This is a genomic window from Serratia rhizosphaerae (assembly GCF_009817885.1).
GTDB lineage: Bacteria > Pseudomonadota > Gammaproteobacteria > Enterobacterales > Enterobacteriaceae > Serratia_B > Serratia_B rhizosphaerae.
Genome location: NZ_CP041764.1, coordinates 57,672 through 169,058 on the forward strand (window position 1 = coordinate 57,672; position 111,387 = coordinate 169,058).

Here is a 111,387-nt window from a genome sequence, read left to right on the forward strand (position 1 = left end):
TCCGGTCAGTGCGTTGGTCGTACGTTCTTTTACCGTGTCCACCAGCCCAATCTGCAGCTTGTTGACGCGGCTTTGCCCGGCATACAGGTTCAACGCTTGCTGATACTGCGCCTCGGAGGACTCCTCTGTTGCAGCTTGCATCAACTGTTCGTAGCGCTGTTTGTCGATGTAGCCCTGCTGGTAATACGCCTGATACTGCGCCTGCTGCTGCGCAAGCTGGTTGCTCAGTTGCACCGACGGATCAACGTCACCGGCGATGTTCTGCCGGGGCGCCGCAATAGCATCAGCTTCCGCCTTCAGTCGCTGGCGCGCCATGTCCTGCTGCAGTGTCACTCGGGAAACAAGATACTCACGCTCAGTCAGTAATCTGGCGTCATACAACGCTTTCAGTTCCCGACTGGTTTCCTGCTCCTCACGTATCGCTGCCTTACCTGGCGCATACTGCTCAGCAAGATCTTGCCGCTGGCGCTGGTAGTTCTCAGCATTCAACAGCATAGTGCGTTGAATATCAGCCTGGCTGGCGCCGGCCGCTTTGCCGGCGGCTAAAAGTTTGGCCTGTGAGTTTGTCTCCTCCAGCGCAATCTTCGCCAGGCTGGTTGCATGAGCAATTTCAATATCCCGGCGCAGCTGCTGATACTGCTTCAGTGCCTGCTGGCCTTTTTTATCAGCCTTTGCAGGGTCTTCACCACTCCACGGGGTTTCGACACCAGAACCCGCCGTGCCAAGCTTTGCAATCGCACTCGAAATGGCATTGGCGCCATCGACACTACCGGAGATAATACCGGCCATGCCGTTTTGCATGGCGTCCATTGCGCTCTTGGCATTAGCCAGGTTCTTTTGGGTGGTGGATGTCGCTGTGTTGATATCCTCAAGTTGCCCCTTCAGCGCATTCCGCTCTTTTTCAAGTTCGGCGGGATCTGAATAAAGAAAACCCAGCATGCCGCCACGTCGATCCCGTGCGGTATTAATGCGCGTGTCGCTTAACTGCCCCAGTTGGCTCTGTATCTTCGCACGCTCTTCGTTCAGGTTTTTCAGCTGGTCCTCAAAATCATCAACCTTGATCGCGATTTTCGTCTGGGACAGCTTGAGCAGTTCTGCAGTCGTGACAACCACTGCATCCTTCAATTCCAGCGCGGACTGACGCGCCAGTTTGTTTTGCTCATGAAAATACAGAATTGCCGAGCCCGCTAACATGGCGGCGCCGAACGGGCCGCCGACCAATGCCAGGGCGCCACGGGCGGCACCCACGGCGATTGACGCCGCACGCGCAGAAATGGACAGACGCTTATTGGCCGCATCCAGCTGCGTCTTGGCAATTGTCGCGGCTCGCGTGGCTTCCGTTTCCTCCCTGATCAGGCGATTGTAGTCAGCGGTGTAACTGACGTTCATCCCAAACTGTTTTGCCGTTTTTTCCATGGCGCGAACGCGGCCAAATTCGGCATTATTCTGCACAAGCGTGGCATTGGCTGCATCAAGCGTTTTCTGTGCGATAGCGGCCTGAGAAAGCGACGCCGCGCGGACTGCCGCTTGCTGCTCCCGCCAGGCGCCAATACTTTCACGGATACCGGATGTCAGCTTCGTTGATAAAACGGGGATTAACGTGTACAGCGCCACGCTGGCAATCATGTTGAAATTGTCAGCCAGGCCGTTAATGGCCTCGGTCACGCTCTGGACTCCGCTGCGCAGAGGACCGCCGCTTGCCTGGCCGACTTTGATAATCAGCCCCTCAAAGGCACTGGTCAGCCCCATCAGATCGCCGTTCAGGTTATCGACACGCGTTGCGGCCTGTTCATGCGCTGTCTGTGTCCCGGTTAATGAACGGGTCAGATCATCCAGCTTCGAGCGATTACTCACGAGGACCGAAGCAGCGTTGATGTTCTCCAGACCGAACAGCTTCACGGCTTGTGACGTTGACAGGTTTTTCTTTTCGAGGTTTTCCAGTGCCGTGCTCAGCCCCACAACAGACGGCTTTAACGTTTTATCCGTGCCTTTCTCAAGGTTCAGGATCACGTTACGTAGCGCAGTTCCCGCTTCACCGCCTTTAATCTCTCGCTCGGCCAAAACCTGAATGGCGGCATTTAACTGCTCAAAACCGACACCGGCTTGCGCAGCGGCCACGCCGCCGTTTTTAATCGCTGCAGCGGTATCAGCAATTTCAGACGAGCCGTATTTAGCACCGGCGGCCAAAACGTTGATGTAGCGATCGGCCTCACTGGCACTGGCGCCAAACTGATTCAGTGAAAGCGCCAGCGTCCTCGTCGCATCCGGCAGTGTCGTGCCGGCGGCCTGAGCCAAAATCAGCGCACTGTTTGTCGCCGTCGTCAGACCGTCAGCAGTTTTCAGAAGTTCCGGCTTGGCGCTGGCCATCAGCTTCAATGCTTCAGCAGCCTGACTGGCACTGTACTCCGTCGTGCGGCCCATTTGCTGCGCCGCCTCGTCGAGCTGCTTCAACTGACTGCCGGTGGCACCGGTGATCGCAGACAGGTCAGACAGTGCCTGGCCATACTGCCGAGTTGTCGTGATGATACTGCCCAGAGAAAAGCCCAGGCCGGCAACGCCCGCCAGTCCCGCCAGGCTCCCTCTTAAGCGGCCGACTGTCTGGCTAACTCGCTGATACGCTTCATCGGTTTTTTTAGCGTCCTGCTGAGCCTGTTTATTAAACCGGCCGGACTGATCACCAGCAGTCCGGTATGCTGCGACCAGTTTATTACGAAAATTGGCGTCGTTGAGATACAACCCGACAGCCAACGATGCTACATCAGCCATTCCCAAGCACCTTCATGACAGCAGCACACTGCGCATCAACATCACTTCGCGCCAGCTGCTCGGGTTGATGAACAACGGACTCATCATCTGCATCGGCGGTAATGCCCTGCAGCTTGAAGTACGCCCGCCAGTGATTAAGGATCTGCGCCGGGAGTCCGGCTATTTTTCTAGGGTCTGACTCACCCCAGCGATCGGCTAATTGAAAAACCAGCATCAGCCAGGGCGAGTCAGTTAGTTTTTTTCAGCGTCTTCCAGCGTGCCGACCGCATGCCGTTTCACCGTGCTGATCGCAGCCACCAACGTCGGGTTATCGTGCTCCCTCAGCAGCTCATCAACACTCGGCAGCGCGCTGACCGGCACCGGTTTCCCGTCAGGGGTCATGATGCATGACAGCAACAACTCAACGTTCAAGCGTGCGGCCGTCTTCATGTCGTCGGCTTCAATCGCCGCTTTCATTGCGTCTTCATTGTCCTGCAGCTCTGCGGCCTTGAGGCGGCGAATAAATACCTGGGTGCCAAAAATCGACACCTCGGTAACATGGTTATCAGACTGCAGCAGCGCAGATTTCAATGCTTTCAGGTCGTATTTATCGGCCATCTTGATCCCTTATTTGACGGTAACGGTTGCAACGGCACTATTTACTGGCTCGGCACCTTCGGCAGTAATCACTGCCAGATAAGCGCCGGCATCCGCCGCAACAACAGAGTTTTTGGAATAGGTAGCAGCGTTAGCGCCGGCAATATCTGCGCCGTCTTTCTGCCATTGATATTTCACGGACTTGCCGTTGCTTGAAATAGCCGCAACAGTCAGGGACAAATTGCCCCCAACTGCCAAATCAGCGCCTTGCGGCTGTGTTGTTACGCTGATCACGCCTTTGGGGTGGCGGTGCCCCAGGTGTTGTTGTTCTGCTTGCCCTGCACTGTGATCTGAATGACCTCGCTCGCCGGCGCGGTGATTTCGTTCATCTTCCAGCCAGACAGTGACAGAATTGACGTGGACGTACGGCCGTTTGGAAGTTCAACGTAAAACTGCACAGTTTCACGGTCGTCAGCTGCAGTGAGGAACGCAGCAAAATCTTCATTGGCCGGATCGTCAATAAAGCCGATCGACTTCTCTGCGCCTTCCGGCAGGTCAGAAATAAACTGCTTGGTGGTATCAATCAGTGTGGTGCAGTCAACAAAGCTGCCGGTTTGCCCCATCTCACCGACCGCTTTGCAGTTGATCAGTGGTTTCATTGTTGCAGCGTCAGCACCAACTGCGCCCCATTTTACGATCGTGCCAGCGGGCAGCATGGCGTACTCTGGCGAAGTTTTATCAGCCATAATTTTCTCTCTCTCTTAATGATGGTGGCAGCGGTCGCTACCGGTTTTCGATGCCGTAGCGGATTTCTGCCGCCAGGATGCGTAATACCTGAGTTTTGTTGTAATCAAGCGCCGGACGAATGAAAGGATCGGCAACTTGTTTCACCGTGCCAAATTCCTGCGCCAGCGCTTTCATATGGTGCGCTTTGCTGGGGCCGACACGCAGTGTTATCTGCGCACGTCCTCGCGTTGTAGAGCGAATAGTGATGTCGTCGCGCATATGCGGACCACTTGATGATTCGTCGTAACCCGCATGCTGCTGCATATCTTCCCGCACTGGCACCAGCGCGGCACGGCCGGCATCTCGCAAAATTTTGGTGGAAACATCACGTCCGAGCGCTTCAAGCTGACGCGCCAATTCATCCATACCGGTCACTTTGATACCAATCATGTGGCGTCCTCCGGGTAGCAGATGACGTAATCGCGCACCAGCCGGTACTGCACGCTGTTGTTTGTCAGCGTAGTGGCACCCTGCAACATCGTCCCGCGTGTCACAGTCTGAACCGGCCAGCGGCCTATATGGCCATGCTGAATGCTCTCCCAAGCGGTGCAAATGGCCTTATCCAGTTCGAGCAGGTGAGCATAATCGTCGATTACATACAACGTGACCTGAAAACGCCCCTGCACCAGTGCGGTGCTGGCCAGACCGGTATCAAATTTCGGATCAGTGATTTTCTGGTAGGTCACGCCCTCCTGTTCCGGGTCAGGCAGCAACAGCGGGTAAGCAGGAAGGCTCGTCAGTGCCTCCAGTGCTGTTTTGATTTCATACTCGATCATGGCGAATATCAGCCTCCGCCGTAATTAACAACCGGTCAGGCTGCGAACGGTCAGGCGCGCGAACGGTAAAGCTTCGCTGCTGAAAAATCACCTGCCAGTCAACGGTGACTTCTTCCCGAGGTCGCAGCGTAAACAGCATGGTTTCCACCACCTGCCCCTGCTCACCGGTGCGGATCTTGCGGTTGGAAATCGGTTCTGCATCCGCCCAGACTTCAGCGACGAACTCGAAAGATTTCACCGGTGCGCCTGTCTTATCATCGCGAATGGTGATAGGTCGAAGCAGACGAATGCGAAAACGCAGTTGACCTGCGCGTAATGATTTCATAGCCCGTAAATCCGATAGGGTTGGAGTAAAGACTCGACAGCCAGAGGCAGCTTTGATGCAGATGCACCAACAACGGCAGCTTCGCGGTTAGCGTACCAGTGCCCGACGCAAAGCAGCATGGCGGTTCGTACATCGTCATCCAGCAAAAGGTGATCTTCATCGTCTTCGTAGCCAGGGTCTGACGCGCTGGCATAAAGTGTGCGGCGGGTATACATCTCAACATGTTTTTTCGCCGCACCGATATAGACGCCGATCAGGTTGTCATCCGCACTGAAATCAGGCTCCAGGCGGCAATGCTCTTTCACCAATTCCAGCTCTAACATGGCTCACCTTACTTTTTGGTTTTCTTAGCCGCTTCTGGCTGTTCCGGCTGCTCCGGCTGCTCCGGCTGCTCCGGCTGCTCCGGCTGCTCCGGCTGCTCCGGCTGCTCCGGCTGCTCCGGCTGCTCCGGCTGCTCCGGCTGCTCCGCAGGATTATCGTCATTCGCCTGCTCAGCGTAGCCTTTCTTGATCAGTTCACGACCGTGAAGCTCCTGCGTGTCGAAAAGCTCTCCGTCGTTGATCACCCGATAGCCGAATAAAATCGGCACCAGCGCTTTCACTTTCATAGGGGTCTCCAGAAAGCGGCCCGAAGGCCGCGTGTTTTTTTGTGATTAGCCTGCTGATGGTGGTGCAGGCGCGGTGAATGCGCCGGTAACGAAGGCCTCAGGACGTTTAACAGCCAGTGCCACTCGTTCCTCGCAACGAATCGAGATCATGTTTTTCTCGAAGTCGTCGGCGTTTTCGGTACTGATCACCACGTTGGCTTCTTCACGATCGAAGAGCTGCGCGCCGGCGCTGAATGCCCCGGTCAGGAATTTGCCCAAGAATGCTGCGGATTCTGTTGCAACAACAGGCAGCCCCCACAACGTCGGGCCGGTGAGCGCAGATGGATTGGCCAGGATGTAACGTCCCAGCGTATCCTTGGTCAGCTCAATCTTGGCCCAGTCGGTAAAGTGCAGCACATGACCGGTTGCCGGGAAGCGCGCAAGTTGAGCCTGCAGCATCGCCAGGCGAAGATCATCAATGCCGTTTTGCATCGCTACTTCAAACGCCGGCGTGTACTTCGATGCCTGCGGCATAATGCCTTCCAGATGAGCACCAGTGCCATCACCGAACAGAATTTCCTGTTCTTCGACATACTTCAGGCCGTAGCGCATTTCTGCATCCACCGTTGATTGCAGCTGCGCGAAGTCATCCAAAATCTGCTTGGAGGCTTTGAACATGTGCGCCAATGTGCGTACCGGCGTGATTTTTTCCGCGAACTGAATATCGCTGTATGGCTTTGCGGTATTTTCAGGTACGGCAGCGGCCTTGTTGGTAAATCCGGTTTGTTGCACCCAATAAATGGTGCTGCTACCGGTGGTACCCGGCGCGATCAAATCACGAATAAACAGGCGTTGTTTCGGTGCAGTATCGATACCCGGCAGGCGTTGCGGCGCCACAATCTGCCCAGGCACATCGGTAGAAATCAGTGTGGCGTTGACTGGGATACTCAAGCGCTGGTTGCCCTGAATACCGGATGCGAAGTCTTTCAGCGCAGCGGCCGAAATCACCTGTTGACCTACAGACTGAACAACTTCAGCGGCCCGATTCAGTGGCATCTGCGCCACGTGCTGCTCCAGTTCACCCAGTGCGGCCTTCAGGGTTTTCTCTGCCGCTTTCATGGCGTTCAGTTCAGTCGCCATTTTATCAACAGCGTCCTTGGTCTCTGCGGACAGCTCACCGGACTTTTTCGCTTCTTTCAGCGCATCCTCTGCCTTGGCGTTAAATTTGCTGGTTGCATCTTCGATCGATGCGGTGACTTTCTTCAGGATCTCATTAACTTCAGACATAATTTCTCCAAATAATTAGCACGCCGCGCACAGCCCGCTCAATGCGGCGTCCAGCTTGGCAAGGATTTCAGGTGATGGTTCGGTAGCGCTCGGCGTACCAGTTGGATCGGTAACAGCGCCTGGCGTGTTACCCGTTAAAGATTTCAGTAGTTTTCGTCGTTCTGACCGTGGGGTGTTGGTTTTGGCCAGTAGGGAATCCAGTTTGCGCAACGCTGCAGCTGGTGAATCATCATCACCCGCAACCGCATCAGACGACAGCAGACTGTCGGCCAGCCCCTTCTCTATGGCGTCACTGCCGCCAATGTAGGTCTCGCCGTCCATCATTTGCTTGATGGTGTCGCTGTCGAGGCCGGAACGGGCAGCATAAATATCAGCCATGGCGTTATCGAATGGCTCCAGGTATTCAGCCATTGATGCAAAGTCGTGGCGATTACCAAGCGCCACCACCCAACAGTTATGGATCATCAGAAAAGCACCGCGGCCGATTTGAATCTCGTCACCGGCCATCGCAATGATTGAGGCCGCACTGGCAGCCAGTCCCAGCACCTTCACGGTCACTTTGCCCTGGTACTCTCGCAACAGGTTGTAAATCGCCAGCCCCTCAAACATGTCACCGCCAGGCGAGTTAATGTTTACGGTCACATCAGCACCATTCATCGAACGTAGCGCGCCGGCGATACGCTTAACTGAAACGCCTTCGCCCCAGTAGTCCTGGCCAATCACGTCGAATACCGAAATGGAATTATCGTCAGATGCGGCAGCTTTCAGCCCACCATTCCAGCGTTCCAAGGCCGATGGTAGCGGCTCGCAGGTTACACCCGCGCAGGGGCGCCCCGCCGGCGCCGCCGGAAGTTGTTTTTTTGTCATGGGTGTTGCTCCTACGCTGCTTTCTTCAGCGGTGACTGTTCTTCAGGAATGTCGGGGAATAGATAGTTATGAAGCCGGGTAATATTGGCTGCCTGAGCACCAAGGTTGTTCTGCTTCAGATCTTCAAGCGGAGTCAGGTTTAGTTGCACGGTATAAATTTCACCGCCAGGAATTGGCGGCAGATTCTCAAGCCGGCGAACATCATTGCGGCTCATCCAGCCATTTTGCAGCGCCGTTGTGTAATACGCCGCTCGGCCAACGCTGTCAGCTCGCAACAATCCTTCAACAGAGAACTCAGCAAAGTAATCTTCATCGCTATCGAGAAGACAACGGGCAATTTCTTGCTCGATATTAACCAGCAACGGACGGAGCGTATTGGTCAGAAAAATCAGGTTCATTCCTTCAACGCTTGATGCCCAACTGCTTTGCTTCGTCACATGCCCGACCATAAACGGGGGCACACGAAACCATCGGCAGATCTCCTCAATGCTAAAAGCTCGGCTCTCCAGCATCTGTGCATCTTCAGGGTTCATCGTGACATTCTGGTACGATAAGTCTCCCTCCAGCACCATCATTTTCCCGGCATTTTTCGAACCGGCAAACGCAGCCAAATACTTGCGCAGACGTTCCCGCTGCTCTTTGTTAAGTGCAGTTTTCGAACTGAGGTATCCAGAACTTTGCAAGCCATTTTCGAAGATCTTTGCTGCTGACTCATCCACGGCCATCGCAGTGCCAAACACATCACGCCCGGAACTCAGCGGCATCATGCCGCAAACGCCATCCAGGCCAAATCCGCGAATGTGCATCATCCTTTCTACCGGTATCACTCGCTCCTTGCTGTTCTCGGTGTAGGTGTATTGCAAACGGCCGGTATCGAGGCGTTTTACTACCATGTTTTGCGGCAGCAGTGGATCGAGCGCCACCAGCTTTCTGCCAATCATTTTTTTCTCAATGAAGGCATTTCCCCGCAAACAGATGCTGGCCACAACCATCAGCATAAACCGCGACGGTGTCATTTCTAAATTCGGGCGCCGGCAAAGTACCTGGTATGCCGGGTGATCCTGAGCCAGCTTGCGTGAACCATCCTCCTCGCGGCGATACACCTTCAACGGAAGCGTAGAAACGGACTCACTGAGTAACCGAATACAGGCCCAGACTGCAGAAAGTTGCATGGCCTTATCAGCTGTTACGACCTTGCCGCTACTGCTGGTGCCAAACCACTCCTGCCAGAAGGTCCCCGTAGTGAGACTGATCGGGACACCCAGCCAATTTAAAAGGGCGCTCTTTACGCGCCCTGGTTGTTTGTTCTTTCCCATCAGATACCCACCATGATCGGATCATCAAAAAAGCCATCTAAATCGCCGTCATCCGGCTCGTAATCTTCCGCAGCGCCAATCGCCATCGCTGATGCAACAACACCATCTATTCGCCCGGTACTTTTCCGCTTGGCGAAGATCCGGTTTTCCTTCTGGTCAGCCTCAGTGACTGCAGACGCTGCATTCCAGCGCAGGCATGGATTGGTTTTAATAATGATTTCACCGTCATCCAGACTTTGTTCGAACAACTCGATAGAGTGCGGCATCCACAGCCCAGACTCCTGGGCCTTGTAATACCCTTGCCCATGCGGAACTAACGGCACACTTACGCTCGCCTGATCAAGCTCAGGCTCAAGGTACTTAATCCGGTACTGGTCAAAGGCGATCGCGACAATATGAAAGAGATTCGACAAATCAGCTATACGCTCGGCAACAAACCCATACTTCACCGCCTTGCCGGGCGGCGCATGAATAAAACCACCACGCAGCCAGGCGTCATAAGGAACCCGGTCTGTTTTGGCCCGCTCAGCCAACGTATCACCAGGGGTCCAAAACTCCACCAGCAACTTACGTTGTTTGGGAAAGAACAGCGCAAGCGCCGTCAAGTCCCTTGAGCCGGAAAGGTCAAGGCCACCAAAGCATTCCTCACCACGTAGCTCTTCAATATCGAAATCGTCTTCGCAGCCCATCCACACATCACTGCTCATCCATGGGTTATCAGCATCAACCCACTGGCAGAAATTCAGCCTACGAACAATGCTCTCTTTCGACGGCATGCCGCGTGCCTGGGTGACCTGTTCACGCAGGTATCGCTCAGTGAAGGTATGCCCCAGTGACGGGTTGGCCTTTTTCCAACATGATTCATCCTTGAAAGGATCCTCCCCCTCATCTAGTGAGCAGATGAAGGAGAAAAAGCTATCATCTTCGATAGAGCCTTCGGCAACTTTTCGCCCGTACTCGTGGTAGTCGTAGCAGACACTGGTTTTATCGTGGCCGCTGTTTGTGATCATGAAAATCAGCGCCTGCCGACGGCCTTTCGTGCCGGCGCGCATCATCTCCACGACCTGGTTATTTTTATGTTCGTGAATTTCGTCAATCAGTGCGCAGTGCGGGCGCGGGCCAGACTGACCATCATCAGAACTGATTGGCCGGAAAAAAGAGCCTGTCTGCAAAAAAGCCAGGTTCCACTCTTTTCCGGCGCCGCCGGATTTATTAATCCGCTGCGCCAGTGCCGGTGACTGATCCACCATCGCTACAGCATCACGGAACAGGATCATGGCCTGGTCTTTTTTAGTGGCGGCTGCATACACTTCTGCGCGAGGCTCTTTATCAGCGACCAGACAGTACAGGGCGATGCCTGCAGCCAAAGGTGATTTACCGGAGCCTTTCCCGGACTCGACATAAATCATGCGATACCGGCGATAATCATCCGTGTTTTTCCAGCCGAATATAGAGCCGACAATGAAACACTGCCACGGCAACAGATTGAAGGGCTTTCCTTCGTGCTCACCGCCATTAAGTTTCAGAACCTTTGCGAAAAAGTCGATGGCGCGCTGAGCGGCAGCTACATCCCAGACCAGCCCACGTGCATGGCAGGATTCAAGATCCTTTAGATGACGCTTACAGGAGTTTCGAATATCGGGCCCGGCAATTTCCTTGCCTGACTCAACGTCCATAGCATATTGCGTGGCCGGGTCAACCGAAGAACTGGTTGAGCGGGTCCTCTTCTTTTTCTCCACCATCTACTTTCACCTTTGACCTGGCAGCTGGCGTCAGGCCAAATTCCACCAAATAACTTTTAAAACGACGATCGGCATCTGCCAGCATGGAAACCGCCGGGTTAGCTTTAATCAAAAAGCCCCCTTCGGTCTGAACCGTATAGGTTCGCCCTTCATCAGCGATCGTGTTTCTTAGCTGCAGAATGTCGGCGTAGATATCGCACAGGCGTTCAAGCGCGAACGTATCCGCGACGGTCAGAACCCCCATGCCATCCAGTAGAACCGTCATCTTCCCCCATGCCGTCTTCCCCCAATCTGTCAGGTGCGAAGGTGGGCTGGGAATTTCTCTCGCTGGCTGTGGTTCTTTGTCGTTAAGTTTTCGTTTGCCCGGGTTACCGGTGACCACCTTTAGATGGGTCGGTTTCGGGCGTCGTCCTGCCATCGGAACCTCCCAGAAAAAAACTTTTCATTTCGCGGTTGTGCACAGAAAGCACCGGCTGCGGTCTTTAAGGTCGAGAGGGCTGAGCTTTTAACCCGCCCCTCCCCGTGGCCTCCAGGCGCCGACCTCATCGGTTCCAGTGCGATTCAGGGTCAAGAGGGAGACCATCGACTGAGCACCCAATAATCTTCCCTGTTTTCTCCATGCGCTGCTTTGTTGAGTCATGGTGTGGCTTGCACAGCCCCTGCCAATTCTTACGGCTCCAGAACAGATGCTGAGCCTTCTTCATCTCTTCTGCTGTCTTTGCATCTTTCATGCGGTGCGGAACGATATGGTCAACGACCGTTGCCGGTTCTAATCGCCCCATCGCCTTGCACATGACACACAGAGGATTAGCCCGAAGAAACACAAGCCGTTCAGCCTGCCATTTGCTGCCGTAGGGTTTCTTGTTGCTCATGCTCGCCTCAAGGAAAAAGCCACCATCCTGCCAATGCGCTGGGTGCGCGGTGGGGGCCGGTGATGACTTTGGTTATCTTGCATTACACAGCAGCCTCAGAAGGCAACTCTGCAATGGACGATTTGGTGCAATAAAACGCAGGGAGAGGGCAATGAGTTCCACAATAGAACACGCACTATTTGATTAGTTACCGTATATAGCAAGACAACGAACTAACCGACCAAGGAGACTTTATGGATTATTCACCCGAATTTTTTAACGCTCTTACATCTCTCTTCAAACTCTTAGCCGAACTGGCAAAAATCGTACTTCACTGTCTACGCCACAAACGCCCCCTCAAGAAATAATTACAGATCTACACCACACTTTCGCAGTGGCCGCGCTCATGCCCTTGAGTTCGTCACCCCAGTTCGTCTCTGCTCCCCGTTGGCTCTAACCAGCGCGTGATTGGCTGTCACGCGGCGACACCGGTGCCTCTTTTCATATTAACCCTCACCAGATGCAAAGCTGGCTCTCTACGCGGAGACTCGGGCGCAGGTCATAACCCTGCGATTGCCGCCTTTCGGCTGCTGCGGTCTGACCGCGTTAATGCTTCATTTTTTCACCTGCCTTGCATCATCCAGCTGGCGTATCGAACGCAGCTGATTGTTCGCTTTGTCTATCGCCGACAGCAGCGGGTCAATCCACAGCACAGCCTGGCAATACGTCAGCGGGCCGGGGGTAATGGCGCCAAGACTGGAGCCGTCAGGGCTTCCGGTATCGCTGGACACTGCGCCGGCACGTAGACGGTGCGTGTAGTTGAGCAGCCCACCAGCAATAGCAGCGGGAACAGCCAGATCACACGTCGGCTGATTTTTGAGGATCGTCCGGTATTCAATCTCTTTCTCCTGCGTTGCGGCGTCGGTGTTGATACCGTACCGGTGAGCGGTGGCGCTTATCTCGTTAGCGCGCTGAAACTGGAACGCCTGCTGAGAAATAATCGCAGATTGCTGATTCAATTCCTGTTGCTGGGTTTTGTTCCGTTCCTGCGCCTGCCCTATCTCGTAGCGCTGCTGGTCGATTGTCAGTAGCATTGCGAAGAATGCGAAAATGAGCACGAATATTGCCAGCGCCGGCCAATGCTCCTTAAAAAGCCTCCATCCACCGATTAGCCAGCTCATAGCGCCACCCGCTCTTTTACCCAGCCGTACACGAATGTTTCATTCGCTGGCCGCTGCTCTGCCAGTTCGAGATAACGGGCACCCTGGCTGCAGTTCAGCGCCTTCAGCAACACACACTCACCTTCTTTACCCCGCGCGGACAAAAACGCATTAAGCGCCGTCACTGTGCGCGAGCCGATTCGGCCATCGACAATCAGGTCGGGATATAGTTTCTGCTGATGATTGAACACGTTTAACCACCGTTGCAGCCATTTACCTGGCACACTCGGCCCCATGTTCACCCCCGTGTCGCATAGTTCGGCGGCAATAGCAGGAGATACGGCAGCAATCAAATCAAAGCGGGGGCCAGTCCAGTAATCAGCGGTCAGGATAGATAGCGCGGTTTCACGCGGTAACTGCCGCATGTCGCCGGAGTATCCGTGTGCGCGTGCAACCCGCTCAGTTATTCCCCAGCGAGTAGCGCCGCCCTTATCTGCAGGGTTATTAACGTAGCCGCCTTCTTTGCCGAGTATCGCGTTAAAGATGTCGTCCTTTGTCATGAGTGAACCTCTGCATGGGCTTTGCCAGCGTCATAACGTTGCCACGAGAAGACATGACAGCGACGCAGAACCCAACGTTGATTAGTGTCTCTGACCAGTTCGCGTAGTGATAATCGCCGGTCAATATTCTGATGGTTACCGATGCGCTGGCCACGATCAGCAACCATGCAAAAAATGCCGCTATCGGCCTGTGTGTCGCACCATTGCGGCGGTACAGAATCATCCGCGCAGAAATAACCGCGCAGGTTATGGCATTCACGATTAAGAGGTAATTATTTAGCATCGCTCCCCCCTCGCCGGAACCGGTCAAAGAACCCTGTAGGGTTTTGGCTTGCAGACATCAAAAGCCGGACGGCAATAGCAGACGCCACCAGCGCACCAACAGGATCACGCGCTTCAATGTCTCCGGGCGTAGCCCATGTGATTATTGCGGCTGCGAATGGCGCGGTAAGTATCCCCACCAGCAAAGACGCAACGAATAGCGCCAGTTTCTTCCAGATGGAAAACTCAGCGGCAGAGAGTACGAATATGACCGCCCCGGCGAACGCACCGATCAGAACACCAGAATCTACACCGGAGAGTAACCCGACAACAGTCACCCCCGTTACTGCCGCAGTAGCCGCACCAGTGGTTCCCAAAGGCTCTGCCATTTTTTTGCTCCTGTTTGCTGTGTCGCTCAGCAAACGCCGGGCGCTGAAAATAAAAAGGCCACCCAGAGGCAGCCATTAGATAAATAATTAGTTATATGTTGACAAGATTAGATAGTTAACTTATTATCTAATCATCCCAAGCGGATATGCTCTTTAACAAGCGAGGAAACATGGTAACGGTTCAGTGGACGAAGAAAGCAACCAAACAGTTGATTTCGATAGACACAAGATACCGGAAAGCCATTAAGGATAAGGTCGGTAAGCTAACCACCTTCCCAGCGGTTGAGCTTGATATCAAAAAGCTTAAAGGCAGCGACAGCCAGTACCGTATGAGGGTCGGGGATTACCGAGTTATCTTCCAGATTGAAAATGGCGAACCGGTTATCTGCACGATTCAGGAAGTAAAGCGCAGAACATCGACAACCTACTAAGGCGGGGAAACCCGCCAGTTTCCTCGGTGACATTAACCGCGACTCTTAGCAACCCGGAATGAAATATGTCAAAACCTCAATACATTAACGATGTGGCAGGCAAACCGCAGTATGTTGTACTGCCAATCGATGAATATGAACGCCTCATCAGTAATGATTGGGCGGACGTTCCATACCGCGCCGGCGACAACGACGACGAAGTGATCCCTCATGATGTCGTATCAATCATGGTTGACCAGGACGTCAGCCTGATCGCCGCCTGGCGTATTCACCGTGGGCTATCTCAATATGAGGTAGCCGAACGGCTCGGCACCACACAATCAGCCGTTTCGCAGTGGGAATCCGTGGATTCAAAACCGCAGAAAAAAACCCGCGAAAAACTGGCGGCGCTATACAATTGCCGGCCAGAGCAAATGACACAATGAACAAAGGCCCTTAACGGGCCTTTTTGTACTGCCCTGCAATGAGAACAGCCACCAGCCGTAAACGAGTCGGCGATACGGGGTTTGCCAATGTGTGTCGGATATTGGCTGGGGCTGAAATGCAAAAAGCCCCAGCTATTAAGCTAGGGCTTTATAAAATCTATTGGATTAATTGGCTAGGCAGCTAATATAAAGGATGCATTCAAGGCTAATAATAAATCGAAGGTATTAATATACGGCACATTAAATTGCGCACAAATGTTAGGAATCAGAAACTTTTTTTTACACCGAACATCAAGTCTCTCATGCGTAACTATTGTACTTCCCATTGTCATAGCCTTAGCTATTAACCATGCATCAGCTCCTCTTAAAAATTCATCCATTGCACCGACAGACATGGGAACCTGAGCTTGTTGTTGAGCAACATATTGAACTATAGACGCTAGATTTTGTTGGGTTTGCACTTCACTTACAGGTAGAAACAAAGGACGATTCTTTAGTGCCCAGTCCTTTAGCTCATCATTACCATTTATCAGTTCATCATAAACATTTTTTATGCTATATATCTGCCCGCCAGCAGAGCAACGCAATAACCAATCCCAAAATGCAGGGCAAAAATCCATGTGATAATATTTATTTTTTGCCTCGATTAACACGTTGGCATCAATCAGATACGTCATCCGCCTATTTCCGTCGCATATTTCCTAAGTTTTGCTGGGGCTATGCCCAACAACCTACCAGCATCTCTTAACAACACTCTACCACTTAGTGCCTCGTTAAGTATGGCTTTGCTGAACCGTGCACTATTTTTGTTTTGGGCTATGGCATAAAAATTCCCACCGCCGCCTTCTTTGGAACGAAACTCTGCCATTAGCTCTTGATAGTATTCGTTGTAAGCATGCACATCAATAAAGCCAAGATCGTATGCTCTACGTGCAATAACATAACGACTAACATGAAGCATTTTAGCCAAGTCAACTGCGTTCTGACTGAGGGATCTCGCCGTATCCCAATGAGCATGCATTACTCTTTCAGATGCAAGGAACTCACCAGCAACGGCATTACAGAATAGCTCTTCTTTACGCTCCTCATGAGCACTAGCGGTAGATATTCCGCTTGTACCAATCCAAAGATGAGCTAGTTCATGCAACAAGGTAAACAATCTAGCAGCAGGTGCATCTGTTAGATTAATGAACACAACAGGCGCGAGCGGATCACTAATAGCGAACCCTCTAAACTCTTCAACATTTAAAGGGCGGTGCGTATTGTTTCCTACGATCCCACTTCTCATTACTAAAATTCCAGCTTCTTCCGCAGATTCCACAATTTTTCGTTGATATTCTTCCCAAGTAAGCCCTCTTGGGTTGAGATCATTTAGCCCCAACACGTTACGTATGTCGTTGGCTACATTTACTGGGTGATCTCTGAGATTAAAGGAGCCAATGAAATTTAGTGGCTGCACTTCCTGATCGATCAAGTAATCCTTATACCATTCTTGTTTACGAATAACAGAGCGAATGGTATCAAGCATATCTATGCTCGCATTTTGAATCTCATAGTTACGGATCGTTCTCAAGTCAGGTATTGGAATCGGCTCGACGGGCGGTTGTGCAAGGAAAAAGTATGCAAACGGAATATGCAATTTGTTGGCTAATTTTTGTGCCTGCGCAAACGTAGGATTAGCGTTTCCATCCTCCCAACTGATTACTTTTTCTACTTTAACCCCAATACCTGCGGACAAAGCATCCTCAGACATTTGAGCTCTCGCTCTTGCCCAGGAAAGTATTTGTGGATTGATTAACGCAAATTCAGCCATTTTATTTGGGTTTTTCAATTAGTTAACAAAAAAACCATACTCATCCATTACCATTAAGGTAAGACTACCGTACAGGCGTGTTTTTTTCCATAAAAAAAACCCGCTCACACGAGGTTTTTTCAGTTGATAAGCTACGTCACTACGTAACCACTCTTATCACAATAGCCCGTGAAATTCGTAACGAAAAGAAGAATCTTACGCCACCTTTGAAATTTCTGATTTATGCGTCCACGCGTCCATCTCCAAACTGGCGCCAGTCATCGCCAGGCATCCCTCGATAAAGCTCTCTGCCATCATCAGCTTCTGCCGAACGTTCCCCTCAGATATCTTCCAGCGGCGCGCTATCTCTGACTTTGACACCCCGTAGCGATAGTGCAGCATGATTACCCCTAGCTCCCGTTCGTCCCTGACCTTCTTCAAGCGCCCCACCGCTCCGTCAATGATCAGCCCATCACTATCACAGCAGGAATCTTTGCTTTTCCCTGTTGCCGGCAGCAGCCCCTTAAAGCCAGCAGCGATCGGTGAGTACCCCACACCGCTGTTATCTTTTGCCCACTGTCCCCAACGTTCCAGCACCAACTGAATATCTCTCATGCTTTTTTCTCCCGGCGGCCGGCCGCATACCGGCGCGCCATTTCTCACACGTTATTTGATTGAACCGACCGACAATGACCAGTCCATGAATTTGAACCACAGCTCTATCTGACTTCCGTACTCCTCTTCAAATCGTGACATGTCACGATGTAGCTCATCGTGGTGTTTTCGGCACAGCGGGATGGTGAACAGGTCATGCGCTTTCGTCGCCATGCCGCCTTGCCCGTGGCCTATGATGTGGTGCGGATCGTCAGCTGTCCCACCACACGCGGCGCACGGCTGAGATTTAACCCACTTCAGGTATGGCTTGCTTTCCCACCGCTCGCGCTTCGGCAACTTGAATAGCGCCTTCGGCGGCTCCGGGTCGATAACCAGCGTCTTGACCGCTTTCTTCACCTTCTCAGCCACAACCTGCCGCGCCGCTGGCATGTGCGTTATCTCCGCCTCTCTCCGTCCGCCGGTGTGGATCGTCGCTGGTGGCAGGCGAAGAGACGCAGAGCAAACGTCATCAGGCAGCAGATCGGCGACACCATGCATCACAGCCCACCAGCACAGCTCTGGCAACGTCAGCTGGTGGCTTTCGTCAAACAGGAAGTACGAGCGCACCATTTCCAAGATGTACGCCGCTAGGTTAGCGTCGGCTACCACCTGCAGCTTAGGGATAGACTGCCCGCGCAGGCGGTTATCACAGCCATAACAGAGGCGCAGCGCGCTATTACCGTAGCGCAGCGTCGTCATGTGGCGAGTATGCTCCCCTTCGATCTGGCAACCACTCTTCAGAGAAACCCAGTGCTCCAGAGAACTGATCCCACCAGCAGCACTTAGAACGCGTTCATGCTGATAGAACGGTGTAAAACGCGGATCGTTCGCCAGCTCCTGCCCATCAATCGGTAGCGCACCTGATGGCAACTTATGAAATTCACTTGGCGCACGTGATACTAAAACCCGAGTAGAAAACAGAGGCAGAAGATCCTTACCAGGCTTGAGAAATACCAGCCCTAATTCGGGCTGGATAATTGGCTTTAGCAATGCTCTCATGCTATCGACCTGCTCAGCTGCGCGCTTTGGCGGTCATCATCAACTTGATGAGCTCAGGTGACCGGGAGTCATAAAAATGGGGCTGCGTCTCGCGAGGATTGCCAGGGTTGGTAATATTTTTCCCGTATGCTAATCCCTTGCTAGTTACTGCCCAGAACTTCTTAACGCCACCTTTCGCTTTGCGTGATGTGCTATTACGGGAGCGGTGCTCAACAATGCCGATCTCTTCCAAACGACGGTAGGCCTCTTGAGGGCTGACCGGGATAGCATGCTCCTTCAGGATGGCACTCAGTGACATTGTTGGCCGGCTTGAGCCGTCAGCAGCATCAGATGGGGCGTCGATGGCATACGCCGGCATCAGGTTAGGGATGCCAGCAAAGTCCTGAAGCTTCTGGTAAGCACCAAGTTTTGACGAATTTGAAAGGTTAAGCAGACGGGCGGCTGATTCCAGCAACAATATCCCTGCCTGAATGCGGTCTGCTGTCTGTGGTGCAGTCCGTTCAGTCACTGCAGCGTCAAAGGTACGGATCACTTTCAGGTTAAATGCGGGGCTAATCCACATCGCGTAGGCATAAACCAGCTCTTTGCAGACATAGGTTCCGCCGTTGCGACCGGGGATTGTCTCGGTAGGCAAACTCTGCAGATCTGTAGAGTTTAATATTTCATCAGATAACGCCTGCGTTGAGTCCAATCGCAGGAAAAGCCCTGGCTGATACTTTGCCTCGCCACCAGCTGCGCGGTGTAAGTCATTCAGACAGTAACGGCCATTAACATCTTGACGCACGGCTACGCCATCAATCGAAATTAATTGATTCATTTTTATTCCTCTCACACGTGTTTTTGACAGCCTCCCCACCCCGTCACCCGCATAGTGATTGGGGAGGCGATTAACTGCCCTTTCAACATAACCAACATCTGAATATTTATCCAGCATTTGCAACCTCGCTGATATGCAAGGTAACTTTCCCGCCCTTCGTCACCGGCCCCCACTCCGCAGACAGCTTTTTGATCTGGCTGTCATCAAGCCAAACGCGCGCCCGGGTCATCACATCAAACAATGCCTTGAAGTAGTTATCCAGGTCTCGCTTGGCTCGTGTCGGTGGATAAAACACCACTGAAACGGATAAATCACAGGTTAGCGCCCTCGGCTTAGGGTTTAACTGCTCCAGAATGCTCGCCAGCGCCTCACTGTTGAATTTTCTCCCCCTGTCGCTAACCAAGTGCCGGCCTTTGAGAGATCCCTTGTTAGGCGCTCTCCAGTAGCCATTTACGGATGGTGGGAATGGCAGCGTCAAAATCATGCAGCCACCTCGCGCAGAGTAGCAGCGCCAATACCCAGCAGATCAGCACGGCTAACAGTGGTGAACTGGCAGCGCGGTTTAATGAACGGGCGCCAGATGAGAAACATGCTCCCCTTGTTGTTCCCGTTGACCGGCTTACCTGTTCCCGCGTTGATGAACGAGATCCGCCCTTCAGTGATGAATCGCACCTCATCGACGGACTGAAGCGCCAGGGAGAACCAGCCCACGGAAGTGTCTGCCGGCAGCAGCATAACGATCGGCTGGTTTTGAACCCGGCACTGTTCTGCCGCCTTCTCTACCCATGGCGCTGGCGAGCTGTACGGAGGATTGCACCAGATGGCACCGTAACTCTCCCAATCAACCGCCAGGGCGTTTTCTCGCTCTGTCAGGTAGCGGGAACAGAGCGCATTGCTATGTTCTGCTGCTGCATCGAGATAAAACCCAAATTCGACATCCAGCGCGCCGAACACCTCGATCGGTGTCTGCCAGCGGTCTTTGTGCTCCGGCGGGGTTTGGCTTCCGCCAAGATAGTCAGACTTCATGCAGCAACCCCTTCCGCAGCCACCAGGCGATAGAAATAAACCCACTTCCCGGACTCCGCTTTGACCATGCGTCGCTCCTTAACCAGGCCATCACGCGGTCGGCTGAACTCCCGCAGGCGGGCGCTGATCGCTGATTGCGTGTCTGCTACGCCGTACATCTGCAGCACCAACAATTCCAGATCGCGCAGTGTGTGCCATTTGGCGCCGGCAGCAGCGTTGCGAACACGGCAAATCTGGCTGTTTGGGTTGTCGCTCAACTTGCCGGCCTTGACCAGCGTGCGGATCCCGCTGTTGATGCGATCGCTCTCAAATACGTCCACCGGGATCGATAACTTTTTCATGATGCCAACCTCGCTAAATCATTTTCGCTCGCTTTGCTGACTGCTTGAGCCCAGATGCCAGCCCATGCGCGCCGTGCGTCGTAATCGGTCATGCGTCCAAGAGATCCGGCCATACTCGCGGCCAGAGCCTCAACCTCGTTTTGAGGTTTGCGGCGTTGCGATACCAAGCGGGTATAGGCATCCTCCCGAGCGACGCTATCAAGCTTCTGAACTTTCGGCAGATCATTAGCCCGCTCTTCCTTGACCTTGAGGTAGCATTTCTCGGTGATTAGGTAGTCGAAATCCTTCTTGCGCCACGTCTTGCCGGTGTTAGTGTCTGGGCGGTCTTCCAGCATCCAGCGACACTTTTTCGAGATGAAACGCAGGTAAGCGCCCCACCTCTCAAGATTCAGTTCGTAGTCTGCCCAGAGTTTGCGGAGCTTTTTGCGGCGGTCATCAGTCATTTTGAGAACGACTGGCAGTTCAGGCAGTGTGCTGTGGAAAATTTCCTGCACGGCCTTGTAATCGATTTTCAGAGAATCATTCGCTTGCTGGTCAGTTGGCGAAGCCGGCTGACGTACTGGTTTTTTCTCTGTAGTAATCTCTGTAGTAATCTCTGTGTAATCTACTGTATGAATGTCTGCGGGATTCCCGCAATCTGGCGAGCGGCTTTCCCGCAAACTTGCCTGCGGGATATCCGCATTCTTGTTTGCGGCTTTCCCTCTTTCTAGAATGCGGGATTCCCGCATACTGGAATGCGGCTTTCCCGCACTCTGAGATGTACCCTTTATTTTCTTCATCAGGAGTGCTTCCAGAGCATCTTCCTTAACGCGAAAATAAAGCTTCGCAGGTACACCTCGGCGCACCTCTTCCAGAACTCCTGCTGACACCAGGCGCTTACGAGCAGTCTCTTGCTCTTCCCGGCTCAGCCCCGTCTCTTCCTTGATTTCTTTCTGCGTTTTGTAAAACCACCCAGCATCCATGCGGTTATGCCAGTACACCAGCTGCGATAACAGAACCGCACCGGTAACCCCTACTCCCAGACCAACGAAAGAAGGCTGGTAAGCAATAGGCCTGTCCAACAACTGCATTAAGGCGCTCATTCTTCAACAACCTTCTTAAATTTCGTACCAAAATCCCGGCGCGGAACTACGCAGTCATACGGATAACCAGGACGGCGGAAAATAACCCGATGGTTAACCTGATCTACGCCGATTACGTGCACCAGGCGACCATGGTCGTCATGACAGTCCATCTCAAACGGCACGATCTGTTCGTTTTCCATCGCGCCCCCCTTGAGCCAGAAATCCCAGCGTTTCCCACAAATTACGCGCTACCGTGTGGTTGATACCCTGCCAGCGCCCCTGTACATTCAGCTCATACGAAAACGCCGCAGCACTACGACCACCGGACACTGGCCGGCAGCGCAGTTGCGGAATACTCGAAAAATTGCGTACACTGTTCATGCGTTAATTTCTCTCACACGTTAAATTGATGCGCCGACGCCCGGGACCGCATATCCTGGGCGTCACCCTTTCCGAACATCATCACTGTCACGGCGTAGATCTCCGCCACCAGCGTCTGAATCCGATAACCTTTAGCTTTCAACTTCTTGCTTTCGTCACTGTCCAACACACCGTCAGAGGTAAAGTCGTTATGCGCCTTGGCAAATACACCCAGTGCCGCCATCAGTTCGTTGAACTTGATCAGCAGCTCTTCGTTATCCACCTGACCAACCTCCGGCAGTTTCACGAACACACCACCAGCGCGCGTACACATCGCCTCTGTGATATCTGTTCGCTCGCTGATCTGCTCCATCTGAATGGCCATGCCCATTGGCACCATCTGGCCACCGACCTGGCGAACGCGGTTGCGCAGCGCGTTATGGGTGCCGTCGTGTGCCAGCTCCTGCGCCATCGCTTCATATCCACCAGCAAACGACGTGATCAGCCGGTGCATTGCATCGGTTATATCGCTCTGGGTTGGGAAGTCTTTGTTATCCACAGAATTACTCCGCTTGTTGTGGTTTTTGTTAAGCCGCTGGCGCGGTAGCATTTTGGAAAACATCAGGACGTAATCTTTCTTTGGGGATCCCCGTAATGCTCTCTATGGCTGATGCCTGTTTAGCTGGCGGCTTTTTCTCTCTGTGTAGCCAGTTCCATACCTGCTGTTGCTTTACTGGTTTTGTGGAAATTTCAGTTAATTTCCGCGCCAACTCTGATTGACCACCAGCAACTTTGATCGCCTCGATTAAGGCGGATTGCTCAGGCGTCATAGTTTTCCTCCTGCAAAGGTAAGTGAAAGTTGTAAACACGGATGATTATACAACTACAACAACTTTTATCACAACTTTTAGGTGTTGGAAAGCCAAAACGCAAAGTTGTAACCTCGCAACAGCAGAGGAGATAAGTTGTGAAAACACTTGCAGATAGGTTTAAATTTGCGCGGGAAAATTCTGGCCTCAGCCAGGATGAACTGGCGGCCAAGGTAGGAGTTACTCAGCAATCGATAGCTAAAATTGAGAATGGAATTACTTTGCAGCCAAGAAAAATCAAAGAATTAGCCCTATCCCTTGGGGTTTCTCAGCAATGGTTGCAGCTTGGAATTGAAGAAAATGCTGAGCTTTCAAATTATGTCGTTAAAGAGTCTGAGGAGACACTCCTTGACCCTGAATTATTTGTGAGCGTACCTATCCTTGATATAGAACTATCAGCCGGCAACGGAGCTGAAGCCGAACTGATTGAATCATGCTCCGATACGTTTCCCCTGCGCAGAGATGATCTCCGTAAGGCTGGTGTTAACGCCTGCAATGCAAGAATAGTGAAGATATGGGGCAATAGCTTGCTCCCAGTATTGACCAATGGTGACTATGTTGCGGTTGACACCACTCACACCCAAAGCATTCGTGATGGAGATCTATACGCAGTGCGTGATGGCGTGCTATTACGAGTAAAAACTCTAATTTGCCTGCCTGACGGTGGGTTAATATTGCGGAGTTTCAATAAAGAAGAGTACCCAGATGAGGTACTCTCTTATGACGAACGCAGGGCTAGGGTCCACGTAATAGGCCGAGTTTTTTGGTCATCACGTTCATGGTAAAAATTCGAATAAGTTTTCTTCAGAAATGATTTTCAACTTTGCACCCTCTTCATCACGATAACTTATCGCCTTTTCTATTTTTCTTCCGTGGCTGGAAAACTTCCAGTCACGTGATGATAATGTACCTATAACAAGGTAATCTAATTTCTTTGTAATATTACTTATAATATGACCGCCCGCTAATTTAATCCTGCCTTCAACAATTGACCTTTTTCCAGCCATAAATACGCCCGTTAAGCAAAATATCTTTCCATCAACGTCGGATGAGAAATCAGAGTCAACAGGCAAACGTGTCGCCAAACCATCTACCACTCCGCTATCAAGGTCACACCCAGTAAAATCAACTAGTGCCTTGTGCAAGGATGCGCTTTCTTCTGGTGTAATAACTCCATCACTAAGAATTTCCTTAACAAGTGTATAAAGGTGACTTCCAGGGTAGTTTTTCTTTAGCGCACCATTCTGTGTTAACCACCAATCTAGGTACCTAATTTCATTTTCGCTTAGTTCCCTATCGCTGATTAACCCTTTGCACAAACCATTTAACAAATGTAAGTCTGATTCAACTGAGTAAAAATCAACATCAGGGATATCAAGAATATCTTTCTGTATAGCGTGAAGATGCTGCTTAAGGTCTTCGCGTTCTTCTGTAGTGATAACCCCGTCAGCGAGAATTGATGATACTCGCGCTGATAAACTTTTAATTACACCGTTTTTTATTATCTGCTGCGCTTCCATGAGCCAAGTATCTAGATAAAGCACCTCTTCATCTTTAACAACCCCATCAGCAACGATACCATCTATGATACTGATAAGGTTTGCAAAAAGCTTATCTCTATTCTGTGTGTAGTTAAAAATGTACAACTTGTCTTCCATACACCCTCCTTTTTTCACCATCCTTACACTCAACCGTTGTGTAATCAAACCACATAAAGTTGTTGACACATCGAATCATCACAACTAAATTACACCTTAAAGTTGTTAAACAAGCGAACAGGCAGGACGCCCACGAAGTAGCCGCCCGAGGCACATGAAGATCGGGATGATTCGCTAACCAGGTACACAGCAGAGGGTTACACGATGGAAAATAAAGAACCGGTAATTATCGCAGGCAACCTTAGCGAAAACGAACTGCACGAATGGATGTCAGCGAAGATCAGGGCCATTAACGAACTGAAGCTGCTTAATGAGGAAAAAGCCTCATTGGAACTGAGGCTTGTAGAACTGAATGGCCAAATCCGATCTGTTAGTCAACGGAGTTGTATAGCAGTTTTTCAGCAAACTCGGGATTCCATTCCTCATCGGTGATGTCAGGGAATACCACTGGAGGATGCTCCCGGCTGATAGAGGTAAGGATTCTTGATGCTTCAGGTGGTAGGGACTCTAACGACAGTTCGTCATGAAGGGCCAGAAGGACATCGGAAAGAGTGAGGGAGTGAATCTCAGCTAGCGGCCACTTGTACTTAGCCAGAAGCTTGTGGTGCAGCGCAGATTTTCCTCTGAGGTCGTTAAATCGATTGCCGGCCTCAACGCGGTGCTGAGATATGACGGCATCGAGAGCGCAAAGTTGTATGGCGCGATTGTAGACGCATGACATTGCAGCTTGGTCGATAAAACCTGTGGTTTTTACATTTCGCACCTGCGCTACATGTTCTTTGGTTTTTTCGAATAAGTGGGCAAATCCTTTGAGCATGGCAATTTCCTTCTTGGCTGTGTGAGAACTACCAAGAATACCACCGAGCCTGAAGTGGTTAAAAGACAGGCATCAAAATTATGCGGCCTGCCGGGGCCACCGTAGCTAACGCGAGCGCGGATATCCGGCAACGAATAATGCAAGCTGTGTGTAGTCTTTGGCGGCTGTTCCATGGGTTGGTGTCAGCCGCACTTTTTTCACAATTGACGTGGTTCGCTGTGCCGGTTTCCCCTTAAACCTTTACACAGTATAAGCCCCGGCGCGGCGCACCACTTGAGTTGTGAGAGAAACGCGGGATCCGGCCGCTATGCGGGCTGTCGGACTCCCCTTCTAAAACCCGATTTTCTATCTGCGAAAAATTGCCAGGTCTGGCAGGGCTTCGCTTTGCCGAAAATCAGCGAGAAGGAATAACGTATGTCGTGGATTACCACATTTACCGGCCAACACTTTAACTTTGCGGCGCCGGACGTTGAAAGCATCTGCATTGAGGATATCGCCCAGGCGCTGGCGCATGAATGCCGCTTTGCCGGCCATCTGCCGAACTTCTACAGCGTCGCGCAGCATTCCGTTCTGTGCAGCAAAATTGTCGCGCCAGAGTTCGCGCTGGAAGCCCTGCTGCATGATGCCTCCGAGGCATATTGCAAAGACATCCCCGCCCCACTGAAACGCATGCTGCCCGATTACCAGGCGGTTGAATGCCATATCGACATGGTGATCCGTGAGCGTTTTGGCCTGCCGTTGGTAATGGATATCGCCGTTAAGTATGCCGACCTGGTGATGCTGGCTACCGAGCGCCGAGAACTGGATATCGACGACGGCAAAGAATGGCCGATGCTCGCCGGCATTGAGCCGGCCGAAATGCTGATCACGCCAGTGATGCCAGTGCAGGCACGCGCAATGTTCATTGAGCGCTACAACGAGCTGACCGAATGGGGAGTTCTGTGATGATCAAGCGATACACACCAGACTGCTCTATTCACATGAACCATGAAATGGCGTTCATGCGCGAACTGGCCGGCGGCGAGTATGTGAAGTATTCAGACCACCAGCAGCTGCTGGATGAACTGGCTGTTGGTAACAGCATGTACCGCGAAGCGATCAGGACTGCGCGTCGGCTAATTAACGTTGATGAAATGGGAGATGCTGACGTCGTACTGGCGAAAGCAGAATGCAGCATTAGCAGCAATGCCGCCGCAGTGCGCGAAATCGAGGCTCAGGCCGTGGAGAAGCTAGCGGAGCGTTGGCGGACGGCGGCAAAACTGGCGAACGATGACGGTGAGTTTCGTGCTGCATACAGGCTCGCGTTTGATGCTGTGCGCGCTTCTCAATTCGCAACAGAGCTGCGGGAGGGGAAATAACATGGCCTGTAATTGCTTTGAAAAAACTGCCGCGCTGTTCAAACAACACATTTCTGCGAAGGTCGGAGATGCTCTTGGCGAGATTGAAGAGGCAGGGTTCGAACACTCACTCTACAACTTCCACGGAGGAGATCACTCTCCAGTGGCTTTGAACTTCCAGTTTCGCTATTACCGCAAGCGTAAAGGCGGCGGTTTGGCTACCAATAAAACCAAGTTAGATCACCTGTGCATTATGAGCTACTGCCCTCTCTGTGGAACTAAGTTCGAAGGCGACGGAATACAGACGGAGGCCAGCAATGACTGAACTGAAGCCGTGCCCGTTCTGCGGAAAGATCGGCGATAAAAACGAATCTCCTCTGCTTATTACCATGAAAAAAACGGTTTGGCCTGCAGAAGTTGAGCTGATTTTTTCTCAAGTAGAGCGGGCATCGTCTTTGCCTTCGTCACATCAGGAGCGGCTGCGCTATCACATCAACAGAATGTTGTTGGAAAGCGTACCGATTCAAAAAATAACCACCGTCATATCGTCACTTGTAGAAAAATTGGAGCAATACGCATGAGAGAAATCATCGTTGATAATTTTGCCGGTGGCGGCGGAGCGAGCACGGGTATTGAAATGGCCACTGGTCGTAGCGTTGACATTGCGATTAATCACGACGTTAACGCGATCGCGATGCACACAACGAATCACCCAGAAACGCTGCATTACTGTGAATCGGTGTTTGATATTGACCCGGTGGCCGCGACCGCCGGTCGGCCGGTCGGTTTGGCGTGGTTCAGCCCAGATTGTCGGCATTTCAGTAAAGCGAAAGGCTCCGCACCGGTGAAGAAAGAAATCCGGGGATTGGCATGGATCGTCATTCGCTGGGCGCTGCGCACTCAATTCCGCTGTGGCTATCTCGAAAACGTTGAAGAGTTTAAAACGTGGGGTCCGCTTGTCGCGGATGCTGATGGTAATGAGCGGCCGTGCCCGGCCCGGGCGGGAGAGACGTTTGAGGCATTCGTCGCGATGCTTTCGACGGGCATCAATGCAGATCACCCGGCGCTGGCCGAATGCTGCGAAACCTTGGGTATTGAGGCGGGTAGTGATGACCACCAGCGACTGATTCATGGGTTGGGGTATGCCGTGGATTTTCGTGAGCTACGAGCCTGCGACTATGGCGCACCGACAATCCGCCGCCGGTTTTTTATGGTGATGCGCTGCGATGGGAAACATGTCGTGTGGCCAGAGCCAACGCATGGCGATCCGAAATCGCTGGAAGTGCAAAGCGGTAAGCTGCAGCCGTGGCGCACTGCAGCAGAATGTATTGACTGGTCAATTCCATGCCCGAGCATTTTCGAGCGCAAGCGGCCGCTGGCTGAAAATACCCTGCGCCGTATAGCACGCGGTCTACAGCGCTTTGTCCTGAATAATCCATCGCCATTCATTGTCGGTGCCGGAGGTTCGGAGTATCAGGCGAAACCACGTAGTGCTGATATGCCGATGCACACAATTCTGAAAGAGTCCCGCGCTGCATTGGTAACGCCATACATTGCGCGCATCGGGCAGACAGGATTTGGCGGCACCCGCATGGCGTATAACGCGCTGGATCCGCTGACGACTGTCACAAGTAAAGCTGAACACCTGTTAGTGGCACCGATCATCGCCCGGCAATTCGGCGCAAGCGTCGGTCACCGAGCCGATGAACCCAGCGCAACTATCACCGCAGGTGGCGGCGGTAAATCGCAGCTGGTAGCGCCAACGTTAATCCAGGTTGGTTACGGTGAAGGACCGGGTCAGGCACCGCGCGCCCTTGACCTTGGTAAGTCGCTGGGGACGGTGACCGCTGGCGGCAATAAGTTTGCCATTGCTGCAGCGCACCTGATTAAACACTATGGCGGGAACTACACAGGTGCTGGCGCCGGATTGGATGAGCCGACGCACACGGTAACGACCACAGACCACCACGCGCTCGTATCCTCGCACCTGGTCAAGTTGCGCGGAACCTGCAAAGACGGCCAGGCCGTTACGGAGCCAATGCCTACGATTACAGCTGGCGGTCTGCATATTGGCGAGGTACGGGCGTTCTTGCTGAAGTATTACGGCAACGAGAAAGAGGGGCTGAACATTGAAGACCCGCTGCACACCGTGACAAGCCGAGATCGGTTCGGTTTGGTGACTGTCGCCGGCATCGATTATCAGATCGTCGATATCGGTATGCGTATGTTGCAGCCGCATGAGCTGTATGCGGCTCAGGGTTTCCCGGGATGGTACATCATTGACCAGGACTACCGTGGGGTGAAATACGCGAAAGATAAGCAAGTAGCTCGATGCGGCAATGCGGTTCCGCCACCGTTCGCAGAAGCATTGGTTCGCGCGAATCAGCCGGAGTTGTGCGTTTCTCAAGGAGGTATTGCAGCATGATTTTCACAATCTATGCCGCCATGTTCGCAGCAGCACCGGAGGTGGGCCAGTGAGAACGCTCATTATCAGCGCCATAGCCACCAGCCCGGTCATGCTGTTATATCCAGTGCTCGGTTGGCCAGCGGTGGCTGTTTTGATCCTAAATACACTGATTTTAGCGGGTGTCGTGCGGTATATCTCAAACAGAAATCGTGATGATTCAGATAGTTGGGACGGTTATTAGAGATCCTCACAATGGCAAAGACAGCAGCTGAAAGAAAGGCCGCACAGCGGGAAAGGCAAAAAAATGATGGCGTGGCAAAGTTCGAATTGAAGCTCGACCGCCAGGAACTGGAAATGCTACGCGAGAACTGCGCAGCGCGCAGGCCACAACGGGAACCGTACGACATGGACGAGTACATCACGATGCTGATCAGGAAGGATAACGCTGAACTAAAAAAGCAAATGGCGGCGCTCAGTGAGCGCTGCTGCGGGAAGTGTAAAGACAAGCTGCCCGGCGATCCTGCCGGGTGTTACTTCCTTGGAGACTCGGAGTGCTGGCAGACGTACGGCTGGCATGAATTAAAACTAATGGCGTGACATGTCACGGCGTGAACCCCGTATGCGGCGGGTAGTGTGAGGGAATTATGTTACAGATGTTGACGTTAGAAGAATGGGCAGCAGAACGGTATCGGAGCAGGCCCCCCTCTCTTAATACTCTGCGCAGATGCGCTAAAGAGGGGCATTTCGTCCCACCAGCAAAAAAAGAGGGTCGATGGTGGCGCGTACGGGAAGATGCCGAGCTTGTTGGATCACTGGCTGTGCCAGAAACAAAGAAAAGCGACAACCCTAGGTTAAAGAGGATATTGAGTGATGGCTGCCAGACCACGGAAAAATAATGTAAACATACCGAACCTCTATCCGCTGTATAACCGAGTCGTCAATAAAGTCTATTGGCGCTACCGACACCCAATTACTGGAAAATTCCATGCTCTGGGTGATAACGAGCAGGAGGCAAGGGAGATCGCGATAGAGGCAAATAACCGATTAGCTGAACAAAGATGCCGACAAATGTTAGCGATAAGCGACAGAGTTGCGCAGATCCGTGGCAAAGAAATTACTGTCAGTACCTGGCTTGATCGGTATTGGAAAATACAAGAAGAGCGCCTTAATGCGGGTGACATCAAGCTAAACACGTTCAAACAGAAACGAAAACCAGTTGCTCTACTGCGCCAACGCTATGCAATGAAACCGCTACCTGCAGTGGATGCTCGCGATATTGCGGCGCTGCTGGATGAATACACAACCGCAGGACAGCCACGCATGGCCCAGATTGTCCGTTCTGTCCTGATCGACGTATTCAAAGAAGCGCAGCATGTTGGTGAGGTTCCACCTGGATATAACCCTGCACTTGCCACCAAGCAGCCACGCAGGAAAATTACAAGGCAGCGCCTCAGCCTGCAGGAGTGGCAGCAGATTTTTGATATCGCAGACAAGAGCCATCGGTATATGGGTAATGCAATGCTGCTAGCCTTGGTTACTGGCCAGCGCCTCGGTGATATCTCAGCGATGAAATTCAATGATATATGGGATGATTGTTTGCATGTTGTGCAAGAGAAAACTGGCACCAAGCTGGCGATCCCCCTCTCACTTCGCTGTGACGCAATAAACATGTCACTACGTGAAGTGATCGCGCGCTGCAGAGATTACGCTGTCAGCCCGTATCTGGTGCATTACTTCCGCACGACATCGATGGCACAGCGTGGCGCCCAGGTTACTGGCAATACGCTCACTACCAATTTCAGTAAAGCGAGGGATAAGGCAAACATAAATTGGGGTGAAGGGACGCCGGCAACATTTCACGAGCAGCGTTCACTGTCCGAGCGACTCTATAGCGAACAGGGGATCAACACCCAGCTATTATTAGGCCATAAATCTCAGAAACAGACGGATGGCTATCACGATGATCGCGGAAAGGACTGGATCACAATAGCAGTGTGAGAGTAGGTTTTTGGAGGGGTTTTTGATAAAACGTTTTGATAATGTTTTGATAAAAAATGCAGTTCGTATAGTAAAAAAACGGGAGCACTCAGGCTCCCGCTTTCAATCAAACGCTCAACACATTACATGTGTTCGACGATAGCGTCGCCAAACTCTGAACATTTCAGCAGCTTAGCGCCTTCCATCAGGCGTTCGAAGTCATAGGTCACGGTCTTGGCGGCGATAGCGCCTTCCATACCCTTAACGATCAGGTCGGCAGCTTCGAACCAGCCCAGGTGACGCAGCATCATTTCTGCAGACAGGATAACGGAACCTGGGTTCACTTTGTCCTGGCCGGCATATTTTGGTGCGGTGCCGTGGGTGGCTTCAAACAGCGCGCACTCGTCGCCGATGTTGGCGCCCGGCGCGATGCCGATGCCGCCAACCTGCGCAGCCAGTGCGTCAGAGATGTAGTCGCCGTTCAGGTTCATACAGGCGATCACGTCGTACTCCGCCGGACGCAGCAGGATCTGCTGCAGGAAGGCGTCGGCGATCACGTCTTTAACCACGATCTCTTTGCCGGTGTTCGGGTTCTTGATTTTCAGCCACGGGCCGCCGTCAATCAGTTCACCGCCGAACTCTTCGCGCGCCAGTTCGTAGCCCCAGTCTTTGAAGGCACCTTCGGTGAACTTCATGATGTTGCCTTTGTGAACCAGCGTCACGGAATCACGGTCGTTGGTGATCGCGTATTCGATCGCCGCACGCACCAGACGTTTGGTGCCTTCTTCTGAACATGGCTTCACGCCGATGCCGCACTGCTCTGGGAAACGGATTTTCTGCACGCCCATTTCGTCGCGCAGGAATTTGATCACTTTATCCGCTTCGGCAGAACCGGCTTTCCATTCGATACCGGCGTAGATGTCTTCGGCGTTTTCACGGAAGATCACCATATCGGTCAATTCTGGGTGTTTAACCGGGCTAGGGGTGCCCTGGTAGTAACGCACCGGGCGCAGGCAGACATACAGATCCAGCTGCTGACGCAGGGCAACGTTCAGAGAACGGATACCGCCGCCGACCGGGGTGGTCAGAGGGCCTTTAATGGCAACGCGGTAGTCGCGGATCAGGTCCAGAGTTTCGTCCGGCAGCCACACGTCTTTCCCGTAAACGTGGGTGGATTTTTCGCCGGTGTAGATTTCCATCCAGGAGATTTTACGCTCGCCGTGGTAAGCCTTATCAACCGCAGCATTAACCACATTAATCATGGCAGGGGTCACGTCAACGCCGATACCGTCGCCTTCGATGAACGGAATGATCGGGTTATGCGGAACAACCAGTTTACCCTGGGCATCGACCGTAATTTTTTTACCTTCTGCCGGAACAACTACTTTGCTTTCCATCAACCTCTCCTTCAAGCGCAATTTTTGTTAATGCTTTGTAAGATGCGTGTCAATACTACTCGAATATTCAATCCGCGCCAATCCGAAACGGATTCAGTTATAATGCGCCTATCATCCGCAAGTACAATAGATATGAATAAATTCCCTGTTAAAAAACACCAAGTTAAACGATTCAGCCGACCGAATAGCGCCAAACGCCCTGTCCCGTCGGGACCACGCCGGGTGGTGTTATTCAACAAACCCTTCGATGTGCTGCCACAGTTCACCGATGAAGCCGGCCGCAGCACGCTGAAGGAATTTATTCCCTTTAACGACGTCTACGCCGCCGGACGCCTGGACCGCGACAGCGAAGGACTGCTGGTGCTGACCAACGACGGCAAACTGCAGGCGCAGCTCACCCAGCCGGGCAAGCGCACCGGCAAAGTCTATTACGTACAGGTAGAAGGCGATCCGCAGGAGAGCGATCTGGCGCAGTTACGCAGCGGCGTAACGCTGAAGGACGGCCCCACCCTGCCCGCCGGTGTCGAGCGGGTGGCGGAGCCCGCGTGGCTGTGGCCGCGTACGCCGCCTATCCGCGAACGCAAAAGCATCCCCACCAGCTGGTTGAAAATTACGCTGCATGAAGGGCGAAATCGTCAGGTGCGTCGCATGACGGCGCATATCGGGTTCCCTACTCTGCGTCTGATTCGCTACAGTATGGGGAATCTTTCATTAGGTGATTTACAGCCTGGTGAATGGAAAACCACGGATTCACCGTAGCCAATCGGAGAGTTGCGCCATGAAAACGTTCAGTACCCTGCTGTTAACCACGCTGCTGTGCGCCGCCGGCGCGCAGGCCGCCAGTTTCGATTGCCGCAAGGCCGTCGCCAAGGATGAACAGGCGATTTGCGCCAGCCGATCGCTGAGCGATAAAGACGTTGAAATGGCCACCAAATATCAGTTTCTGCGCGGCCTGTTCGCCATGGGTTTTCGCGGCGAAATGCAGGATCGGCAAAACAGCTGGTTGGAAAAACGTAAACAGTGCGGCAGCGACGTCGCCTGTCTGAGCAACAGCTACCGGCAGCGCATCGGCGAGCTGGACGCGATTTACAACAAAATCGATCGGCCGCTGTAAGGAGGCGTCATGTTCAAACCGCACGTTACCGTCGCCAACGTGGTGCACGCCGCCGGCAAGTTTTTAATCGTTGAAGAGACCGTGAACCACAAGGCGCTGTGGAACCAGCCCGCCGGCCACCTGGAGGCCGACGAGACGCTGCTGCAGGCCGCCGAACGTGAACTGTGGGAAGAGACCGGCATCCGCGCCGCGCCGCAGTCATTTCTGAAAATGCACCAGTGGATCGCGCCGGACGGCACGCCGTTCCTGCGCTTTTGTTTCGTTGTCGAACTGCCGGCCATCGTGCCGACCGCGCCGCAGGACAGCGATATCGACCGCTGCCTGTGGCTCAGCGCCGACGAGATTCTGCACGCCTCCAACCTGCGCTCACCGCTGGTGGCGGAGAGCCTGCGCTGCTACCGGCAGCCCGAGCGCTACCCGCTTTCTCTGCTCGGCAGTTTTAACTGGCCGTACTGAAGCACAATAAGTGCCGTGCGCGCAGGCCGCCATCGTGTTAAAATCCTGCGCCTGTTTTTTATCAGCACGGTTCGTGTTCAAGTTCGTGAGATCCCCATGTCAGACAACAGCCAGAAAAAAGTAATCGTCGGAATGTCCGGCGGCGTCGACTCTTCCGTTACCGCCTATCTGTTACAGCAACAGGGCTATCAGGTCGCTGGGCTGTTTATGAAGAACTGGGAGGAAGACGACGACGAAGAGTATTGCTCCGCAGCGACCGATCTGGCCGATGCCCAGGCGGTATGCGACAAACTCGGCATTGAGCTGCATACGGTCAACTTCGCGGCGGAATACTGGGACAACGTATTCGAGCTGTTCCTGGAAGAGTACAAGGCCGGCCGCACGCCGAACCCGGACATCCTGTGCAATAAAGAAATCAAGTTTAAAGCCTTCCTGGAGTTCGCCGCCGAAGATCTGGGCGCCGACTATATCGCCACCGGCCACTATGTGCGTCGCCAGGACGTTGACGGTAAGAGCCGTCTGCTGCGCGGCGTCGACGGCAACAAAGACCAGAGCTATTTCCTGTATACCCTGAGCCATGAGCAGGTGGCGCAAAGCCTGTTCCCGGTCGGCGAGCTGGAAAAGCCGGAGGTGCGCCGCATCGCCGAACAGCTGGAGCTGGTCACCGCCAAGAAAAAAGACTCCACCGGCATCTGCTTTATCGGCGAACGTAAGTTCCGCGACTTCCTCGGCCGCTATCTGCCGGCGCAGCCCGGCCCGATTATTACCGTCGACGGTCAGACCATCGGCCAGCATCAGGGGCTGATGTACCACACGCTGGGCCAGCGTAAAGGGCTCGGCATCGGCGGCATGAAAGACAGCAGCGAAGATCCGTGGTACGTGGTCGACAAAGACGTCGCCAACAACGTACTGATCGTCGCCCAGGGTCACGACCATCCGCGCCTGATGTCGCTTGGTCTGATCGCCCAACAGCTGCACTGGGTCGATCGCCAGCCGCTGACCGCCCCGCTGCGCTGTACGGTGAAAACCCGCTACCGCCAGCAGGATCTGCCGTGCACCATCACGCCGATCGACGATCAACGCATCGAAGTGCGCTTCGACGAACCGGTCGCGGCGGTGACGCCGGGCCAGTCGGCGGTGTTCTACCAGGGTGAAATCTGCCTGGGCGGCGGCATTATCGAACAGCGCCTGCCGCTCGAGGAAGGTTAAGCCGCGGCACAGCCGGCACCCGGCCCGGCGCGCCGGCAATGCGCGCTGGGTTTAGCCCGCGTTTTATGGCATGATTTGCAACATTCACGATCATTATCGTTACCGGCGCGGGCAAAAGTTATCGTTTTGCCGTCACGCAGCCTGTCACCGTAAGCCATGTACCGTATACAGGAGTATTCGTGGCGAAGAATTATTATGACATCACGTTGGCCATGGCCGGAATCAGCCAGTCAGCGCGTTTGGTTCAGCAGCTCGCGCATGAAGGGCAATGCGACCGCGACGCGTTGCACACCTCGCTCAGCAGCCTGCTGCAGATGAACCCCTCCTCTACGCTGGCGGTATTCGGCGGCGAAGAACGTAATCTGAAAGTCGGTCTGGAAACGCTGATGGGCGTACTGAACGCCAATAATAAAGGCCCCGGCGCCGAACTGACCCGCTACACCATCAGCCTGATGGTGCTGGAACGCAAGCTCAACGCCAACAAACAGGCGATGAATACCCTCGGCGAACGCCTTGAACAGCTGGAGCGTCAGCTGGCGCATTTCGAGCTGGAATCCGACACCATTATCAGCGCGCTGGCCGGCATCTATGTCGACGTGGTCAGCCCGCTGGGGCCGCGCATTCAGGTCACCGGTTCACCGGCCATTTTACAAAACAGCCAGGTGCAGGCCAAAGTGCGCGCCACGCTGCTGGCCGGCATCCGCGCCGCCGTGCTGTGGCAACAGGTCGGCGGCAGCCGCCTGCAGTTAATGTTTTCCCGTAATCGTCTGTTCACACAGGCGCAAAATATCGTTGCTCATTGTTAATTTTCCCAGGAGTTGCTACCGATGGAATTATCCTCACTGACCGCCGTTTCCCCCGTTGACGGACGCTACGGTGATAAAGTCAGCGCACTGCGCACCATTTTCAGCGAATTCGGCCTGCTGAAATTCCGCGTACAGGTTGAAGTACGTTGGCTGCAAAAACTGGCGGCCTGCGCAGAAATCAAGGAAGTTCCTGCTTTTGACGCCGACGCAAACGCTTTCCTCGACAAGATCGTTGCAGAATTCAGCGAAGAAGACGCTCAGCGCATCAAAACCATCGAACGCACCACCAACCACGATGTGAAAGCGGTCGAGTATTTTCTCAAGGAAAAAGTGGCGACGATGCCGGCCCTGCACGCGGTGTCCGAGTTTATCCACTTCGCCTGTACCTCCGAAGATATCAATAACCTGTCCCACGCGCTGATGCTGAGCACCGCCCGCCAGGACGTGGTGCTGCCTTACTGGCGTCAGACTATCGACGCCATCGCCAAGCTGGCGCAGGAATACCGCGATATTCCGCTGCTGTCCCGCACCCACGGCCAGCCGGCCACGCCGTCTACCGTGGGCAAAGAGCTGGCCAACGTGGCTTACCGCATGGAGCGTCAATACCGCCAGCTGGAGCGCGTCGAGATCCTCGGTAAAATCAACGGCGCCGTCGGCAACTATAACGCCCACATCGTCGCCTACCCGGAAGTGGACTGGCACCGCTTCAGCGAAGAGTTCGTCACCTCGCTGGGCATTACCTGGAACCCGTACACCACCCAGATCGAACCGCACGACTACATTGCTGAACTGTTCGACTGCATCGCCCGCTTCAACACTATCCTGATCGACTTCGATCGCGATATCTGGGGCTACATCGCGCTGAACCACTTCAAGCAGAAGACCATCGCCGGCGAGATCGGCTCGTCCACCATGCCGCACAAGGTCAATCCGATTGACTTCGAAAACTCCGAAGGCAACCTGGGCCTGGCTAACGCCGTGCTGGGCCATCTGGCGAGCAAACTGCCGGTGTCCCGCTGGCAGCGCGACCTGACCGACTCCACCGTACTGCGCAACCTGGGCGTGGGCATCGGCTATGCGTTGATCGCCTATCAGTCCACCCTGAAGGGCATCAGCAAGCTGGAAGTGAACCAGGCGCACCTGCTGGACGAACTGGACCACAACTGGGAAGTGCTGGCCGAGCCGATCCAGACCGTAATGCGCCGCTACGGCATTGAAAAACCGTATGAGAAGCTGAAAGAGCTGACCCGCGGCAAACGCGTGGACGCCGCCGGCATGCAGGCGTTTATCGACGGCCTGGCGCTGCCGGAAGACGAGAAAACCCGTCTGAAAGCAATGACGCCGGCCAACTATATCGGCCGCGCCACCACCATGGTGGACGAACTGAAATAATCCTGCGCCCGTACGCAGCCAGGCGGCCTCCGGGCCGCCTTTTTTATCGCCCCGCCGTCGCCACGTTCTATCCGTTTAAGTTTGGTTAAGCTTCACCCCACCGTCGTTGAGTCAACGTTTACCGGTCGCTGCCGATAATTAAGCCGCAATCCGGGAAAACCGTGCTTAATTGCGTGATACCTATATAATTTGGGTGATTGGAGCCGCACCCGCGCGAAAACAGGAGATTATCGATGCGAATATTGGTGGTTGAAGATAATGGTCTGCTGCGTCATCACCTTTCGGTACAGATGCGCGAGATGGGACATCAGGTCGACGCGGCGGAAGACAGCAAAGAAGCAGATTATTTTCTGCAGGAACACGCGCCGGATATCGCCATTGTCGACCTCGGCCTGCCGGGTGAGGACGGACTGGCGCTGATCCGCCGCTGGCGCGCACATCAGGTCAAACTGCCGATTCTGGTGCTGACCGCCCGCGAAAGCTGGCAGGACAAAGTGGCGGTGCTGGAAGCCGGCGCCGACGACTATGTCACCAAACCTTTCCATCTGGAAGAGGTAATCGCCCGCATGCAGGCCTTGATGCGCCGCAATAGCGGTCTTGCCTCACAGGTCATCGTGCTGCCGCCCTTCCAGATCGATCTGTCGCGCCGCGAACTCTGCGTTAACGAGCAGCAGATCAAACTGACGGCGTTCGAATACACCATTATCGAAACGCTGATCCGCAACGCCGGCAAGGTGGTCAGTAAAGATCTGCTGATGCTGCAGCTCTATCCCGACGCCGAGCTGCGTGAAAGCCACACTATCGACGTGCTGATGGGCCGTCTGCGTAAAAAGCTCCAGGCCGAGCATCCGCAGGAAGTGATCACCACGGTGCGTGGCCAAGGATACCGCTTCGACATTAAGTGAGTGTTATGTTCAACAGGGATAAAAAGCCGTTCTCGCTGCGCGCCCGCTTTCTGATGGCGACCGCCGGCGTCATTCTGGCGCTGTCGCTCTCCTACGGGCTGGTGGCGGTGGTCGGCTACATTGTCAGTTTCGACAAAACCGCCTTCCGTCTGCTGCGCAGCGAAAGCAATCTGTTTTTCAGCCTGGCCCAGTGGAAGGACCAAAAACTCACCATCGCCATTCCGCCCGATATCGATCTGAACTCCCCGACGCTGGTGTTTATTTATGATGAGCATGGCCATCTGCTGTGGAGCCAGCGCAAGATGCCCGAGCTGGAAAGGCTGATCGATAAAAAATGGCTGAAAGAAGCCGGATTTTATGAAATCGACACCGACACCCGCATCAGCAGCGAGGTGCTGGGCGACAACCCCAAGGCGCAGGATCAGCTGAAAGACTATGACGCGTCCGACCAAAATGCGTTAACCCACTCGGTGGCGGTCAATACCTATGCCGCCACCGCGCGCCTGCCGGCGCTGACCATTGTGGTGGTCGACTCCATTCCGCAGGAGCTGCAGCGCTCGGACGTGGTGTGGGAGTGGTTCAGCTATGTGCTGCTGGCCAACCTGCTGCTGGTGGTGCCGCTGCTGTGGCTGGCCGCCTACTGGAGCCTGCGGCCGATCAAAACGCTGATCCATCAGGTCGGCGATCTGGAAAACGGCGAACGCGACCAGCTGGATGAAAATCCCCCCAGTGAACTGCGCGGCCTGGTGCGCAACCTGAATATTCTGTTACGCAACGAACGCCAGCGTTACACCAAGTACCGCACCACGCTGTCCGACCTGACCCACAGCCTGAAGACGCCGCTGGCGGTGCTGCAGACCACGCTGCGCTCGCTGCGTTCCGGCAAGCAGACCACCATTGAAGAGGCGGAGCCGATCATGCTCGAACAGATCGGCCGCATCTCGCAGCAGATTGGTTATTACCTGCACCGCGCCAGCATCAACTCCGGGCAGACGGTGCTGACGCGGGAGATCCACTCGGTGCCGGCGCTGCTCGACAGCCTGAGCCTGGCGCTGAACAAGGTGTACCAGCGCAAGGGCGTGGTGATTACGCTGGATATTTCGCCGGAGGTCACCTTTATCGGCGAGAAAAACGATTTTATGGAAGTGATGGGCAACGTGCTGGAAAACGCCTGTAAATACTGCCTGGAGTTTGTTGAGGTTTCTACCCTGCACTCCGATGAACACCTGACCCTCGTGGTGGACGATGACGGCCCCGGCATCCCGCAGAGCAAACGCACGCTGATTTTTCAGCGTGGCCAGCGCGTCGATACCCTCAGCCCCGGCCAGGGGCTGGGCCTGTCGGTAGCGGCGGAAATTATCGAACAGTACGACGGGGAGATCACCATCGCCGACAGCCCGCTCGGCGGCGCGCGCATGATGGTCACCTTTGCCCGCCAGTACGATACGCACGGCGAATAAATCCGCACACCGGCGCGCCACGCGCCGGATCTCTGCCGACAATGCTGCAGCTTCAGCGGCGAAGAGTATATAATCCTCTACAGGCACACTCCTCTCCTGGAATACAACATGGATTATCAATTAGATCTGGACTGGCGCGATTTTCTGCAGCGTTATTGGCAAAAGCGTCCGGTGATTCTCAAGCGCGGCTTTAAAAACTTTATCGATCCGATCTCTCCGGACGAACTGGCCGGGCTGGCAATGGAAAATGAGGTAGACAGCCGAGTCGTCAGCCATCAGGACGGGCGCTGGCAGGTGGCGCACGGGCCTTTCGAAAGTTATGACCACCTGGGTGAAAACAACTGGTCGCTGCTGGTGCAGGCGGTGGACCACTGGCACGAGCCATCCGCCGCGCTGATGCGCCCGTTCCGCCAACTGCCGGACTGGCGCATGGACGATCTGATGATCTCCTTCTCGGTGCCGGGCGGCGGCGTAGGGCCGCACCTTGACCAATATGACGTATTTATCATTCAGGGCACCGGCCGCCGCCGCTGGCGCGTCGGGGAAAAAGTGCCGATGAAGCAGCACTGTCCGCATCCGGACCTGCTGCAGGTGGAGCCGTTCGACGCCATTATCGACGAGGAGATGGAGCCGGGCGATATTCTCTATATTCCGCCGGGCTTCCCGCATGAAGGCTACGCGTTGGAAAACGCGCTTAACTATTCGGTTGGTTTCCGTGCGCCCAACGGCCGGGAGCTGATCAGCGGCTTCGCCGATTACGTACTGGCGCGCGAACTGGGCAGCAAACGCTATGGCGACCCCGATATTCAGCTGCGCGAGCACCCGGCCGAGGTACTGCCGCAGGAAGTGGACGCGCTGCGCGCGATGATGCTGGATCTGGTACAGCAGCCGGAGCACTTCCAGCACTGGTTCGGCGAGTTTATTTCTCAGTCGCGCCACGAGCTCGACGTCGCGCCGCCGGAGCCGCCATATCAGGCCGGTGAAATCTACGAGCTGCTGCAACAGGGTGAAGCGTTGCAGCGTCTGGGCGGCCTGCGCGTATTACGCGTCGGCGATCGGTGTTTCGTCAACGGGGAGCCGATCGATACCGAACACCTGCAGGCGGCCGATGCCCTATGCCAGCACTTCAGCGTCAATGCCGAACTGCTGGGCGATGCGGTCGACGATCCATCCTTCCTCGCCCTGCTGACCGCGCTGATCAACAACGGCTATTGGTATTTCAACGACTGACGCCGTCTGTACGCTCATTTATCAGCCCCCGACTCCGGGGGCTTTTTTTCGCCGGCGCCTAGCTCATCACGGCGGTAAACGCATGAATATCAAAGTTCATCGCCACTCTCTCCGACCGCGCTATCTCCCGCACCGCGGCGCTGAACCGTTCGATATACGCCTGCCCGCCCTCTTCTTCGATATAGCGCGTCACGTAGCTGGTGGATAAAAAGAACAGCGCCACCTCTTCCGGCGTCAGGAAAATGATATTGGCGAACACCTCACGCCGGGCCTGCTGCAGGTGGCGGCAGCCCTGCATGATTTCCAGCGTGTCATCGTACTGCGTCAGCCGGGGATCGCGGTAACGCGCCCAGTTGGTCACCAGTTCCCGCTCGATAAAATCACGCAGCGGCCCGTACGCCAGCGGAAAATCATATTTGTACGCGCAGAACAACCCGCCGGGATTCAGCCACGCCGGCAATTTCATCAGCACCGCCTTGCGATCCATCCAATAAAACGACGTGGCGCTGGTGATAAGGTCAAAACGGCGGGCAGGCGCAAAATCTTCCGCAGCACAGACGCTGAAAGTCAGCGCCGGGTAGTTCTGCCGCGCCTTCTCGATCAGCGCCGCACCGATATCGCAGCCTTCCACCTGCTGAAACAGCCCCTGCAGACGCACCGTAGAAACACCGTTGCCGCAGCCGATATCAAGCGCAGCGTTATGCGCCGGCGCTCTGGCCGCCAACGACGCATACAACGCATCGGGATAGCTAATCTTGCTGCGCACCGCGTTATAAGCCTGCGCATGGGTATTAAACTGCTGCATTCCGTGTTCCCCTGTATTTTTCCGAACAGTCGACGTCAGCCGTATTACACGGAGTCAGCCCGTGCCAGCGCGCGATAGCCTTCCAGCTCGGCCTGCGGCATGCCGGCCGCCTGCGCCGCGGCGCAAATCTGCTGCCAGGTATTGGCATCAATCGGGATGCCGTCCTGCAGACGCAGCGCACGGTTCATCTCTTCCCACTCGCCTGGCACCTGAATCGGCTCGTCGCCGCTTTCCGGCGAGGCCTTTACCCAGTCAACAAAGGCTTCGGCCTCAGCCTGCATTGCCGGCGCTTCAAAGGCGTCCGGGTTGAGAATAATGGTGGTCATGCCGTTGATGATCGTGTCGTTGGTCACCTGCAGCGTATCATCATGGGTGGTTTGCCCGCCGGACAGCGCGCCGCCCAGAATTTCGCACAGCGTCGCCAGCGCATAGCCCTTATGGGCGCCGAACGGCAGCAGCGAACCAAACGGCGCTTCATGCATTACCTTTGGTTCGTTGGTCGGCCGGCCCTGCTCATCGATCAGATAGCCGGGCGCTACCGTCAGGCCTTTGTTGTACGCAACGCGCGTTTTGCCGTAAGCAATGCCGCTGGTGGCAAAGTCCAGCAACAGCGGCGCCTGGCCAGGACGAGGAAAAATCATGCAGAAAGGATTGGTGCCGAAGCGGCGGTCGCTGCCGCCAAACGGCGCCACCATCGGATCGCCCATCACATTGACGAAATGGATAGAAACAAAGCCGGCACGCGCGCACTGCTCCGCCCAGTGGCCGATGCGGCCGATATGGTGGGCATTGTGCAGCGCCACGGCGGAAATTCCCAGCTGGCGCGCCCGTTCAATACCGCGCTCCATCGCTTCGCTGGCGACCACCTGACCAAATCCTTTGCCGCCGTCCAGCGTCAGCACCGCGCCGGCATCCTTCACCACCCTGACATGGGTATTCAGCTGCAGATGCCCCTGCTCCAGCGATGACATATAGCGCGGGATCATGCCAACGCCGTGCGAATCATGCCCGGCCAGATTGGCCTGCACCAGGTGTTCCGCCACCAGCTCAGCCTCACGGGCGGAACTGCCGGTATGGCGCCAGATCGCCTGAACAAACTGCCCTAATCCCTGGCTGCCGATACGATACTCAGAACTCATGCCGCAAATCTCCTTGTGCAAAAATGTTACTCAACCCTAGGCACAAAAATTAATTGCGGCAAGTTAACAACTCATCAACCTTTGGCGCGCTCCGCCGTCAGGGTTGCGATACGCATAATCACCGCCACCGCCTGCTCCATCCCCTCCAGCGTAATAAATTCGTGTTTGCTGTGGAAATTGTAGCCGCCGGTAAACAGATTGGGGCACGGCAGTCCCTTGAAAGAGAGCTGCGCGCCGTCGGTACCGCCGCGGATCGGCTTAATGATGGGCTCAATTCCGCAGTCGCGCATCGCCTGCTGCGCCAGTTCGACCACGTGCGGATGCTCGGCCACCAGCTCGCGCATGTTGTAGTAGCTGTCCTCAATGGTGACGTCGATGTGGCACTCACGCGGCAGTCCTTTGCCCACCTGCTCCGCCGCCGCTATCAGCGCGCGTTTGCGGGCGGCAAAGCCGTCGCGCTCAAAGTCGCGCAGGATATAGTGCATCTCGGCGCGGTCGACCTGCCCCTTGATGCTGCTCAGATGATAGAACCCCTGATAATCCGCGGTGTTTTCCGGCGTTTCATCCGCCGGCAGACACTGGTGGAAACGGGTCGCCAGCGTCAGCGCGTTGACCATCACGCCCTTGGCGCTGCCGGGATGCGCATTGTTGCCAACAATCTTCACCAACGCCGAGGCAGCGTTGAAGTTCTCACACTCCAGCTCCCCCACGCCGCCGCCGTCAATGGTATAGGCCCAGGCGGCGTCAAAGCTCTCGACGTCAAAATAGCGGGCCCCTTTGCCGACTTCTTCATCGGGCGTAAAGGCGATGCGGATATCCCCGTGCGGAATCTGCTGCTGCCGCAGACGCACCATGGCGGTAATGATTTCCGCAATGCCGGCCTTATCATCCGCCCCGAGCAGCGTTTTGCCGTCGGTGGTGATCAGCGTCTGCCCCAGCAGTTGATGCAACACCGGGAAGCGCACCGGCGAAAGCACCTCATCGCCGATGCCCAGCGCAATATCACCACCGCGATAATTCTCCACAATTTGCGGATTCACCTGTTTGCCGCTGACGTCCGGCGAGGTATCAAGATGGGAGATAAATCCGATGGCGGGCACCGGCCAGGCGACATTGGCTGGCAGCGTCGCCGTGACGCAGCCGTGTTCGCTGAGCATCACCTGCGCAAAACCCAGCGCCAGCAGCTCCTGCTGTAACGCGCGCGCCAGTTTCAGCTGCCCGTCCGTACTTGGCACATGTTTAACGTTCGCTTTGGATTGCGTATCAAAGGTGACGTAGTTAAAAAAACGATCGAGTAGTTTATCCATGATGGCGCCCTTCAGATTATCGCAAGTCATTATGCTAAAGCGCCTGGCGGGAAATATTGCGTCAGGTCATTTTTAACCAGAATTAGTGAGAATCATTACCGTCGGTAATGATTTATTGGCGTAATGAATACGTTAAATTGTCGTATAGTGCGGCTATAATGGTAAAAATCAGCGCGTTGCCGGCGGTTCGGCTTTCAATTCACTGCCACAGCGTCTATCATGCGCGCTCTAAAAATTTCGAGCGGCGCCACTGGTTTTGAGCTTTTGTACGGCGGGGTATTTCGCCAGCTCTCGCAGTCTTTTCCAGCGGCGGTTCTATCTGCAAGAGTTCACGGGATAGAGTGACACCATAAATGACTGAGAAATCCTCTCTGAAGCCACTTGTTGAATTGAAAGCGTTAAGCAAAGGATTCGACGGCAAAACCATCATCAGCGATCTTGACCTCACCATTAATCACGGCGAGTTTTTGACGATCCTCGGCCCCTCCGGCTGCGGCAAAACCACCGTGTTGCGCCTGATCGCCGGTCTGGAAGATGTCGACAGCGGCCAGATCGTGCTCGACGGTCTGGATATTACCGACATTCCGGCCGAACACCGCCACGTCAATACCGTTTTCCAGAGCTACGCGCTGTTCCCGCACATGACGGTGTTTGACAACGTCGCCTTCGGCCTACGGATGCAGAAAACGCCGGCGACGGAGATTACCCCGCGGGTGGAAGAAGCGCTGCGCATGGTGCAGTTGGAAACCTTTGCACAGCGGCGTCCCAGCCAGCTGTCCGGCGGTCAGCAGCAGCGCGTCGCCATCGCCCGCGCGGTGGTGAATAAACCCAAGGTTCTGCTGCTGGACGAGTCACTGTCGGCGCTGGACTATAAGCTGCGCAAACAGATGCAGAACGAGCTGAAGGCGCTGCAGCGCAAGCTCGGCATCACCTTTGTCTTCGTCACCCACGATCAGGAAGAGGCGCTGACCATGTCGGACCGCATCGTGGTGATGCGCGAAGGCCGCATTGAGCAGGACGGCACGCCGCGCGAGATCTACGAAGAGCCGCGCAACCTGTTCGTCGCCAGCTTTATCGGCGAGATTAATATCTTTGACGCCACCGTACTGCAGCGCATCGACGCGCAGCGGGTGCGCGCCAACGTCGAAGGGCGCGAATGCGATATCTACGCCAGCCTGCCGGTCAGCGCCGGCCAGCGCCTGAAAGTGCTGCTGCGGCCGGAGGATCTGCGCGTTGAGGAGATCAACGGCGCCGAGCAGGTCGACGGCCTGATCGGCTATGTGCGGGAACGTAACTACAAGGGAATGACGCTGGACTCGGTCGTCGAGCTGGAAAACGGCAAGATGGTCATGGTTAGCGAATTCTTTAACGAAGACGATCCGGACGTCGACCACTCGCTGAATCAGAAAATGGCGGTGACCTGGGTTGAAAGCTGGGAGGTGGTGCTGGCCGATGAAGACCTCGCGTAAACTGTTCCAGAATGTGGTGATTACCGGGGTAGTCGCCTGGCTGGTGCTGTTCGTGTTTATGCCGAACCTGATGATTATCGGCACCAGCTTCCTGACCCGCGACGACGCCAATCTGATTCAGATGGTGTTCACGCTGGATAACTACACCCGGCTGTTCGATCCGCTGTACGCCGAAGTGCTGCTGCACTCGCTGAATATGGCGGTGATCGCCACCCTGTGCTGCCTGGTGATCGGCTATCCGTTCGCCTTTATTCTGGCGCGCCTGCCGCAGAAGGTGCGGCCGCTGCTGCTGTTTCTGCTGATCGTCCCCTTCTGGACCAACTCGCTGATCCGTATCTACGGCCTGAAGCTGTTCCTCAGCACCCGCGGCTATCTGAACGATTTCCTGCTGTGGCTGGGGGTAATCGACAAACCGTTTCGCATCATGTACACCTCCGAAGCGGTGGTGCTGGGCCTGATTTATATTCTGCTGCCGTTTATGGTGATGCCGCTCTATTCCAGCATTGAGAAGCTGGATAAATCCTGTCTGGAAGCGGCGCGCGATCTCGGCGCCAGCAAGCTGCAGACCTTTATCCGCATCATCGTGCCGCTGACCATGCCCGGCATTATCGCCGGCTGCCTGCTGGTGATCCTGCCGGCAATGGGGCTGTTCTTCGTTGCGGACCTGATGGGCGGCGCGAAAAACCTGCTGATCGGCAACGTGATCAAGAGCCAGTTCCTGAATATTCGCGACTGGCCGTTTGGCGCTGCCACCAGCATCTGCCTGACGCTGGTCATGGGCCTGATGCTGCTGGTGTACTACCGCGCGGCGAAGCTGCTGAACAAGAAGGTGGAACTGGAATGATCGGACGCCTGCTACGCGGTGGTTTTATGACCATCATTTACGCCTATTTATATATTCCGATCGTGATTCTGATCGTCAACTCGTTCAACGCATCGCGCTTTGGCATCAACTGGCAAGGGTTTACCGTCGACTGGTACTCGACCCTGCTCAACAACGACAGTCTGCTGCAGGCGGCGGGCCACTCGCTGACCATGGCGGTGCTGTCAGCCACCTTCGCCACGCTGATCGGCTCGCTGACCGCGGTGGCGCTGTACCGCTACCGCTTCCGCGGCAAGCCGTTCGTCAGCGGTATGCTGTTTGTGGTGATGATGTCGCCGGATATCGTGATGGCGATCTCCCTGCTGGTGCTGTTTATGCTACTGGGCATCTCGCTGGGCTTCTGGTCGCTGCTGTTTTCGCATATCACTTTCTGCCTGCCGTTTGTGGTGGTGACCGTCTACTCGCGGCTGAAAGGCTTCGACGTCAAAATGCTGGAAGCGGCGCGCGACCTCGGCGCCGGCGAGGTGACGATCCTGCGCAAAATCATCCTGCCGCTGGCGATGCCGGCCGTCGCCGCCGGCTGGCTGCTGAGCTTTACCCTGTCGATGGATGATGTGGTGGTGTCTTCGTTCGTCACCGGGCCGAGCTATGAGATCCTGCCGCTGAAGATCTATTCGATGGTCAAGGTCGGCGTCTCGCCGGAGGTCAACGCCCTCGCCACCATTCTGCTGCTGATGTCGCTGGTGCTGGTGCTCGCCAGCCAGCTGATCCTGCGCGATCGCAACGTCAAATAATCGAACGGACACATTCCAATTGTGAATGTGTCCGTTTCTCACCTGCCGTCCCGTTTTCCAGACTAAAAGCCGCTATTTACCAAGGGGATAACTGCCTTTACCCCGCGCCGCCCGCCGCCTATAATGGCCACTCTCTGGGGTATAGGACCGCCGCGCCGCTATTCGGCCTATACTGTTAAACGCGATAACTGCTGAAGGATACGCTGCATGAAAAAGTGGTCACACCTGCTCGCAGCCGGGATGATGGCACTGAGCATCGGCTCTGCAACCGCCGCCGATGACGGCAAAACCCTCTATTTCTATAACTGGACTGAATATGTGCCGCCGGGCCTGCTCGATCAGTTCACCAAAGAAACGGGGATTAAGGTGATCTATTCCACCTATGAATCCAATGAAAGCATGTACGCCAAGCTGAAGACCTATAAAGACGGCGCGTACGATCTGGTGGTGCCTTCCACCTATTTCATCGCCAAGATGAGTAAGGAAGGCATGCTGCAGAAGATCGACAAGAGCAAGCTCAGCAACTTTAAGGATCTGGATCCCAACCTGCTGAACAAACCGTTCGATCCGAATAACGATTATTCCATCCCGTATATCTGGGGCGCCACCGCCATCGGCGTCAACAGCGACGAGATCGACCCGAAAACCATTACCTCATGGGCCGACCTGTGGAAGCCGGAGTACAAAAGCAGCCTGCTGCTGACCGATGACGCGCGCGAAGTGTTCCAGATGGCGCTGCGGAAACTGGGCTATTCCGGCAACACCACCAATCCGCAAGAGATTGAAGCCGCCTATAACGAGCTGAAAAAGCTGATGCCGAACGTGCTGGCCTTTAACTCCGACAACCCGGGCAACCCGTTTATGGAAGGGGAAGTCAACCTGGGCATGGTGTGGAACGGCTCGGCCTTTGTCGCCCGTCAGGCCGGCACGCCGCTGGAGATTGTCTGGCCGAAGGAAGGCGGTATTTTCTGGATGGACAGCCTGGCGATCCCGGCTAACGCCAAAAACGTCGACGGCGCGCTGAAGCTGATCAACTTCCTGCTGCGGCCGGAAATTGCCGTGCAGGTGGCGAAAACCATCGGTTACCCAACGCCGAATCTGGCCGCGAAAAAACTGCTGCCGCCGGACATTGCCAACGATAAGTCACTGTATCCGGACGAAGCAGTGATCAAAAACGGCGAATGGCAGAACGACGTCGGCGACGCCAGCACGCTGTACGAAACCCAATTCCAGAAGCTGAAGGCCGGCCGCTAACGCCAACCTTTGGCTGATTCAGGCCGGGCGCAATGCCCGGCCCTGTTCCCCTCCCCATTTAGCCCAGTGCCAACGGCAGTGACTTCAGCGAACGTAAAATCAAACTGTCCGTTTGCCACTCCACCGTCCCCGACGGTTTAAGTCGCGGAAAATGGCGCAGCAGCGCGGCGCACACGTTTTCCGCCTGAAACTTCGCCAACAACTGCCCCGCACAGAGATGCGCGCTGCCGCCAAATCCGAGATGGCGCTGGCTATTGTCCCGGTGCAAATTGAACTGATGCGCTGCGTGAAACTGTGTTTCATCACGGTTGGCGGCCCCCAGACACAGCAACACCGCATCCTGCTCGCGCAGAGTACGCCCATGCAGCTCCCACGGCTGGCAGACGGTGCGGCGCGCCATCTGCAACGGCGATTCATAACGCAGCGTTTCCTGCACCGCCTGCGCTATCCACTGCGGATGCTGCCGCAGCAGCTGCTGTAATCGTTCATCCTGCGCGACGATCTGCATCAGATTGCCGATCAACGCCTCGGTGGTTTCACTGCCGCCAATCAGGATGGTGATGCAGTCCGTGCTGAAATAGCGTTGCAACAGCGCGCTGTCGGCGCCATAGCCCTGCGCCAGGGCGGAAAAAAACGGCGAAGGATGGCCGTTGACGCAGCTCTGATAGAGCTGACTGAATACTTCGTTCAGCCGCCGCAGCGCCAACGCCAGTTGTTCAAGCCCGGCCCGGTCGATCGCGCTGGGATCGAGCAGCAGACGGATGCTCTCTTTCTCCTGTTCAATCACCTGACACTGCTGCGGCGAAAGGTTCAGCCAGCGGGCAAACAGCCGCGGCCACAGCGGGCGCGCCAGCTGTGCAATCACATCCAGACGTTCGGTCGTCGCCAGATCGGCGATCATTCGCTTGATTTCACCGGCGGCCAGCTGTTTGAGCTGCGCCAGCGGTTCGCGGCCGAACAGCGCCATCAGTGGCTTGCGGTGTGCCCGGTGCGTAACGTTATCCTGAAACAGCGCAATATTTTGCACCAGCTCCGCCAACGCCGGCTCCAGACCACATTGCAGACGCTCAAATTCCGCCGTCAAATGCCGCGGAATGCCGGTGCAGCTTAATTGCGGGGCACGCAGCGCGGTGCTGACATCCTGATAGCGCGTCAGCACCCAGGTTCTGCCGATGCGCAGTAGCGGTTGCTGCTGACGCATACGCTGATAAATCTGATAGATATGATGATTAAATGAGGGCGAGGCAGGATTAAAGCGCAGGGTTCTATCATTAGCGTTATTCACGTATATGAAACCTCTTTTTGCCTGAGACACGCTCTTTCGAGCGAAAGAGCCATGCTTTAGTAAAGCAAAGTTTCATTATCGTGCACGCACTAACAACAATAATTAACGTCGCTGCGCGTACGCCGCAGCGACGCCAACAGGGTTACGGCCGATCGGCGCGTTCAATTTTCCCCATCAGAAACTTATGTACAAAGCGCGGTACCACTTCACTGGCCGGCCCGTAATGCTTCTCGGCAAACTGACTTTCCACCTGGCTCGGCTCCAGATTCAGTTCCATGGTATGCGCACCGCTCAGCCGTGCCTCATGCACAAACCCGGCCGCCGGATACACATGCCCGGAGGTGCCGATAGCGACGAAGAAATCCGCCCTCTCCAGAGCCTGATAAATATCGTCCATACCGATCGGCATTTCGCCGAACCACACCACGTGCGGGCGCAGCGGCGCCGGGAACTGGCAGCAGTGGCAGCGGTCGTCGACGCTCAGATCGCCGGGCCAGTCAACCACCTGGCCGGACTGCGTGCAGCGCACCTTCAGCAGTTCTCCATGCATATGTACCACCCGGCGGTTGCCGGCGCGCTCGTGCAGATTGTCGATATTTTGCGTAACCAGCAGAAAGTTATCCCCCAGCCACTCTTCCAGACTGGCCAACGCACGGTGCGCGGCGTTCGGCGCGATATCATCCTGCTGCAGCTGGCGGCGGCGCGCATTGTAAAACGCCTGCACCAGCTCCGGATCGCGTTGGAAACCTTCCGGCGTCGCCACGTCCTCCACCTTGTGCTCTTCCCACAAACCATCCGCTGCGCGGAAGGTGCGAATGCCGGATTCCGCAGAAATACCTGCCCCGGTCAACACCACCACAAACGGCTTTTTCAACTCCGCCGCCGCCATGGTATCGCGGTGAAAAATCCGCGAACGAAAACGTTGGTGCAGCACATGTTTGCTCTTGCGAAACTGATGCAGCCGATGGCGCGTACGCATAACTACTCCTTATTCAATGATCCGCCAGGTTGAGAAACGCCGCCCCGCGCACGCCGCCGGCGTCGCCATAGCGCGCCGGTTCGATCCGCGGCATCTTCGCCACGCGCAGCAGGCTGCGCGGCAGACGAGACGGCAGCGCCTGGTAGATCGCTGCAAAATTCGATAATCCCCCGCCAATCACCACCAGATGCGGATCGATGACGGTCAGTAAATTGCCCAGACAAATCGCCAGCAGATCGAGAAAACGCTCAACGTGAGCCTGCGCCTGCGGATCACCGGCCTGATAATGCGCAATAATTTGCGGCGCAGACAAGCGCTGCTGATAAAAGTGCGCGTACAGCCACTCAAATCCACGGCCTGATATGTAATTTTCAATGCAACCACGATGACCGCAGCCGCAGGCAACGCGAGGTATATCACGCCCCAGCACTTCCAGCGCATCGACCGGCAGACGCAGATGCCCGAATTCGCCGGCGATATGATTACGGCCGGACACCACCTTGCCGTCGACGATCAGGCCGCCGCCCACGCCGGTGCCGAGGATCAGCCCGAACACCACCGGATAGCGACGGAACTCCTTATCCCAGGCCTCCGACAGCGCGAAGCAGTTGGCGTCGTTTTCCACCCGCACTTCCCGGCCAATCAGCGCCGCCAAATCGCGCGGCAGCGCCTGCCCCATCGCCGCCGGCACGTTGGCGGTAAACAGCGTGCCGTCATCATCGTTTGGCAAACCGGGAATGCCGATGCCCACCTGCCCGGGCGCGCCGCAGACGGCGTCCGCCTCCAGCGTCATATCACGCAGCGTCGCCAGCAGTTGGCGATAGTCGTCCCGCGGGGTCGCCACGCGCTTTTGCCAGACGCGTTGCAGGTCGGCGTCGAACACCCCCAGCTCAATTTTGCTGCCGCCCATATCAAAACCGTAGAACATCCGTTACCTCACGTAAAAAAATGGGGCTGCATCACTGCGCCCCATTTTTAACCCGATCACTGACCGCTTAGCACCCGCGCCGGATCGATACGGCTGGCGCGTCGCGCCGGATACCAGCTGGCCAGCAGGCTGAGCACGATAGCGGTCGCCAGCACGATGACGACATCCAGCCAGTGCAGCTCCGACGGTAAGAAGTCGATAAAATAGATATCGCCGGACAAGAATGAATGACCGACCATCTTTTCAATCAGCTTGATGATATTCGTCAGCTGCAGCGAGGCAAAGATGCCGACCACCACGCCGCTCAGGCTGCCCACCAGCCCCGCCAGCAGGCCATACCAGACGAATATCGCCCGGATAAAGCCGTCTTTGGCGCCCAGCGTACGCAACACGGCGATATCGCCGCTCTTGTCCTTCACCGCCATCACCAGCGTGGAAACGATGTTGAAGCAGGCCACGCCGATCACCAGCACCATAGCCAGATACATGATGGCGCGGATCATCTGAATATCGCGGTACATATAGCCGTACTTGCCGATCCAGCTCTTGATATAAACGTAGGCGTTGGTCACCTCGCCGGCGTCGCGCACCAGCTTATTAGCGGCGAACACGTCGTTAACCTTGATGGCGATGCCGGTGACACTGTCACCCATGTCCAGATAGCGCTGCGCATCGGCCAGCGGCACCATCGCCAGGCTGTGATCCAGTTGGCCGCTGAGCTGCAAAATACCGCTGACATGCAGGCGAATACGCTTCGGCTGCAGCAATTTCATCTGCGGATCGCTGTTGGGGATCATCACCGTAACAGAGGAGCCCTGCTTGACGCCCAGCGCGTCGGCGACGCCTTTACCCAGAATCACCTGCTGTTCGCCGCCCTTGAAGTTGGCCCAAGCGTCGCCCTGCACATACTTCGGCAGCGCGCTGAGCTTCGCTTCCTGCGCCGGGTCGACCCCTTTCAACTGCACCGCGCGCAGCTGGGCGCCGTTTTCCATCAGGCCGGTGAAATTAATATACGGCGCGGCAGCCAGAATGCCCGGCACCTTTTCCACCCGCTGCATCATCGCCGGCCAGCCGTTAAACGGCTGATTCACCGGTTCGATTTCCCCGTGCGGCACCACCGACAGCACGCGGTTCTGCAACTCGCGCTCAAAGCCATTCATCGCGCTCAGGCCGACGATCAGCACCGCCACGCCCAACGCAATACCGATGGTGGAGATCACCGAAATCAGCGACACCATGCCGCCGCGCCGCCGACCGCGGCTAAAACGCAGCGCCGTCAGCAGTGAGAGAGGCAATGCGCGCATTACTCGGCCCCCAGCAGCGTCAGCTGCGCCTGCAAATGACCGTCGCGCATTTCCAGCTGGCGGTTAAGGCGTTTAGCCAGCTGCAGATCGTGGGTCACCACCAGAAACGCGGTGCCCTGACGCACGTTCAGCTCCCCCAGCAGGTCAAAAATGCTGTCGGCGGTGCGGTGATCCAGGTTGCCGGTCGGCTCATCCGCCAGCACCAGCGACGGATTATTCACCAGCGCACGGGCGATCGCCACCCGCTGGCGTTCACCGCCGGACAGTTCTGACGGACGGTGTTTGCTGCGTTTATCCAGCCCGACCGCCGCCAGCATTTCCATCGCTTTCTCCTGCGCCTGCGCCGGCTTAACGCCGCCGATCAGCAGCGGCATCGCCGCGTTTTCCAGCGCGGAAAAGTCCGGCAGCAGGTGGTGAAACTGATAGATAAAGCCCAGCTCGCGGTTACGCAGTTCGGCCTTGGCGGCGGATGACAGTGAATTCATCGCCTGCCCCTTGAACACCACGCTGCCGGAGGTCGGTGAATCCAGCCCGCCCAGCAGGTGCAACAGCGTACTTTTCCCCGAGCCAGAGCTGCCGACAATCGCCATCATCTCGCCGGGCTGCATGGCAAAACTGACATTTCGCAGCACGTCGGTATGCAGATTGCCTTCCTGATAGGTCTTGCACAGGTTGTCACACTGCAACAAAGGATGGTTACTCATAACGTAAAGCCTCAGCGGGTTGAACGGCGGCGGCGCGCCATGAAGGGTACAGCGTGGACAGCAGTGACACCGCCATCGCCGCGACGGCGATGATCGTCACCTGCAGCGGTTCAACCGCCACCGGCAGCGACGCACCGTCAATCAGCGCGCCAAGCGCCGGCATAATGGTATTCAGGTTCAGCGCCAGCACCACGCCCAGCAGCGTACCGAGCAGCGAGCCGATAATCCCGGCGCTGGCGCCCTGGGTCATAAACACCGCCATAATCTGGCGGCGCGTCAGCCCCTGGGTTTGCAAGATGGCCACTTCGCCCTGCTTTTCCATCACCAGCAGGCCAAGGGAGGTAATGATATTAAAGGCGGCAACCGCCACGATCAGGCTCAGCAGCAGCCCCATCATGTTCTTTTCCATGCGCACCGCCTGGAACAACTCGCCTTTGCGATCGCGCCAGTCTTTCCAGCTCGCGCCCTGCGGCAGCGCCTGCTGGCTCAGGCTGTCGACCGCCAGCGGCTGCTGCAGGAACAGGCGCCAGCCGGTGATATTGCCCGCCGGGTAGCGCATCACGCGCGAAGCGTCCTGCTGATTGACCAGCAGTTGGTATTCGTCCACATCGCTGTTGGCATGGAAGGTGCCGGCCACGGTAAACACGCGCTGGCTGGGAATGCGCCCCATCGGGGTAAACTGGCTGGCGCTCGGCACCATCAGACGCAGCCTGTCGCCGCGTTTAACGCCCAGTTTGCCGGCCAGCACTTCGCCCAGAATGACGTTGTACCCGCCAGGCTGCAGCGCCTGCTGTTTGACGTTAACCAGAAACGGCGTCAGCGGATCGGCTTCATCCGGGTTGACGCCAAGCATCACCCCGACCGCCACGTTGCGCGGGCTTTGCAGCACCACGTCGCCGGTGGTCAGCGGCGCCACGCGAGTCACGCCGCGCAGCCCCTGCACCGCAGAGGCCGGCAGATGTTGAGGATTGACCGACCCGCTCGGGGTGGTGACCAGCGCTTGCGGCATCAGGCCCAGAATGTTGTTTTCCAGGTCTCTTTCAAAGCCGTTCATCACCGATAACACGGTGACCAGCGCCATCACCCCCAGCGTAATGCCGATCGTGGAAAGCCAGGAGACAAACCGGCCAAAGCGGTCTGAAGCCCGCCCGCGCATGTAGCGCAGGCCAATGAATAACGCGACAGGTTGATACATGAAATCCGTTTTGTGGCCGTAGCTTAAGCAAAGTGATCATGGATAATAAAGGCTCCGCGCCGATTAGGGAACCGTTCGGCGGCTTTTATTCTGCCAGAGCGGCCGCATGCGGGTTAATTAACCGTCACTAAGCCCATTTGCCTATGTCAGTTTGCCGGCCAGTGGGCTAGTATAAAGCAAACAAAAGCGCCGCCTGTCGACGCCGGATCACCGTCAATTTACAGATCAAAAGATACCTGATGAGCATTTCCGATAACCGTAGTCGTTCCGCAGCACTTACCTCCCGCTATGACCTGCCGAACCGCGCAGGGGATTTACGCCAGCTGGGTCAGCTGACCGGTTCGGCCTGCGCCGTTGAGTGCGCCGAAATCGCCGAACGCCACGACGGACCTATCATGCTGATCGCGCCGGATATGCAAAACGCCCTGCGTCTGCGCGATGAGATCCAGCAGTTTACCGATCAGATGGTCACCACGCTGTCGGACTGGGAAACGCTGCCTTACGACAGCTTCTCGCCGCATCAGGAGATTATCTCCGCCCGCCTCTCCAGCCTGTACCATCTGCCGACCATGGCGCGCGGCATTATTATTCTGCCGGTCAACACGCTGATGCAGCGCGTCTGCCCGCATGAGTTCCTGCACGGCCATGCGCTGGTGATGAATAAGGGTCAGCAGCTGTCGCGGGATAAACTGCGCGCCCAGCTGGAGCAGGCCGGCTACCGCAGCGTCGATCAGGTGATGGAGCACGGCGAGTTTGCTACCCGCGGCGCCCTGCTCGACCTCTACCCGATGGGCAGCGACGAACCGTACCGCATCGATTTCTTTGATGACGAAATCGACAGTCTGCGCATTTTCGACGTCGACACTCAGCGCACGCTGAGCGAGGTCGAGTCGATCAACCTGCTGCCGGCGCACGAATTCCCGACCGATAAAAACGCTATTGAACTGTTCCGCAGCCAGTGGCGTGAACAGTTTGAAGTACGCCGCGACGCCGAACATATTTACCAGCAGGTCAGCAAAAGCAGCTGGCCCGCCGGTATCGAATACTGGCAGCCGCTGTTCTTCAGCCAGCCGCTGCCGTCGCTGTTCAGCTATCTGCCGGCGAATACCCTGCTGGTTAATACCGGCAACCTGGAGAACGCTGCCGAGCGCTTCTGGCTGGATGTCAATCAGCGCTATGAGAGCCGCCGCGTCGACCCGATGCGCCCGCTGCTGGCGCCGGACACCCTGTGGCTGCGCGTCGACGCCCTGTTCGCCGAGCTGAAGGCCTGGCCGCGCGTGGCGCTGAAAACCGAGGCACTGCCGGTCAAAGCGGGCAACACCAATCTCGACTACCAAAGCCTGCCCGACCTGGCGGTACAGGCGCAGCAAAAAGCGCCGCTGGATAACCTGCGCCGCTTTATCGAAGGTTTTGACGGCAGCGTGATCTTCTCGGTGGAGAGCGAGGGCCGGCGTGAGACGCTGCAGGATCTGCTCGGCCGCATCAAGCTGGGCACCAGCCTGATTCAGCGGCTGGATCAGGCCGACGACAACGGCCGTTATATGATGGTCGGCGCCGCCGAACGCGGCTTCCTCGATGCGATGCGCCAGCGGGCGCTGATTTGCGAAAGCGACCTGCTGGGCGAACGCGTTAGCCGGCGTCGGCAGGATAATCGCCGCACCATCAATACCGATACCCTGATCCGCAACCTGGCGGAGCTGCATCCCGGCCAGCCGGTGGTGCATCTTGAGCACGGCGTCGGCCGCTATGTCGGCCTGACCACGCTGGAAGCCGGCGGCATCAAGGCAGAATACCTGATTTTGTCCTACGCCGGTGAGGACAAGCTGTACGTGCCGGTTTCCTCGCTGCATCTGATTAGCCGCTATGCCGGCGGCGCCGATGAAAATGCCCCGCTGCATAAACTCGGCGGTGACGCCTGGTCGCGGGCGCGGCAGAAAGCGGCAGAGAAAGTGCGCGACGTCGCCGCCGAACTGCTGGATATCTACGCACAGCGCGCGGCCAAAGCCGGTTTCGCCTTTAAACACGACCGCGAACAGTATCAGCTGTTCTGCCAGACGTTCCCGTTTGAAACCACGCCCGATCAGGAACAGGCGATCAATGCGGTGCTGAGCGATATGTGCCAGCCACTGGCGATGGACCGTCTGGTGTGCGGCGACGTGGGCTTCGGCAAAACCGAAGTGGCGATGCGCGCCGCTTTCCTGGCGGTGGAGAACGGCAAGCAGGTGGCGGTGCTGGTGCCCACCACCCTACTGGCGCAACAGCACTTCGACAACTTCCGCGACCGTTTCGCCACCTGGCCAATCCGTATTGAGATGATGTCGCGCTTCCGCAGTGCTAAAGAGCAACAGCAGGTGCTGGACGACGCGGCGGACGGCAAGGTCGATATCGTTATCGGCACCCACAAGCTGCTGCAGAGCGATCTGCGCTGGAAAGATTTGGGGCTGCTGATCGTCGACGAAGAACACCGCTTCGGCGTGCGCCACAAAGAGCGCATCAAGGCGATGCGCGCCGACGTAGATATTCTGACGCTGACCGCGACGCCGATCCCGCGTACGCTGAATATGGCAATGAGCGGCATGCGCGATCTGTCGATTATCGCCACTCCGCCGGCGCGCCGTCTGGCGGTAAAAACCTTTGTGCGCGAATACGACAGCCTGGTGGTGCGCGAAGCGATTCTGCGTGAGACGCTGCGCGGCGGCCAGGTCTACTACCTGTACAACGACGTGGAAAACATCGAGAAAGCAGCCGAACGGCTGGCGGAGCTGGTGCCGGAAGCGCGCATCGCCATTGGCCACGGCCAGATGCGCGAGCGCGATCTGGAGCGGGTGATGAATGACTTCCACCACCAGCGCTTTAACGTTCTGGTCTGCACCACCATTATTGAGACCGGCATCGATATTCCCAGCGCCAACACCATCATCATCGAACGGGCCGACCGCTTCGGTCTGGCACAGCTGCACCAGCTGCGCGGCCGCGTCGGTCGTTCGCACCATCAGGCTTACGCCTACCTGCTGACGCCGAATCCGAAAGCGATGAGCAGCGACGCCCATAAACGCCTGGAAGCCATCGCCACGCTGGAAGATCTGGGCGCCGGCTTCGCGCTGGCGACGCACGATCTGGAAATCCGCGGCGCCGGCGAACTGCTGGGAGAAGACCAGAGCGGGCAGATGACCACCATCGGCTTCTCGCTGTATATGGAGCTGCTGGAAAGCGCGGTGGATGCGCTGAAACAGGGACGGGAGCCGTCGCTGGAAGACCTGACCAGCAGCCAGACCGAGGTGGAACTGCGTATGCCGGCGCTGCTGCCGGACGATTTCATTCCGGACGTCAACACCCGTCTGTCGCTGTACAAACGCATCGCCAGCGCCAAGCATGACGGCGAGTTGGAAGAACTGAAGGTGGAACTGATCGACCGCTTCGGCAAACTGCCGGATGCCACGCGCAACCTGCTGCACAGCGCCGCGCTGCGTCAGCATGCGCAGACGCTGGGCATCAAGCGAATTGAGGTTAACGAACGCGGCGGCTTTGTCGAGTTCGGCGAAAAGAACCGCGTCGATCCCGGTTACCTGATCGGCCTGCTGCAGAGCCAGCCGCAGATCTACCGGCTGGACGGCCCCACCAAGCTGAAGTTTATGCTCGATCTGACCGACCGGGCCAAACGGCTGAAGTTTATCGAGGATCTGCTGAACGCCTGCCGCGAACATACGCTGGCGTAAAACAGCCGCAGCCCGCAGTGCGGGCAAACAAAAACCCGCAGCCGACGGTGACGTTGGCTGCGGGTTTTTTTTGACGCCGAAGTGGCGTCAAAGCATCAGGCCTGCGTGGTATCGGTGCGGTTCAGGATCAGCTGACCGCTCTTATCCAGCGGGATCTGAGTGCCCGGATCGTGATCCATGCGGATTTTGCCCTGCTGATCGCCGATCTTGTAGGTCACATCATAGCCCAGCAGCTTCTGCGATTTGTCGTACACCGTTTTGCAGCGCTGCTGCACGCGGGTGGTGGTGTCGTTGTTCTGCATCGACCCCTGGATCTGGTTGCCGGCATAGCCGCCCCCCAGCGCGCCGACCACCGTCGCCACATCGCGGCCGCGACCGCCGCCGAACTGGTGGCCGATAACCCCGCCGGCTACGGCGCCCAGCACGGAACCGGCAATGCGGTTCTCATCCTGTACCGGCGCACGGTGGGTGACCGTCACGTTGCGGCATTCACGCCGCGGCGTTTTGATGGTTTCATTAATCGGCTTGGCGTTGAGAACCTGCGCGTATTGTGGGCCGGAAGAAAATACATCCAGACTGGCAACGGCAGCAATACCCAGAGCAGCTGCGATACCGATACCTACACCGGCTAACATTGACTTGTTCACAGGAAATCCTCCTGAAATTGTTACCACGCATTTTGCTCCGGGTGTGTTACCAACGTTGCACCGCGCTTATTATTTTGCGCATTGGCGGCACGGGCCTCCCGGTTTACGGCGTGCGTGCTGCGCCGTCTGTAAACACGTCAAAGTCTGCACAATCCTTATTGTTGCTGCAATAAGACGAAGTAACCAAAGATGCGGGAAAATGTGTGATCGTGGCTCGTTTAGGAAGAATCCTAAGGTTGTGGCGGGAAACCGCCCGATTTTATGCTGCCTCTGTACCAGCATGGCAAACATCAGCCTGACGCGAAAATAAAAAAACCCACGCGGTCGCAACGGCGTGGGTTGGATAGCGCAATATGGTGAAATCAGTGCATTTTCAAACGCGGACGAATCACGCGGTTGATGCCGCCCACCAGCATCATCAGGCCGGTTTTGATATAACCGTGCAACGCCACCTGATGCATACGATACAGTGAGATATAAACAAAGCGCGCAATACGTCCTTCCACCATCATCGAACCGCGCATCAGGTTGCCCATCAGGCTGCCGACGGTGCTGAAGCGAGAGAGTGAAACCAGCGATCCGTGGTCTTTATAGACATAAGGCTTCAGCGTCTGCCCGTTAATCAGCGCCAGAATATTGCTGCCGCAGCGTGACGCCATCTGGTGCGCCGACTGGGCGCGCGGCGGCACGAAACCACCGCCTTCTTTCGGGCAGGAGGCGCAGTCGCCGATAGCAAAGATGTTCGGATCGCGCGTGGTCTGCAGCGTCGGCTCAACCACCAGCTGATTAATACGGTTGGTTTCCAGCCCGCCGATCTCTTTCATAAAGTCCGGCGCTTTAATGCCCGCCGCCCATACCATCAGATCGGCCTGAATAAATTCACCGTCTTTGGTATTGAGGCCGTTGTGCTCCGCGCTGGTCACCATGGTATTGGTCAGTACCCGCACGCCCAGCTTGTTCAGCTCCTGATGCGCGGCGGCGGAAATACGCGGCGGCAGCGCCGGCAGAATGCGCTCGCCGGCTTCCACCAGCGTCACGTTCAGCGCGCTGTTATCCAGCCCCTCAAAGCCGTAGCTGTGCAGCTGTTTCACCGCGTTGTGCAGCTCCGCCGACAGTTCAACCCCGGTGGCGCCGCCGCCGACGATGGCGATATTGACGCTCTCCTGCCGCCCCGGCTGCGCCGAGAACTTCAGGAACAGGTTGAGCATTTCGTTATGGAAGCGCCGCGCCTGGTGCGGGTTGTCCAGGAAGATGCAGTTATCCTTCACGCCCGGCGTGCCGAAATCATTCGAGGTACTGCCCAGGGCCATCACCAGGATGTCGTAAGACAGCTCACGTTCAGGCACCAGTTCGTCGCCCTGCTCATCACAAATTTGCGCCAGCTGGACGGTTTTGTTGTCCCGGTCAATATTGGTCAGCGAGCCAAGTTGGAAGCTGAAGTGGTGATTACGGGCGTGGGCCAGGTAGCTCAGCGCATCGACGCCGTCATCCAGAGAACCGGTCGCCACTTCGTGCAGCAACGGTTTCCACAGGTGGCTGTGGTTACGGTCGATCAGAGTAACCTCGGCCTTGTTTTTACGGCCGAGCTTATGCCCCAGGCTGGTCGCCAGCTCCAGGCCTCCGGCACCGCCGCCCACAATGACGATTTTCTTGATTGGCATTGTCAAAATAACCCTCTAAATGTGAACCATTTGTTATCCAAGGGTAAACAAATAATATCCTTAGAATACATGGGGTTCGCGTAAAATAAACCTGCAATCTGCGGCCAGAATAGCATGGGAGGTTATTTGGTCATACCATAATTGATGCATATCAAACTTTTTTGCTTAAAGGCTGGACGTGGAGCTTTTTTGACGATTGTGATTCAAATAGTTAGCGTCAGGTCACATTTTTTTGCGCCGCCGTTGGCCGCTGACATATTTGCCAGAGCAATAATAAAAGCCGCGCATTACCCTTCATTTGGATAATAATCGCGGCCGGGCAGTGCGTTATGGAACTGTTACGCGAGGGTCTTGAAGGCTTTGATGCGTTGCAGGTGCGGGGAGATGTTCTTGAACTTGTGCGTCTGCTGCTCGTCCCAGACGATTTCGTAGTATTTGTGCAGCAGATCGGCGCTGCGCTGGCTATCCAGCACCTCGTCATGGCGCGATAGCACCACCAGACAGCGATCGCGGTTCTTTTCACGAAAGTCCGCCACGCATTTGGTGGCGATATCCAGGTATTCTTCCGGTCGGTCGATTTTGCCGTGCATATGCTCTTGCGGAAACAGGTTCGGGTTGAACGCCACCTGACGGATGCCGCACAGAAAGCCGATGCGTTCCGCCCAGAATCCGCCCAGCCCGACGCCGCAGATCAGCGCCTGCCGGTCTCCTTCCTGCTGCACCGCCTTGTCGACCTCTTTCAGCAGATGCTGCATATCATGGCGCGGGTGCAGGGTGCTGTAACTGATAAAGCGTACGTCCGGATCGATAAACTGCAGCTGCAGCACCTTCTCATGATTGCCGGGACTGGTGGAATCAAAACCATGCAAATAGATAATCATGTGGATCCTCGCAATAAACGGAGGGCCAGGTCGGCCCTCGCCGGCAGCGCCGTATTACGACGCCCTTACGGGTTAACCTCGCCGCGCTGTTTGTAAGCTTCCCAGCGGTCGCTCAACGCGCTCAGCTGCTGATGCGCCTGCTTCCAGCGTTCGGAGTCGCGCAGCGTCTGACGGGTAAACTGTCCCTGATGATACAGCCGCTTGAGCTTATCAACTTTGACCGGGGACAGGTTATCCAGCACGCTGACCGCGCCGGCGCGGTTGTTGCACACCAGAATCATATCGCAGCCGGCATCCAGCGCCGCCTGGCCGCGTTCGGCATAGCTGCCCATGATCGCCGCGCCTTCCATCGACAGATCGTCAGAGAAGATAATGCCGTCAAAGCCCAGCTCCTGACGCAGGATTTGTTTCAGCCAGTACGGCGAACCGCTGGCCGGACGCGGATCGGCCTCAGTATAGATGACGTGGGCCGGCATCACCGCATCCAGCAGCCGTCGCTCAATCAGCGCGCGGAAAATCGACATGTCGTGATTGCGGATGGTCGCCAGCGGGCGCGGATCGCGCGGGGTTTCTTTGTGCGAGTCGGCGCTGACCGCGCCATGCCCCGGAAAATGCTTGCCGGTAGTGCGCATGCCGGCGCTGTGCATCCCCTGAATAAAGCGCTCCGCCATCGCCAACGCCTGCGTCGGATCCTGATGGAAAGAGCGCTCGCCAATCGCCGCACTGACGTGGCCGATATCCAACACCGGCGCAAAGCTGATATCGATATCCTGCGCGATCATCTCCGCCGCCATCAGCCAACCGGCTTCCTGCGCCAGCCGCCCCGCTTCCGCCGCGTTATTGAGGGCGGCAAAGGACTCCGCTGCCGGCAGAGGGGTAAAACCGTCGCGAAAACGCTGTACGCGACCGCCTTCCTGATCGACCGCCACCACCAGCCGATCGTGGGACGCCGCGCGGATTTGCCGCACCAGCTCGCGCAGCTGCTGCGCATCGTGGTAGTTGCGGGTAAACAGAATCAGGCCGCCCACCAGCGGATGCTGTAAAATTTCGCGCTCTTCGGCATCCAGCTCATAGCCGGCGACGTCTAACATTACTGGGCCCACGGCCACCTCACTTCATTAATTCATACAGAAACAGGGATCATAAACAAAAACGCTGGCGCAGCGCTGCGGCGCAACGCAAAAATTGCGCATCGCCGCTCTGCTGCCAGCGGACTTCAAACCACATCAGCATCAGGTAATCAACCCATGGCAGCCAGCGTTGCACCTGGCGACCCAGAGCCGTCAGGTCGTGATAGCCCTGGCGAGCGTACTGCTGCAAAAACTCACGCTGCGCGGCGGCGGACCACTGATTGAAACGGAACAGGGTCGCCAGTTCGAGCGCCACATCGCCGTCGCCGGCGTATTCCCAGTCAATCAGCCGCAGCCGCGTCTGCTGTTTTATTAAGTTTTCCGGGTGAATATCCATATGCAGCGGCGCCAGCTTCAGCGGCCGCGGCGGCTTCGCCTGCAAAAAATGGCGTTGCCAGCGCAGCCAGGCCGGAGTGATGCGTCGCCGGTCAAGCTGCTGCCAATAGCATTGGTATTGGGCCGGCAGGTTCAGCCGATAACCGCTGCGCGGCCGGCGATGCAGCGTGGCAATCAGCGCCGCCAGTTCGCCCCCTTGCCGATAATGCTCAAAACCGTCGCTAGTGACAACGTCACCAGCAAGCCATTCCACCACCAGCCAGCGCCGATCTTGCGCTAGCGGCTGTGGCCCCAACGCCCCGGCGCTACGCCGCAGCACGCGAGCTTCGCGCCGGCGGTTGACCCCCAGCACCGCTTTTTCCGCCCCCTGCTGACGCGCCAGCAGCACTGCGCCATCGGCGGTCTGGATGCGCCAGCTTTCACCGGTCAGGCCGGCTACCGGGCTGAAACGACTACCGGCGGTTTTCACCGCCGGCAGTTTGTGTTGCAAGAGTTGCTGCAGCTCGGCCTCAGCGTTTAACCGCGCCATTGCCCGACCAGATGATTTCGCCGGTCTGCACCAGCATCAGCTGCATATCCAATTGCGGTGACTTCACATCGCCGCTGGCGTCGCTGTACAGTACGTATTGCGCGTTGACAATACGCGCCAGGCCAATCGCCTTGCTGCGTGAACCCAGGCTGTCTTCCGCCGACAGCCCCAGCGTCTGCTTGGCGCTGGTCAGCTGCGCCTGCGGCACCACGGTAAAGGTCTGGTTGGCACCCAGCGCCTTGTGCAGCGCCGCGGTCGCCTTGCCGGTCTGCAAAGAACCGTTGGTATTATTTTTCACGCTATCGAGCAGCAGCACGCTGCCCGGCGTCACGCCATCGGCTTTCAGCATCTGCGCAATCAGCGGCTGTACGCTGCCCAGCCAGTTAAAACTCTGAATCTTCGGCGGCTGCGGCACCGGTTCCGAGGTTGGCGGCTCCGGCTGCTCCGGTACCGGCGTCGTCTCCTCCGGCGTCACCGGCGTGATCGTCGCCGGCGGTTCCGGCTGTTCAGGCGGACGCTGTGGACAACCGGTCAATACCAACGCGGCCGCTGCCACAAACAGATACTTTTTCATTATTTTCTCCAACTGGCCCGAGGATTATAAAAATAGATACAGGCGCGCGCGCTTGGCATCAAAGTTGCCATTAATCGAATAAACCTGCGCCGTCGCATTCGGCGCGATGGTAATGGCGCGCGGTTTTTCAAACGGACGAATATCCAGCCCCTGGTCGTCATACCAATAGAAACGGTAGCGCAGAGTGACCGAGGTCGGCTGCGTATTGCTGAGCACTGCGGTAGCGATCACCCTACCGGAGGCATCATTCACCACCGGCCTGTCGGCCAAAATGCCGGCGGTCAGCACCGATGGCTCCATCACCACCGTCTGTCGTTCATTAACCGCGATCCCCTGCGGGCTGCTGCAGCCCATCAGTATCGCGGCGGGCAGCGCCAGCGCCATTAGGCAACGCAGCGGTTTGTGATAGCGCATGGCGGCTTCCTCAATCAGTGTGACAGCATAGGGCCGAGGGCATGGCCGCCCACCAGGTGCATATGAATATGATAGACCTCCTGGCCGCCGTGGCTATTGCAGTTGACGATCAGGCGGTAGCCATCCTCGGCGATGCCTTCCTGCTCGGCAATTTTCGCCGCCACGGTCATCATCCGCCCCAGCGCCGCCTCATGCTCGCTGGTCACGTCGTTCACCGTCGGGATCAGCACGTTCGGCACGATCAGGATATGCGTCGGCGCTTTCGGCGCGATATCGCGGAAAGCGGTCACCAGATCATCCTGATACACCACATGGGCAGGGATTTCACGGCGGATAATTTTACTGAAAATCGTTTCTTCGGCCATCTGGAATTCCTTGTTAGCGTTAAAGAAAAAGGTATACGCAGTATGAGTGACAAATTCTACCGCTTTCAACCTGATTGCGCACTTTCTACATCGAGTGGCGCAGAATCAGACAATCCCGGCCCCGTGAGGTACTGGCACACCCTTTCTTTCTTTTAACGCCAGGCGCTAACCCCCTGCGCCGAAAAGTCGAGAGTAGGCATCATCGGCACCGCATTGTTATCACCATAGAAGAACGCCGAATTGGTGAAAGAATACACTCTACCGGTGAAGTTGATGCTTACCCGGTTTCCGTCGCCCTTCACCACCGCATCAGGACGATCGGCCGTCAAAAATGGCGCGCTCTGCTGCAGAATCGCCAGCGGCGCCTCACGAATGTCCCGGTTCAAATAGTAGCGGTAAACCTCGCGGTCAGTCGCCCCCGCCCGCTGATACTGGGTAATATAGAGCCACATTTCGTCCGTCAGCTGTTTTTTGCTATACAGGATGTCATCATACGATGCAGTCGTAACATAGAGATAACCGCCCAGCGCGGCGACCAGTATTAGCAAAACGACCGTCAGTAGCCGATGTCCCCATTTAATAACCATGCCGGTTTGCATAATTAATTCCTTGTTGAATCCAATACTGGTCCCATGGATCATCCCCACAAGCGGGATACGGAAAAAGGGGATAATATGCCTATTTTTCAAACAAATAAATAAGCCATCAAGTTAGGGATTCATGTTATATAAAAGGCTATTTTCCCTCTATCGCCAATTAATACCCATATAAACAAGCTATTTCTTATCCGTAATTAACTGCGGCGCATGGCTGCGCATCCAGTCGGCCAGCGAATCCAGCGTCGGGCGCAGCGTCTTGCCCAGCGGGGTAATCTGGTATTCCACCCGCGGCGGTACCTGCGGAAATATTTGCCGCGTCACCAGACCGCGTCGTTCGAACTGGCGCAACTGACGCGTCAGCTCCTTTTGTGCAATCGGCGCCACGGCGCGCTGCAGTTCACCAAAGCGCACCGGCGCATCCATCAGGATCAGGCGGTACAAAATCGGTATCGCCCACTTCCCGGACAACAAATTAACAAAATCCACCATCGGGCACGGCTGCCCCACCGCCGGCAACGCCGTCAAATTTTTTTCCTGCTCGCTATGCGCAGAATCCGTCATTTCATACCTCCCGGCCCCTTAGTATCCATTCGGTACCTACTATGCAAAGGATAGTTTTGCCGTAAATAATGCCAGCAAGCTCAGCAGGAGGAAACCGTAATGACACGATTAGCAGACAAATACGCGCTGATTACCGGCGCAACCAGCGGCATCGGGCTGGAAACCGCCCGTCAGTTTATTGCCGAAGGCGCCAACGTGGCGATAACCGGCCGTTCGTCACGCGGCCTGGAGGAAGCGCAACGGCAGTTGGGCGAAGCGATCGCGTTGCAAAATGACGCCGGGGATATTGCCCAACAGCGCCAGCTGGCGCAGCAGTTGGCACAGCGCTGGCCGCGTCTGGACGTGCTGTATATCAACGCCGGCGACGTCACCCACCAGCCGCTGGAGCGGTGGGATGAGCAGCGTTACGACCGCCTGATGCATACTAACCTCAAGGGGCCGTTTTTCCTGATCCAGGCGCTGCTGCCGCTGCTGGCCAACCCGGCGTCGATTATTCTGTGCGGTTCGGTCAGCGCCCATATCGGTCTGCCGCAGAGCAACGTCTACGCCGCCAGCAAAGCCGCCCTGCTGTCGCTGGCGCGCACCCTGTCCGGCGAGCTGCATACCCGCGGCATCCGCGTGAACAGCCTCAGCCCTGGCCCCACCGAGACGCCGGCCTTCGGCAAGCTGGGGCTGCAAGATAAAGATGAACAAATGCTGAAAGACGAGATCCGCGCGCTGGTGCCAATCGGCCGGATGGGCACCAGCTGGGAGTTAGCCAAAGGTGCGGTCTTCCTCGCCTCTGATGAGTCGGCGTTTATGGTAGGCACTGAACTACAGATGGACGGCGGCGTAGGCAATTTATAGCCGCAGCGGCAGTCACCTCCGTCCGCCCTCTGAGTGTACAACGTCACCGTTGCGTCGTTAATTGTTATGTTATATTGTAACTTTTCATTTTTTATATCGCTGGGAGATATACGGTGACGATTCATTTTGGCAAGTTGGCGCTCGCGCTGGGAACGCTGCTTATCAGCAGCCAGGCACTGGCGCATGCCCATCATTCACACGGTAAGCCGATGACGGACGTCGAGCTGAAGGCCGCCGCAGGCGTTTTTGACGATAAGCAGGTGCAGGACAGAACGCTAAGCGATTGGGATGGCGTCTGGCAGTCGGTGTACCCTTATCTGCTAAACGGCGATCTCGACCCGGTATTTAAAAAGAAAGCGGAAAAGGACAAGAGCAAAACCTTCGCCGAGGTGAAAGCCTATTATCGCCAAGGGTACGCCACAGATGTGGACACCATAGGCATTGAAAACGGCGTGATGGAATTTCACCGCGGCGATAAAGTCAGCAGCTGCAAATACGATTATGCCGGCCATAAAATCCTGACCTATACGTCAGGCAAGAAAGGCGTGCGCTACCTGTTCGAATGCCAGGATGCCGGCAGCCAGGCGCCTAAATACGTGCAGTTCAGCGACCATACTATCGGCCCGCGCAAATCGGCCCACTACCATATCTTTATGGGAAATACCTCTCAGGAGGCGCTGCTGAAGGAGATGGATAACTGGCCGACCTATTACCCGTACCAACTGGAAGGGAAGCAGGTGGTGGACGAAATGCTGCATCACTGAAGGCTAAGGCCGGTTCGGCCCGCCGCCGCACCGGCCATTAATGCATGTGCTTAGCTTTCCCTTGTGCTTCTCCCTATTTCTCCATCTTATCTGCCGTGATTTAAAAGCTTTCAGAATATATAGCCCATAAAAAAGGGAGGCTTTCGCCTCCCTCCGTTGATGCCTGTCTGAATCAGTGATTACGGATATATTCATCCATATCGGTTTTCAGGTTATCGGACTTGGTGCCGAAGATGGCCTGAACGCCGGAACCGGCAACCACCACGCCGGCGGCGCCCAGTTTCTTCAGACCGGCCTGGTCAACCTTGGACACGTCGGCCACGCTGACGCGCAGACGGGTGATACAGGCATCCAGGTTGGTGATGTTGTCTTTGCCGCCGAATGCCTGCACCAGCGCAGCGGACATTTCCGTGCCGCCCTGTGCACTTTGGTCAGCAGAGCTGTCTTCACGACCCGGGGTTTTCAGATCCAGCTTGGCAATCAGCACGCGGAAGATGGTGTAGTACACCAGACCGTAAACGATGCCGACGATCGGGAACAACCAGATTTTGCTGCTGTTGCCGCTCAGTACGATAAAGTCGATCAGACCGTGTGAGAAGCTGGTGCCGTCGCGCATGCCGAGCAGAATACAGATCGGGAACGCCAGGCCGGCCAGAATCGCGTGAATCGCATACAGCACCGGCGCCACGAACATGAAGGAGAATTCGATCGGTTCGGTAATCCCGGTCAGGAACGAGGTCAGCGCTGCGGAGATCATGATGCCGCCCACTTTCGCGCGGTTTTCAGGCTTCGCCGAGTGCCAGATGGCGATAGCCGCCGCCGGCAGACCGTACATTTTGAACAGGAAGCCGCCGGACAGTTTACCAGCGGTCGGATCGCCCGCCATATAGCGTGGAATATCGCCGTGGAACACCTGGCCCGCCGCGTTGGTGAACTCGCCGATTTGCATCTGGAACGGCACGTTCCAGATATGGTGCAGACCAAACGGCACCAGAGAACGCTCAACAACCCCGTAAATGCCGAACGCCACTACCGGGTTTTGATAGGCCGCCCACTGCGAGAAGGTCTGAATGGCGCTGCCGACTGGCGGCCAAATGAAGGAGAGCAGCACACCCAGCACGATCGCCGCCAGGCCGGAGATAATCGGCACAAAGCGTTTACCGGCAAAGAAGCCGAGGTATTCCGGCAACTGGATACGGAAGAAGCGGTTAAACATATAGGCCGCAATGGAGCCGGAGATAATCCCCCCGAGCACGCCGGTATCCGCCAGGTGCTTGGCGGCAATCTCTTCGGCCGGCAGATGCAGCACCAGCGGCGCCACCACCGCCATGGTTTTCACCATGATGCCGTAAGCCACTACCGCCGCCAGCGCGGAAACGCCGTCGTTATTGGTGAAGCCCAGCGCAACGCCGATGGCGAAGATCAACGGCATATTGGCGAACACGGAACCGCCCGCCTCCGCCATCACATGCGAGACGACCGCGGGCAGCCAGCTAAAGTTGGCTGAACCGACGCCCAGCAGGATACCTGCAATAGGCAGTACGGATACCGGCAGCATCAGCGATTTACCTACTTTTTGCAGGTTTGCGAATGCATTTTTGAACATAGTTGAGTGTGCTCCTGAGTAATAGGCTTAGCGACTTCTTGTTGCGCGATTTTCGCGCTGCAGAGGAGGAAGGAAACCCTCTACAATTCAGGGTGTCTGAGCACCCCTTGAATTTTTACGCAGAGTAAAATAAATACCTCGGACATTGTTTGATGGCAGTCACGTTTCAATCAATAACCCCTGTACTATTTCTGAAATTGGCGGTTTTTTGTAAAAAAAGGTGAATACACATCCGTTACCGGGCCGAACGGGGGAAGAACCTTACCCGTTCAGCCGATTAATTACGAGAGTTAAAATAATTTCCGCGCATCGCGGCGGCAACCTAAGCCTAGGTCATGAATCAGAGTTTGATGTGAAATAAGCGAGAAAAATTAGCAGTGGTGGCGGCGGCCAGCTCTTCCAGGCTTACGCCTTTCAGAACCGCCATATATTCAGCCACGTCGCGTACGTAGGCCGGTTGGTTTTCTTTGCCGCGATGCGGTACCGGAGCCAGATAAGGCGAGTCGGTTTCCACCAGCATGCGGTCCAGCGGCACATAGCGCGCCACATCGCGCAGCTGCTCGGCATTACGGAAGGTGACAATGCCGGAGAAGGAGATATAGAAGCCCAGATCCAGCAACACTTCGGCGGTCGCCCGGTCTTCCGTAAAGCAGTGCAGCACGCCGCCACACTCCTGCACCTGCTCTTCACGCAGAATCGCCAGCGTGTCTTCCCGCGCATCGCGGGTATGCACAATCACCGGCTTGTTCAGATCGCGGCCAATGCGGATATGCTGACGAAACGACTCCTGCTGCAGCGCCCAGTTATCCTTCTGGTAGAAATAGTCCAGCCCGGTCTCCCCCAGCGCCACCACCTGCTCCGCCGCCGCCAGCTGGCGCAGCTCGGCGTAGTCATAGCCCCCTTCCAGGTTTAACGGGTGCACGCCGCAGGAGAACGCCACGTCAGGGCGCTCGCCAATCAGTGCCGTCATCGAGCGGTAACCCGGCAAGGTGGTGGCGACCGCCAACACATAGCCCACGTCGCGCGCTTTGGCCTTCGCCAGCGCGTCGTCCACGTTTTGGTGCAGCGCCTGATAGTCCAGGCTGTCGAGGTGGCAGTGAGAATCGACTAACAACATAATTTTTAACTCTTTACAGCGAATGAGGATGAGTATAGCCGCTGGCTGTGAACATCTGTTCCCAGCCCAGCAGGCGTTCGGTCAGCAGCAGTTCACGGTTAACGCCCACCACGCTGAGTAATTGATGCCGGCAGTGCAGCCACTGCTGCACGCTATGCTGCAGCGAGCTGCTGCTTAACCGCGCCGCCAACAGCTGCACCAGCTGCTGTTGATCCTGATTGAGCACAAACGCCGCAGCGCCCTGCTGCCACTTCATAGCGTCCATCAACAGCGCACATAACCAGTGCAGCCGCTCGGCGGCTTCATCGTGGTTCAGCTGCGGCAACAGCTGCAGCATATCCTGCGACTGCAGCGCATTGCCAAGCGCCGTACACAGCGCGCTGCGCTGCTGCCAGCGTTCCGGCTGCAGCAGGCGTTCGGCGGCCAGCGGCGCGCCGTCATGCAGGCGCAGCGCCGTCAGACGGTCGGCCTGAGTGCCGGCAATGCCCTGCCGCTCCAGCCATTGCAGGCTCAGCGCTTCATCAGGGCTGGACAGGTGCCAGTACAGACAGCGGCTGCGCAGCGTTGCCAGCAGGTTGGACGGCTCGCGGCAGCTCAACAGAAAATAGGTGTGCGCCGGCGGCTCTTCCAGCGTTTTGAGCAACGCATTGGCCGCCGCCTCAGTCAGCTGTTCCGCCTGCGGCAACCACACAACTTTGGCGCCGCCCTGCTGCGCATGGGCATACAGGGTTTCACTCAGTTGACGCACCGGTTCGATACCCAGGCTGCTTTTCCCTTTTTCCGCCGCCAACACGTGATAATCCGGATGGCTGCCCGCCATCATCAGGCGGCAGCTGTGACACTCTCCGCAGCTTTTTTCTCCGTTGCGGCGCTGGCAAATCAGCCAGCGGCTAATACCGTAAACCAGCGCGTCGTCGCCGTTGCCGGCCGCCGCGTGCAGCAGCAGCGCATGGTGGCCGCGCCCGCCGGCATATTGCCCGACGAGTTGCCGATAGGGCGTATTCAGCCACGGATACCAATTCATCAGGCCGTTTCCTGTTGCTGCAGCCACACGCTGACGCATTGACGAATGTCGGCGGTGACCTGTTCCAGCGTCTGCGCCGCATTCACGGTGACGATCGAATCATCCGCCGCGGCCAGCTGCAGATAGCGCTCGCGCGTGCGTTCAAAGAACGGCAGCGCCTCCTGTTCAATGCGGTCCAGCGCGCCGCGCGCCTGCGCGCGCTGCAGCCCGACCAGCGGCGGCAGGTCGAGATACAGGGTTAAATCGGGACGAAAATCACCCAGCACGGTATCCCGCAGCGACGCCATCAGTTGCGGATCGACGCCGCGGCCGCCGCCCTGATAGGCCTGTGACGACAGGTCGTGGCGATCGCCCACCACCCAGGCGCCGCGCGCCAGAGCCGGTTTAATCACCGTTTCTACCAGCTGCACCCGTGCCGCATATAACATCAGCACTTCCGCCTTGATGGTGGGCAGTTCGCCTTCATAGCCACGCTTAAACAGGTCGCGCAGTTTTTCCGCCAGCGGCGTACCGCCCGGCTCACGGGTAAAGACCATGTCGTCGATACCGTGCTCGCGCAAGACGCTGACCACCGTATCGCGCGCGGTGGTTTTCCCTGCGCCTTCCAGCCCCTCAATGACCACGAATTTACTTTTCATTCTTTTCCTTCACTAGCTGGCGATAAATCCGCACCGCCTTATTATGGCTGGCCAGATTGGTGGTAAAGGTGTGCCCACCCTTGCCGTCAGCAACAAAATAGAGATACGGCGTTTTTTCCGGCTGCGCCGCCGCCGTCAGCGATGCCTGGCTCGGCATGGCGATCGGCGTCGGCGGCAGTCCGCTGATCGTATAGGTGTTATAGGCCGTCGGCGTATCCAGATCCTTACGGGTAATGGTGCCAGTATAGCGCGCGCCCATGCCGTAGATCACCGTCGGATCGGTCTGCAGCCGCATGCCGATGCGCAGGCGGTTGACAAATACCGACGCCACTTTGCCGCGCTCCGCCGCCACGGCGGTCTCTTTCTCGATGATGGAGGCCATGGTCAGCAGCTGCTCCGGCGTTTTATACGGCAGCGCCTTGTCACGTTTCTGCCAGGCGTCGCCCAGCGCTTTTTCCATCCGCGCATGGGCTCGCTTCAGCAGAGCGATATCGCTCATGCCGGCGGTATAGGAATAGGTATCCGGGTACAGGCGCCCTTCCGGGTGCGTACCTTCCGGCATGCCCAGCGCAGCGGCGATTTCCGCCTCGCTTTTACCGGCCAGCGTATGCTTCAGGTATTTTGCCTGCTGCAGAATGCTCATCCAGTCGCTCAGACGCGATCCTTCGATAAAACGCGCGTTGAACTGTGCTTCTTTACCGCTGGCCAGCAACTCCAGCATCTGGCGTACCGTCATCCCCGGGGTGAAACGATAGGTACCGGCTTTAAACTCCGCCAGTTTCGGCTCAATCTTCAGCAACCACGGGAACCATTTGCCGCTGCGGATCAGTTTGTCGCGCACCAGCAGCCCTTCCAGCGCCACCCGCCCGGTGCCCGCCGGCAGTTTAAAGATAGTCTCCTGCTTAATCGCCAGCGGCGTATCGGCAAAGCGTTCAACCTTCTGATAGCCCCAGAACAGCAGGGCCAAAATCACAACGACGAGCAGTGCAACAAACTTTACTTTCTTCATTAATCGGCCTGGTTAAATTTGGTGTCGTAAAAACTCATAAAGCTGGCGCGAATCATAGCGCCACAAATGGGCGGTATTGACCGGCAATAACGGCATCAGCGCGTTACTGATCAACACCTCTTCTGCCGCCGCCAGCGTTTCCGGCGGCTCGGCGACGTAATGCAGCGTATATTCGCTGTCCGTCAGTAACTCAATCACCCGGCGACGCATTAAACCCGCCACGCCCGACTGACTCAAATCGGGGGTATATACTGCTTTCCCCTTACGCCAGAATAAATTAGCCGCACAGCATTCCACCAGCAGCCCTGCGGTGTCAAGCACCAGCGCCTCGTCGGCGTCAGTCTGCTCAAGATGCGCACGGATCAACACCTGTTCCAGCCGGTTAAGATGTTTAATGCCCGCCAGCAGCGGGTTACGCGCCAGCGGCACCGGGCTTAACGCCAGACTGACGCCCTGCTCGCGCCACTGCAGATAGTGCTGCGGATACGCACCGCATGACACGATACGGGTTGGCTGCTCACAGCCGGCGGGACTATAGCCGCGCCCGCCGACGCCTCGCGTCACGATAGTTTTGACCACGCCAAGCGGGATTGATTCTGCCGCCTGACGCATTTCCTGCTCCAGCGCCGCCCAGTCCAGCGGCGGCAGCAGCAGGCGCTGTGCCGCCTGCTGCAGGCGTTCAAGATGCCAGGGCAACAGCGCTACCCGGCCATCAACCACGCGTGCGGTGGTAAAACAGCCGTCGCCGAACTGTATACCGCGGTCGCCAGCCGCCAGCGCGTCACTCTGCGCTCCATTAATCCAGTACATAAGCATGTTCCCCAGCTTCCCGTATCTCGGCGTACAGGATAACAGGCGCAGCGGACCAGATCCCGGACGACGGACGTAAAAAAGCCCGGTAAAAACCGGGCTTTTAATCTAGAGTGCAACCACGTTACACGCGACGGAAAATCAACGAGCCGTTGGTGCCGCCAAAACCGAAGGAGTTACACAGTGTGTACTCCATATCTTTGGTCTGACGCGCTTCATTCGGCACGAAGTCCAGATCGCAACCTTCATCCGGGTTATCCAGATTGATGGTTGGCGGCACGGACTGATCGCGCAGCGCCAGCACGGTAAAGATCGACTCAATCGCCCCCGCCGCCCCTAACAGGTGGCCGGTCATGGATTTTGTCGAGCTTACCATCACGCGTGCAGCATCGGCGCCAAATATCGATTTCACCGCCTCTGCCTCGGCCTTATCGCCTGCCGGGGTAGAGGTACCGTGAGCATTGATATAATCGATCTGTCCGGCATTCAGGCCGGCATCGCTCAGGGCATTCGCCATCGCCAATGCAGCGCCCGCGCCGTTTTCCGGTGGTGACGTCATGTGGTAGGCATCGCTGCTCATACCAAAGCCGACCACTTCCGCATAAATTTTAGCACCGCGTTTTTTCGCATGTTCGTACTCTTCGAGCACCATCATGCCGGCACCGTCGCCCAGAACAAAACCGTCACGGTCTTTATCCCAAGGGCGGCTGGCGGCCTGCGGTTCGTCATTGCGAGTGGAGAGCGCGCGTGCGGCGCCGAAACCGCCTACGCCTAATGGCGTACTGGCTTTTTCCGCCCCGCCGGCCAGCATCACGTCGGCATCATTGTAGGCAATGATACGCGCCGCATGGCCGATATTGTGCACGCCGGAAGTACAGGCGGTGGCAATTGAAATGCTCGGGCCGCACATGCCATACATGATGGTCAGGTGGCCGGCAATCATATTAACGATGGTCGACGGCACGAAGAACGGGCTGATCTTGCGCGGACCGCCGTTAACCAGCGAACTGTGGTTTTCTTCAATCAAACCCAGGCCGCCAATGCCGGAGCCAATCGCGGCGCCAATACGGCCAGCATTAGCCTCGGTGATGTCCAACCCGGCGTCCTGCATGGCCTGCATGCCGGCAGCAATACCGTACTGGATAAACAGATCCATCTTGCGCGCATCTTTGCGGGAGATGAAATCTTCGGAATTAAAATTCTTTACTAAGCCGGCAAACTTGGTTGCATAGGCAGTAGTATCGAAATGGTCAATCAGGCTGATGCCACTCTGACCGGCAAGAAGTGCGTTCCATGTGGACTCGACCGTGTTGCCGACAGGAGACAACATGCCCAGTCCGGTCACAACTACTCGACGCTTAGACACGTTTGTCCTCCAAGGAGGGATAATATGACACTAGGATAGAAAAACTTAGGCGGTCGAGTGACCGCCTAGATATGTTCGCTTACTGCTGGCTAGCGTTGATGAAATCAATAGCTGCCTGAACAGTAGTGATTTTCTCAGCTTCTTCGTCTGGAATCTCGGTGTCGAATTCTTCTTCCAGTGCCATTACCAGTTCAACGGTGTCAAGAGAATCGGCGCCCAGGTCTTCAACGAAAGAAGCGCTATTTACCACTTCGTCCTCTTTAACACCCAGCTGCTCAACAATGATTTTCTTAACGCGTTCTTCGATAGTGCTCATACTCTTAAATTTCCTATCAAAACTCGCTTTCGCGATGGTTTTCGTAGTGTATAAAATGTTGAAAAAGATGCAACTAAATCCCGGCTGGTCAAACCACGATTTTACGCTATTTTGCGGTTTTTACCTCAAATAACGCAAATGGTTTTCGCATTTTTTAGACCATGTACATGCCGCCATTGACATGTAAGGTCTCACCGGTGATATAGCCAGCCTCATCAGAGGCTAAAAATGCAACAGCGCTGGCGATTTCTTTAGCATCCCCCAGACGATTAGCCGGTACAGATGCCAAAATGCCTGCACGCTGTTCTTCTGTCAACGCCCGTGTCATGTCCGTTTCAATAAAACCGGGCGCCACGACGTTGACCGTAATGCCACGAGAAGCAACTTCACGTGCCAAGGACTTGCTAAAGCCGATCAGGCCGGCTTTAGCCGCCGCATAGTTTGCCTGCCCTGCGTTCCCCATGGTGCCAACCACGGAACCGATGGTGATGATACGGCCAAAACGCTTTTTCATCATAGCTCGCATTACCGCTTTTGACAGACGGAATACGGAAGTCAGATTAGTGTCCAGGATATCCTGCCACTCATCGTCCTTCATACGCATCAGCAGATTATCACGCGTAATACCGGCATTATTCACTAAAATGTCGATTTCGCCAAATTCTGCGCGAATAGATTCTAAAACGCTGTCGATAGATTGTGCATCAACCACGTTCAATTTGAACCCTTTACCGCTCGCGCCCAGATAGCCGCTGATGGCTTCAGCGCCTTTGTCACTGGTCGCCGTGCCGATCACCTTGGCGCCGCGCGCAACAAACGATTCCGCAACAGCACGGCCAATACCGCGGCTGGCGCCGGTGACCAGAACAACTTTTCCTTCGAAGCTCATTGTTTTCCTCTTTATTGTGCAAGCGCCGTCGACAGAGTGGCGGGATCGTTGACCGCCGCCGCCGTCATCGTGTCAACGATGCGCTTGGTCAGGCCGGTGAGCACCTTGCCCGGGCCGACTTCCAGCAGAGAGCTCACGCCCTGCGCTGAGATAAATTCTACGCTTTCCGTCCAACGCACCGGGCTGTACAGCTGACGCACCAGCGCGCTGCGGATCGCCTGCGGATCGTTTTCGATCTTCACGTCGACGTTGTTCACCACCGGGACCTGCGGCGCATTGAAGGTCACCGCCTCCAACGCGACGGCCAGTTTGTCGGCCGCCGGCTTCATCAGCGCACAGTGGGAAGGCACGCTGACCGGCAGCGGCAGCGCGCGCTTGGCGCCGGCCGCTTTACAGGCCGCGCCTGCGCGTTCGACCGCTTCTTTATTCCCGGCGATCACCACCTGGCCCGGCGAGTTGAAGTTGACCGGAGACACCACCTGGCCTTCAGCCGCATCAGCGCAGGCTTTGGCGATGGCGTCATTGTCCAGGCCGATAATTGCGTACATGGCGCCGGTGCCTGCCGGCACCGCTTCCTGCATCAGTTTGCCGCGCAGCTCAACCAGGCGCACCGCTTCCTGGAAATCCAGTACGCCGGCGCACACCAGCGCAGAATATTCGCCCAGGCTGTGGCCCGCCATCAGCGCCGGCGCTTTACCGCCCTGCTGCTGCCATACGCGGAAAATCGCCACCGAGGCGGCCAGCAGCGCAGGCTGCGTCTGCCAAGTTTTATTCAGCTCTTCGGCCGGCCCCTGCTGCACCAGTTGCCACAGATCGTAGCCCAGCGCGGCGGATGCCTCGCTGAACGTCTGCTCAACAACGGGAAATTCAGCGGCCAGTTCGGCCAGCATGCCAACGGTCTGCGACCCCTGGCCCGGAAAAACAAAAGCAAATTGCGTCATTTTTATTTCCTGTCAATCAGAAACGAACCAGCGCCGAGCCCCAGGTAAAGCCGCCGCCGAAAGCTTCAAGCAGCACCAACTGGCCGCGCTGGATACGTCCATCACGCACGGCTTCATCCAGCGCCGCAGGTACCGAGGCGGCGGAGGTGTTGCCGTGTCTGTCGAGCGTCACCACCACTTTGTCCATCCCCATACCCAGTTTTTTCGCCGTCGCGCTGATGATGCGCAGGTTGGCCTGATGCGGCACCAGCCAGTCCAGCTCGCTGCGATCCAGGTTGTTGGCGTTCAGCGTTTCATCGACAATATGCGCCAGTTCGGTGACCGCCACTTTGAAGACTTCATTGCCCGCCATGGTGACATACGCCGGCTTGTCTTTATCCTGACGGTCTTTGTACGCCAGCGTCAACAGATCGCCGTAATGGCCGTCCGCATGCAGATGGGTGGACAAGATGCCCGGCTGCTCGGAAGCCCCCAGCAGCACCGCGCCCGCGCCATCGCCGAACAGGATGATGGTGCCGCGGTCTTCAGGATCCAGCGTACGCGACAGCACGTCAGCGCCAATCACCAACGCATGCTTCACCGCACCGTTTTTGATGTATTGATCGGCCACGCTCAGCGCATAGGTAAACCCGGCGCAGGCCGCCGCCAGATCGAACGCCGCGCAGTCTTTAATGCCCAGCATATTCTGAATCTGGCAGGCGGAGCTCGGGAAGGCGTGGCTGGATGTGGTGGTCGCCACAATAATCAGACCGACATCTTCCTTGGCCACGCCGGCCATCGCCAGCGCATTGGACGCCGCCTGGAAGCCCATGGTCGCCACGCTTTCATCAGCGGCAGCGATACGACGCTCACGGATACCGGTACGCGTTACAATCCACTCGTCCGAGGTATCCACCATTTTTTCTAAATCAGCATTGGTGCGCACTTGTACGGGTAAATAACTCCCCGTACCGAGAATCTTTGTATACATGTACGATCAGTCACTCTTGGGTAATACAGCCTCAAGGCGCGCCGCAATCCGGTTGGGGATTTGCCGCTGCACCGCCTGCACAGCCTGTTCAATAGCTACCGCAAACGCCTTTTGGTTCGCAGCGCCGTGGCTCTTGATTACGGTGCCCCGCAATCCTAACAGACATGCACCATTATACTGGTCGGGGTTCAGGTGGCCGAAGCGTTTCGCCACCCGTTTTTGCAACCAACGGCCCAACAATTTTAACCACCACGTCTGCCTGCCACCGTCACCTGACGATTTCAGCAGCGATAAAAATAGCCTTATTACGCCTTCCATTGTCTTCAGCGTAACATTGCCGACAAAGCCGTCGCAGACCATAACATCGGTTTTACCTGTGAGCAGATCATTGCCTTCCAGATAACCAATATAGTTGATTGTCGGAGTTTTTCTTAATACAGCGGCGGCTTCGCGAATATTATCTAAACCTTTGCTCTCTTCTTCGCCGATATTCAGCAGCGCCACGCGCGGCTGTGCGATACCGACCACCTCTTCCGCCATCACGGCGCCCATCACGGCAAACTGCACCAGCATCGTGCTGTCGCATTCCACATTCGCGCCCAGATCGAGCACCACCGTTTTACTGTGCTGCTGATTTGGGATCACCGTCATCAACGCCGGACGCTCAATGCCGTCCAGCGGCTTGAGCAACAGTTTGGCCAGCCCCATCAGCGCGCCGGTATTGCCGGCGCTGACGCACGCCTGCGCTTCACCGTTTTTTATCAGCTCCAGCGCCACGCGCATAGACGTGCCGCGGCTGGCGCGGATCGCCTGAGAAAGCTTGGCGTCGCCGGCGATTACCGATGTAGCGGGCACGACGTGCAGACGCTCCAGCAAATGCGGATCGGCTTTGGCGAGTAAGGGAGAGATAGCGTCGGGATCGCCGACTAGCAGAAGATGGAGTTGTAAATTAGAGGCCAGTGCCTGCAATGAAGCAGGCACTGTGACGCAGGGACCGAAGTCCCCGCCCATAGCATCTAACGCCAGGGTTAGACGAGTCAAGGTATCGCTAACTTAGCCGATAACCTTGCGACCGCGGTAGAAACCGTCGGCAGTGATGTGGTGACGACGGTGGGTTTCACCAGATGCTTTGTCTACAGACAGGGTAGTCGTAGTCAGCGCATCGTGTGAACGACGCATGCCACGCTTGGAACGGGTTGGTTTGTTCTGTTGTACGGCCATGGACCTTACTCCTCGATTACTTACGCTTTAAACTGGCTAATACGGCAAACGGATTCGGTTTCTCCGCCTCTGCAGGCAGTTTGCCAAATACCATGTCCGCTTCGGACACTTCACAGTGTTCAGATTCATGTACCGGAACGACAGGCAGTGAAAGAATAATTTCGTCTTCAATCATTGCCAACAGATCGACTTCGCCAAACTCGTCAACTTCGATCGGTTCGTACGCTTCCGGTAATGCCTCAGCCTGCTCATCATTGACGACCGGGCTAAAACAATATGTTGTGTGTACATGATGCTGGAACGGCTCGCCGCAGCGCTGACACGATAACGTGACCGTGACATCTGCCTGACCGGTGATAACCGCCAAACGCTGGTTGTCGATATCAAACGACAATTCAGCGACAACATCGCTGTCCACACTGACCACGGACTCGGCAACACGGGTAACCAGCTCAGGCGCATAGACACCAACATAGTCCAGGCGTTTCTGAGCGGTACGTACCGCATCAATGGTCAAGGGTAATTTTACCTTTTGCATAGGGCGCGCATATTAACTTTGTAACGACATAGAGTCAAAGAAAAAGGCCGTGAAAACGGCACCTTTCACCAATATTCGCTTCCGCAGCGGCCGACAGTTTAAAATGCTGTCACCATTTACGCTACGGTTTACGAAAAAAATTATGCAACAACTTCTTCTGGCCTCCACCTCCCCTTACCGCAAAATGCTGCTGGAAAAACTGCATTTACCCTTTATCACCGCCGCGCCGCAGGTGGATGAAGCCCCCCTGCCGGGCGAAAGCGCCGAAGCGCTGGTGCTGCGGTTGGCCGCCGCCAAGGCACAGGCGTTGGCGGACGCCTACCCCGATCACCTGATCATCGGTTCCGATCAGGTGTGCGTGCTGAACGGACAGATTACGGGCAAGCCGCACAGCGAGCAGCAGGCCGGTGAACAGCTGCGCCAGGCCAGCGGCAATATCGTCACCTTCTATACCGGCCTGGCGCTGTACAACAGCCGCACGCAGCATCTTCAGGCGGTCTGCGAGCCGTATCAGGTGCATTTCCGCCCTCTCGGCGCGGAGGAGATCGCCAACTATGTGCGTATCGAACAACCGCTGAACTGCGCGGGCAGTTTCAAAAGTGAGGGGCTGGGCATTGCCCTGTTCGACAAACTGACGGGCCGCGACCCCAACGCGCTGGTCGGACTGCCGCTGATTACCCTGCTGGAGATGTTGCGGGCCGAAGGGGTCAGCCCGCTGGCATAATGCTTACTGCTGCGCCTGTTTGCGCAGCTGCTTCAGGCAGTGGCGCAACTGGTCGTCCATCGGCGCTTCAATACGCAGCGTTTCGCCGCTGGCCGGATGTTCGAAGCGCAGCGCCGCCGCATGCAGGAACAGCCGTTTCAGACCGGTCGGCGCCAGCTGACGGTCAAATTCCCGGTCGCCGTAGCGATCGTCACAGGCGATCGGGTGGCCGGCGTGCAGCGTATGCACGCGGATTTGGTGGGTGCGCCCGGTGATCGGGCTGGCCTTGACCAGCGTGGCGAACGCGAAGCGCTCCTCGACCTTGAAGCGGGTTTCGGACGGTTTGCCTTCACTGCTGACCCGCACCACCCGTTCGCCGCTTTGCAGAATATTCTTCAGCAGCGGCGCCTGCACCGCTTTGCAGTGGGACTGCCACTGGCCGCGCACCAGCGCCAGGTAATCCTTCTGCATGGTTTTTAGCCGCAACTGCTCATGCAGCGCACGCAGCGCCGAGCGTTTTTTCGCCACCAGCAGCACGCCGGAGGTATCGCGATCCAGCCGATGCACCAGCTCCAGGAAGCGTGCCTCCGGACGCAGCGCGCGCAGCCCTTCGATCACGCCGAAGCTCAGGCCGCTGCCGCCATGCACCGCCGTGCCGGACGGTTTGTTCAGCAGCAGCACATGGTCGTCCTCATACAGGATACAGTCGGCCAGCGCCGCCACTTTATCCAGTTTGGCGGACACTGGCGTATCTTCACGTTCGGCCACGCGCACCGGCGGTACGCGCACCACGTCGCCGGCCGCCAGTTTGTATTCCGCCTTGATGCGCCCTTTGTTGACCCGCACCTCGCCCTTGCGCACGATGCGGTAAATCATGCTCTTCGGCACGCCTTTCAGGCGGGCAAGCAGAAAATTGTCGATTCTCTGACCTGCTTCGTCGTCAGAAACCGTGATGAATTGTACTGCAGGATTGTTCGTTTTCATGGGGCGGGATTCTAAATACAGCAGGTAAATAGCGCCACCTCTTTTTATATGCTTAACTGTCAGTCTGAGTGCGGAAGTCACCGCGGTGAACAATAAGGCAGCAAGCCGGTTTGATCGTTTGCGATTTCTTCCGCAGTTAAGGCAAAGTCACCTTGCTATAACGGTATCAGCAGTGGAATAATGAGTTCGCTTTCCGCGTTGATTCTCGTTAAAGCAGAGTAAAATGCGGAATTACCAAGGTTTGTCTGATAACGCAAAAACGCAGCAATGGCGTAAGACGTAATGCGATATCAAACAATTAGCGGGCTGCGGGTTGCAGCTTGGCCGGCAAATGGAATGTGATCTGTCGACGTAAATCAGAGGCTATTCCCCGAGTAAAAGTGCTGTTTTTCACAAAGAAAAACAGGCTTACCGAGATAATGCGCCCCTATGCAGGCGACAACCGGGAGGTTGACGACTTTGCGAGAAGACACGGGGTTTTCGGTTTTAATCCGGCCATAGAGGTTATGCCCAAATAATTCAGGTGGCGCTAAAGCGGCGACCGCGCGCACGTCCGGCAACATGGGCGGGTGCGAGAGAAGGCCGCGACGCAAGGCAACCTGAACGATGACGGATATATTGCCCGCAGCTCTGTCGATAATGTAAAAAATAACGAGTAAGTTAAGATGAAAAGAATGTTGATTAACGCAACTCAGCAGGAAGAGTTGCGTGTTGCCCTTGTAGATGGACAGCGGCTGTACGATTTGGATATCGAAAGCCCGGGTCATGAGCAGAAAAAAGCGAACATTTACAAAGGCAAAATCACCCGTATTGAACCAAGTCTCGAAGCAGCGTTTGTCGACTACGGCGCAGAACGACATGGTTTCCTTCCTCTTAAAGAAATCGCCCGCGAATACTTCCCTAACAGCTATTCCTCCCATGGCCGCCCCAACATCAAAGATGTGCTGCGCGAAGGCCAGGAAGTGATCGTACAGGTTGATAAAGAAGAACGCGGCAACAAAGGCGCCGCCCTGACCACCTTTATCAGCCTGGCCGGCAGCTATCTGGTGCTGATGCCGAACAACCCACGCGCCGGCGGCATTTCCCGCCGCATTGAGGGTGACGACCGCACCGAACTGAAAGAAGCGCTCTCTTCGCTGCAGCTGCCCGACGGCATGGGCCTGATCGTCCGCACCGCCGGCGTCGGCAAATCCGCCGAAGCGCTGCAGTGGGACCTGTCGTTCCGTCTCAAGCACTGGGAGGCCATCAAGAAAGCCGCCGAAGGCCGCCCTGCACCGTTCCTGATTCACCAGGAAAGCAACGTTATCGTCCGTGCCTTCCGCGATTACCTGCGTCCTGACATCGGCGAAATCCTGATCGATAACCCGAAAATTCTCGATCTGGCGAAAGAGCATATCGCTGCGCTGGGCCGTCCGGACTTCAGCAGCAAAATTAAAATGTACAGCGGTGAAATCCCGTTGTTCAGCCACTACCAGATTGAGTCGCAGATCGAATCCGCTTTCCAGCGTGAAGTGCGCCTGCCTTCCGGCGGTTCCATCGTTATCGACACCACCGAAGCGCTGACCGCGATCGACATCAACTCCGCACGCGCCACCCGCGGCGGCGATATCGAAGAAACCGCGTTCAACACCAACCTGGAAGCGGCGGATGAGATTGCCCGTCAGCTGCGCCTGCGCGACCTCGGCGGCCTGATCGTCATCGACTTTATCGACATGACGCCGGTACGCCACCAGCGCGAAGTAGAGAACCGCCTGCGTGATGCGGTGCGTCAGGATCGCGCACGTATTCAGATCGGCCGTATTTCCCGCTTCGGCCTGCTGGAGATGTCCCGTCAGCGCCTCAGCCCGTCGCTGGGCGAGTCCAGCCACCACGTCTGCCCGCGCTGTAACGGCACCGGCACCGTGCGCGACAACGAGTCGCTGGCTCTGTCCATCCTGCGTCTGATTGAAGAAGAAGCGCTGAAGGAAAACACCAAAGAGGTGCACGCCATCGTACCGGTTCAGGTTGCTTCTTACCTGCTGAACGAAAAACGTGAATCCGTCAGCGCCGTTGAAAAACGTCAGGCCGGCGTGAAAGCCGTGATCGTGCCAAACGATCAGATGCAAACGCCGCATTACTCCGTGCTGCGCGTGCGCAAAGGCGAAGAAACCTCCACCCTGAGCTACCTGCTGCCGAAGCTGCACGAAGAAGAAATGCTGCAGCCGCCGGAAGAGATCCCGATGGAGCGTAAGCGTCCTGAGCAACCGGCGCTGGCCTCCTTCTCCCTCGGCGCCGACGCACCGCCGCCGGCTGCTGAATCCGCCACGGTGAAAAAACCGGCCGCCAGCCAGCCGACGGCTACGCCAGCCGCCGCCGCGACGCCTGGCCTGCTCAGCCGCTTCTTCAGCGGTCTGAAATCGCTGTTCGCTGGTGAAGAACAACAGCCGGCAGCAGAGGAAAAACCGGTTGAAACTGCGAAGAGCAACAGCAGCAGTGAAAACCGCCGTCAGGATCGCCGTAATCAGCGCCGTCAGGGCTCTGGCCGTAAAGAGCGCGGTGAACGTGGCGAGCGTAGTGAACGCAGCGATCGCAATGAACGTGGCGAGCGTGGTGAACGTAAGGAACGCGCTGAAGGCCGTGAGCGTGACAACCGTGAAGGACGCGAACGCGATAACCGCGAGTCGCGTGACGAACAGCGCCGCAACCGCCGTAATGCTGCGAACAACGCACCAGCGACCAGCGAGACACCGGTTGATGAAGCCGCCAAAGCGCAGCGCGAAGAGCAACAGCAGCAGCGCCGCGAACAGCGCGCCGAGCGTCAACGCCGTCGCCAGGAAGAGAAACGCCAGGCGCAGCAAGAAGCGAAGCAGCAGGAGAAAGCCGCCGTCGCACCGGTAGCTGCCGCTGAAGAAGATAAGGAAGAGCGCCATCAGCAACCGGCTCAGCGTCGTCAACGCCGCCAGCTGTCGCAGAAGGTGCGTATCCTGTCAGCAGAAGAAGAGCTGCAGCGCGCTGCGGAAGAACTGCTGGCGCCAAAAGCACCGGCGGAAACCGCTGAGGAAGCCAAAGCGCCTGTGGCAGACGACAGCGTTAAGCTGCTGCCGGAAACCGTAGCCACCACCGGCGAAGAAGACACGCAGGAAAACCGTAATGGTGAAAACGGCATGCCGCGTCGCTCACGTCGTTCACCGCGCCATCTGCGCGTGAGCGGTCAGCGCCGTCGTCGTTACCGCGACGAGCGTTATCCGACCCAGTCGCCGATGCCGCTGACGGCTGCATTCGCGTCTCCGGAAATGGCGTCAGGCAAGGTATGGGTAGGTTACCCTGTCACAACAGCTGCGCAAGCAGTTGAAGAGACTGAGGTTAAGCGCCAATCCGAGGCAGCCGTTGAGCAGCAGCCGGCAGCGGAAACTGCCGCCAGCACTGCCGCGCCTGTCATTACTGCCGTTCAGGAAGACGTTCAGGCTGCAGCCGTTGCCAGCGTCGAACCGGCGGAAAGCGCGCCAGCTGCCGCTCCGCAGCAGGAAGAGGCCAAAGCGCCACAGCCGGCAGCCGTTGAAGCACCGGCCGACGTCGCCAGCGATGTTCAGCCTGTCGCTGAAGCTGCACCGTCTCAGCCTGAAGAGCAGACGGCGCCTGCCGCCATTGAACCGGCAACCGACACCGCTGAAGAAAAAGCGAACGCGGTAGAAGAGAAGGCCGTTGAGGAAACGACCATTGCGGCGCCAGCCGAAGCGGTCGTCAGCGAACCTGCTCCGCAGCCGGCAAGCGATGAGACGGTGCCGGCGGCCCCTGCGCCAGTCATCGCGGCTCAGCCTGTCGAAACGCGTTACAAGCATATCGCCAGCGCACCGATGACCAAAGCGCCGGCTCCGGCTTACCAGCCGGAAGCGCCGAAGCATAGCGACTGGCAGCGCCCGGGATTTAATTTCGACGGTAAAGGCAGCGCCGGCGGTCACTCAGCGGTCAATCAGGCCACTGCCCCGGCCACCAAACCGCAGCCGGTCAACGACTAAGTTAAACCGTGAAAAAAACCCGCCAGTCGGCGGGTTTTTTATTGCGCAGCGTTCAGGCTATTTTTTTCAGCTGTTTAATATCCAGCGAGTCCAGCTTGCCGTCAATTTGGTGGACAAAGTGCTGGAAGTGTTCGGTAGCATTATGCTTATCCAATGCCTCCGCGCTGGCCCAGCGCTCAAAGAACACGAAGGTGCCGGGTTTATCCAGCTCACGGTGCAAATCGTACTGCAGATTTCCCAGCTCCTGACGGCTGGCGTTGATAATCTGATGCACCGCTTCATTAACGTCATCAATACACTCCGCTTTGGCCTGCAAAGTGGCCACCACGCGAATTTCCATTTCATCCTCCTGTAGGAATAAGTAGCAAAAAGTCATCGTCAAGACGATTACTATGCGCCCGTTTATCTATTGTTTTCAACTTTGGTTAACAAACAGATGCATCAAGAACGCTTTCCGCTTATGCTTATACCCCGGCGTGAATAACCCCCATTATTCGCTTTTACTTAGACGTATTTCTGACCGCCGGAGCCTTGCACCATGACAGCACAACCTCAAGCCATGAAGATTCGCCGCCCTGACGACTGGCACATCCATCTGCGTGATGATGAGATGTTGAAAACGGTCCTGCCCTATACCAGCCAGGTATTCGGCCGTGCGATTGTAATGCCGAATCTGGCTCCGCCGATCACCACCCTTGAAGCCGCACAGCGTTATCGCGAACGCATCCTGGCTGCGGTGCCGGCAGAACACAACTTCACCCCGCTGATGACCTGCTACCTGACCGACTCCCTGTCGGCCGATGTGCTGACGGAAGGGTTTAAGCAAGGCATTTTCACCGCAGCCAAACTCTACCCTGCCAACGCCACCACCAACTCTAACCACGGCGTCAGCGATGTAACAGGCATCTACCCGCTGTTTGAACAAATGCAGAAAATCGGCATGCCGCTGCTTATCCATGGTGAAGTGACCGATGCCGGCGTGGATATCTTCGACCGTGAAGCCCGCTTTATCGCCCAGGTGATGGAACCGATCCGCCGCCAGTTCCCGGAACTGAAGATCGTCTTCGAACACATCACCACCAAAGAGGCTGCAGAATACGTCCAGGCCGGCGACCGCTTCCTGGGCGCCACCATCACGCCCCAACACCTGATGTTCAACCGTAACCATATGCTGGTGGGCGGCATCCGCCCACACCTGTTCTGCCTGCCGATCCTCAAGCGTAATATCCATCAGGAAGCGTTGCGCAAGGCGGTAGCCAGCGGCTCCGACCGTTTCTTCCTCGGCACCGATTCCGCCCCCCACGCCAAGCACCGCAAAGAATCCAGCTGCGGCTGCGCCGGCGTGTTCAATGCGCCAAGCGCCATGCCGGCCTATGCCACGGTGTTTGAGCAGTTAGGCGCGCTGGAACACCTGGAAGCCTTCTGTTCCCTCAACGGGCCGCGCTTCTACGGGTTACCGGTCAACGAAGACTTTATCGAACTGCAGCGCGTCCCTTCCGTGCAGCCTGAGGAGATTGCGCTGGATAATGAGTCCATCGTGCCATTCCTCGCCGGTGAAAGCGTTAACTGGACGGTGACCGCCAGCTAATCTTTTTTAACGCGCCCTCTTGCTCCCGAACCTCATTAACTGTATAAATAAACAGTAGATAACTTCGGGGGCAATTATGCGTGTTGAAGTAACCATAGATAAGACCAGGCCGCTGCCGCCGGGGGCAATTGAAGCCCTGAACGGCGAATTGAGCAAACGGATTAACCGTCAGTTCCCAGATACGGTGGTTCAGGTCAGGTATTCCGGCGCCAACGGGCTATCCGTACTCGGCGGCGTCAAAACAGATAAAGATCTGATCGCCGAGATCCTCCAGGAAACCTGGGAAAGCGCCGACGATTGGTTCAGTGCCGAATAATACTGCAATGCTGTTTTTGCCGGAGGTCGCTCTCCGGCTTTTTTATATCTGTAACCCGCCAACCGGGGTGAAATTTGCTGGAATAAAAACGCCATCTGATCTGTAATAGGAGTGGGTGCGGGCGCTATTACAACAGGAGGTCTCTTTCCATGGCCCTGGACAAAGAAAAATCAGAAGAAGCAATGACCTTCGGCGAACTGCTGACGGTTATCGCCGATCAAAAACGGCGCCTTAGCGTGCTGGAAGTCGCCTTCTCCTATCTGGCCTTTGGGCTGGATGACAAGGCTAACCAATTGCTGATCCATAGCCTGAAGCTGGAAGCGCAAAACCAGAACCGCGATGCCGAAACGCAACAGCACTTCGCCCAACTGGCAGCCGAACTGGAAAAGCATCTTCAGCCTCCCGCCGTTTCTCCTGCAGCAGAATAAACTGCCGTTCTACGGCTTGCCGCTCCGTAAAAACGGCAAGCCCCCCCCCTCATTTTTGCTGAATTATTGTGCAAACAAGCGATTATTTGACAAATTTTCGCCGGAAAAGCCCGCGGCAGTCAGCCACCAAGCGTATACTGTAAAAGCTCCTCATGAAGATGAGCCGCATCGATCCTCGTTAGTCACTCGCGTTAGTTACTACTCAATAAGGGGTCTTTATGGACAGAAATGATGAAGTTATTCAGACACACCCGCTTGTTGGATGGGATATCAGCACCGTTGACGTTTACGACGCCATGATGATACGCCTTCATTACCTGTCTTCGCTAGACCAAACGCTCGAGGAAGCCCAAGTAGACAGAACGCTTTGGTTAACCACAGATGTCGCCCGACAATTGATAAATATCCTAGAGGCGGGCATCGCAAAAATTGAATCAACGGAATACCAGGATCTTGACCGTAAGAAACACTGATTCATTAAGCCAAACGTCCTAAGCGCCGGTGCTCATTCCCGGCGCTTTTTCTTTATCTGCCGCCGACAACGGGTGCATTGCCGCGCCCAACCTTTTATCATGCTGGGCTCAGCAAAGCGCAACAGTGAGGATAGGTTACGTGGAATATGATTTAATCGTCGTCGGCAGCGGTTCCGTTGGCGCAGCAGCTGGCTACTACGCCACGCAGGCAGGGTTGAAAGTGCTGATGATCGACAGCGAAATCCCCCCGCACAGCAACGGCAGCCACCACGGCGATACGCGCATTATCCGCCATGCTTACGGCGAAGGTGAAAAATATGTTCCGTTATTGCTGCGCGCGCAGGCCCTGTGGAATGGCCTGACGCGGGACAGCGGCGAGCAGCTGTTTCACGCCTGCGGCGTACTCAACCTGGGTCCCAAAGACGCCGAGTTCATCGCCAACGCCCGGCAAAGCGCACGCACTTTCCGTCTGAACACCCAACTGCTGAGCGCCGACGAAGTACAACAGCGCTGGCCGGAATTTAACGCGCCGGCGCACTATGTCGGCGTCTTCGAGCCGGATGCCGGTTTTCTGCGCTCCGAACAGGCCATCAGGCAATATATCCGCCTGGCGAAAGAGGCCGGCTGCAGCCAGCTGTTTAACTGCCCGGTCACCGCGGTTAACAGCGTTGACGGCGGCGTTGACGTCACCACGGCAGAAGGCAGCTATCAGGCGAAAAAAGTCCTGGTCGCCGCCGGCACCTGGGTAAAAGCACTGTTGCCGCAGTTACCGGTCACAGCATTGCGTAAAGTGTTTTCCTGGCATCAGGCTGACGGACGTTACAGCGAACCCAACAGTTTCCCCGCCTTTACCGTTGAGGCGCAGGACGGCTGCCATTATTATGGCTTCCCTGCCGATAATGACGGCCTGAAGGTCGGCAAACACGATGGCGGCCAGCCGATTGAAACGCCACAGCAGCGCCGGGCGTTTGGCAGCATCGCCAGCGACGGCAGCGAAGTATTTAACTTCCTGCGTCAGCATCTGCCCGGTGTCGGCGTGTGTCTGCACGGTAAAGTCTGTACCTATGATATGAGTCCGGACGAAGACTTTATTATTGATACCGTTCCCGGCAGTGAAAATATGATGGTGATCACCGGGCTCAGCGGCCACGGCTTTAAATTCGCCAGCGTGCTGGGTGAAATAGCCGCGCTGTTCGCGCAGGATAAAGCCATTCCGTTCGATCTGACCCCGTTCTCGCTGCAGCGTTTTAACTAAAAGCGCCAGCGCAATCGCAGCCTTTGTCCGCATCGGCTGCGACCTTTCTCCCTCACGTTGACACCAGAATATGCCCCTCGCTGCCTATCCACGGAAAAAGCTGGTGTAACAATCCAGATTTCCGAATTGATTGCCGGTGACGTCCCTCCTATTTTATCCCTGTAATGCCAGGTATTAATTGCCCGATCACAAGGATGTCAGCATGAAACTACTCGTCGTGGACGAATGCGGTTATACCCGTCTCGGCATCGCCAGCTATCTGGCCGATAATGCCGCCAATACCGTCACCAGCTGTGATACGCTCAGCGCCGCGGTGCAACACCTGTCCAGTCATACTCCTTCACATATCCTGCTGAATCTGACCAACTACTGCCGGCCAAATCAAGACGAACCTTGGTTACAAACGTTGATCGACAGCAGTGATAACGCGGTGTTGTTTATCTACCTGGATGCGCCCTATCCTTACGGCGATCGGCCGATGCGCATTGCCGATAATGCCTTCCTGTTCAATAAAGCCGCTTTGCCCAAAGCACTGCGTATCCTGCGTGATACGCCGCACGTCTTACTGGAAAGCGGCCTGCACTCGTTGTTCAGCCCGCAGGAATTGACGGTGATGAAGTACTGGATGGCGGAAGTACCAAACTATCGGATCGCCCGCAAACTGCAGATCAGTGCGCATACCGTTTATGTGCATAAGCGCCATATCACGGAGAAAATTAACGCCCGTAACCGGCTTGAGTTTTATTCGTTATACAACATATTGCGCTATTTTTATCCGCCCGATGCTCCGGGCTTACGCACCGTGGTGCGCATGGCGGGCTGAAAGGCTTCAGTCCGCCAAATACCTTAACGCCGCGTCATTCAGCCCGGCGTTCCGGCTCGTTTTCGTCGCGGCCATCGCCCAGAATCACCGCTATTTTCCTGCCGTTTTCACTGGCTTCCAGCGCGATACGCGCAATAATGGTGAGCGGCACCGACAGCAACATCCCCACCGGCCCTAGTAGCCAGCCCCAGAAAATCAGAGAGAGAAAGACCACCAGCGTCGACAGGCCAAGGCCGCGCCCCATCACCCGCGGCTCGAGGATATTGCCAATCACCAGGTTGATCAGTACAAAACCGCCGGCCACCGCCAGCGCATCACCAAAACCGTTAAATAACAGCGCGGTAATCAACGGCGGCACGGCAGCAATCACCGAACCGATATTGGGAATAAAATTGAGCAGGAAAGCCAGCAACCCCCAGATGAAGGCAAAACGCACGCCGATAATCGCCAAAAAGATCCAGACAATGAGGCCGGTCGCCAGACTAATCACCGTTTTGATCACCAGATAATGCGTCACCCCCTGCACCGCCCGCTGCAGGTTGGCAATGCCCTGAGTGGGCCTGCTCAATGCCTGTCGCAGCTTCACCGGCAGCAGCTGCACTTCAAACAGCATAAATACCACCGTCATCAGCAGCAGGAAAATATTGGTCATGGCGCCGGAAAGGTGACTCAGCATGCGCGTCACCAAATTCATCGTGGCGCTGGGATCGATATAATGCACAATCGCCTCTGCCGAGATGACAATGTTGAAGCGGTCCGCATAGCGCTGCAGCTCATGCATTTTTTCCGTCATCATGCCGCGATACTGCGGCAGTGAACGCGCAAACTCATTCAGCGATGCCCCCATCATGCCGATAAACATCACCAAAACGATCACCACCAGCGTCACTAACAGCATCACGCCCAGAATGCGCGGCACTCGCCAGCGTTCCAGCCGGGTAACCAACGGGTTTAGCACGATGGTTAAAAAGATCGCCAACAAAAACGGCACCACAATTTCCGAAGAGGTTTTAATCCCGGCAAGGATCACCACGATCATCGCCAGCATAATCGCCAGACGCAGCGGGCGATCGATGAAGAAATTTCGGCTCAAGATAACATCCTTTTTTTCCCCGATAATGCGCAAACCATTGAAACATTTATTTTAACAAACTCTGCCTCGGGGCTGTGGGTTAATCATCAGTTTTTATAAATCATCCGCACAGAAAATCAGCGGGCACAGGTCGGCGGCAGCAACGCCTCTCAGGCCGCAAAGACGCGTTGCCGAACGTCGTCGCCCGTATTTACGCAACATGACAAAAACTGACAATAAAATAGAAATTCGTTTTATTTCAATTCACAACGAAAGCATCCCCCTTCTCTTTTCCCTTCTCCTTTCAACGATTCCTTTGATTAATTTTTCCGATCTTGTGCAAATCCACTGACTAATATTATTAAGTCGTAACATAGTTAAATTTATTATTGATTTTATGTTTTTTCATGTTAATTATTGCAGCCGGCAATAAGGAATTAAGGAAGTCCGATGCTTTGGAAAAACACCCCTGACCGTTTCGGTCATCTGTTTATTTTGATCCACTGGCTGGTTGCTCTTGTGGTGTACGGCATGTTTGCGCTTGGCCTATGGATGGTCACGCTGGGCTATTACGACGTGTGGTATCACCAGGCGCCGGAGATCCATAAGAGCATCGGCGTGCTGCTGTTTATCGTGATGGTGGCGCGCGTCATCTGGCGCCTGATTTCTCCGCCGCCAAAACCGCTGGCCAGCTACTCCCGCGTTACCCGCGTCGGCGCCATCCTGGCGCACCTGGCGCTGTATGTCATTCTGTTCGCCATTCTGATCAGCGGCTATCTGATTTCTACCGCCGACGGCCAGGCGATCAGCGTGTTCGGCTGGTTCGAGGTTCCCGCCAGCGTCACCGGCATGGGCGCCCAGGCCGATACCGCCGGTACGATTCATCTTTATCTGGCCTGGAGCGTCGTTGTGCTGTCGGTACTGCACGCCCTGGCCGCGCTTAAGCATCACTTTGTGGATCGTGATGTCACTTTGAAACGGATGCTGGGTCGCAGCGCCGATTAACCTCTTGGAATAATGGAGATAACCATGTTGAAAAAGACCGTATTAGGCCTGACCGCAGGCGCACTGTTACTGAGCGCCGGTTCCGCGCTGGCCGCCGACTACAAAATCGACAAGCAGGGGCAGCACGCCTTCGTCCAATTCCGCATCCAGCATCTCGGCTACAGCTGGCTGTACGGCACCTTCAAAGATTTTGACGGCGCCTTCACTTTCGATGAGAAAGATCCGTCCAAGGATAAAGTCAGCGTCACCATCAACACCGCCAGCGTAGACACCAACCATGCGGAACGTGACAAACACCTGCGCAGCGCCGAATTCCTCAACGTGGAAAAAAACAAACAGGCGAAGTTTGAATCCACCGAAGTGAAAAAAGACGGCGAAGGCTATGCCGTAGTCGGCAACCTGACGCTCAACGGCGTCACCAAGCCGGTTACGCTGGACGCCAAGCTGATTGGCCAGGGCAACGACCCATGGGGCGGCTACCGTGCCGGCTTTGAAGCCAACGGTAAGATCAAGCTGAAAGACTTCGGCATCACAACCGATCTCGGCCCGGCCTCACAAGACGTTGAGCTGATCATCTCCGTCGAAGGCGTACGCGAGAAGGCATAAAAAAACAAGGGCGCGGTCATACCGCGCCCTTTCGTGATTCCCATCCGGCAACGATTATTTATCTTCCGGATCCGGAATATGCATGGTGGTCTGCAACAGCCCCTTCGACTTGTTGAAGATCTTCACACCGTTCTCCCGCCCAGCGCGCCGCGCACGCTGCTCTTCACGCGGCAGTTTCAGCTCTTCACGACAGATTTCGCTACAGCAGCCTTCAAACTTGGCGGCACAGCTCGGGCACTGGATAAACAGCAAATGGCAGCCGTCATTCTTGCAGTTGGTATGGCTATCGCACGGTGCGCCGCACTGATGGCAGTGGGCGATAACATCGTCCGAGATCCGCTCGCCCATCCGCTCGTCGAACACGAAGTTCTTACCGATAAACTTCAGCGGCAACCCCTGCTCTTTAGCACGACGGGTGTATTCAATAATGCCGCCTTCCACGTGATAAATGTTTTTAAAACCGTTATGCAGCATGTAGGCGCTGGCCTTTTCACAGCGGATGCCGCCGGTGCAGTACATGACAATATTCTTGTCTTTCTGCTCCTGCAGCATTTCCACCGCCATCGGCAGCTGATCGCGAAAGGTGTCGGAAGGCACTTCAATAGCATTTTCAAAATGCCCCACTTCATACTCATAGTGGTTGCGCATATCGACAAACAGCGTATTCGGATCGTCGATCATGGCATTGACCTGATCGGCCTTCAGATACTCACCCACGTTAGCAGGATCGAAACTGTTATCGTCGATACCGTCGGCAACGATACGCTCACGCACCTTAAGGCGCAGCACCCAGAAGGATTTACCGTCATCTTCCAGCGCGATGTTCAAACGCACCTGATCCAGCGCCGGGTGTGAAGCAAACAGAGCCGTTTTGAACGCCTCAAAACGGCTCTGCGGTACGCTGATCTGCGCGTTGATGCCCTCTTTCGCCACATAGATGCGGCCAAACACCTTCAGTTTTTCAAACTGAATGTACAGGCTGTCGCGAAAGGCTTTGGGATCATCGATAGTGAAATATTTATAAAAAGAAACCGTGGTGCGCGGCTCGGTTTCAGCCAGCATGCGCGCCTTCAGTTCCTCATTGGAGATTCGGTTATGTAACACTGGCATGGTGTACGTTCCTGTTCTTTCTGAGGGGATTAATCGCCGCGCGCCGCCCCCGGAGCGACGCGCGGCGCACATCATACCTGAAAATACCAGGCAGCACATCATGAACTGCCCGGCCATCTTTGCGGCTGCTAAACTTGATGCAGTTCACAAATCCACATGCGGAGAGTGTGAGCACGCTATTCAATGCGACCTGAAAAGAGGATATCAATGAGCCAGCTATTCAAACCGATTTCCCTTGGGAAACTCAGTCTGCCAAACCGCATCATTATCGCGCCGATGTGTCAGTATTCCGCCGAACAGGGCGCGGCGACGCCATGGCATACCATGCACCTGGGCAGCCTGGCAATGTCCGGCGCCGGCCTGCTGATTGTCGAAGCAACGGCGGTATCGCCGGAAGGGCGCATTTCACCGCAGGATCTGGGATTGTGGGACGACGCCACCGAACAGGCGTTGGCCGAGGTCGTCAATGCGGTCAAGCAGCACGCCACCATGCCGCTGGGCATTCAGTTAGGTCACGCCGGACGTAAAGCCTCCACCGCAGTGCCCTGGGAAGGCGGCGGTCAGATTAGCCAGGCAAATGGCGGCTGGCAAACCATCGCTCCCTCCGCAACGCCGTTCCATTCCGACGATGAAGCGCCGGAGGCGATGAGCCTGCCGCAAATCGCCCAGTTAAAGCAACAGTTCGTCGACGCAGCCAAACGCGCCGATCGCCTGGGCTTTGAGCTGATTGAGCTGCATGGCGCCCACGGCTATCTGCTGCATCAGTTCCTGTCGCCGCTGGCCAATCAGCGCGATGACCAGTATGGCGGCTCGCTGCAAAACCGTATGCGGCTGCTGCTGGAAATTTTCGGCGAGGTACGTGCGGTATTCCCGGCGCACAAAGCCGTCGGCGTACGCATCTCCGCCAGTGACTGGGTGCAGGACGGCTGGGATGAGCAACAGTCGGTGGCGCTGACCAAGGCGCTGAAAGAGCTGGGCTGCGACTATATTCACGTCTCAAGCGGCGGTCTATCTCCACAGCAGCAAATCCCCGTCGGCCCGAATTATCAGGTGCCCTTCGCCGAGACCATCAAACGCGAAGTCGGCCTGCCGACTATCGCCGTCGGTTTAATCACTGAACCGGAGCAGGCCGAAGCGATCGTCGCCACCGGCCAAGCCGATATGGTGGCGCTGGCGCGCGGCATCCTGTATAACCCGCGCTGGCCGTGGCACGCCGCGGCCAAGCTGGGTGCAAAAGCCAGCGCACCGCCGCAATACTGGCGTTCAGAACCTCATGTATTGAAAGGACTGTTCAGCAACGGCTAAACGCCGGCGCCCGGCCCTGGGTCGATATCATTCTGCCCTGAATCATTCGGCCGTTAGCCTGACTAACGGCCTGATCGCCCGCCACTCCTCCTCTCCTGCTGCGGGAAAATACGCCACAGAGCGCACCATAACCTAATTCAGGATTTTCCTGTCACGCCAGAAAATGCCACAATAACTGCCATTACCGGCAGAAAATGATACGCGTGCACAGAGTCCCTTAGGGCAACGGACCATGCTAATTCGCTGTTATGACACCAATAATTACCAAAAAAAGCTGAGAATACATGACACAACTTCCTTCTTTTAATCGTTCCCTGCTGCATCCGCGTTATTGGCTGACCTGGTTCGGCATTGGTTTGTTATACCTGCTGGTACTGCTGCCTTATCCCGTCATTTACCGCCTCGGCACCTCGCTTGGCCGTTTCTCCATGCGTTTTCTGAAACGCCGCGTGGTCATTGCACAGCGCAATCTGACACTGTGTTTCCCGGATATGCCGCAGGCGGAGCGTGATGCGCTGGTGGTGAAGAATTTCGAGTCGGTCGGCATGGGTCTGTTTGAAACCGGCATGGCCTGGTTCTGGCCGGACTGGCGCATCAAACGCTGGTGCCGTCCGGAAGGGCTGGAGCACATTCAGCAGGCGCGGGACAACCAACAGGGCGTTTTGCTGATCGGGCTGCATTTTTTAACGCTGGAGCTGGGCGCCCGTATTTTCGGCATCTATAACCCCGGCATCGGCGTCTATCGTCCGCATGACAATAAACTGCTGGATTGGCTGCAAACCTGGGGACGGATGCGCTCCAATAAATCGATGCTGGACCGCAAAGATATCAAAGGCATGATCCGCGCGCTCAAACAGGGCGATATCATCTGGTATGCGCCAGACCACGACTACGGCCCGCGCAGCAGCGTCTTCGCTCCGCTGTTTGCCGTAGACAACGCCGCCACCACCACCGGCAGCTATATGCTGGCACGGATGGGCAAACCGGCGATTATCCCCTTTGCTCCGCGCCGCCTGCCAGATGGCCAGGGTTATGAGTTACTGATTCAGCCGGCGGTGGAAGACTTCCCGCTGGACAGCGAACTGAGCGCCGCCACCCGGATGAACCAGGTGGTGGAGCACGGTATTCTGCTGGCGCCGGACCAGTATATGTGGCTGCACCGCCGCTTTAAAACCCGTCCGGAAGGCGAACCCTCACTGTATTAAATCTTACCCGCCTGACGGCGGGTTTTTTATGGCTGATGACTTGAGCCGCGGGCGAAACAGTGTGAAGGTAAAGGTTTCGAACCTACGCTAACCGTGGAGCGCATCATGTATATTGTCAGTCTGACCTACCATCGCCCGATTGAAGAGGTCGACAGCCATCTTGAAGGGCATATCGCCTGGCTGAAAAAGTATTTCGCCCAAGGTGATTTTATTGCCGCCGGGCGTAAAAACCCGCGCAACGGCGGCGTAATCCTCGCCAAACAGATGGCACGTTCACAGCTGGACGCCATTCTGGCGCAGGATCCGTTTACCGCGGTGGCGAACTACGAGGTGACCGAACTGGCGGTAACCGCCGCCGGCGAAGATTTCAGCAACCTGCTCAACCTGTAATTCTCCCTCCCGCGCCGCTCAGCGCGGGATCGCACCCTGTTTTATTTTTGAAACTTTATTTTATTTTTCCGTCTCTCCGTCCCGAACACATTTGAAGTCCGCGCATCGAAGGCGCATACTGAGCAGGCTAACTTTTTTGCCTTGGCCGCAGCGCCATCGCCTGCCTCTTCTTCTGCTGTTACGGTAACCCATGGCTCCGGTATCAGAACCTATTAACTGGAAACGCAACCTCTTCGTCGCCTGGCTCGGCTGCTTTCTTACCGGCGCCGCCTTCAGCCTGGTCATGCCCTTTTTACCACTCTACGTCGAATTGCTTGGCGTCTCCGGGCATGAGGCGCTGAACCTGTGGTCCGGGCTGGTGTTCAGCATTACCTTCCTGTTTTCCGCCGTCGCCTCGCCTTTCTGGGGCGGACTGGCCGACCGGCGTGGGCGCAAACTGATGTTGCTGCGCTCCGCGCTGGGCATGGCCATCGTGATGGCGCTGATGGGTATGGCGCAAAACATCTGGCAGTTTCTGGCGCTGCGCGCGGTGCTCGGCCTGCTCGGCGGCTTTATTCCCAATGCCAACGCGCTGATCGCCACCCAGGTGCCGCGCAACCGCAGCGGCTGGGCGCTGGGCACCCTCTCAACCGGCGGCGTCAGCGGTGCATTGATCGGTCCGTTGATCGGCGGCCTGTTAGCCGACCAGTACGGCCTGCGCCCGGTGTTCTATATCACCGCCGCCGTCCTGTTTATCTGCTTTATGCTGACGCTGTTTTTCGTCAGGGAACAGTTCACCCCGGTACAACGGAAAGATATGCTGCACGCCCGTCAGGTGTTTGCCTCGCTGAAAAACCCCAGATTGATTTTGGCGCTGTTCGTGACCACCATGATTATTCAGATCGCCACCGGCTCTATTGCACCGATCCTGACGCTGTACGTGCGCGATTTGGCCGGCGATATCCATAACCTGGCGTTCGTCAGCGGGCTGATCGCCTCCGTGCCCGGCGTTGCCGCGTTGATCAGCGCGCCGCGTCTGGGGAGGCTGGGCGACCGCATCGGGCCGGAACGTATTCTCGTCTGTATGCTGCTGTTCTCCGTGTTGCTGCTGATCCCTATGGCTTTTGTGCAAACGCCATGGCAGCTGGCGGTGCTGCGTTTCCTGCTGGGTGCCGCCGACGGCGCCCTGCTGCCTGCGGTACAGACGCTATTAATCTACAACAGCAGCAATCAGGTGGCCGGGCGCATCTTCAGCTATAACCAATCCTTCCGTGACGTCGGCAATGTCACCGGCCCGCTGCTCGGCGCGGCGGTTTCCGCCAGCTACGGTTTTCGGGCGGTATTCGGCGTGACGGCGCTGGTGGTGATGTTCAACGCGCTCTATTCATGGCGCTGTCTGCAGCGTCGCCCCAAACCCCCGCAGGAAAAACAGCTGCAAGAAGAACCATAATACGCAGCCCGCACTATTTTTTATCATTAGCGGCCATTTTCAGCACTTTCATTATTCATGGCGTTTCGTCACCGCTGGCCGCCAGCTGCGACAAAGAAACCACCTATCTAGTTGTTTATAAAAACAATTAAAAAAACTGCTCAATAAACGCCCTGTCAATCACATTTACCACTTTTCCAACATAAAAACTAAAAAAGTAGATGTTTGTCGACTTTTCATCTAATAAATGGGATATAGGTACTAGACAAAACCAACAGCCGATTATCAAATGGCTGAATAATATCACGCAGAGTGCCCGCACTCTGCTAAGTGAAGAAAGGGTCGCGACGCTTTCCACGGCATACGGGCGTTGCGGCCGCGGTTTTGTCCGGTAACCCGCTTTTGCGGAATTATCACGCTTAACAACATATACATACCACACTATAAGCCGGTGCAATCGGCAGACTTTATTGGGAATACGTTATGCAATCCTCTAGCAACCAACAAGAAAGCCGGACCTTTTTCGGCCATCCATACCCGCTCGGTTCACTGTTCTTCACCGAAATGTGGGAACGCTTTTCGTTTTACGGCATTCGCCCGCTGCTGATTCTGTTTATGGCCGCCACGGTTTATGAAGGCGGAATGGGACTGGCGCGCGAAAACGCGTCGGCTATCGTCGGTATCTTCGCTGGTAGTATGTACCTGGCCGCACTGCCCGGCGGCTGGCTGGCCGATCACTGGCTGGGGCAGCGCAAAGCCGTCTGGTACGGTTCGATTCTGATCGCTCTCGGCCACCTGTCGATAGCCCTGTCCGCTATTATGGGCAATCCGCTGTTCTTTATCGGCCTGATGCTGATCGTGCTGGGCTCCGGGTTGTTCAAAACCTGTATCTCGGTGATGGTCGGTACGCTGTACAAGAAAGGCGACGCCCGCCGCGACGGAGGGTTCTCGCTGTTTTATATGGGCATCAATATGGGCTCATTTATCGCGCCGCTGATTTCCGGCTGGCTGATCAAATCGCACGGCTGGCACTGGGGCTTTGGCATCGGCGGTATCGGTATGCTGGTGGCGCTGGTGATTTTCCGCATCTTCGCCGTGCCGGCAATGAAACGCTACGACAAAGAAGTGGGGCTGGATTCTACCTGGAACAGTCCTGTCGTGAAGAAAAACGGCGTGGGCGCCTGGCTGGGAGGCATCGCGCTGGTTATCGTGGCGCTGACCGCGATGGTCGCCAACGGTACGATCGTGATTAACCCGGTGGCCGTCGCCAGCATACTGGTTTACGTCATCGCCGCTTCGGTGACGCTCTATTTTATTTACCTGTTCGCCTTCGCCGGTTTGAACCGCAAAGAGCGCGCCCGCCTGTTGGTGTGCTTTATCCTGCTGGTTTCAGCCGCCTTCTTCTGGTCTGCCTTTGAGCAGAAGCCGACCTCGTTCAACCTGTTCGCCAATGACTACACCAACCGCATGATCGGTGATTTTGAGATTCCGGCGGTCTGGTTCCAGTCCATCAATGCGCTGTTTATTATCCTGCTGGCGCCGGTATTCAGTTGGCTGTGGCCGGCGCTGGCGCGTAAGCAAGTCCAGCTGAGCAGCATCACGAAATTTGTGATTGGCATCCTGTTCGCCGCCGCCGGTTTCGGGCTGATGATGATGGCCGCCCAGCACGTTCTGAGCAACGACGGCGCCGGCGTATCACCTATGTGGCTGGTTGCCAGCATTCTGATGCTGACGCTGGGAGAGCTGTGCCTGAGCCCTATCGGGCTGGCGACCATGACGCTGTTGGCGCCGGAGAGAATGCGCGGGCAGATGATGGGCCTGTGGTTCTGCGCCAGCGCGCTCGGCAACCTGGCGGCCGGCCTGATCGGCGGCCATGTGAAGGCGGATCAGTTGGACTCACTGCCGGAGCTGTTTGCACGCTGTTCCATCGCGCTGCTGATTTGCGCCGCCGTGCTGACCCTGCTGATTGTGCCGATTCGCCGCATGCTGGCCAATACCAAAACCAGCAGCGAGCAGCAGCCGGCCACCAGCGTCTGATCGCTCTGCGTTTTCGCATAAGCCGGCGCATTACGCGCCGGCTTTTTTATGCCCGCCACTCCTGCCGTTGCAGTACGACGCGATAGCCATCCAGATCGGCGAAAGTCTGACCATGACTATCCCAGTACGGGTTATAGGCGCTAACCCGGTTAAAACCCGCCGCCAGCATTTGCCGGCACTGAGCCTGCCACTCGGAGGCATCCGGCACGTAGAACACCAATAAGTTGTCCTTGCTCAATGCCTGCCCCGCCGGCTCCCCGCGGTGATGGGTAAACTCAAGGTGATAAGCATGGTGCGGATGCCCCAGCATCACGCCGTCAAAACCCTGATGATCGTAAAACTCCCCTAACCGGCTGAATCCCAAGCCATCGCAATACATGGCCACAATAGACTGCAGACGATCGGTAGGCCGTGCAATACGCAGAACGGCATTTTTAGGCAACATGGTTTCCCCCAGTAAATACTCCGTCACCGGCCTGACGGCATTGACATAGGCAAGAGTAGTAAACGTTCAATGTTAATTCAGAGAGTAACGTGCTGTTTGTCCTGCTCCGGTTACAGCACATTCCAGCGCAAAAAATACCGCCGTTATCAGCGGCGGTATTTTGGCTTATCACGTATGCGCCGGCTTAAAACAGCCCCTGCGCCTTATCCGAATAACTGACCAGCAGGCACTTGGTCTGTTGGTAGTGCTCCAGCACCATTTTATGTGTCTCGCGACCGATGCCTGACAGTTTATAACCGCCGAAGGCGGCATGCGCAGGATAGGCATGATAACAATTGGTCCAGACCCGGCCGGCCTGAATGCCGCGCCCCATTTTATAGGCCAACGAGCCGTTGCGGCTCCAGACGCCGGCGCCCAGCCCAAACGGTGAATCGTTGGCGATGGCCAGCGCTTCGTCGGCATCTTTGAAGGTGGTCACCGCCAGCACCGGGCCAAAGATCTCTTCCTGGAAGACGCGCATGTGATTGCGCCCGAACAATACCGTCGGCTCCAGGTAGTAACCGTTACTCAATTCCCCCCCCAGATCGACACGGTTGCCGCCAATCAGCACTTCTGCGCCCTCCTGCTTACCGATTTCGATGTAATTCATGATGGTTTGCAGCTGATCGGCGGATACCTGCGCCCCCACCTGCGTGGCGATATCCAGCGGGCTGCCGCGCCGAATCTTCGCCACGCGCTCAAGTGCCCTTTCAATAAACCGTTCATAAATGGATTCCTGAATCAGCGCGCGGCTCGGACAGGTGCAAACCTCTCCTTGATTAAAGGCGAACAGGGCAAACCCTTCCAGCGCTTTATCAAAAAAGGCGTCGTCTTTATCCATCACGTCTTCAAAGAAGATATTGGGAGATTTCCCGCCCAGTTCCAGCGTCACCGGAATCACATTCTGAGCGGCATAGCCCATAATCTGCTGTCCCACTTCCGTCGAACCGGTGAACGCAACCTTGGCGATACGCGGAGAGGTAGCCAGGTATTCACCGATCTTGGCCCCGGAGCCGTTGACCACGTTCACTACGCCCGGCGGCAGAATATCCTGGATAATCTCCATCAGCACCAAAACGGACAGCGGCGTCAGCTTGGCCGGTTTTAACACCACACAGTTCCCCGCCGCCAGCGCCGGCGCCAGCTTCCAGCAGGCCATCAGCAGCGGGAAGTTCCACGGAATAATCTGCCCGACAACCCCCAACGGCTCATGAAAATGATAGGCGACCAGTTCTGGCTCAATATCGCTGATGCTGCCGTCCTGCGCGCGGATACAGGCAGCAAAATAACGGAAATGATCCAGCGCCAGCGGCACGTCTGCGCCCTGAGTTTCACGCAGCGCCTTGCCGTTGTCCCAACTTTCCACTGCGGCCAACAGCGGCAGGTTGGCTTCCATCCGGTCTGCTATCGCGTTAAGCAGCGCCGCGCGCTGCGCTACCGACGTTTTCGACCAACTTAATTTCGCCTGGTGGGCGGCATCCAGCGCCAGATCCACATCTCGTGAATCAGAGTTTGCCACTTCACACATCGGCTGGCCGGTCACTGGCGTCAGATTAGTAAAGTATTCACCACCGCAAGGCACCACCCATTGGCCGCCGATAAAGTTGTCATAGCGTTTTTTCAGATCGAAACCGGGCATAATGTTATTTGTTGTCATCCATTTTATCCTCTTTGTGGTTATCGTTATCCAAATAGCCGGAACCGGAAGAATCCCCGGGACGTTAATTCCATGGCATTAACAAAAAACAGGAGGTTGCCGTTATTGTTATCAGACTAGTATGCTCAGGTAAATAACGATGCGCCATAAAATCACTTATCTGGATAATCATCACAAATATTCCGAATGAATGACAAAAACAGTCAGGATAATTCAATAAATAAACTTAATGGCCATAATATTAATAAAGTTAAGCAATATAATTATCGATTTATATTCATACCGTGAATCTATCTATACCTTTACTCTATCAAACGCCGTCGCCAATCAGCCAGATCAACCTCCCCTGCGGAGCATGAGGCAAATTGAATGCCCCACCGTTTTCCTCCCACGATCTGGCATTCGCTGACGACAGCGTAAAAAAATTTGCATCCTGTGCAGCGGCGACAACAATTAATTTTGACGTTTTTCATTCTGCTTCAGTTCCCTGAAGCTCGCCAACCCACCGCACTGTGACCGGAGACGATTATGGACCTGTATGACACGCTGGAAGAAGCGATTGAAGCAGCGCGCGAAGCCTTTATTGAGTCCACCGACGGGGAAGATAACGAACCGCCGGCGGCGCAACAGTTCAATTTGCAAAAATACGTGATGCTGGATGGTGATATCCTGTGGCAAGCAGAGTTTTTTGCCGAGGAAGGCGCGTCGACGGAGTGCCTGCCGCTGCGCAGCGGTGCCGCCGCCCAGGCGATTTTTGCCGGCGACTATGACGACATAGAGATCCGCGAAGAGTGGCTGGACGAAAACACCCTTTATGAATGGGACGACGACGATTTCCAACTGGAACCGCCGTTAGATACCGAAGAGGGGGAAACCGCGGCCGACGAATGGGATGATGAACGCTAGCGCGTCCATAAGCACTCAGCGGCTGCGACAGAATTGAAGGAGCGACAATGATCATCAGGCCGGCCCAGCCCGCCGATTACCCCGCCATTCTGGCGCTGCAGGCGCAAAACGTGCCGGAGCATCTCAGCGCTGAACGGCGGCGGCAAGGATTTATCGTTTCGAAAATGGATGAAGCCCAGCTTGCGCGCATCAATGCGGAGCTAGGCATTCTGGTGGCGGACGCGGAAGGACAACTGGCCGGCTTTGTCTGCCTGACGCAGGCGCATATGCAGCCTCGCCCTGAGGTCGTCGACGCCATGCTGGCCACACTGGACGTACAGCACTTTGACAACCGGCCGATTCAGCAGCTGCGCTATTTTCTCTACGGCCCGGTTTGCCTGGACCAACGCTGGCGCGGCAAAGGGGTGCTGAAACAACTGTTTGCGGCGGTAAAAAACCATACGCGGGCATCGTACGATCTGGGAGTTCTGTTTATCGACGACGCTAACCCGCATTCGCTCGCCGCCCATCAGCAAGGGCTGGGCATGACGACGGTCACGACGTTTACCTGCCGGGGCAAGCGTTATTCCCTGCTGGCATTCGCCACCCGCTAGGCAGGCTACTCATAAGGCCCGTGCTGCGCGTCAAACGGCAGCATGAAGGTATCCACCACCATTGACAGCGGCACGTCAATCACCGTCAGATAGCGCCAGGGCGTGTCACGCAGGTCCCACTGTACGCCCGGGTAATATTGATGGCCATGGCCGGCACCGGGCACCGTACGGCTGATAATACTGCCGCAGCCGGACAGCGTCATGACGCCCAGCGTTAATAACGCCACCCGCAGCAAGAAACCTGTTTTCACTCTCTTAACCTATCCGTCGCCTGATAATACCGGCGCGCAGTGTAACATGATGACCGGCACACAGAATGTCAGCATTATGTAAGCGCCATAAAAAAAGGACGCGTAGTTACGCGTCCTTTTGTCTGCGGCCAAGCCGGCGCTTAGCGCTGACCGGCCGGGTGAGCCTGCGCATTATGCGGCAACTGCTGATAATACGTCCGCCAGCCCTCACCTTCCGGCTGCTGCCAAACGCGCTGATGCAGTCGGGAGAGTGCCACCGGATCGCTGAGCAATTCCAGACGCTTCAGTTTTTCCAGTTTTTCCGGACCAACCTGCATCGCCTCATTGACCCGCTCCTCACGAGCACGCTCAATCGCCGCGCGCAGATGGTGACGCGCCGTCGCCATCGCTGTTGCCAGCGCATTGAAGGACGGATTCACCACCGCGTGCATAAAGCCGTCACGCAGCGCACGAGCGCGGTTCTGCTGCAGATACTCCTCGGTCGCCACCAGCACTTTCGGCGGCGAGTACTCTTCCGGGATCAGGAACAGCTTGCCACGCTTGCTCTTCAGGCCGAGCGTCGCGCGACTGGAGAGCACCGATACGAACGGCGACAGAATCAGCGAGAATACGATCGGCGCCAGCCACCACAGGAAGCGCAGATCCAGCCACGCCATACCGCCGGCCCATACCAGCCCCAGCAGCATTTGCGATCCGTGACGTTTGAACGCTTCGCCCCACGGCGTATCGTCGTCATCACGCTGCGGCGAATTCCACACCACTTCCCAGCCAAGGAAGGCGCTGACCACAAACACGGTATGGAACAGCATGCGCACCGGCGCCAGCAGCACCGAGAACAGCATTTCCATCAGCATCGAGATCAGCAGGCGGAATGCTCCGCCGTATTCCTTCGCGCCTTTCGCCCAGATCAGGATCACGCTGAGCAGCTTCGGCAGGAACAACAGCACCAGCGTGGTGGAGAACAGCGCTATCGCCAGCTCCGGACGCCACTGCGGCCATACCGGGAACAGCTGCCTCGGCTGCAGGAAGTACTGCGGCTCCATCAGCGTATGCACCACCTGCAGCGCCGTCGACAGGGCCAGGAACATAAACCACAGCGGCGCAGACAGGTAAGACATCACGCCGGTCAGGAACACCGCGCGGTGCACCGGGTGCATGCCTTTCACCAGGAACAGGCGGAAGTTCATCAGGTTGCCGTGACACCAGCGGCGGTCGCGCTTCAGTTCATCCAGCAGGTTAGGCGGCAGCTCTTCATAACTGCCCGGCAGATCGTAGGCGATCCACACCCCCCAGCCGGCACGGCGCATCAGCGCGGCTTCGACAAAGTCATGGGACAGAATCGACCCGGCGAACGAACCTTCACCCGGCAGCGGCGCCAGCGCACAGTGCTCGATAAACGGCTTGACGCGGATGATCGCATTGTGGCCCCAGTAGTGGGACTCACCCAACTGCCAGAAGTGCAGACCGGCGGTAAACAGCGGCCCGTAGACACGCGTCGCAAACTGCTGAACGCGCGCATACAGCGTATCCATACCGGAGGCTTTCGGCGCAGACTGAATGATGCCGGCGTTCGGGTTGGCTTCCATCAGACGCACCAACCCGGTGAGGCACTCGCCGCTCATCACGCTGTCCGCGTCCAGAATCACCATGTAGCTGTAATCACCACCCCAGCGACGGCAGAAATCATCGATGTTGCCGCTTTTACGCTTCACACGACGACGACGACGGCGATAGAAAATACGCCCGTGGCCGTCAACATCGCGACACAGTTCCATCCAGGCTTTCTGTTCCGCAACGCAGATATCGGGATCGTAACTGTCGCTCAGCACGTAAATATCGAAATGATCCAGCTGCCCGGTCGCCTTGACCGACTCGTAAGTCGCACGCAGACCGGCGAAAACGCGTTCAACGTCTTCATTACAGATCGGCATAATCAGCGCGGTGCGGTGTTCCGGGTTAATCGGCTCATCGCCCTTGATGGTGGAGGAGATGCTGTATTTATCCTTGCCGATCAACAGCTGCAGGAAGCCCATCAGCGCCGTCCAAAAGCCCGCCGATACCCAACAGAACAGAATGGCGAACAAAATCAGGATGCCGGTTTGCAGTACGTAAGGCAGCAGTTGCAGCACCGACTGCATCAGATCCTGGTCGAGCATGGCGATCGGGTCGATCAGCGCCCAGCCCTGATACGGCAGAATGGTTTTCATATACCAGGTGGCAATACCGGTTTGCACCAACATCAGCACCAGTAATACATAGCGGCGCATGGAGCCCGCTATACGCCAGCGGTTTTCCGCGTCGGCCTCTTCTTTGCTGGCGTGACGATTGTGCGGCGATCGGCCCAGCAAAGAGTCCCAAAAGCGCGCCACCGGGTTGGTGCGCCAGGCTTCCGGAAACATGCTGGTGCGTTTGATCGGCGGCGTCGCTTTCAGAATGGCCCGCCCTTGCGCATCGGTATCAAAGTTTTCGTCGTCAACCGCATCCGGCCAGGCGTTTTCAATGCGGCTTTTAACCGAAGCCAGCGCGATATCGTCTTCCGGCAGCGTGGCGACGTTAGCGTCTTCAGCACCCATCTGGCGGTGCAGCGCTTCCAAAGACTGGCCGCCATCGGCGGCCAGTTGCTGATTGAGCGCCTCTGACCGCTCAGCGGTCAGAGGCATTGCCGCAAGATAATCCTGGGCAGTTTGAGTAGACTTATTCATTGGCAGGTAGCTGATAGCTCCAGGTTTCCGACAGGGTCTTATCACCATTAACCAGTGCTGCACGCATTTCTACAGGTTTCTTGTCGTCTTTCACTTTCACACGCAGCGTCAGACGCCAGCCTTTAGTCACTGGGTTATAGCGAACGTTGTTTTCCACCATTTCGCCGTTATCACCGACGCTCACCTGTGAAGCCACCGGCGTCTTCTCATCCAGGCCTTTCAGAACCGGCCCGACGAAATCCACCAGGAAGGCAACGCTGCCGTCCGGCTCGCGAATCAGGTTGGACTGCTTCACATCGCCGGTGGAGCGCATGGTCTGGCTCACATAGGCAATATCCTGTGAATGCAGTTTGTCTTCATCACGGGTGAAGTGCAGGCGATAATTCAGCGCCAGCGGCGTTTTGGCATCCGGCAGCACGTCCGGCGTCCAGAACGCCACGATATTGTCGTTGGTTTCATCGGCGGTCGGGATCTCCACCAGCTCAACCTTGCCTTTGCCCCAATCGCCACGCGGTTCAATCCAGCCGCTCGGACGCTGATCGTAACGATCGTCCAGATCTTCATAGTCTTTGAAGTCGCGACCACGTTGCAGCAGACCAAACCCTTTCGGATGCTCAACGGTGTAGGTGCTGACGGACAGGTGCTTCGGATTGTTCAGCGGGCGCCAGATCCATTCGCCGTTGCCGGCATGGATAGACAGGCCGTTGGAATCATGCAGCGCCGGACGGTAGTTCATCATCGGCGATGGCTGGTTCGGCCCGAACAGGAACATGCTGGTTAATGGCGCAATACCCAGCTTGCCCACTTTATCACGCAGGAACACCTTGGACTGTACGTCCACCACGGTGTCGCGGCCCGGATAGACCACAAAACGGTAGGCGCCGGTGGCGCGCGGCGAATCCAGCAGCGTATAAATCACCAGGTGTTTATCGCCCGCCTTAGGCCGTTCGATCCAGTATTCGCGGAAGCGCGGGAACTCTTCGCCGGAAGGCAGAGCGGTATCGATCGCCAGACCGCGGGCAGACAGGCCATAAACCTGGTCTTTACCCACCACGCGGAAATAGCTGGCGCCTAGCATGCTCATGATTTCATCGTTCTTATCCGCACGGTTGATCGGATACAGCACTTTGAAACCGGCAAAGCCCAGATTTTTCACCGACTCGGGATCGTGTTTCACCGAGCCGAAATTGAAGTAATCGGGGCTATATTTGATCTGTTTGACCGTGGTTGCGGTGACTTCGTTGATTTTCACCGGCGTGTCGAAGTACATGCCCTGATGATAAAACTCAAGCTTGAACGGGGTTTTCAGCTTGTTCCAATACGCTTTATCGTGATTGAACTGGATCTGCTGGTAGTCCGCAAACTTCATGTCGCGGAACTGAGAAGGAAGGTTGCTCTTCGGCGCTTCAAAACGCTTGCCTGCCAACTCCTGCGCCTGTTTGGCGACATCATCGAGCGTAAAGGCCCACGCCTGCGAACTGAACAGCGTGAACAACACGGTGGCACCTAACCAACGAACGCTCACGGCGCGTGGCTGTCTGGATAAAATATTAACTGGCACATCCCCCCCTATTCGTGTGCTCAAATCATTTAAAATCCATATTAATGGATTATTCAGCTATCCGACAACATGATAAATGATTGGTTCATGTTTCTGGCTCATAGTTTAGGCAGCTGACGAAGCCCAGCGTAGCAAGCCCGCGCGCAAGACGCTATGGAAAATTATGGGGTGATATAGTAGGGTCTGAAATGAGATTTAACCCATGCTTGATTAATAAGCAGGTTAAAGAAGCCTCAATAAAAACTATCTGCGGTATCTTATGACTAACGGAAACAACCAGCGCGAGTTTTTCCTGGATTCTATCCGGGCCTATTTAATGTTGCTCGGCATCCCTTTTCATCTTTCTCTGATTTACTCCAGCCATGCCTGGTCTGTGAATAGCGTCACGCCGTCGTTTTCACTGACGGTACTGAACGATTTCATCCATGCATTCCGTATGCAGGTGTTCTTCATCATCTCCGGTTACTTCTCCTTTATGCTTTACCAGCGTTATGAACGTAAACGCTGGCTCAAGGTGCGGCTGGAGCGGGTGGCCATCCCGCTGTTAAGCTCCATCCCCCTCATTACCCTGCCGCAGTTTTTCCTGCTGAAATACGCGACGCATAAACTGGACGGCTGGGATGGATTTGACCTTTATCAGAAAATTAACGTTGCCGTTTGGGAATTAGTATCCCATTTATGGTTTTTATTAACGCTGTCGCTGCTTACCTGCGCCGGTTTTTACCTGTTCAGAAAAATTAAGGCGATAAAAACGCCTATCGCGCCGTTCCCAATAAATAGCATGAATAGTTTAGGAAAGATCTCACTGTATTTTCTTATTTATGGGATAGCCTATTCGGTGGCGCACCGCATTATTTTAATGACCGCACCGCAGTTGCTCGGCGACGGACTGTTCAATTTTGTGGCGATGGAAACACTGTTCTACCTGCCGTTCTTCCTCCTTGGCGCCTACGCCTTCAAATACGCCTGGCTAAAAGAGATTTTCCTTACCCCGTCACCCAAGGCGGCACTGGGCGCGCTGTTGCTGTTCATCGCCTATATGCTGAACCAAAAGCTGCTGGCTCATAACGATCTGATGTTTGAAGTGGAAGTCCTGATCAAGATCGTACTGGGCATCCTGATGACCAACGTGGTGTTTTCATTCGGCCACCGGCTGCTGAACTACCATTCGCCGCGCATCACCTATCTGGTTAATGCCTCCTTATTTATCTACCTGGTGCACCATCCGCTGACGCTGCTGTACGGCGCTTTCGTTACGCCTCATATCAGCAATAACATTGTGGGATTCACGACGGGGCTGGTATTTGTCTTCGGACTGGCCTTTATATTGTATGAAGCGCATAAGCGGGTGCCATTGCTACGTTTCCTGTTTTCCGGCAAGCCTCAAAAGTAAAACGAGGCCTATTTTCAAGAATCATCCTAATCCAGGACCTAGTATGCCAGCAAAAACATGGGGTTTATCGCCCCATGTTCCTTCTCGCCCAACCGCACTCCCCCCAATGTCGTTAAACAGCATATAATTTACTTTCGCAGCTTTCGTCGCCGGAAGAGCACGCATTGCTCGCAGGCCGGATAACAATTACGGCACAGTAAACGTGCAAACGGCGAATGCCGCTGCGTAGTTAATGGAAATCCACATCCCTGCCTCACGGTAGCGATTGGGCTCACTGAACCCTAAGGGAAAGCGCCGTCGCATAGACGGCCTCAGCAACATCTCCCTTCCGTCACGACAGAGAGGATTTTTCAATGACCGACCAAAACACCCCGGCTCAGGACGCCGCACCGGCCAATGCCACCCTACTCAAAATTTTGGGCAGGTTGCTCTCCGCGCTGGATGCCTCGATAAGCGGCAAGGATCGCAGCATACTGGTGCACGACCTGTCCC

At 56.1% G+C, this 111,387-nt stretch carries 123 protein-coding genes (2 of these 123 running past the window's edge); 46 read left to right on the forward strand and 77 right to left on the reverse strand.

Translation table 11 applies throughout. The features are described 5' to 3' along the window. The 20 genes from FO014_RS00280 to FO014_RS00375 all read right to left on the reverse strand — a co-directional run. Positions 1–2,766: the 5' portion of a phage tail tape measure protein gene (locus tag FO014_RS00280; RefSeq protein WP_160026921.1), read on the reverse strand. The gene continues 576 nt to the left of window position 1, outside the view; only the first 2,766 of its 3,342 coding nucleotides appear in the window; the start codon lies at positions 2,764–2,766; its stop codon lies off the left edge, out of view. Continuing rightward, positions 2,759–2,980, reverse strand: coding sequence for a hypothetical protein (locus tag FO014_RS00285; protein WP_160026923.1), 222 nt, complete (start codon positions 2,978–2,980; stop codon positions 2,759–2,761). The genes FO014_RS00280 and FO014_RS00285 overlap by 8 nt, the downstream gene beginning before the upstream one ends. Before the next feature lie 17 nt (positions 2,981–2,997). Then, on the reverse strand, positions 2,998–3,363 hold the full coding sequence (locus FO014_RS00290) for a phage tail protein (protein ID WP_160026925.1): 366 nt from the start codon (positions 3,361–3,363) through the stop codon (positions 2,998–3,000). Between the two features lie 9 nt (positions 3,364–3,372). Beyond that, complete coding sequence (locus FO014_RS00295; RefSeq protein ID WP_246168043.1) at positions 3,373–3,582, reverse strand: phage tail protein; 210 nt, start codon at positions 3,580–3,582, stop codon at positions 3,373–3,375. A 50-nt stretch (positions 3,583–3,632) separates the two neighbouring features. After that, the gene (locus FO014_RS00300) at positions 3,633–4,088 is read right to left on the reverse strand and encodes a phage tail protein (protein ID WP_160026929.1); all 456 of its coding nucleotides are present in this window, start codon (positions 4,086–4,088) and stop codon (positions 3,633–3,635) included. 37 nt (positions 4,089–4,125) lie between these two features. After that, positions 4,126–4,518: an HK97-gp10 family putative phage morphogenesis protein gene (locus FO014_RS00305; protein ID WP_160026931.1), complete on the reverse strand. Its 393-nt coding sequence runs from the start codon at positions 4,516–4,518 to the stop codon at positions 4,126–4,128. Beyond that, a complete protein-coding gene (locus tag FO014_RS00310) occupies positions 4,515–4,904 on the reverse strand; it encodes a hypothetical protein (protein ID WP_160026933.1) in 390 nt (129 codons plus the stop codon). The genes FO014_RS00305 and FO014_RS00310 overlap by 4 nt, the downstream gene beginning before the upstream one ends. Beyond that, positions 4,891–5,229, reverse strand: a complete 339-nt coding sequence (locus FO014_RS00315) for a phage head closure protein (protein ID WP_160026935.1) — start codon at positions 5,227–5,229, stop codon at positions 4,891–4,893. Before FO014_RS00315 ends, FO014_RS00310 begins: the two co-directional genes overlap by 14 nt. Further along, the gene (locus tag FO014_RS00320) at positions 5,226–5,552 is read right to left on the reverse strand and encodes a head-tail connector protein (protein WP_160026937.1); all 327 of its coding nucleotides are present in this window, start codon (positions 5,550–5,552) and stop codon (positions 5,226–5,228) included. The genes FO014_RS00315 and FO014_RS00320 overlap by 4 nt, the downstream gene beginning before the upstream one ends. An 8-nt stretch (positions 5,553–5,560) precedes the next feature. After that, entirely contained in the window at positions 5,561–5,836 is a 276-nt protein-coding gene (locus tag FO014_RS23870; protein ID WP_246168044.1) for a DUF7210 family protein, read from the reverse strand. Positions 5,837–5,881: 45 nt separating this feature from the next. After that, positions 5,882–7,102: a phage major capsid protein gene (locus tag FO014_RS00330; RefSeq protein WP_160026939.1), complete on the reverse strand. Its 1,221-nt coding sequence runs from the start codon at positions 7,100–7,102 to the stop codon at positions 5,882–5,884. 15 nt (positions 7,103–7,117) lie between these two features. Beyond that, a complete protein-coding gene (locus FO014_RS00335) occupies positions 7,118–7,969 on the reverse strand; it encodes a head maturation protease, ClpP-related (protein ID WP_160026941.1) in 852 nt (283 codons plus the stop codon). 11 nt (positions 7,970–7,980) lie between these two features. Then, positions 7,981–9,285, reverse strand: a complete 1,305-nt coding sequence (locus tag FO014_RS00340; protein ID WP_160026943.1) for a phage portal protein — start codon at positions 9,283–9,285, stop codon at positions 7,981–7,983. Next, positions 9,285–11,027: a terminase large subunit gene (locus FO014_RS00345; protein WP_160026945.1), complete on the reverse strand. Its 1,743-nt coding sequence runs from the start codon at positions 11,025–11,027 to the stop codon at positions 9,285–9,287. Before FO014_RS00345 ends, FO014_RS00340 begins: the two co-directional genes overlap by 1 nt. Next, a complete protein-coding gene (locus FO014_RS00350; protein ID WP_160026947.1) occupies positions 10,981–11,445 on the reverse strand; it encodes a phage terminase small subunit P27 family in 465 nt (154 codons plus the stop codon). The genes FO014_RS00345 and FO014_RS00350 overlap by 47 nt, the downstream gene beginning before the upstream one ends. A gap of 124 nt (positions 11,446–11,569) precedes the next feature. Further along, positions 11,570–11,899: an HNH endonuclease gene (locus FO014_RS00355; RefSeq protein ID WP_160026949.1), complete on the reverse strand. Its 330-nt coding sequence runs from the start codon at positions 11,897–11,899 to the stop codon at positions 11,570–11,572. 593 nt (positions 11,900–12,492) lie between these two features. After that, positions 12,493–13,059: a hypothetical protein gene (locus FO014_RS00360; protein WP_201282898.1), complete on the reverse strand. Its 567-nt coding sequence runs from the start codon at positions 13,057–13,059 to the stop codon at positions 12,493–12,495. Continuing rightward, positions 13,056–13,598, reverse strand: a complete 543-nt coding sequence (locus FO014_RS00365) for a glycoside hydrolase family 108 protein (RefSeq protein ID WP_160026951.1) — start codon at positions 13,596–13,598, stop codon at positions 13,056–13,058. Before FO014_RS00365 ends, FO014_RS00360 begins: the two co-directional genes overlap by 4 nt. Next, on the reverse strand, positions 13,576–13,881 hold the full coding sequence (locus FO014_RS00370; protein ID WP_160026953.1) for a phage holin family protein: 306 nt from the start codon (positions 13,879–13,881) through the stop codon (positions 13,576–13,578). The genes FO014_RS00365 and FO014_RS00370 overlap by 23 nt, the downstream gene beginning before the upstream one ends. Beyond that, on the reverse strand, positions 13,871–14,248 hold the full coding sequence (locus FO014_RS00375) for a putative holin (RefSeq protein ID WP_160026955.1): 378 nt from the start codon (positions 14,246–14,248) through the stop codon (positions 13,871–13,873). Before FO014_RS00375 ends, FO014_RS00370 begins: the two co-directional genes overlap by 11 nt. 170 nt (positions 14,249–14,418) lie before the next feature. Here FO014_RS00375 and FO014_RS00380 point away from each other — a divergent pair, with 170 nt between their 5' ends. Continuing rightward, positions 14,419–14,679: a type II toxin-antitoxin system RelE family toxin gene (locus FO014_RS00380; protein ID WP_105230659.1), complete on the forward strand. Its 261-nt coding sequence runs from the start codon at positions 14,419–14,421 to the stop codon at positions 14,677–14,679. A gap of 65 nt (positions 14,680–14,744) precedes the next feature. Next, on the forward strand, positions 14,745–15,104 hold the full coding sequence (locus FO014_RS00385) for a helix-turn-helix domain-containing protein (RefSeq protein WP_160026957.1): 360 nt from the start codon (positions 14,745–14,747) through the stop codon (positions 15,102–15,104). A 173-nt stretch (positions 15,105–15,277) separates the two neighbouring features. Here the strand turns inward: FO014_RS00385 and FO014_RS00390 are convergent, their stop codons facing one another. The 12 genes from FO014_RS00390 to FO014_RS00445 all read right to left on the reverse strand — a co-directional run bounded on the left by FO014_RS00390 (position 15,278) and on the right by FO014_RS00445 (position 22,987). Next, positions 15,278–15,781 carry a DUF4411 family protein gene (locus FO014_RS00390; protein WP_160026959.1) on the reverse strand — a complete coding sequence of 168 codons (504 nt, stop codon included), beginning with the start codon at positions 15,779–15,781 and terminating at the stop codon, positions 15,278–15,280. Continuing rightward, complete coding sequence (locus FO014_RS00395; RefSeq protein ID WP_160026961.1) at positions 15,778–16,917, reverse strand: XRE family transcriptional regulator; 1,140 nt, start codon at positions 16,915–16,917, stop codon at positions 15,778–15,780. Before FO014_RS00395 ends, FO014_RS00390 begins: the two co-directional genes overlap by 4 nt. A gap of 195 nt (positions 16,918–17,112) precedes the next feature. Next, complete coding sequence (locus FO014_RS00400; protein ID WP_105230656.1) at positions 17,113–17,511, reverse strand: antiterminator Q family protein; 399 nt, start codon at positions 17,509–17,511, stop codon at positions 17,113–17,115. Between the two features lie 51 nt (positions 17,512–17,562). Beyond that, a complete protein-coding gene (locus FO014_RS00405) occupies positions 17,563–18,549 on the reverse strand; it encodes a DUF968 domain-containing protein (RefSeq protein ID WP_160026963.1) in 987 nt (328 codons plus the stop codon). A 13-nt stretch (positions 18,550–18,562) separates the two neighbouring features. Continuing rightward, a complete protein-coding gene (locus FO014_RS00410) occupies positions 18,563–19,366 on the reverse strand; it encodes a KilA-N domain-containing protein (protein WP_160026965.1) in 804 nt (267 codons plus the stop codon). A gap of 106 nt (positions 19,367–19,472) precedes the next feature. Beyond that, a complete protein-coding gene (locus FO014_RS00415) occupies positions 19,473–19,850 on the reverse strand; it encodes a RusA family crossover junction endodeoxyribonuclease (protein WP_160026967.1) in 378 nt (125 codons plus the stop codon). Beyond that, entirely contained in the window at positions 19,847–20,392 is a 546-nt protein-coding gene (locus FO014_RS00420) for a phage N-6-adenine-methyltransferase (RefSeq protein ID WP_160026969.1), read from the reverse strand. Before FO014_RS00420 ends, FO014_RS00415 begins: the two co-directional genes overlap by 4 nt. Next, positions 20,389–20,733 (reverse strand): hypothetical protein, encoded by a 345-nt coding sequence (locus FO014_RS00425; RefSeq protein WP_160026971.1) that lies wholly within the window; start codon positions 20,731–20,733, stop codon positions 20,389–20,391. The genes FO014_RS00420 and FO014_RS00425 overlap by 4 nt, the downstream gene beginning before the upstream one ends. Then, positions 20,730–21,803: a hypothetical protein gene (locus FO014_RS00430; RefSeq protein ID WP_201282899.1), complete on the reverse strand. Its 1,074-nt coding sequence runs from the start codon at positions 21,801–21,803 to the stop codon at positions 20,730–20,732. Before FO014_RS00430 ends, FO014_RS00425 begins: the two co-directional genes overlap by 4 nt. An 8-nt stretch (positions 21,804–21,811) precedes the next feature. Beyond that, entirely contained in the window at positions 21,812–21,997 is a 186-nt protein-coding gene (locus tag FO014_RS00435; RefSeq protein ID WP_160026973.1) for a DUF4222 domain-containing protein, read from the reverse strand. 194 nt (positions 21,998–22,191) lie between these two features. Further along, positions 22,192–22,716 (reverse strand): YmfL family putative regulatory protein, encoded by a 525-nt coding sequence (locus tag FO014_RS00440; RefSeq protein ID WP_160026975.1) that lies wholly within the window; start codon positions 22,714–22,716, stop codon positions 22,192–22,194. A 28-nt stretch (positions 22,717–22,744) separates the two neighbouring features. Beyond that, complete coding sequence (locus FO014_RS00445; RefSeq protein ID WP_160026977.1) at positions 22,745–22,987, reverse strand: transcriptional regulator; 243 nt, start codon at positions 22,985–22,987, stop codon at positions 22,745–22,747. A 137-nt stretch (positions 22,988–23,124) separates the two neighbouring features. Between FO014_RS00445 and FO014_RS00450 the strand changes: the two genes are divergently transcribed. Beyond that, positions 23,125–23,811, forward strand: coding sequence for an XRE family transcriptional regulator (locus FO014_RS00450; protein ID WP_160026979.1), 687 nt, complete (start codon positions 23,125–23,127; stop codon positions 23,809–23,811). Here the strand turns inward: FO014_RS00450 and FO014_RS00455 are convergent. Together FO014_RS00455 and FO014_RS00460 are read right to left on the reverse strand one after the other, a co-directional pair. Next, the gene (locus FO014_RS00455) at positions 23,803–24,684 is read right to left on the reverse strand and encodes a BRCT domain-containing protein (RefSeq protein WP_160026981.1); all 882 of its coding nucleotides are present in this window, start codon (positions 24,682–24,684) and stop codon (positions 23,803–23,805) included. The two genes, FO014_RS00450 and FO014_RS00455, sit on opposite strands and share 9 nt — an antisense overlap. Before the next feature lie 370 nt (positions 24,685–25,054). After that, positions 25,055–25,501, reverse strand: a complete 447-nt coding sequence (locus FO014_RS00460; protein WP_160026983.1) for an ECs1072 family phage-associated protein — start codon at positions 25,499–25,501, stop codon at positions 25,055–25,057. Positions 25,502–25,915: 414 nt separating this feature from the next. Here FO014_RS00460 and FO014_RS00465 point away from each other — a divergent pair, with 414 nt between their 5' ends. The 8 genes from FO014_RS00465 (at position 25,916) to FO014_RS00500 (ending at position 31,243) form a co-directional block, all read left to right on the forward strand. After that, positions 25,916–26,446: an HD family hydrolase gene (locus tag FO014_RS00465; protein ID WP_160026985.1), complete on the forward strand. Its 531-nt coding sequence runs from the start codon at positions 25,916–25,918 to the stop codon at positions 26,444–26,446. After that, the gene (locus tag FO014_RS00470) at positions 26,446–26,859 is read left to right on the forward strand and encodes a hypothetical protein (RefSeq protein ID WP_160026987.1); all 414 of its coding nucleotides are present in this window, start codon (positions 26,446–26,448) and stop codon (positions 26,857–26,859) included. Before FO014_RS00465 ends, FO014_RS00470 begins: the two co-directional genes overlap by 1 nt. Position 26,860: 1 nt before the next feature. Then, on the forward strand, positions 26,861–27,163 hold the full coding sequence (locus tag FO014_RS00475; RefSeq protein ID WP_160026989.1) for a hypothetical protein: 303 nt from the start codon (positions 26,861–26,863) through the stop codon (positions 27,161–27,163). Further along, positions 27,156–27,419 carry a hypothetical protein gene (locus FO014_RS00480; RefSeq protein WP_160026991.1) on the forward strand — a complete coding sequence of 88 codons (264 nt, stop codon included), beginning with the start codon at positions 27,156–27,158 and terminating at the stop codon, positions 27,417–27,419. The genes FO014_RS00475 and FO014_RS00480 overlap by 8 nt, the downstream gene beginning before the upstream one ends. After that, complete coding sequence (locus tag FO014_RS00485) at positions 27,416–29,263, forward strand: DNA cytosine methyltransferase (protein ID WP_160026993.1); 1,848 nt, start codon at positions 27,416–27,418, stop codon at positions 29,261–29,263. The genes FO014_RS00480 and FO014_RS00485 overlap by 4 nt, the downstream gene beginning before the upstream one ends. Before the next feature lie 234 nt (positions 29,264–29,497). After that, a complete protein-coding gene (locus FO014_RS00490; RefSeq protein WP_160026995.1) occupies positions 29,498–29,842 on the forward strand; it encodes a hypothetical protein in 345 nt (114 codons plus the stop codon). 47 nt (positions 29,843–29,889) lie between these two features. Next, positions 29,890–30,141 carry an excisionase gene (locus tag FO014_RS00495; RefSeq protein WP_160026997.1) on the forward strand — a complete coding sequence of 84 codons (252 nt, stop codon included), beginning with the start codon at positions 29,890–29,892 and terminating at the stop codon, positions 30,139–30,141. After that, complete coding sequence (locus FO014_RS00500) at positions 30,116–31,243, forward strand: site-specific integrase (protein ID WP_160026999.1); 1,128 nt, start codon at positions 30,116–30,118, stop codon at positions 31,241–31,243. Before FO014_RS00495 ends, FO014_RS00500 begins: the two co-directional genes overlap by 26 nt. A gap of 122 nt (positions 31,244–31,365) precedes the next feature. Here the strand turns inward: FO014_RS00500 and icd are convergent, their stop codons facing one another. Further along, positions 31,366–32,619, reverse strand: coding sequence for an NADP-dependent isocitrate dehydrogenase (icd, locus tag FO014_RS00505; protein ID WP_105233282.1), 1,254 nt, complete (start codon positions 32,617–32,619; stop codon positions 31,366–31,368). A gap of 132 nt (positions 32,620–32,751) precedes the next feature. On the opposite strand from icd, the gene rluE reads away from it, so the two are divergent. The 9 genes from rluE (at position 32,752) to FO014_RS00550 (ending at position 41,191) form a co-directional block, all read left to right on the forward strand. Next, the gene (gene rluE, locus FO014_RS00510) at positions 32,752–33,378 is read left to right on the forward strand and encodes a 23S rRNA pseudouridine(2457) synthase RluE (RefSeq protein WP_160027001.1); all 627 of its coding nucleotides are present in this window, start codon (positions 32,752–32,754) and stop codon (positions 33,376–33,378) included. Positions 33,379–33,397: 19 nt separating this feature from the next. Next, positions 33,398–33,733, forward strand: a complete 336-nt coding sequence (locus tag FO014_RS00515; protein WP_160027003.1) for a lysozyme inhibitor LprI family protein — start codon at positions 33,398–33,400, stop codon at positions 33,731–33,733. Positions 33,734–33,742: 9 nt separating this feature from the next. Further along, a complete protein-coding gene (locus FO014_RS00520; RefSeq protein ID WP_160027005.1) occupies positions 33,743–34,189 on the forward strand; it encodes an NUDIX hydrolase in 447 nt (148 codons plus the stop codon). 96 nt (positions 34,190–34,285) lie between these two features. Further along, positions 34,286–35,398, forward strand: a complete 1,113-nt coding sequence (gene mnmA, locus FO014_RS00525; RefSeq protein ID WP_160027007.1) for a tRNA 2-thiouridine(34) synthase MnmA — start codon at positions 34,286–34,288, stop codon at positions 35,396–35,398. A 179-nt stretch (positions 35,399–35,577) separates the two neighbouring features. Beyond that, positions 35,578–36,204, forward strand: a complete 627-nt coding sequence (hflD, locus tag FO014_RS00530; RefSeq protein WP_105230768.1) for a high frequency lysogenization protein HflD — start codon at positions 35,578–35,580, stop codon at positions 36,202–36,204. A 21-nt stretch (positions 36,205–36,225) separates the two neighbouring features. Continuing rightward, a complete protein-coding gene (gene purB / locus FO014_RS00535) occupies positions 36,226–37,596 on the forward strand; it encodes an adenylosuccinate lyase (protein WP_160027009.1) in 1,371 nt (456 codons plus the stop codon). Positions 37,597–37,829: 233 nt separating this feature from the next. Continuing rightward, entirely contained in the window at positions 37,830–38,501 is a 672-nt protein-coding gene (gene phoP / locus FO014_RS00540) for a two-component system response regulator PhoP (protein WP_015671991.1), read from the forward strand. 5 nt (positions 38,502–38,506) lie between these two features. Continuing rightward, on the forward strand, positions 38,507–39,961 hold the full coding sequence (gene phoQ / locus FO014_RS00545) for a two-component system sensor histidine kinase PhoQ (RefSeq protein WP_160027011.1): 1,455 nt from the start codon (positions 38,507–38,509) through the stop codon (positions 39,959–39,961). 108 nt (positions 39,962–40,069) lie between these two features. Further along, positions 40,070–41,191 (forward strand): ribosomal protein uL16 3-hydroxylase, encoded by a 1,122-nt coding sequence (locus tag FO014_RS00550; RefSeq protein WP_160027013.1) that lies wholly within the window; start codon positions 40,070–40,072, stop codon positions 41,189–41,191. Between the two features lie 58 nt (positions 41,192–41,249). On the opposite strand, the gene FO014_RS00555 is transcribed toward FO014_RS00550, so the two are convergent. From FO014_RS00555 to pepT, 3 genes are all read right to left on the reverse strand, one after another. Continuing rightward, positions 41,250–41,996 (reverse strand): class I SAM-dependent methyltransferase, encoded by a 747-nt coding sequence (locus tag FO014_RS00555; protein WP_160027015.1) that lies wholly within the window; start codon positions 41,994–41,996, stop codon positions 41,250–41,252. Positions 41,997–42,040: 44 nt separating this feature from the next. Beyond that, a complete protein-coding gene (locus FO014_RS00560; RefSeq protein WP_160027017.1) occupies positions 42,041–43,135 on the reverse strand; it encodes a malate/lactate/ureidoglycolate dehydrogenase in 1,095 nt (364 codons plus the stop codon). Between the two features lie 74 nt (positions 43,136–43,209). Continuing rightward, positions 43,210–44,442 (reverse strand): peptidase T, encoded by a 1,233-nt coding sequence (gene pepT, locus FO014_RS00565; RefSeq protein ID WP_160031310.1) that lies wholly within the window; start codon positions 44,440–44,442, stop codon positions 43,210–43,212. A 353-nt stretch (positions 44,443–44,795) separates the two neighbouring features. On the opposite strand from pepT, the gene potA reads away from it, so the two are divergent. The 4 genes from potA (at position 44,796) to potD (ending at position 48,782) form a co-directional block, all read left to right on the forward strand. Further along, on the forward strand, positions 44,796–45,911 hold the full coding sequence (gene potA / locus FO014_RS00570) for a spermidine/putrescine ABC transporter ATP-binding protein PotA (protein ID WP_160027019.1): 1,116 nt from the start codon (positions 44,796–44,798) through the stop codon (positions 45,909–45,911). Continuing rightward, positions 45,895–46,755, forward strand: a complete 861-nt coding sequence (potB, locus tag FO014_RS00575) for a spermidine/putrescine ABC transporter permease PotB (RefSeq protein ID WP_105230761.1) — start codon at positions 45,895–45,897, stop codon at positions 46,753–46,755. Before potA ends, potB begins: the two co-directional genes overlap by 17 nt. Then, positions 46,752–47,528 (forward strand): spermidine/putrescine ABC transporter permease PotC, encoded by a 777-nt coding sequence (potC, locus tag FO014_RS00580; protein WP_105230760.1) that lies wholly within the window; start codon positions 46,752–46,754, stop codon positions 47,526–47,528. Before potB ends, potC begins: the two co-directional genes overlap by 4 nt. A gap of 207 nt (positions 47,529–47,735) precedes the next feature. Continuing rightward, positions 47,736–48,782: a spermidine/putrescine ABC transporter substrate-binding protein PotD gene (gene potD, locus FO014_RS00585; RefSeq protein ID WP_105230759.1), complete on the forward strand. Its 1,047-nt coding sequence runs from the start codon at positions 47,736–47,738 to the stop codon at positions 48,780–48,782. Between the two features lie 58 nt (positions 48,783–48,840). Here the strand turns inward: potD and FO014_RS00590 are convergent, their stop codons facing one another. The 6 genes from FO014_RS00590 to lolC all read right to left on the reverse strand — a co-directional run bounded on the left by FO014_RS00590 (position 48,841) and on the right by lolC (position 55,177). Beyond that, positions 48,841–50,067: a cytochrome P450 gene (locus tag FO014_RS00590; RefSeq protein WP_160027021.1), complete on the reverse strand. Its 1,227-nt coding sequence runs from the start codon at positions 50,065–50,067 to the stop codon at positions 48,841–48,843. Between the two features lie 142 nt (positions 50,068–50,209). Beyond that, entirely contained in the window at positions 50,210–51,046 is an 837-nt protein-coding gene (gene cobB / locus FO014_RS00595) for a Sir2 family NAD+-dependent deacetylase (RefSeq protein ID WP_160027022.1), read from the reverse strand. A 13-nt stretch (positions 51,047–51,059) separates the two neighbouring features. After that, on the reverse strand, positions 51,060–51,974 hold the full coding sequence (gene nagK / locus FO014_RS00600; RefSeq protein WP_160027024.1) for an N-acetylglucosamine kinase: 915 nt from the start codon (positions 51,972–51,974) through the stop codon (positions 51,060–51,062). A gap of 56 nt (positions 51,975–52,030) precedes the next feature. Next, the gene (gene lolE / locus FO014_RS00605; protein ID WP_111737259.1) at positions 52,031–53,278 is read right to left on the reverse strand and encodes a lipoprotein-releasing ABC transporter permease subunit LolE; all 1,248 of its coding nucleotides are present in this window, start codon (positions 53,276–53,278) and stop codon (positions 52,031–52,033) included. Next, entirely contained in the window at positions 53,278–53,982 is a 705-nt protein-coding gene (gene lolD / locus FO014_RS00610; RefSeq protein WP_105230755.1) for a lipoprotein-releasing ABC transporter ATP-binding protein LolD, read from the reverse strand. Before lolD ends, lolE begins: the two co-directional genes overlap by 1 nt. Then, complete coding sequence (gene lolC / locus FO014_RS00615) at positions 53,975–55,177, reverse strand: lipoprotein-releasing ABC transporter permease subunit LolC (protein ID WP_105230754.1); 1,203 nt, start codon at positions 55,175–55,177, stop codon at positions 53,975–53,977. Before lolC ends, lolD begins: the two co-directional genes overlap by 8 nt. A gap of 239 nt (positions 55,178–55,416) precedes the next feature. Here lolC and mfd point away from each other — a divergent pair, with 239 nt between their 5' ends. After that, positions 55,417–58,893: a transcription-repair coupling factor gene (gene mfd, locus FO014_RS00620; RefSeq protein WP_160027026.1), complete on the forward strand. Its 3,477-nt coding sequence runs from the start codon at positions 55,417–55,419 to the stop codon at positions 58,891–58,893. A 95-nt stretch (positions 58,894–58,988) separates the two neighbouring features. Here the strand turns inward: mfd and FO014_RS00625 are convergent, their stop codons facing one another. The 10 genes from FO014_RS00625 to FO014_RS00670 form a co-directional block, all read right to left on the reverse strand. Beyond that, positions 58,989–59,540 (reverse strand): glycine zipper 2TM domain-containing protein, encoded by a 552-nt coding sequence (locus FO014_RS00625; RefSeq protein ID WP_201282900.1) that lies wholly within the window; start codon positions 59,538–59,540, stop codon positions 58,989–58,991. A gap of 362 nt (positions 59,541–59,902) precedes the next feature. Continuing rightward, positions 59,903–61,207 (reverse strand): NAD(P)/FAD-dependent oxidoreductase, encoded by a 1,305-nt coding sequence (locus FO014_RS00630; RefSeq protein WP_160027028.1) that lies wholly within the window; start codon positions 61,205–61,207, stop codon positions 59,903–59,905. A 332-nt stretch (positions 61,208–61,539) separates the two neighbouring features. Next, a complete protein-coding gene (ycfP, locus tag FO014_RS00635) occupies positions 61,540–62,082 on the reverse strand; it encodes an alpha/beta hydrolase YcfP (protein WP_105230750.1) in 543 nt (180 codons plus the stop codon). Between the two features lie 65 nt (positions 62,083–62,147). Continuing rightward, on the reverse strand, positions 62,148–63,173 hold the full coding sequence (nagZ, locus tag FO014_RS00640; protein WP_160027030.1) for a beta-N-acetylhexosaminidase: 1,026 nt from the start codon (positions 63,171–63,173) through the stop codon (positions 62,148–62,150). A gap of 49 nt (positions 63,174–63,222) precedes the next feature. After that, positions 63,223–64,077: a thiamine kinase gene (gene thiK, locus FO014_RS00645; protein ID WP_160027032.1), complete on the reverse strand. Its 855-nt coding sequence runs from the start codon at positions 64,075–64,077 to the stop codon at positions 63,223–63,225. Continuing rightward, entirely contained in the window at positions 64,058–64,651 is a 594-nt protein-coding gene (lpoB, locus tag FO014_RS00650) for a penicillin-binding protein activator LpoB (protein WP_105230747.1), read from the reverse strand. Before lpoB ends, thiK begins: the two co-directional genes overlap by 20 nt. A gap of 24 nt (positions 64,652–64,675) precedes the next feature. After that, positions 64,676–65,065, reverse strand: coding sequence for a YcfL family putative periplasmic lipoprotein (locus tag FO014_RS00655; protein WP_105230746.1), 390 nt, complete (start codon positions 65,063–65,065; stop codon positions 64,676–64,678). A 14-nt stretch (positions 65,066–65,079) separates the two neighbouring features. Continuing rightward, positions 65,080–65,430: a purine nucleoside phosphoramidase gene (gene hinT, locus FO014_RS00660; protein WP_160027034.1), complete on the reverse strand. Its 351-nt coding sequence runs from the start codon at positions 65,428–65,430 to the stop codon at positions 65,080–65,082. Positions 65,431–65,582: 152 nt separating this feature from the next. After that, on the reverse strand, positions 65,583–66,029 hold the full coding sequence (locus tag FO014_RS00665) for a hypothetical protein (protein ID WP_160027036.1): 447 nt from the start codon (positions 66,027–66,029) through the stop codon (positions 65,583–65,585). A 177-nt stretch (positions 66,030–66,206) separates the two neighbouring features. Beyond that, positions 66,207–66,590, reverse strand: a complete 384-nt coding sequence (locus FO014_RS00670; RefSeq protein ID WP_160027037.1) for a winged helix-turn-helix transcriptional regulator — start codon at positions 66,588–66,590, stop codon at positions 66,207–66,209. A gap of 99 nt (positions 66,591–66,689) precedes the next feature. Here FO014_RS00670 and FO014_RS00675 point away from each other — a divergent pair, with 99 nt between their 5' ends. Both FO014_RS00675 and zinT read left to right on the forward strand, forming a co-directional pair. Beyond that, the gene (locus tag FO014_RS00675) at positions 66,690–67,436 is read left to right on the forward strand and encodes an SDR family oxidoreductase (protein ID WP_160027038.1); all 747 of its coding nucleotides are present in this window, start codon (positions 66,690–66,692) and stop codon (positions 67,434–67,436) included. 113 nt (positions 67,437–67,549) lie between these two features. After that, positions 67,550–68,200, forward strand: coding sequence for a metal-binding protein ZinT (zinT, locus tag FO014_RS00680; protein WP_105230742.1), 651 nt, complete (start codon positions 67,550–67,552; stop codon positions 68,198–68,200). Positions 68,201–68,372: 172 nt separating this feature from the next. Here zinT and ptsG read toward each other — a convergent pair whose 3' ends face one another. The 14 genes from ptsG to yceD form a co-directional block, all read right to left on the reverse strand. Then, complete coding sequence (gene ptsG / locus FO014_RS00685) at positions 68,373–69,806, reverse strand: PTS glucose transporter subunit IIBC (protein WP_160027039.1); 1,434 nt, start codon at positions 69,804–69,806, stop codon at positions 68,373–68,375. Positions 69,807–70,146: 340 nt separating this feature from the next. After that, positions 70,147–70,923 (reverse strand): metal-dependent hydrolase, encoded by a 777-nt coding sequence (locus FO014_RS00690; RefSeq protein WP_160027040.1) that lies wholly within the window; start codon positions 70,921–70,923, stop codon positions 70,147–70,149. Between the two features lie 13 nt (positions 70,924–70,936). Beyond that, positions 70,937–71,947, reverse strand: a complete 1,011-nt coding sequence (gene holB / locus FO014_RS00695) for a DNA polymerase III subunit delta' (RefSeq protein ID WP_160027041.1) — start codon at positions 71,945–71,947, stop codon at positions 70,937–70,939. Further along, the gene (gene tmk, locus FO014_RS00700; RefSeq protein ID WP_105230736.1) at positions 71,947–72,585 is read right to left on the reverse strand and encodes a dTMP kinase; all 639 of its coding nucleotides are present in this window, start codon (positions 72,583–72,585) and stop codon (positions 71,947–71,949) included. The genes holB and tmk overlap by 1 nt, the downstream gene beginning before the upstream one ends. After that, positions 72,575–73,594 (reverse strand): endolytic transglycosylase MltG, encoded by a 1,020-nt coding sequence (gene mltG, locus FO014_RS00705; protein ID WP_160027042.1) that lies wholly within the window; start codon positions 73,592–73,594, stop codon positions 72,575–72,577. The genes tmk and mltG overlap by 11 nt, the downstream gene beginning before the upstream one ends. Before the next feature lie 12 nt (positions 73,595–73,606). Then, positions 73,607–74,404 (reverse strand): aminodeoxychorismate lyase, encoded by a 798-nt coding sequence (gene pabC / locus FO014_RS00710; protein ID WP_160027043.1) that lies wholly within the window; start codon positions 74,402–74,404, stop codon positions 73,607–73,609. Positions 74,405–74,528: 124 nt separating this feature from the next. After that, positions 74,529–75,770: a beta-ketoacyl-ACP synthase II gene (gene fabF, locus FO014_RS00715; protein ID WP_160027045.1), complete on the reverse strand. Its 1,242-nt coding sequence runs from the start codon at positions 75,768–75,770 to the stop codon at positions 74,529–74,531. 79 nt (positions 75,771–75,849) lie between these two features. Beyond that, positions 75,850–76,086 carry an acyl carrier protein gene (gene acpP / locus FO014_RS00720; RefSeq protein WP_015671952.1) on the reverse strand — a complete coding sequence of 79 codons (237 nt, stop codon included), beginning with the start codon at positions 76,084–76,086 and terminating at the stop codon, positions 75,850–75,852. Positions 76,087–76,240: 154 nt separating this feature from the next. After that, entirely contained in the window at positions 76,241–76,975 is a 735-nt protein-coding gene (fabG, locus tag FO014_RS00725) for a 3-oxoacyl-ACP reductase FabG (RefSeq protein WP_160027047.1), read from the reverse strand. Positions 76,976–76,986: 11 nt separating this feature from the next. Then, positions 76,987–77,916, reverse strand: a complete 930-nt coding sequence (gene fabD, locus FO014_RS00730; protein WP_160027049.1) for an ACP S-malonyltransferase — start codon at positions 77,914–77,916, stop codon at positions 76,987–76,989. Positions 77,917–77,932: 16 nt separating this feature from the next. Continuing rightward, complete coding sequence (locus FO014_RS00735; RefSeq protein WP_160027051.1) at positions 77,933–78,886, reverse strand: beta-ketoacyl-ACP synthase III; 954 nt, start codon at positions 78,884–78,886, stop codon at positions 77,933–77,935. A 6-nt stretch (positions 78,887–78,892) separates the two neighbouring features. Continuing rightward, on the reverse strand, positions 78,893–79,927 hold the full coding sequence (gene plsX, locus FO014_RS00740) for a phosphate acyltransferase PlsX (protein WP_160027053.1): 1,035 nt from the start codon (positions 79,925–79,927) through the stop codon (positions 78,893–78,895). A gap of 12 nt (positions 79,928–79,939) precedes the next feature. Next, positions 79,940–80,107, reverse strand: a complete 168-nt coding sequence (rpmF, locus tag FO014_RS00745; protein WP_015671947.1) for a 50S ribosomal protein L32 — start codon at positions 80,105–80,107, stop codon at positions 79,940–79,942. Between the two features lie 16 nt (positions 80,108–80,123). Next, positions 80,124–80,645: a 23S rRNA accumulation protein YceD gene (gene yceD / locus FO014_RS00750; protein WP_160027056.1), complete on the reverse strand. Its 522-nt coding sequence runs from the start codon at positions 80,643–80,645 to the stop codon at positions 80,124–80,126. 142 nt (positions 80,646–80,787) lie between these two features. Between yceD and FO014_RS00755 the strand changes: the two genes are divergently transcribed. Beyond that, positions 80,788–81,369, forward strand: a complete 582-nt coding sequence (locus FO014_RS00755) for a Maf family protein (protein WP_160027058.1) — start codon at positions 80,788–80,790, stop codon at positions 81,367–81,369. A gap of 3 nt (positions 81,370–81,372) precedes the next feature. Here FO014_RS00755 and rluC read toward each other — a convergent pair whose 3' ends face one another. Further along, the gene (rluC, locus tag FO014_RS00760) at positions 81,373–82,332 is read right to left on the reverse strand and encodes a 23S rRNA pseudouridine(955/2504/2580) synthase RluC (RefSeq protein WP_160027060.1); all 960 of its coding nucleotides are present in this window, start codon (positions 82,330–82,332) and stop codon (positions 81,373–81,375) included. Between the two features lie 665 nt (positions 82,333–82,997). Here rluC and rne point away from each other — a divergent pair. Beyond that, positions 82,998–86,327, forward strand: a complete 3,330-nt coding sequence (gene rne / locus FO014_RS00765; RefSeq protein WP_160027062.1) for a ribonuclease E — start codon at positions 82,998–83,000, stop codon at positions 86,325–86,327. Between the two features lie 52 nt (positions 86,328–86,379). On the opposite strand, the gene FO014_RS00770 is transcribed toward rne, so the two are convergent. Beyond that, entirely contained in the window at positions 86,380–86,667 is a 288-nt protein-coding gene (locus FO014_RS00770; protein ID WP_160027064.1) for a putative quinol monooxygenase, read from the reverse strand. 198 nt (positions 86,668–86,865) lie between these two features. On the opposite strand from FO014_RS00770, the gene pyrC reads away from it, so the two are divergent. The 6 genes from pyrC to FO014_RS00800 all read left to right on the forward strand — a co-directional run bounded on the left by pyrC (position 86,866) and on the right by FO014_RS00800 (position 91,210). After that, positions 86,866–87,915, forward strand: coding sequence for a dihydroorotase (pyrC, locus tag FO014_RS00775; RefSeq protein ID WP_160027066.1), 1,050 nt, complete (start codon positions 86,866–86,868; stop codon positions 87,913–87,915). A gap of 76 nt (positions 87,916–87,991) precedes the next feature. Next, the gene (gene dinI / locus FO014_RS00780) at positions 87,992–88,231 is read left to right on the forward strand and encodes a DNA damage-inducible protein I (protein ID WP_105230722.1); all 240 of its coding nucleotides are present in this window, start codon (positions 87,992–87,994) and stop codon (positions 88,229–88,231) included. 149 nt (positions 88,232–88,380) lie between these two features. Continuing rightward, positions 88,381–88,659, forward strand: coding sequence for a hypothetical protein (locus tag FO014_RS00785; RefSeq protein ID WP_105230721.1), 279 nt, complete (start codon positions 88,381–88,383; stop codon positions 88,657–88,659). Positions 88,660–88,877: 218 nt separating this feature from the next. After that, on the forward strand, positions 88,878–89,132 hold the full coding sequence (gene bssS, locus FO014_RS00790) for a biofilm formation regulator BssS (RefSeq protein ID WP_160027068.1): 255 nt from the start codon (positions 88,878–88,880) through the stop codon (positions 89,130–89,132). 139 nt (positions 89,133–89,271) lie between these two features. Then, a complete protein-coding gene (gene solA, locus FO014_RS00795; RefSeq protein WP_160027070.1) occupies positions 89,272–90,387 on the forward strand; it encodes an N-methyl-L-tryptophan oxidase in 1,116 nt (371 codons plus the stop codon). A 202-nt stretch (positions 90,388–90,589) separates the two neighbouring features. After that, complete coding sequence (locus tag FO014_RS00800) at positions 90,590–91,210, forward strand: LuxR C-terminal-related transcriptional regulator (protein WP_160027072.1); 621 nt, start codon at positions 90,590–90,592, stop codon at positions 91,208–91,210. A 34-nt stretch (positions 91,211–91,244) separates the two neighbouring features. Here FO014_RS00800 and FO014_RS00805 read toward each other — a convergent pair whose 3' ends face one another. Further along, positions 91,245–92,258 (reverse strand): AI-2E family transporter, encoded by a 1,014-nt coding sequence (locus FO014_RS00805; protein ID WP_246168157.1) that lies wholly within the window; start codon positions 92,256–92,258, stop codon positions 91,245–91,247. Between the two features lie 474 nt (positions 92,259–92,732). On the opposite strand from FO014_RS00805, the gene FO014_RS00810 reads away from it, so the two are divergent. After that, a complete protein-coding gene (locus FO014_RS00810) occupies positions 92,733–93,287 on the forward strand; it encodes a cytochrome b (protein WP_160027075.1) in 555 nt (184 codons plus the stop codon). A gap of 24 nt (positions 93,288–93,311) precedes the next feature. Further along, positions 93,312–93,893 (forward strand): YceI family protein, encoded by a 582-nt coding sequence (locus FO014_RS00815; RefSeq protein WP_160027076.1) that lies wholly within the window; start codon positions 93,312–93,314, stop codon positions 93,891–93,893. 54 nt (positions 93,894–93,947) lie between these two features. Here the strand turns inward: FO014_RS00815 and trhO are convergent, their stop codons facing one another. Then, positions 93,948–95,003: an oxygen-dependent tRNA uridine(34) hydroxylase TrhO gene (trhO, locus tag FO014_RS00820; RefSeq protein WP_160027077.1), complete on the reverse strand. Its 1,056-nt coding sequence runs from the start codon at positions 95,001–95,003 to the stop codon at positions 93,948–93,950. A gap of 207 nt (positions 95,004–95,210) precedes the next feature. Between trhO and FO014_RS00825 the strand changes: the two genes are divergently transcribed. The 5 genes from FO014_RS00825 to FO014_RS00845 all read left to right on the forward strand — a co-directional run bounded on the left by FO014_RS00825 (position 95,211) and on the right by FO014_RS00845 (position 101,348). Further along, positions 95,211–96,308: an NADH:flavin oxidoreductase/NADH oxidase gene (locus tag FO014_RS00825; RefSeq protein ID WP_160027078.1), complete on the forward strand. Its 1,098-nt coding sequence runs from the start codon at positions 95,211–95,213 to the stop codon at positions 96,306–96,308. Positions 96,309–96,592: 284 nt separating this feature from the next. Further along, on the forward strand, positions 96,593–97,513 hold the full coding sequence (locus FO014_RS00830) for a Kdo(2)-lipid IV(A) acyltransferase (protein WP_105230713.1): 921 nt from the start codon (positions 96,593–96,595) through the stop codon (positions 97,511–97,513). 105 nt (positions 97,514–97,618) lie between these two features. Beyond that, on the forward strand, positions 97,619–97,903 hold the full coding sequence (locus tag FO014_RS00835; protein ID WP_105230712.1) for a YciI family protein: 285 nt from the start codon (positions 97,619–97,621) through the stop codon (positions 97,901–97,903). Between the two features lie 190 nt (positions 97,904–98,093). Further along, positions 98,094–99,332, forward strand: a complete 1,239-nt coding sequence (mdtG, locus tag FO014_RS00840) for a multidrug efflux MFS transporter MdtG (RefSeq protein WP_160027079.1) — start codon at positions 98,094–98,096, stop codon at positions 99,330–99,332. Between the two features lie 462 nt (positions 99,333–99,794). Continuing rightward, positions 99,795–101,348 (forward strand): peptide MFS transporter, encoded by a 1,554-nt coding sequence (locus FO014_RS00845; RefSeq protein WP_160027080.1) that lies wholly within the window; start codon positions 99,795–99,797, stop codon positions 101,346–101,348. 46 nt (positions 101,349–101,394) lie between these two features. Here the strand turns inward: FO014_RS00845 and FO014_RS00850 are convergent, their stop codons facing one another. Both FO014_RS00850 and FO014_RS00855 read right to left on the reverse strand, forming a co-directional pair. Beyond that, positions 101,395–101,793 (reverse strand): VOC family protein, encoded by a 399-nt coding sequence (locus FO014_RS00850; protein ID WP_160027081.1) that lies wholly within the window; start codon positions 101,791–101,793, stop codon positions 101,395–101,397. Positions 101,794–101,977: 184 nt separating this feature from the next. Next, the gene (locus tag FO014_RS00855; RefSeq protein WP_160027082.1) at positions 101,978–103,489 is read right to left on the reverse strand and encodes an aldehyde dehydrogenase family protein; all 1,512 of its coding nucleotides are present in this window, start codon (positions 103,487–103,489) and stop codon (positions 101,978–101,980) included. A 528-nt stretch (positions 103,490–104,017) separates the two neighbouring features. Between FO014_RS00855 and FO014_RS00860 the strand changes: the two genes are divergently transcribed. Both FO014_RS00860 and FO014_RS00865 read left to right on the forward strand, forming a co-directional pair. Continuing rightward, a complete protein-coding gene (locus FO014_RS00860) occupies positions 104,018–104,395 on the forward strand; it encodes a MysB family protein (RefSeq protein ID WP_160027083.1) in 378 nt (125 codons plus the stop codon). Between the two features lie 47 nt (positions 104,396–104,442). Continuing rightward, complete coding sequence (locus FO014_RS00865) at positions 104,443–104,988, forward strand: GNAT family N-acetyltransferase (RefSeq protein ID WP_160027085.1); 546 nt, start codon at positions 104,443–104,445, stop codon at positions 104,986–104,988. Positions 104,989–104,993: 5 nt separating this feature from the next. Here FO014_RS00865 and FO014_RS00870 read toward each other — a convergent pair whose 3' ends face one another. The 3 genes from FO014_RS00870 to FO014_RS00880 form a co-directional block, all read right to left on the reverse strand. Beyond that, entirely contained in the window at positions 104,994–105,191 is a 198-nt protein-coding gene (locus FO014_RS00870; RefSeq protein ID WP_232251673.1) for a YceK/YidQ family lipoprotein, read from the reverse strand. 188 nt (positions 105,192–105,379) lie between these two features. Further along, a complete protein-coding gene (gene mdoH, locus FO014_RS00875) occupies positions 105,380–107,941 on the reverse strand; it encodes a glucans biosynthesis glucosyltransferase MdoH (protein WP_160027087.1) in 2,562 nt (853 codons plus the stop codon). Beyond that, entirely contained in the window at positions 107,934–109,502 is a 1,569-nt protein-coding gene (locus FO014_RS00880) for a glucan biosynthesis protein G (RefSeq protein WP_201282901.1), read from the reverse strand. The genes mdoH and FO014_RS00880 overlap by 8 nt, the downstream gene beginning before the upstream one ends. A 259-nt stretch (positions 109,503–109,761) precedes the next feature. Here FO014_RS00880 and mdoC point away from each other — a divergent pair, with 259 nt between their 5' ends. Together mdoC and FO014_RS00890 are read left to right on the forward strand one after the other, a co-directional pair. Beyond that, positions 109,762–110,895, forward strand: a complete 1,134-nt coding sequence (mdoC, locus tag FO014_RS00885; protein ID WP_160027089.1) for a glucans biosynthesis protein MdoC — start codon at positions 109,762–109,764, stop codon at positions 110,893–110,895. 353 nt (positions 110,896–111,248) lie between these two features. Then, a protein-coding gene (locus tag FO014_RS00890) for a hypothetical protein (RefSeq protein ID WP_160027091.1) crosses the window boundary here: on the forward strand, positions 111,249–111,387 show its 5' portion. The gene runs 86 nt beyond the window's last position; the window shows 139 of its 225 coding nt (coding positions 1–139); it begins with the start codon at positions 111,249–111,251; its stop codon lies off the right edge, out of view.

Bases quoted from the DNA above. Each gene is read 5' to 3' on its own strand.
- potD (WP_105230759.1), top strand. From the start codon at position 47,736: ATGAAAAAGTGGTCACACCTGCTCGCAGCCGGGATGATGGCACTGAGC.
- FO014_RS00560 (WP_160027017.1), bottom strand. From the start codon at position 43,135: ATGAGTTCTGAGTATCGTATCGGCAGCCAGGGATTAGGGCAGTTTGTT.
- bssS (WP_160027068.1), top strand. From the start codon at position 88,878: ATGGACAGAAATGATGAAGTTATTCAGACACACCCGCTTGTTGGATGG.
- FO014_RS00415 (WP_160026967.1), bottom strand. From the start codon at position 19,850: ATGATTTTGACGCTGCCATTCCCACCATCCGTAAATGGCTACTGGAGA.
- FO014_RS00655 (WP_105230746.1), bottom strand. From the start codon at position 65,065: ATGCGCTATCACAAACCGCTGCGTTGCCTAATGGCGCTGGCGCTGCCC.
- fabD (WP_160027049.1), bottom strand. From the start codon at position 77,916: ATGACGCAATTTGCTTTTGTTTTTCCGGGCCAGGGGTCGCAGACCGTT.
- FO014_RS00405 (WP_160026963.1), bottom strand. From the start codon at position 18,549: ATGAGAGCATTGCTAAAGCCAATTATCCAGCCCGAATTAGGGCTGGTA.
- FO014_RS00420 (WP_160026969.1), bottom strand. From the start codon at position 20,392: ATGAAGTCTGACTATCTTGGCGGAAGCCAAACCCCGCCGGAGCACAAA.
- FO014_RS00385 (WP_160026957.1), top strand. From the start codon at position 14,745: ATGTCAAAACCTCAATACATTAACGATGTGGCAGGCAAACCGCAGTAT.
- FO014_RS00500 (WP_160026999.1), top strand. From the start codon at position 30,116: ATGGCTGCCAGACCACGGAAAAATAATGTAAACATACCGAACCTCTAT.
- FO014_RS00335 (WP_160026941.1), bottom strand. From the start codon at position 7,969: ATGACAAAAAAACAACTTCCGGCGGCGCCGGCGGGGCGCCCCTGCGCG.
- FO014_RS00485 (WP_160026993.1), top strand. From the start codon at position 27,416: ATGAGAGAAATCATCGTTGATAATTTTGCCGGTGGCGGCGGAGCGAGC.
- pepT (WP_160031310.1), bottom strand. From the start codon at position 44,442: ATGGATAAACTACTCGATCGTTTTTTTAACTACGTCACCTTTGATACG.
- FO014_RS00770 (WP_160027064.1), bottom strand. From the start codon at position 86,667: ATGGAAATTCGCGTGGTGGCCACTTTGCAGGCCAAAGCGGAGTGTATT.
- FO014_RS00375 (WP_160026955.1), bottom strand. From the start codon at position 14,248: ATGGCAGAGCCTTTGGGAACCACTGGTGCGGCTACTGCGGCAGTAACG.
- pabC (WP_160027043.1), bottom strand. From the start codon at position 74,404: ATGTACTGGATTAATGGAGCGCAGAGTGACGCGCTGGCGGCTGGCGAC.
- FO014_RS00830 (WP_105230713.1), top strand. From the start codon at position 96,593: ATGACACAACTTCCTTCTTTTAATCGTTCCCTGCTGCATCCGCGTTAT.
- FO014_RS00865 (WP_160027085.1), top strand. From the start codon at position 104,443: ATGATCATCAGGCCGGCCCAGCCCGCCGATTACCCCGCCATTCTGGCG.
- mdoH (WP_160027087.1), bottom strand. From the start codon at position 107,941: ATGAATAAGTCTACTCAAACTGCCCAGGATTATCTTGCGGCAATGCCT.
- rluE (WP_160027001.1), top strand. From the start codon at position 32,752: ATGAATAAATTCCCTGTTAAAAAACACCAAGTTAAACGATTCAGCCGA.
- holB (WP_160027041.1), bottom strand. From the start codon at position 71,947: ATGAATTGGTATCCGTGGCTGAATACGCCCTATCGGCAACTCGTCGGG.
- yceD (WP_160027056.1), bottom strand. From the start codon at position 80,645: ATGCAAAAGGTAAAATTACCCTTGACCATTGATGCGGTACGTACCGCT.
- FO014_RS00515 (WP_160027003.1), top strand. From the start codon at position 33,398: ATGAAAACGTTCAGTACCCTGCTGTTAACCACGCTGCTGTGCGCCGCC.
- FO014_RS00670 (WP_160027037.1), bottom strand. From the start codon at position 66,590: ATGACGGATTCTGCGCATAGCGAGCAGGAAAAAAATTTGACGGCGTTG.
- FO014_RS00550 (WP_160027013.1), top strand. From the start codon at position 40,070: ATGGATTATCAATTAGATCTGGACTGGCGCGATTTTCTGCAGCGTTAT.
- FO014_RS00870 (WP_232251673.1), bottom strand. From the start codon at position 105,191: ATGACGCTGTCCGGCTGCGGCAGTATTATCAGCCGTACGGTGCCCGGT.
- FO014_RS00475 (WP_160026989.1), top strand. From the start codon at position 26,861: ATGGCCTGTAATTGCTTTGAAAAAACTGCCGCGCTGTTCAAACAACAC.
- FO014_RS00370 (WP_160026953.1), bottom strand. From the start codon at position 13,881: ATGCTAAATAATTACCTCTTAATCGTGAATGCCATAACCTGCGCGGTT.
- FO014_RS00735 (WP_160027051.1), bottom strand. From the start codon at position 78,886: ATGTATACAAAGATTCTCGGTACGGGGAGTTATTTACCCGTACAAGTG.
- FO014_RS00330 (WP_160026939.1), bottom strand. From the start codon at position 7,102: ATGTCTGAAGTTAATGAGATCCTGAAGAAAGTCACCGCATCGATCGAA.
- FO014_RS00665 (WP_160027036.1), bottom strand. From the start codon at position 66,029: ATGCAAACCGGCATGGTTATTAAATGGGGACATCGGCTACTGACGGTC.
- nagZ (WP_160027030.1), bottom strand. From the start codon at position 63,173: ATGTTAGACGTCGCCGGCTATGAGCTGGATGCCGAAGAGCGCGAAATT.
- rluC (WP_160027060.1), bottom strand. From the start codon at position 82,332: ATGAAAACGAACAATCCTGCAGTACAATTCATCACGGTTTCTGACGAC.
- FO014_RS00360 (WP_201282898.1), bottom strand. From the start codon at position 13,059: ATGAGCTGGCTAATCGGTGGATGGAGGCTTTTTAAGGAGCATTGGCCG.
- FO014_RS23870 (WP_246168044.1), bottom strand. From the start codon at position 5,836: ATGAAAGTGAAAGCGCTGGTGCCGATTTTATTCGGCTATCGGGTGATC.
- lpoB (WP_105230747.1), bottom strand. From the start codon at position 64,651: ATGAAAAAGTATCTGTTTGTGGCAGCGGCCGCGTTGGTATTGACCGGT.
- FO014_RS00520 (WP_160027005.1), top strand. From the start codon at position 33,743: ATGTTCAAACCGCACGTTACCGTCGCCAACGTGGTGCACGCCGCCGGC.
- FO014_RS00435 (WP_160026973.1), bottom strand. From the start codon at position 21,997: ATGGAAAACGAACAGATCGTGCCGTTTGAGATGGACTGTCATGACGAC.
- acpP (WP_015671952.1), bottom strand. From the start codon at position 76,086: ATGAGCACTATCGAAGAACGCGTTAAGAAAATCATTGTTGAGCAGCTG.
- lolD (WP_105230755.1), bottom strand. From the start codon at position 53,982: ATGAGTAACCATCCTTTGTTGCAGTGTGACAACCTGTGCAAGACCTAT.
- potC (WP_105230760.1), top strand. From the start codon at position 46,752: ATGATCGGACGCCTGCTACGCGGTGGTTTTATGACCATCATTTACGCC.
- pyrC (WP_160027066.1), top strand. From the start codon at position 86,866: ATGACAGCACAACCTCAAGCCATGAAGATTCGCCGCCCTGACGACTGG.
- FO014_RS00805 (WP_246168157.1), bottom strand. From the start codon at position 92,258: ATGCTGGCGATGATCGTGGTGATCCTTGCCGGGATTAAAACCTCTTCG.
- FO014_RS00285 (WP_160026923.1), bottom strand. From the start codon at position 2,980: ATGCTGGTTTTTCAATTAGCCGATCGCTGGGGTGAGTCAGACCCTAGA.
- purB (WP_160027009.1), top strand. From the start codon at position 36,226: ATGGAATTATCCTCACTGACCGCCGTTTCCCCCGTTGACGGACGCTAC.
- FO014_RS00755 (WP_160027058.1), top strand. From the start codon at position 80,788: ATGCAACAACTTCTTCTGGCCTCCACCTCCCCTTACCGCAAAATGCTG.
- FO014_RS00300 (WP_160026929.1), bottom strand. From the start codon at position 4,088: ATGGCTGATAAAACTTCGCCAGAGTACGCCATGCTGCCCGCTGGCACG.
- FO014_RS00305 (WP_160026931.1), bottom strand. From the start codon at position 4,518: ATGATTGGTATCAAAGTGACCGGTATGGATGAATTGGCGCGTCAGCTT.
- phoQ (WP_160027011.1), top strand. From the start codon at position 38,507: ATGTTCAACAGGGATAAAAAGCCGTTCTCGCTGCGCGCCCGCTTTCTG.
- FO014_RS00310 (WP_160026933.1), bottom strand. From the start codon at position 4,904: ATGATCGAGTATGAAATCAAAACAGCACTGGAGGCACTGACGAGCCTT.
- mdoC (WP_160027089.1), top strand. From the start codon at position 109,762: ATGACTAACGGAAACAACCAGCGCGAGTTTTTCCTGGATTCTATCCGG.
- phoP (WP_015671991.1), top strand. From the start codon at position 37,830: ATGCGAATATTGGTGGTTGAAGATAATGGTCTGCTGCGTCATCACCTT.
- FO014_RS00365 (WP_160026951.1), bottom strand. From the start codon at position 13,598: ATGACAAAGGACGACATCTTTAACGCGATACTCGGCAAAGAAGGCGGC.
- FO014_RS00395 (WP_160026961.1), bottom strand. From the start codon at position 16,917: ATGGCTGAATTTGCGTTAATCAATCCACAAATACTTTCCTGGGCAAGA.
- FO014_RS00455 (WP_160026981.1), bottom strand. From the start codon at position 24,684: ATGGAAGACAAGTTGTACATTTTTAACTACACACAGAATAGAGATAAG.
- trhO (WP_160027077.1), bottom strand. From the start codon at position 95,003: ATGCCAGTGTTACATAACCGAATCTCCAATGAGGAACTGAAGGCGCGC.
- FO014_RS00400 (WP_105230656.1), bottom strand. From the start codon at position 17,511: ATGAGAGATATTCAGTTGGTGCTGGAACGTTGGGGACAGTGGGCAAAA.
- fabG (WP_160027047.1), bottom strand. From the start codon at position 76,975: ATGAGCTTCGAAGGAAAAGTTGTTCTGGTCACCGGCGCCAGCCGCGGT.
- FO014_RS00850 (WP_160027081.1), bottom strand. From the start codon at position 101,793: ATGTTGCCTAAAAATGCCGTTCTGCGTATTGCACGGCCTACCGATCGT.
- mnmA (WP_160027007.1), top strand. From the start codon at position 34,286: ATGTCAGACAACAGCCAGAAAAAAGTAATCGTCGGAATGTCCGGCGGC.
- nagK (WP_160027024.1), bottom strand. From the start codon at position 51,974: ATGTTCTACGGTTTTGATATGGGCGGCAGCAAAATTGAGCTGGGGGTG.
- FO014_RS00810 (WP_160027075.1), top strand. From the start codon at position 92,733: ATGCTTTGGAAAAACACCCCTGACCGTTTCGGTCATCTGTTTATTTTG.
- FO014_RS00320 (WP_160026937.1), bottom strand. From the start codon at position 5,552: ATGTTAGAGCTGGAATTGGTGAAAGAGCATTGCCGCCTGGAGCCTGAT.
- FO014_RS00350 (WP_160026947.1), bottom strand. From the start codon at position 11,445: ATGGCAGGACGACGCCCGAAACCGACCCATCTAAAGGTGGTCACCGGT.
- potB (WP_105230761.1), top strand. From the start codon at position 45,895: ATGAAGACCTCGCGTAAACTGTTCCAGAATGTGGTGATTACCGGGGTA.
- FO014_RS00690 (WP_160027040.1), bottom strand. From the start codon at position 70,923: ATGTTGTTAGTCGATTCTCACTGCCACCTCGACAGCCTGGACTATCAG.
- FO014_RS00675 (WP_160027038.1), top strand. From the start codon at position 66,690: ATGACACGATTAGCAGACAAATACGCGCTGATTACCGGCGCAACCAGC.
- FO014_RS00315 (WP_160026935.1), bottom strand. From the start codon at position 5,229: ATGAAATCATTACGCGCAGGTCAACTGCGTTTTCGCATTCGTCTGCTT.
- potA (WP_160027019.1), top strand. From the start codon at position 44,796: ATGACTGAGAAATCCTCTCTGAAGCCACTTGTTGAATTGAAAGCGTTA.
- FO014_RS00470 (WP_160026987.1), top strand. From the start codon at position 26,446: ATGATCAAGCGATACACACCAGACTGCTCTATTCACATGAACCATGAA.
- FO014_RS00480 (WP_160026991.1), top strand. From the start codon at position 27,156: ATGACTGAACTGAAGCCGTGCCCGTTCTGCGGAAAGATCGGCGATAAA.
- FO014_RS00390 (WP_160026959.1), bottom strand. From the start codon at position 15,781: ATGACGTATCTGATTGATGCCAACGTGTTAATCGAGGCAAAAAATAAA.
- FO014_RS00555 (WP_160027015.1), bottom strand. From the start codon at position 41,996: ATGCAGCAGTTTAATACCCATGCGCAGGCTTATAACGCGGTGCGCAGC.
- FO014_RS00800 (WP_160027072.1), top strand. From the start codon at position 90,590: ATGAAACTACTCGTCGTGGACGAATGCGGTTATACCCGTCTCGGCATC.
- FO014_RS00465 (WP_160026985.1), top strand. From the start codon at position 25,916: ATGTCGTGGATTACCACATTTACCGGCCAACACTTTAACTTTGCGGCG.
- mfd (WP_160027026.1), top strand. From the start codon at position 55,417: ATGAGCATTTCCGATAACCGTAGTCGTTCCGCAGCACTTACCTCCCGC.
- thiK (WP_160027032.1), bottom strand. From the start codon at position 64,077: ATGGCGCGGTTAAACGCTGAGGCCGAGCTGCAGCAACTCTTGCAACAC.
- FO014_RS00495 (WP_160026997.1), top strand. From the start codon at position 29,890: ATGTTACAGATGTTGACGTTAGAAGAATGGGCAGCAGAACGGTATCGG.
- FO014_RS00380 (WP_105230659.1), top strand. From the start codon at position 14,419: ATGGTAACGGTTCAGTGGACGAAGAAAGCAACCAAACAGTTGATTTCG.
- FO014_RS00460 (WP_160026983.1), bottom strand. From the start codon at position 25,501: ATGCTCAAAGGATTTGCCCACTTATTCGAAAAAACCAAAGAACATGTA.
- FO014_RS00410 (WP_160026965.1), bottom strand. From the start codon at position 19,366: ATGAATCAATTAATTTCGATTGATGGCGTAGCCGTGCGTCAAGATGTT.
- FO014_RS00835 (WP_105230712.1), top strand. From the start codon at position 97,619: ATGTATATTGTCAGTCTGACCTACCATCGCCCGATTGAAGAGGTCGAC.
- FO014_RS00290 (WP_160026925.1), bottom strand. From the start codon at position 3,363: ATGGCCGATAAATACGACCTGAAAGCATTGAAATCTGCGCTGCTGCAG.
- FO014_RS00825 (WP_160027078.1), top strand. From the start codon at position 95,211: ATGAGCCAGCTATTCAAACCGATTTCCCTTGGGAAACTCAGTCTGCCA.
- FO014_RS00860 (WP_160027083.1), top strand. From the start codon at position 104,018: ATGGACCTGTATGACACGCTGGAAGAAGCGATTGAAGCAGCGCGCGAA.
- FO014_RS00845 (WP_160027080.1), top strand. From the start codon at position 99,795: ATGCAATCCTCTAGCAACCAACAAGAAAGCCGGACCTTTTTCGGCCAT.
- cobB (WP_160027022.1), bottom strand. From the start codon at position 51,046: ATGCGTACGCGCCATCGGCTGCATCAGTTTCGCAAGAGCAAACATGTG.
- FO014_RS00855 (WP_160027082.1), bottom strand. From the start codon at position 103,489: ATGACAACAAATAACATTATGCCCGGTTTCGATCTGAAAAAACGCTAT.
- lolE (WP_111737259.1), bottom strand. From the start codon at position 53,278: ATGCGCGCATTGCCTCTCTCACTGCTGACGGCGCTGCGTTTTAGCCGC.
- FO014_RS00340 (WP_160026943.1), bottom strand. From the start codon at position 9,285: ATGGGAAAGAACAAACAACCAGGGCGCGTAAAGAGCGCCCTTTTAAAT.
- rne (WP_160027062.1), top strand. From the start codon at position 82,998: ATGAAAAGAATGTTGATTAACGCAACTCAGCAGGAAGAGTTGCGTGTT.
- tmk (WP_105230736.1), bottom strand. From the start codon at position 72,585: ATGAAAAGTAAATTCGTGGTCATTGAGGGGCTGGAAGGCGCAGGGAAA.
- mltG (WP_160027042.1), bottom strand. From the start codon at position 73,594: ATGAAGAAAGTAAAGTTTGTTGCACTGCTCGTCGTTGTGATTTTGGCC.
- FO014_RS00815 (WP_160027076.1), top strand. From the start codon at position 93,312: ATGTTGAAAAAGACCGTATTAGGCCTGACCGCAGGCGCACTGTTACTG.
- FO014_RS00445 (WP_160026977.1), bottom strand. From the start codon at position 22,987: ATGACGCCTGAGCAATCCGCCTTAATCGAGGCGATCAAAGTTGCTGGT.
- FO014_RS00785 (WP_105230721.1), top strand. From the start codon at position 88,381: ATGGCCCTGGACAAAGAAAAATCAGAAGAAGCAATGACCTTCGGCGAA.
- rpmF (WP_015671947.1), bottom strand. From the start codon at position 80,107: ATGGCCGTACAACAGAACAAACCAACCCGTTCCAAGCGTGGCATGCGT.
- ycfP (WP_105230750.1), bottom strand. From the start codon at position 62,082: ATGATTATCTATTTGCATGGTTTTGATTCCACCAGTCCCGGCAATCAT.
- dinI (WP_105230722.1), top strand. From the start codon at position 87,992: ATGCGTGTTGAAGTAACCATAGATAAGACCAGGCCGCTGCCGCCGGGG.
- FO014_RS00430 (WP_201282899.1), bottom strand. From the start codon at position 21,803: ATGCAGTTGTTGGACAGGCCTATTGCTTACCAGCCTTCTTTCGTTGGT.
- icd (WP_105233282.1), bottom strand. From the start codon at position 32,619: ATGGAAAGCAAAGTAGTTGTTCCGGCAGAAGGTAAAAAAATTACGGTC.
- mdtG (WP_160027079.1), top strand. From the start codon at position 98,094: ATGGCTCCGGTATCAGAACCTATTAACTGGAAACGCAACCTCTTCGTC.
- lolC (WP_105230754.1), bottom strand. From the start codon at position 55,177: ATGTATCAACCTGTCGCGTTATTCATTGGCCTGCGCTACATGCGCGGG.
- ptsG (WP_160027039.1), bottom strand. From the start codon at position 69,806: ATGTTCAAAAATGCATTCGCAAACCTGCAAAAAGTAGGTAAATCGCTG.
- FO014_RS00425 (WP_160026971.1), bottom strand. From the start codon at position 20,733: ATGAAAAAGTTATCGATCCCGGTGGACGTATTTGAGAGCGATCGCATC.
- FO014_RS00345 (WP_160026945.1), bottom strand. From the start codon at position 11,027: ATGGTGGAGAAAAAGAAGAGGACCCGCTCAACCAGTTCTTCGGTTGAC.
- FO014_RS00355 (WP_160026949.1), bottom strand. From the start codon at position 11,899: ATGAGCAACAAGAAACCCTACGGCAGCAAATGGCAGGCTGAACGGCTT.
- hinT (WP_160027034.1), bottom strand. From the start codon at position 65,430: ATGGCCGAAGAAACGATTTTCAGTAAAATTATCCGCCGTGAAATCCCT.
- FO014_RS00490 (WP_160026995.1), top strand. From the start codon at position 29,498: ATGGCAAAGACAGCAGCTGAAAGAAAGGCCGCACAGCGGGAAAGGCAA.